Annotated in this window: 106 protein-coding genes and 4 tRNA genes (2 of these 110 cut by a window edge); 26 read left to right on the top strand and 84 right to left on the bottom strand. The window is 68.2% G+C overall.

Translation table 11 applies throughout. From position 1 onward, the window contains the following. The 3 genes from OG595_RS26400 to OG595_RS26390 form a co-directional block, all read right to left on the bottom strand. Positions 1–1,572: the 5' portion of a polysaccharide deacetylase family protein gene (locus OG595_RS26400; protein WP_329276179.1), read on the bottom strand. The gene continues 630 nt to the left of window position 1, outside the view; 1,572 of the gene's 2,202 nt are visible here — the first part of the coding sequence; it begins with the start codon at positions 1,570–1,572; its stop codon lies beyond the left edge, outside the window. Positions 1,573–1,849: 277 nt separating this feature from the next. Further along, on the bottom strand, positions 1,850–2,662 hold the full coding sequence (locus OG595_RS26395) for a hypothetical protein (protein ID WP_329276177.1): 813 nt from the start codon (positions 2,660–2,662) through the stop codon (positions 1,850–1,852). A 378-nt stretch (positions 2,663–3,040) separates the two neighbouring features. Beyond that, the gene (locus tag OG595_RS26390) at positions 3,041–4,015 is read right to left on the bottom strand and encodes a LysR family transcriptional regulator (protein WP_329276175.1); all 975 of its coding nucleotides are present in this window, start codon (positions 4,013–4,015) and stop codon (positions 3,041–3,043) included. Between the two features lie 83 nt (positions 4,016–4,098). Between OG595_RS26390 and OG595_RS26385 the strand changes: the two genes are divergently transcribed. The 6 genes from OG595_RS26385 to OG595_RS26360 all read left to right on the top strand — a co-directional run bounded on the left by OG595_RS26385 (position 4,099) and on the right by OG595_RS26360 (position 12,032). Beyond that, positions 4,099–5,475, top strand: a complete 1,377-nt coding sequence (locus OG595_RS26385) for an MFS transporter (protein ID WP_329276173.1) — start codon at positions 4,099–4,101, stop codon at positions 5,473–5,475. A gap of 152 nt (positions 5,476–5,627) precedes the next feature. Further along, on the top strand, positions 5,628–6,929 hold the full coding sequence (locus OG595_RS26380; protein WP_329276171.1) for an extracellular solute-binding protein: 1,302 nt from the start codon (positions 5,628–5,630) through the stop codon (positions 6,927–6,929). Continuing rightward, positions 6,926–7,915 carry a carbohydrate ABC transporter permease gene (locus OG595_RS26375; RefSeq protein ID WP_329276169.1) on the top strand — a complete coding sequence of 330 codons (990 nt, stop codon included), beginning with the start codon at positions 6,926–6,928 and terminating at the stop codon, positions 7,913–7,915. Before OG595_RS26380 ends, OG595_RS26375 begins: the two co-directional genes overlap by 4 nt. Next, positions 7,912–8,736, top strand: coding sequence for a carbohydrate ABC transporter permease (locus OG595_RS26370; protein WP_329276166.1), 825 nt, complete (start codon positions 7,912–7,914; stop codon positions 8,734–8,736). The genes OG595_RS26375 and OG595_RS26370 overlap by 4 nt, the downstream gene beginning before the upstream one ends. Before the next feature lie 24 nt (positions 8,737–8,760). After that, positions 8,761–11,019: an alpha-xylosidase gene (yicI, locus tag OG595_RS26365; protein WP_329276164.1), complete on the top strand. Its 2,259-nt coding sequence runs from the start codon at positions 8,761–8,763 to the stop codon at positions 11,017–11,019. Next, the gene (locus OG595_RS26360; protein ID WP_329276162.1) at positions 11,019–12,032 is read left to right on the top strand and encodes a LacI family DNA-binding transcriptional regulator; all 1,014 of its coding nucleotides are present in this window, start codon (positions 11,019–11,021) and stop codon (positions 12,030–12,032) included. The genes yicI and OG595_RS26360 overlap by 1 nt, the downstream gene beginning before the upstream one ends. Positions 12,033–12,100: 68 nt before the next feature. On the opposite strand, the gene glmS is transcribed toward OG595_RS26360, so the two are convergent. The 5 genes from glmS to OG595_RS26335 form a co-directional block, all read right to left on the bottom strand. After that, complete coding sequence (gene glmS / locus OG595_RS26355; RefSeq protein WP_329276161.1) at positions 12,101–13,948, bottom strand: glutamine--fructose-6-phosphate transaminase (isomerizing); 1,848 nt, start codon at positions 13,946–13,948, stop codon at positions 12,101–12,103. A gap of 100 nt (positions 13,949–14,048) precedes the next feature. Beyond that, entirely contained in the window at positions 14,049–14,837 is a 789-nt protein-coding gene (locus OG595_RS26350; RefSeq protein WP_329276158.1) for a hypothetical protein, read from the bottom strand. Positions 14,838–15,117: 280 nt separating this feature from the next. Beyond that, a complete protein-coding gene (locus tag OG595_RS26345; protein WP_329276157.1) occupies positions 15,118–15,675 on the bottom strand; it encodes a hypothetical protein in 558 nt (185 codons plus the stop codon). A gap of 262 nt (positions 15,676–15,937) precedes the next feature. After that, positions 15,938–16,513: a hypothetical protein gene (locus OG595_RS26340; protein WP_329276155.1), complete on the bottom strand. Its 576-nt coding sequence runs from the start codon at positions 16,511–16,513 to the stop codon at positions 15,938–15,940. Between the two features lie 97 nt (positions 16,514–16,610). After that, positions 16,611–24,242, bottom strand: coding sequence for a ricin-type beta-trefoil lectin domain protein (locus OG595_RS26335; protein ID WP_329276153.1), 7,632 nt, complete (start codon positions 24,240–24,242; stop codon positions 16,611–16,613). Between the two features lie 473 nt (positions 24,243–24,715). On the opposite strand from OG595_RS26335, the gene OG595_RS26330 reads away from it, so the two are divergent. From OG595_RS26330 to OG595_RS26320, 3 genes are all read left to right on the top strand, one after another. Continuing rightward, a complete protein-coding gene (locus tag OG595_RS26330) occupies positions 24,716–28,129 on the top strand; it encodes a VCBS repeat-containing protein (protein WP_329276151.1) in 3,414 nt (1,137 codons plus the stop codon). A gap of 100 nt (positions 28,130–28,229) precedes the next feature. Beyond that, entirely contained in the window at positions 28,230–29,198 is a 969-nt protein-coding gene (coaA, locus tag OG595_RS26325) for a type I pantothenate kinase (protein ID WP_203689167.1), read from the top strand. Positions 29,199–29,248: 50 nt separating this feature from the next. After that, entirely contained in the window at positions 29,249–30,169 is a 921-nt protein-coding gene (locus OG595_RS26320) for a DUF389 domain-containing protein (RefSeq protein WP_329276148.1), read from the top strand. A gap of 85 nt (positions 30,170–30,254) precedes the next feature. Here the strand turns inward: OG595_RS26320 and glmM are convergent, their stop codons facing one another. The 3 genes from glmM to rplM form a co-directional block, all read right to left on the bottom strand. Next, positions 30,255–31,613 (bottom strand): phosphoglucosamine mutase, encoded by a 1,359-nt coding sequence (gene glmM, locus OG595_RS26315; protein WP_329276146.1) that lies wholly within the window; start codon positions 31,611–31,613, stop codon positions 30,255–30,257. A gap of 311 nt (positions 31,614–31,924) precedes the next feature. Then, on the bottom strand, positions 31,925–32,461 hold the full coding sequence (gene rpsI / locus OG595_RS26310) for a 30S ribosomal protein S9 (RefSeq protein ID WP_329276144.1): 537 nt from the start codon (positions 32,459–32,461) through the stop codon (positions 31,925–31,927). Between the two features lie 42 nt (positions 32,462–32,503). Further along, positions 32,504–32,947: a 50S ribosomal protein L13 gene (gene rplM, locus OG595_RS26305; protein WP_006376008.1), complete on the bottom strand. Its 444-nt coding sequence runs from the start codon at positions 32,945–32,947 to the stop codon at positions 32,504–32,506. 439 nt (positions 32,948–33,386) lie between these two features. Between rplM and OG595_RS26300 the strand changes: the two genes are divergently transcribed. Further along, complete coding sequence (locus OG595_RS26300) at positions 33,387–34,340, top strand: hypothetical protein (protein ID WP_329276141.1); 954 nt, start codon at positions 33,387–33,389, stop codon at positions 34,338–34,340. A 112-nt stretch (positions 34,341–34,452) separates the two neighbouring features. On the opposite strand, the gene truA is transcribed toward OG595_RS26300, so the two are convergent. From truA to rpsJ, 31 genes are all read right to left on the bottom strand, one after another. Further along, positions 34,453–35,298, bottom strand: a complete 846-nt coding sequence (gene truA / locus OG595_RS26295) for a tRNA pseudouridine(38-40) synthase TruA (RefSeq protein WP_329276139.1) — start codon at positions 35,296–35,298, stop codon at positions 34,453–34,455. 134 nt (positions 35,299–35,432) lie between these two features. Next, the gene (gene rplQ, locus OG595_RS26290; protein ID WP_329276137.1) at positions 35,433–35,954 is read right to left on the bottom strand and encodes a 50S ribosomal protein L17; all 522 of its coding nucleotides are present in this window, start codon (positions 35,952–35,954) and stop codon (positions 35,433–35,435) included. Between the two features lie 208 nt (positions 35,955–36,162). Beyond that, on the bottom strand, positions 36,163–37,185 hold the full coding sequence (locus tag OG595_RS26285; RefSeq protein ID WP_329276135.1) for a DNA-directed RNA polymerase subunit alpha: 1,023 nt from the start codon (positions 37,183–37,185) through the stop codon (positions 36,163–36,165). A 218-nt stretch (positions 37,186–37,403) separates the two neighbouring features. Next, positions 37,404–37,808, bottom strand: coding sequence for a 30S ribosomal protein S11 (gene rpsK / locus OG595_RS26280; protein WP_006376016.1), 405 nt, complete (start codon positions 37,806–37,808; stop codon positions 37,404–37,406). Between the two features lie 69 nt (positions 37,809–37,877). Further along, entirely contained in the window at positions 37,878–38,258 is a 381-nt protein-coding gene (gene rpsM, locus OG595_RS26275; protein WP_006376031.1) for a 30S ribosomal protein S13, read from the bottom strand. 233 nt (positions 38,259–38,491) lie between these two features. Further along, positions 38,492–38,605: a 50S ribosomal protein L36 gene (gene rpmJ / locus OG595_RS26270; RefSeq protein WP_003998809.1), complete on the bottom strand. Its 114-nt coding sequence runs from the start codon at positions 38,603–38,605 to the stop codon at positions 38,492–38,494. A 182-nt stretch (positions 38,606–38,787) separates the two neighbouring features. Then, the gene (gene infA, locus OG595_RS26265) at positions 38,788–39,009 is read right to left on the bottom strand and encodes a translation initiation factor IF-1 (protein ID WP_003948620.1); all 222 of its coding nucleotides are present in this window, start codon (positions 39,007–39,009) and stop codon (positions 38,788–38,790) included. A gap of 873 nt (positions 39,010–39,882) precedes the next feature. Beyond that, positions 39,883–40,719, bottom strand: coding sequence for a type I methionyl aminopeptidase (map, locus tag OG595_RS26260; protein WP_329276132.1), 837 nt, complete (start codon positions 40,717–40,719; stop codon positions 39,883–39,885). Between the two features lie 174 nt (positions 40,720–40,893). Then, on the bottom strand, positions 40,894–41,556 hold the full coding sequence (locus OG595_RS26255) for an adenylate kinase (RefSeq protein WP_329276130.1): 663 nt from the start codon (positions 41,554–41,556) through the stop codon (positions 40,894–40,896). Continuing rightward, on the bottom strand, positions 41,556–42,872 hold the full coding sequence (secY, locus tag OG595_RS26250; protein WP_329276128.1) for a preprotein translocase subunit SecY: 1,317 nt from the start codon (positions 42,870–42,872) through the stop codon (positions 41,556–41,558). Before secY ends, OG595_RS26255 begins: the two co-directional genes overlap by 1 nt. Positions 42,873–43,115: 243 nt before the next feature. Further along, a complete protein-coding gene (rplO, locus tag OG595_RS26245) occupies positions 43,116–43,571 on the bottom strand; it encodes a 50S ribosomal protein L15 (protein WP_329276126.1) in 456 nt (151 codons plus the stop codon). 2 nt (positions 43,572–43,573) lie between these two features. Continuing rightward, positions 43,574–43,756, bottom strand: a complete 183-nt coding sequence (rpmD, locus tag OG595_RS26240) for a 50S ribosomal protein L30 (protein ID WP_006376032.1) — start codon at positions 43,754–43,756, stop codon at positions 43,574–43,576. Then, entirely contained in the window at positions 43,756–44,361 is a 606-nt protein-coding gene (rpsE, locus tag OG595_RS26235; protein ID WP_006376045.1) for a 30S ribosomal protein S5, read from the bottom strand. The genes rpmD and rpsE overlap by 1 nt, the downstream gene beginning before the upstream one ends. A gap of 71 nt (positions 44,362–44,432) precedes the next feature. Beyond that, on the bottom strand, positions 44,433–44,819 hold the full coding sequence (gene rplR / locus OG595_RS26230; protein WP_318322838.1) for a 50S ribosomal protein L18: 387 nt from the start codon (positions 44,817–44,819) through the stop codon (positions 44,433–44,435). Positions 44,820–44,822: 3 nt separating this feature from the next. Continuing rightward, positions 44,823–45,362 (bottom strand): 50S ribosomal protein L6, encoded by a 540-nt coding sequence (gene rplF / locus OG595_RS26225; protein WP_055524708.1) that lies wholly within the window; start codon positions 45,360–45,362, stop codon positions 44,823–44,825. Positions 45,363–45,383: 21 nt separating this feature from the next. Next, positions 45,384–45,782 (bottom strand): 30S ribosomal protein S8, encoded by a 399-nt coding sequence (gene rpsH, locus OG595_RS26220; protein WP_055614920.1) that lies wholly within the window; start codon positions 45,780–45,782, stop codon positions 45,384–45,386. Between the two features lie 219 nt (positions 45,783–46,001). Then, positions 46,002–46,187 (bottom strand): type Z 30S ribosomal protein S14, encoded by a 186-nt coding sequence (locus OG595_RS26215; protein WP_003948630.1) that lies wholly within the window; start codon positions 46,185–46,187, stop codon positions 46,002–46,004. 5 nt (positions 46,188–46,192) lie between these two features. Further along, the gene (gene rplE / locus OG595_RS26210; protein WP_006376054.1) at positions 46,193–46,750 is read right to left on the bottom strand and encodes a 50S ribosomal protein L5; all 558 of its coding nucleotides are present in this window, start codon (positions 46,748–46,750) and stop codon (positions 46,193–46,195) included. Further along, complete coding sequence (gene rplX, locus OG595_RS26205; RefSeq protein ID WP_006376030.1) at positions 46,750–47,073, bottom strand: 50S ribosomal protein L24; 324 nt, start codon at positions 47,071–47,073, stop codon at positions 46,750–46,752. Before rplX ends, rplE begins: the two co-directional genes overlap by 1 nt. Before the next feature lie 2 nt (positions 47,074–47,075). Continuing rightward, positions 47,076–47,444: a 50S ribosomal protein L14 gene (gene rplN, locus OG595_RS26200; RefSeq protein WP_006376015.1), complete on the bottom strand. Its 369-nt coding sequence runs from the start codon at positions 47,442–47,444 to the stop codon at positions 47,076–47,078. A gap of 117 nt (positions 47,445–47,561) precedes the next feature. Beyond that, the gene (gene rpsQ, locus OG595_RS26195; RefSeq protein ID WP_327695273.1) at positions 47,562–47,852 is read right to left on the bottom strand and encodes a 30S ribosomal protein S17; all 291 of its coding nucleotides are present in this window, start codon (positions 47,850–47,852) and stop codon (positions 47,562–47,564) included. Further along, positions 47,852–48,076 carry a 50S ribosomal protein L29 gene (rpmC, locus tag OG595_RS26190; protein ID WP_005481220.1) on the bottom strand — a complete coding sequence of 75 codons (225 nt, stop codon included), beginning with the start codon at positions 48,074–48,076 and terminating at the stop codon, positions 47,852–47,854. The genes rpsQ and rpmC overlap by 1 nt, the downstream gene beginning before the upstream one ends. Further along, positions 48,076–48,495: a 50S ribosomal protein L16 gene (rplP, locus tag OG595_RS26185; protein WP_164318975.1), complete on the bottom strand. Its 420-nt coding sequence runs from the start codon at positions 48,493–48,495 to the stop codon at positions 48,076–48,078. The genes rpmC and rplP overlap by 1 nt, the downstream gene beginning before the upstream one ends. Positions 48,496–48,500: 5 nt before the next feature. Beyond that, positions 48,501–49,349 carry a 30S ribosomal protein S3 gene (rpsC, locus tag OG595_RS26180; protein ID WP_053746346.1) on the bottom strand — a complete coding sequence of 283 codons (849 nt, stop codon included), beginning with the start codon at positions 49,347–49,349 and terminating at the stop codon, positions 48,501–48,503. Further along, the gene (rplV, locus tag OG595_RS26175) at positions 49,349–49,696 is read right to left on the bottom strand and encodes a 50S ribosomal protein L22 (RefSeq protein ID WP_235475507.1); all 348 of its coding nucleotides are present in this window, start codon (positions 49,694–49,696) and stop codon (positions 49,349–49,351) included. The genes rpsC and rplV overlap by 1 nt, the downstream gene beginning before the upstream one ends. A gap of 42 nt (positions 49,697–49,738) precedes the next feature. Then, a complete protein-coding gene (gene rpsS, locus OG595_RS26170) occupies positions 49,739–50,020 on the bottom strand; it encodes a 30S ribosomal protein S19 (RefSeq protein WP_024755409.1) in 282 nt (93 codons plus the stop codon). 12 nt (positions 50,021–50,032) lie between these two features. Beyond that, entirely contained in the window at positions 50,033–50,869 is an 837-nt protein-coding gene (gene rplB / locus OG595_RS26165) for a 50S ribosomal protein L2 (protein WP_006376052.1), read from the bottom strand. Positions 50,870–50,907: 38 nt separating this feature from the next. Next, a complete protein-coding gene (gene rplW, locus OG595_RS26160; protein ID WP_164318987.1) occupies positions 50,908–51,327 on the bottom strand; it encodes a 50S ribosomal protein L23 in 420 nt (139 codons plus the stop codon). Next, positions 51,327–51,983 carry a 50S ribosomal protein L4 gene (gene rplD / locus OG595_RS26155; protein ID WP_329276116.1) on the bottom strand — a complete coding sequence of 219 codons (657 nt, stop codon included), beginning with the start codon at positions 51,981–51,983 and terminating at the stop codon, positions 51,327–51,329. The genes rplW and rplD overlap by 1 nt, the downstream gene beginning before the upstream one ends. 7 nt (positions 51,984–51,990) lie before the next feature. Continuing rightward, a complete protein-coding gene (gene rplC / locus OG595_RS26150) occupies positions 51,991–52,635 on the bottom strand; it encodes a 50S ribosomal protein L3 (RefSeq protein ID WP_053746348.1) in 645 nt (214 codons plus the stop codon). Positions 52,636–52,652: 17 nt separating this feature from the next. Then, positions 52,653–52,961, bottom strand: coding sequence for a 30S ribosomal protein S10 (gene rpsJ / locus OG595_RS26145; protein ID WP_003948644.1), 309 nt, complete (start codon positions 52,959–52,961; stop codon positions 52,653–52,655). Between the two features lie 493 nt (positions 52,962–53,454). Between rpsJ and OG595_RS26140 the strand changes: the two genes are divergently transcribed. Beyond that, complete coding sequence (locus OG595_RS26140) at positions 53,455–54,162, top strand: hypothetical protein (protein WP_329276113.1); 708 nt, start codon at positions 53,455–53,457, stop codon at positions 54,160–54,162. Positions 54,163–54,201: 39 nt separating this feature from the next. On the opposite strand, the gene OG595_RS26135 is transcribed toward OG595_RS26140, so the two are convergent. Continuing rightward, positions 54,202–55,035: a hypothetical protein gene (locus OG595_RS26135; protein WP_329276111.1), complete on the bottom strand. Its 834-nt coding sequence runs from the start codon at positions 55,033–55,035 to the stop codon at positions 54,202–54,204. A 425-nt stretch (positions 55,036–55,460) separates the two neighbouring features. On the opposite strand from OG595_RS26135, the gene OG595_RS26130 reads away from it, so the two are divergent. Together OG595_RS26130 and OG595_RS26125 are read left to right on the top strand one after the other, a co-directional pair. Continuing rightward, the gene (locus OG595_RS26130; RefSeq protein WP_329276109.1) at positions 55,461–56,480 is read left to right on the top strand and encodes a helix-turn-helix domain-containing protein; all 1,020 of its coding nucleotides are present in this window, start codon (positions 55,461–55,463) and stop codon (positions 56,478–56,480) included. Between the two features lie 134 nt (positions 56,481–56,614). Further along, a complete protein-coding gene (locus OG595_RS26125; RefSeq protein ID WP_329276107.1) occupies positions 56,615–57,499 on the top strand; it encodes a hypothetical protein in 885 nt (294 codons plus the stop codon). Between the two features lie 96 nt (positions 57,500–57,595). On the opposite strand, the gene OG595_RS26120 is transcribed toward OG595_RS26125, so the two are convergent. The 3 genes from OG595_RS26120 to OG595_RS26110 are packed head-to-tail and all read right to left on the bottom strand — an operon-like array spanning position 57,596 to position 59,493. Continuing rightward, a complete protein-coding gene (locus OG595_RS26120) occupies positions 57,596–58,417 on the bottom strand; it encodes a hypothetical protein (RefSeq protein WP_329276104.1) in 822 nt (273 codons plus the stop codon). Between the two features lie 27 nt (positions 58,418–58,444). Next, on the bottom strand, positions 58,445–58,633 hold the full coding sequence (locus OG595_RS26115) for a DUF397 domain-containing protein (protein WP_329276102.1): 189 nt from the start codon (positions 58,631–58,633) through the stop codon (positions 58,445–58,447). Beyond that, positions 58,630–59,493, bottom strand: coding sequence for a helix-turn-helix domain-containing protein (locus OG595_RS26110; protein WP_329276099.1), 864 nt, complete (start codon positions 59,491–59,493; stop codon positions 58,630–58,632). Before OG595_RS26110 ends, OG595_RS26115 begins: the two co-directional genes overlap by 4 nt. A 140-nt stretch (positions 59,494–59,633) precedes the next feature. Between OG595_RS26110 and OG595_RS26105 the strand changes: the two genes are divergently transcribed. After that, positions 59,634–60,059: an ATP-binding protein gene (locus OG595_RS26105; protein WP_329276097.1), complete on the top strand. Its 426-nt coding sequence runs from the start codon at positions 59,634–59,636 to the stop codon at positions 60,057–60,059. A 2-nt stretch (positions 60,060–60,061) separates the two neighbouring features. Here OG595_RS26105 and OG595_RS26100 read toward each other — a convergent pair whose 3' ends face one another. From OG595_RS26100 to rpsL, 10 genes are all read right to left on the bottom strand, one after another. Further along, complete coding sequence (locus tag OG595_RS26100; RefSeq protein ID WP_329276095.1) at positions 60,062–60,799, bottom strand: hypothetical protein; 738 nt, start codon at positions 60,797–60,799, stop codon at positions 60,062–60,064. A gap of 39 nt (positions 60,800–60,838) precedes the next feature. After that, positions 60,839–61,759 (bottom strand): hypothetical protein, encoded by a 921-nt coding sequence (locus OG595_RS26095; protein WP_329276093.1) that lies wholly within the window; start codon positions 61,757–61,759, stop codon positions 60,839–60,841. A 78-nt stretch (positions 61,760–61,837) separates the two neighbouring features. After that, positions 61,838–63,046, bottom strand: coding sequence for an enoyl-CoA hydratase/isomerase family protein (locus OG595_RS26090; RefSeq protein ID WP_329276091.1), 1,209 nt, complete (start codon positions 63,044–63,046; stop codon positions 61,838–61,840). 1 nt (position 63,047) lies between these two features. Next, positions 63,048–63,356, bottom strand: a complete 309-nt coding sequence (locus tag OG595_RS26085; RefSeq protein WP_329276089.1) for a hypothetical protein — start codon at positions 63,354–63,356, stop codon at positions 63,048–63,050. Between the two features lie 170 nt (positions 63,357–63,526). Further along, positions 63,527–64,651: an endo-1,4-beta-xylanase gene (locus OG595_RS26080; RefSeq protein WP_329276087.1), complete on the bottom strand. Its 1,125-nt coding sequence runs from the start codon at positions 64,649–64,651 to the stop codon at positions 63,527–63,529. Positions 64,652–64,692: 41 nt separating this feature from the next. Further along, complete coding sequence (locus tag OG595_RS26075) at positions 64,693–67,797, bottom strand: glycosyl hydrolase 115 family protein (RefSeq protein WP_329276085.1); 3,105 nt, start codon at positions 67,795–67,797, stop codon at positions 64,693–64,695. Positions 67,798–68,010: 213 nt separating this feature from the next. Further along, positions 68,011–69,204 (bottom strand): elongation factor Tu, encoded by a 1,194-nt coding sequence (gene tuf / locus OG595_RS26070; protein WP_329276083.1) that lies wholly within the window; start codon positions 69,202–69,204, stop codon positions 68,011–68,013. A 142-nt stretch (positions 69,205–69,346) separates the two neighbouring features. Beyond that, positions 69,347–71,473, bottom strand: coding sequence for an elongation factor G (gene fusA, locus OG595_RS26065; RefSeq protein WP_329276081.1), 2,127 nt, complete (start codon positions 71,471–71,473; stop codon positions 69,347–69,349). Between the two features lie 39 nt (positions 71,474–71,512). After that, positions 71,513–71,983 carry a 30S ribosomal protein S7 gene (gene rpsG / locus OG595_RS26060; protein ID WP_005481264.1) on the bottom strand — a complete coding sequence of 157 codons (471 nt, stop codon included), beginning with the start codon at positions 71,981–71,983 and terminating at the stop codon, positions 71,513–71,515. Between the two features lie 3 nt (positions 71,984–71,986). Then, positions 71,987–72,358 carry a 30S ribosomal protein S12 gene (gene rpsL, locus OG595_RS26055; protein ID WP_003948652.1) on the bottom strand — a complete coding sequence of 124 codons (372 nt, stop codon included), beginning with the start codon at positions 72,356–72,358 and terminating at the stop codon, positions 71,987–71,989. A gap of 412 nt (positions 72,359–72,770) precedes the next feature. Here rpsL and OG595_RS26050 point away from each other — a divergent pair, with 412 nt between their 5' ends. The 6 genes from OG595_RS26050 to OG595_RS26025 all read left to right on the top strand — a co-directional run bounded on the left by OG595_RS26050 (position 72,771) and on the right by OG595_RS26025 (position 81,214). After that, positions 72,771–73,484 (top strand): Crp/Fnr family transcriptional regulator, encoded by a 714-nt coding sequence (locus tag OG595_RS26050; RefSeq protein ID WP_329276079.1) that lies wholly within the window; start codon positions 72,771–72,773, stop codon positions 73,482–73,484. 274 nt (positions 73,485–73,758) lie between these two features. After that, positions 73,759–74,676, top strand: coding sequence for a hypothetical protein (locus tag OG595_RS26045; protein ID WP_329276077.1), 918 nt, complete (start codon positions 73,759–73,761; stop codon positions 74,674–74,676). Next, entirely contained in the window at positions 74,673–76,991 is a 2,319-nt protein-coding gene (locus OG595_RS26040; protein ID WP_329276075.1) for a hypothetical protein, read from the top strand. The genes OG595_RS26045 and OG595_RS26040 overlap by 4 nt, the downstream gene beginning before the upstream one ends. Before the next feature lie 131 nt (positions 76,992–77,122). Further along, positions 77,123–78,718, top strand: a complete 1,596-nt coding sequence (locus OG595_RS26035) for a hypothetical protein (protein ID WP_329276073.1) — start codon at positions 77,123–77,125, stop codon at positions 78,716–78,718. Further along, positions 78,715–79,269: a Pycsar system effector family protein gene (locus OG595_RS26030; protein ID WP_329276071.1), complete on the top strand. Its 555-nt coding sequence runs from the start codon at positions 78,715–78,717 to the stop codon at positions 79,267–79,269. Before OG595_RS26035 ends, OG595_RS26030 begins: the two co-directional genes overlap by 4 nt. Positions 79,270–80,335: 1,066 nt before the next feature. Beyond that, the gene (locus tag OG595_RS26025; protein ID WP_329276069.1) at positions 80,336–81,214 is read left to right on the top strand and encodes a M48 family metalloprotease; all 879 of its coding nucleotides are present in this window, start codon (positions 80,336–80,338) and stop codon (positions 81,212–81,214) included. A 99-nt stretch (positions 81,215–81,313) separates the two neighbouring features. On the opposite strand, the gene OG595_RS26020 is transcribed toward OG595_RS26025, so the two are convergent. The 11 genes from OG595_RS26020 to OG595_RS25970 form a co-directional block, all read right to left on the bottom strand. Then, positions 81,314–85,213, bottom strand: a complete 3,900-nt coding sequence (locus OG595_RS26020) for a DNA-directed RNA polymerase subunit beta' (RefSeq protein WP_329276067.1) — start codon at positions 85,211–85,213, stop codon at positions 81,314–81,316. Between the two features lie 97 nt (positions 85,214–85,310). Continuing rightward, positions 85,311–88,793, bottom strand: a complete 3,483-nt coding sequence (gene rpoB, locus OG595_RS26015) for a DNA-directed RNA polymerase subunit beta (RefSeq protein WP_329276065.1) — start codon at positions 88,791–88,793, stop codon at positions 85,311–85,313. A 616-nt stretch (positions 88,794–89,409) separates the two neighbouring features. Then, positions 89,410–89,796, bottom strand: coding sequence for a 50S ribosomal protein L7/L12 (gene rplL / locus OG595_RS26010; protein ID WP_329276063.1), 387 nt, complete (start codon positions 89,794–89,796; stop codon positions 89,410–89,412). Positions 89,797–89,906: 110 nt separating this feature from the next. After that, positions 89,907–90,437 (bottom strand): 50S ribosomal protein L10, encoded by a 531-nt coding sequence (gene rplJ, locus OG595_RS26005; RefSeq protein WP_164319068.1) that lies wholly within the window; start codon positions 90,435–90,437, stop codon positions 89,907–89,909. A 341-nt stretch (positions 90,438–90,778) separates the two neighbouring features. After that, positions 90,779–91,618 carry a DUF1396 domain-containing protein gene (locus OG595_RS26000; RefSeq protein WP_329276059.1) on the bottom strand — a complete coding sequence of 280 codons (840 nt, stop codon included), beginning with the start codon at positions 91,616–91,618 and terminating at the stop codon, positions 90,779–90,781. Between the two features lie 55 nt (positions 91,619–91,673). Continuing rightward, complete coding sequence (locus tag OG595_RS25995) at positions 91,674–92,582, bottom strand: hypothetical protein (protein ID WP_443073144.1); 909 nt, start codon at positions 92,580–92,582, stop codon at positions 91,674–91,676. A gap of 137 nt (positions 92,583–92,719) precedes the next feature. Further along, positions 92,720–93,445 (bottom strand): 50S ribosomal protein L1, encoded by a 726-nt coding sequence (gene rplA, locus OG595_RS25990; protein ID WP_329276053.1) that lies wholly within the window; start codon positions 93,443–93,445, stop codon positions 92,720–92,722. A gap of 85 nt (positions 93,446–93,530) precedes the next feature. Further along, positions 93,531–93,965: a 50S ribosomal protein L11 gene (gene rplK / locus OG595_RS25985; protein ID WP_006383482.1), complete on the bottom strand. Its 435-nt coding sequence runs from the start codon at positions 93,963–93,965 to the stop codon at positions 93,531–93,533. Positions 93,966–94,125: 160 nt separating this feature from the next. After that, the gene (gene nusG / locus OG595_RS25980) at positions 94,126–95,016 is read right to left on the bottom strand and encodes a transcription termination/antitermination protein NusG (RefSeq protein WP_329276050.1); all 891 of its coding nucleotides are present in this window, start codon (positions 95,014–95,016) and stop codon (positions 94,126–94,128) included. Between the two features lie 77 nt (positions 95,017–95,093). Further along, on the bottom strand, positions 95,094–95,381 hold the full coding sequence (secE, locus tag OG595_RS25975) for a preprotein translocase subunit SecE (protein WP_319090433.1): 288 nt from the start codon (positions 95,379–95,381) through the stop codon (positions 95,094–95,096). 115 nt (positions 95,382–95,496) lie between these two features. After that, positions 95,497–95,569 (bottom strand) — tRNA-Trp (locus OG595_RS25970). Positions 95,570–95,864: 295 nt separating this feature from the next. Here OG595_RS25970 and OG595_RS25965 point away from each other — a divergent pair. Both OG595_RS25965 and OG595_RS25960 read left to right on the top strand, forming a co-directional pair. Further along, on the top strand, positions 95,865–97,091 hold the full coding sequence (locus tag OG595_RS25965) for a pyridoxal phosphate-dependent aminotransferase (RefSeq protein WP_329276045.1): 1,227 nt from the start codon (positions 95,865–95,867) through the stop codon (positions 97,089–97,091). 124 nt (positions 97,092–97,215) lie between these two features. After that, the gene (locus tag OG595_RS25960) at positions 97,216–98,247 is read left to right on the top strand and encodes an adenosine deaminase (protein WP_329276043.1); all 1,032 of its coding nucleotides are present in this window, start codon (positions 97,216–97,218) and stop codon (positions 98,245–98,247) included. A 13-nt stretch (positions 98,248–98,260) separates the two neighbouring features. Here the strand turns inward: OG595_RS25960 and OG595_RS25955 are convergent, their stop codons facing one another. From OG595_RS25955 to OG595_RS25920, 8 genes are all read right to left on the bottom strand, one after another. Next, the gene (locus tag OG595_RS25955; protein ID WP_329276040.1) at positions 98,261–99,316 is read right to left on the bottom strand and encodes a UDP-N-acetylmuramate dehydrogenase; all 1,056 of its coding nucleotides are present in this window, start codon (positions 99,314–99,316) and stop codon (positions 98,261–98,263) included. Positions 99,317–99,452: 136 nt separating this feature from the next. Beyond that, entirely contained in the window at positions 99,453–100,931 is a 1,479-nt protein-coding gene (locus OG595_RS25950; protein ID WP_329276037.1) for a DHA2 family efflux MFS transporter permease subunit, read from the bottom strand. 87 nt (positions 100,932–101,018) lie between these two features. Beyond that, a complete protein-coding gene (locus OG595_RS25945) occupies positions 101,019–101,579 on the bottom strand; it encodes a TetR/AcrR family transcriptional regulator (protein ID WP_329276034.1) in 561 nt (186 codons plus the stop codon). A 200-nt stretch (positions 101,580–101,779) separates the two neighbouring features. Continuing rightward, a complete protein-coding gene (locus tag OG595_RS25940; RefSeq protein ID WP_329276032.1) occupies positions 101,780–102,229 on the bottom strand; it encodes a MaoC family dehydratase in 450 nt (149 codons plus the stop codon). A 4-nt stretch (positions 102,230–102,233) separates the two neighbouring features. Continuing rightward, positions 102,234–102,686: a MaoC family dehydratase N-terminal domain-containing protein gene (locus OG595_RS25935; protein WP_329276029.1), complete on the bottom strand. Its 453-nt coding sequence runs from the start codon at positions 102,684–102,686 to the stop codon at positions 102,234–102,236. A gap of 167 nt (positions 102,687–102,853) precedes the next feature. Further along, a complete protein-coding gene (gene rpmG / locus OG595_RS25930; RefSeq protein WP_018834916.1) occupies positions 102,854–103,018 on the bottom strand; it encodes a 50S ribosomal protein L33 in 165 nt (54 codons plus the stop codon). 88 nt (positions 103,019–103,106) lie between these two features. Further along, positions 103,107–103,179, bottom strand: a tRNA-Met gene (locus tag OG595_RS25925). Positions 103,180–103,225: 46 nt separating this feature from the next. Beyond that, positions 103,226–103,298 (bottom strand) — tRNA-Thr (locus OG595_RS25920). A gap of 345 nt (positions 103,299–103,643) precedes the next feature. Here OG595_RS25920 and OG595_RS25915 point away from each other — a divergent pair. Together OG595_RS25915 and OG595_RS25910 are read left to right on the top strand one after the other, a co-directional pair. Next, the gene (locus OG595_RS25915; protein ID WP_329276026.1) at positions 103,644–104,885 is read left to right on the top strand and encodes an amidohydrolase family protein; all 1,242 of its coding nucleotides are present in this window, start codon (positions 103,644–103,646) and stop codon (positions 104,883–104,885) included. Positions 104,886–104,974: 89 nt separating this feature from the next. Further along, entirely contained in the window at positions 104,975–105,631 is a 657-nt protein-coding gene (locus OG595_RS25910) for an SDR family oxidoreductase (protein WP_329276023.1), read from the top strand. 70 nt (positions 105,632–105,701) lie between these two features. Here the strand turns inward: OG595_RS25910 and OG595_RS25905 are convergent, their stop codons facing one another. Together OG595_RS25905 and OG595_RS25900 are read right to left on the bottom strand one after the other, a co-directional pair. Further along, the gene (locus tag OG595_RS25905; RefSeq protein WP_164407146.1) at positions 105,702–105,944 is read right to left on the bottom strand and encodes a hypothetical protein; all 243 of its coding nucleotides are present in this window, start codon (positions 105,942–105,944) and stop codon (positions 105,702–105,704) included. A gap of 96 nt (positions 105,945–106,040) precedes the next feature. Continuing rightward, positions 106,041–106,122 (bottom strand) — tRNA-Tyr (locus OG595_RS25900). A 236-nt stretch (positions 106,123–106,358) separates the two neighbouring features. Between OG595_RS25900 and OG595_RS25895 the strand changes: the two genes are divergently transcribed. Then, positions 106,359–106,847, top strand: coding sequence for a YajQ family cyclic di-GMP-binding protein (locus OG595_RS25895; RefSeq protein WP_329276016.1), 489 nt, complete (start codon positions 106,359–106,361; stop codon positions 106,845–106,847). 104 nt (positions 106,848–106,951) lie between these two features. Here the strand turns inward: OG595_RS25895 and OG595_RS25890 are convergent, their stop codons facing one another. Beyond that, complete coding sequence (locus OG595_RS25890; protein ID WP_329276013.1) at positions 106,952–107,218, bottom strand: GlsB/YeaQ/YmgE family stress response membrane protein; 267 nt, start codon at positions 107,216–107,218, stop codon at positions 106,952–106,954. 172 nt (positions 107,219–107,390) lie between these two features. Between OG595_RS25890 and OG595_RS25885 the strand changes: the two genes are divergently transcribed. Then, positions 107,391–108,671, top strand: a complete 1,281-nt coding sequence (locus tag OG595_RS25885) for an APC family permease (RefSeq protein ID WP_329276012.1) — start codon at positions 107,391–107,393, stop codon at positions 108,669–108,671. 15 nt (positions 108,672–108,686) lie between these two features. On the opposite strand, the gene OG595_RS25880 is transcribed toward OG595_RS25885, so the two are convergent. The 6 genes from OG595_RS25880 to OG595_RS25855 form a co-directional block, all read right to left on the bottom strand. Further along, positions 108,687–109,265, bottom strand: coding sequence for an SMI1/KNR4 family protein (locus OG595_RS25880; RefSeq protein WP_329276010.1), 579 nt, complete (start codon positions 109,263–109,265; stop codon positions 108,687–108,689). A 64-nt stretch (positions 109,266–109,329) separates the two neighbouring features. Beyond that, positions 109,330–109,725, bottom strand: a complete 396-nt coding sequence (locus OG595_RS25875; protein ID WP_329276007.1) for a YccF domain-containing protein — start codon at positions 109,723–109,725, stop codon at positions 109,330–109,332. Beyond that, on the bottom strand, positions 109,722–110,585 hold the full coding sequence (gene htpX / locus OG595_RS25870; RefSeq protein WP_329276005.1) for a zinc metalloprotease HtpX: 864 nt from the start codon (positions 110,583–110,585) through the stop codon (positions 109,722–109,724). Before htpX ends, OG595_RS25875 begins: the two co-directional genes overlap by 4 nt. 161 nt (positions 110,586–110,746) lie before the next feature. Continuing rightward, on the bottom strand, positions 110,747–112,270 hold the full coding sequence (locus OG595_RS25865; RefSeq protein WP_329276002.1) for an NADH-quinone oxidoreductase subunit N: 1,524 nt from the start codon (positions 112,268–112,270) through the stop codon (positions 110,747–110,749). Further along, positions 112,267–113,844 carry an NADH-quinone oxidoreductase subunit M gene (locus OG595_RS25860; protein ID WP_329276000.1) on the bottom strand — a complete coding sequence of 526 codons (1,578 nt, stop codon included), beginning with the start codon at positions 113,842–113,844 and terminating at the stop codon, positions 112,267–112,269. The genes OG595_RS25865 and OG595_RS25860 overlap by 4 nt, the downstream gene beginning before the upstream one ends. Positions 113,845–113,850: 6 nt before the next feature. Then, on the bottom strand, positions 113,851–115,343 hold the 3' portion of the coding sequence (locus OG595_RS25855; protein WP_329275998.1) for an NADH-quinone oxidoreductase subunit 5 family protein. It continues 502 nt past the right edge of the window; 1,493 of the gene's 1,995 nt are visible here — the last part of the coding sequence; its start codon lies beyond the right edge, outside the window; the stop codon is at positions 113,851–113,853.

Genomic DNA, 115,343 nt, shown 5'->3' with positions numbered 1-115,343 from the left:
CAGGGCCGACCGGCGGAACGCGCCCACCGCGCCGGGGATCGTCGGCATGCAGCCCAGGACGTCGTACATACGGCGGTCCAGGTTGAAGCCCATCACGTACTCGATGTGCTGCCAGGCGCCGATCAGGGAGTCCTTGTTGCCGACCTTGGCGTTGCCGGCGACGGCGCCCACGCGCGGGTCGCCGAAGGGCTGGACGAGTTCGCGGACGGTGCCGGGCTCGAACACCGTGTCGCCGTCCATCATCACGATCAGGTTGTAACGGGCGTTCGCCACACCCCTGTTGAGGGCGGCGGGCTTGCCCGCGTTGAGCTGGCGCACGACGCGTACGTTCGGCAGGCCCATGTCCTCGACGATGCGGGCGGTGCCGTCGCTCGACCCGTCGTCGATGACGATCACCTCGATGGGATGCTCGCTGCGCATCAGTGACCGCACGGTGGCCTCGATGCACTTGGCCTCGTTGTACGCCGGGACGAGCACCGACACCGGTTCGGTGACCGGCGGGCCCCAGCTGAAGTCGGGGCGCCGGGTGCGGCGGGCGTGGAGGACGGAGAGCAGCAGCATCAGGCCGAACCGGGCGAACACCAGGACGCCGATGACCGCGAGGCCGACGACCAGTGCGTCGGTGATGTTGTCGGAGGCCTGGACCAGGAACGTCCACGCCCTGCCCTTCGCCAGTTCGACGCCGGCGACCGGTGTGTGCGCGCTGGGCGCGTCCAGGGCCTCGGTGAGGTTCTGGAACCGGTACCCCTTCTTCTTCATGTCGGGCAGGAAGCGGTCGAGGGCCTCGACGGTCTGGTGGCGGTCGCCGCCGGAGTCGTGCATGAGGACGATCGCGCCCTTGCCGCCCTTGGGGGTGGCCTCGCGGATGATCGCGTCGACGCCCGGCTTGCGCCAGTCCTCGCTGTCCGTGTTGTTGACGACGGTGATGTAGCCGCGCTTGCCGATGTACTCCGTGACCGGCCACGACTTGTTGTCCATGGCGTCGGCGAAGGATGAGTACGGCGGCCGGAACAGCGAGGTGCGGATGCCCGCCGCACCGGCGAGCGCCAGCTGGTTCTGGGACAGCTCCCAGTCGATCCGGGCCTTCGACTGGAAGGAGAGGTCGGGGTGGTTGAAGGTGTGCAGCCCCACCTCGTGGCCCTCGGCCACCATGCGCCGTACGAGTTCCGGGTAGCGCGAGGCCATGGTGCCGGTGACGAAGAAGACCGCGTGCGCGTGGTGCTTCTTGAGGACGTCCAGGACCTTGGGGGTCCACTTGGGGTCCGGGCCGTCGTCGAACGTGAGGACGAGCCGGTGGTCGGGCATCCGCAGGCTGGTGGTCTGGCCGCTTCTGGTGTCGATGACCGGGCCGCCCTCCAGGATCTTCTCCGGCACCCGGTCGGCGGAGGCCTCGGTCTGGATGCGGTGGTCGGCGAGGATTTCGCTGTGCACGTACCCGCGCAGCATCAGCATCGCCATCAGGGCGACCAGGATGAGCGAGGGAAGCAGCAGGCGCATGGGCAGCCGTCGGCGCCGGGCGGCGGCGCCCCCGGCGCCGTTGCGGGCGCCGTGGCGGCGGGTGCGGGATGCCATCAGAAGTTGCTCTCCGGGGACGAGGAGATCAGAACAGGGGCGGCAGAGACAGCGGATGTCCTGCTGGGTGGAGTGAGCGGGGCAAGCGGCGTGAGCGGCGTGAACAGGGCACGCGGGGCACCGGTGGGGGCGGGGCCGTCCGTTCGGCCGGGCTCCCGGCGAGCGGGGTCGGGTCGCCCGGTCCGGCCGGACCGCCTGCGGCCGTGCCCGTGCCGCCGTCGGCGGCGGACGGGCGGGCCGACCGGATGCCGGCGCCGCGTGGTGCCATCACGAACTCCTACGCCGTCGCGCCGGCCGGTGCCGACGAGGTGCCCGGGTCGCCGGAGGCGGCGGGGCCACCCGGTTCGGCCGGGCTCTCGGCGATCGGGGTCGGGTCGCTCGGACCATTGGCGACCGTGCCGGTACCGCCGTCGGTGGCCGGGGAGGGCGACGGCGACGGGTCGGGCGAGGTGACGGCGCTCTCCGACGGGCTCGGCTCCGGCGCGCTGGACACCGACACGGACGGCTCGGGATCCGGACCGGGTGTGGTGGTTCCCGGGTCGGGCTTGCCGACGGTGGCGGAGGCCCTGGGCGCGACGGACGGACCCGGGTTCGTGGCACTGGGTGAGGCGCCCGGCGTGACGGCGGCGGTCCCCTTCGACGGAGTGGCCCCCGGGCTCACCGACGCGCCCGGGACCTGGGTGACCCCGGCCGGGTCCGACGGCTGCACCGACTCGGCGGGCAGCGGCGAGGTGTCGACCTTGCCCGCCGGCTGCTCGTCCTGCTGGCCCGGTACCGGCAGCCAGGGCGCGTCGGAGTTGCCGGAGAGGAGGGTGGCGACGATGACGACGGCGTACACCGCGCAGGAGATGCCGACGACGATTCCGATCCGGCGGTACCGGCGGCTGCGGCGGCCGGTCTCGTCGACGAAGACGGGACCGTCACCGGAACCGGCGTCCGAGCCCTCCTTGGCCTGCCGTACGAGGAGTTCCTCGACCTGCCGGCCCACTCCGTCGAGCTGGACCGTCACCTCGTGCGGATCGTGGGTGTGGCCGAACTCCGCCGCGTTCTCCCACGGGGTGTCGGGGAACGTTCCGGTTGTTCCGGTCACTCTGGTGGCTCCGTTTTCGCCCGAGCGCGGCTGGGCGTGCGCGCCTCTGACTCCGGATCGCCCGACGCGCACCGGTGCTCCGGCATCCCTCTGCCGGGGAACAGGACCGGTGCCGCCTGGGGTAACTCCGGGTAGCTGCTGGGTTCCGAGCACGGTGGCGCCTTCGGCGTCGGACCGTTCCGGTTGGGCGTCTTCACGCCACTTTTTCACACGCACGCACATCCCCCCACGGGAACCTTTCGGGCGCGTGTACGATTCCGGGATTCTCGTACTATCGATGTTCGAATCGGACCCCCATCCGATCCGAGCGCCCCCATTTATCACACTGCATCCGGGCCACGAATGTAGCGCACATGGAGGTCCTGTGTTTGCCATGTGCTACTTGTGAACCGAAATGAGGTCACTGTCACTGGCCGGAATCCAGCCGCCGACAGGTCTCCGCAACCACCCCTCCTCCCCGGCGAGCCCGACCGCGGCCCGTCGCAGAGCGTGAAATCCCGGGTGCGCCAGACCGCCCTTCCGCCACACCAACGACACGGGGGACAGCGGAACGGGGTCGACCAGCGGTCGCACCACCATCCGGGGCAGCGCCGGGAAATCCACCACGGCGAGGACCGGGGTCCGCAGCTTCGCCATGATCCGCTGGAACTCCTCGTCGCCCACGGCGAGCGGCGCTGGTGGCGCGATCTCGATGCCGCGCCCCTCGAACAGCTGACGCGCGAGGTCGGTCCACTCCGGGGTCCGGGGGTTCCCGGCACCGGCGTAGACGGTCTCCCCCGCCAGCGCCGCCAACGGCACCTCAGGCAGCGCGGCCAGCCGGTGGTCCTCGGGCAGGACGATCGCCATCGGCTCGTAGCGCACGATCTGCTGGTCCAACTGCGCCCGCAGCACCGGATCCAGGCCCGCGAACCGGCCGAACGACGCGTCGAGCCGGCCCGCGAGCAACTCGGCTGCCGCGAAGGTGAGCCCGCTCTCGAACCGGGCCATCAGCTCGTACTCCGGGGCGAGTTCACGCGCCCGGTGCAGCACCCGCCGCCCGGTCGTGAGCCCCGGCGAGTTCAGATCCACCAGCAGCGGCCGGGCCTCCCCGAACACGGCGAGCAGCTCGTCGTGGGCCGCCAACACCCGCCGGGCGTACGGCAGCAGCCGCTCACCGTCGGCCGACAGGGTCACCCGCCGGGTCGACCGTACGAAGAGATCGGCGCCCAACTCCCGTTCCAGACGCCGGATGTCACGGCTCAGCGCCTGCTGGGCCACATAGAGGCGGGCGGCGGCCCGGGTGAAGTGCAGTTCCTCGGCGACGGCGACGAAGGCGCGGAGGAGACGGGGATCGAGATGCTTCGGGGCGGACATCCGGCGAACTTACAACGAGAGTGCGTCAATCGCCGGGGACCAGGTGTTGGACCCCGTGATCGACTCCGGGCGACGGTGGGCGCATGCCGCAGCCACCACCACCCCGACCGCCCTCCCAGCCACTGTTCACCGTCACCCAGGACGCCCTGGTCATCGCCGACTTCGGCCACCGCACCCGGAAACGCACCACCGTCGACCGCCGCCCGCCCGGCCCGTACCGCCGCCTCTTCGCCGTCCCGGGCGCCCGCGCCTTCACCGCCGGGAACCTGATCGCCCGGCTCCCCATGGGGATGTTCAGCGTGAGCGCGGTCGTCATGATCGCCGGGTCGCGCGGCTCGTACGCCCTCGCCGGCGCCGTCACCGCGACCGGACTCGCCGCGACAGCGGTGGTCGCCCCCTGGACCGCACGGCTCGTCGACCGGCACGGCCAGGCCCGAATCGCCGTACCGGCCACGGCACTTGCCGCCCTCGGCTCGCTCACCCTGCTGCTCTGCGCGCACTACGGCGCCCCCGACTGGAGCCTCTTCGCCGCATACGCCGCCACCGCCACCACCCCGAACACGGGCGGTATGTCACGCGCTCGCTGGGCCCATCTCCTGAACGGCGACGAGAAGGCCCTGCACACCGCCAACTCCTTCGAACAGGCCGCCGACGAGCTCTGTTTCATGCTCGGCCCGGTCCTCGCGACCCTCCTCTGCGGGGCGCTGTTCCCGGAGGCGGGCACGCTGGTCGGGGCGGTCCTGATGATGACCGGCGTTCTCCTCTTCGCCGCCCAGCGCTCGACCGAACCGCCCGTCCGACCCCGCGCCGAAGGGCTTCACACGCGCGGTACGTCTCCGCTGCGCGCCGCCGGGATGCGCCCGCTGCTCGCCGTGTGCCTGGCCACGGGTGCCGTGTTCGGGTCGATGGAGGTCGTCACGATCGCCTTCGCCGACGAGCGGGGGCACCGGTCGGCTGCCGGTGCCGTCCTCGCCCTCCAGGCGGCCGGGTCGTTCGCGGCCGGTCTGTTGTACGGCGCGCTGCGGCCGGCCGGGCCCGCCGAGCGGCGCCACCCCTGGTGCCTGGCCGCGATGACGGCACTGATGACGCTGCCGCTGCTCGCCGCCGCCCTGACCGGCTCGCTCCTCGTCCTCGCGGGCGCGCTGCTCGTGGCGGGGACGGCCACCGCGCCCACCATGATCACGAACATGACCCTGGTGCAGGGCCGCGCCCCCGAGGGCCGCCTGAACGAGGGCATGACCCTCGCGGTGACCGGCCTCCTCGGCGGCATCGCCTGCGGCTCGGCGGCCGGCGGGTGGGTCGCGGAACACGTGTCGGCCACGGCGGGGTTCGGCGTCCCGGTCGCGGCTGCGGCGGGCGCGCTGCTGCTTTCGCTGCTCGCACCCGCACTCACGAACCGGGGCTTCGCCACCGGTACTTCACGGACCGAGGCACCGGCGCCGACCGCGCCGTCCGCATGACCCGCGGGCCAATTCGCGCGCACCCCATTGACTCGCCCTGACGCCACACATACCTTCGCCCGTCGAAGCGCTTCGACTACACGCGTCGAATCAGTTCGACGACCCTGCACGACAGGTGACCGAGATCCATCCGACTCCCCTGGAGGCACAGGATGTTGACGGCGACAAAGCACGGCAGGTTCATGATAGCGGCGGCCTCGTCCCTGGTCGGGGCCCTGTTGCTGGCCTCCTGCGGCGGCTCGGACAGCGGATCGTCCGACGGGAAGACCCTGCGTCTCTGGCACTACGAGGGCCCCGACAGCGCGATGGGCATTGCCTGGAAGGCGGCGATCGAGGAGTTCGAGGCAACGCATCCGGGGGTCGAAGTGGAGTTCGAGGAGAAGGGCTTCGAACAGATCCAGAAGACCGCCCCGATGGTCCTCAACTCCTCCGACGCGCCCGACCTGATGGAGTACAACAAGGGCAACGCGACGGCCGGACTGCTCTCCGCACAGGGCCTGCTCACCGACCTGACCAGCGAGGTGACGAAGCGCGGCTGGGACAGGAAGATCGGCGCGGGTGTCCGTACCACCAGCCAGTACGACACCAACGGCGTGATGGGCTCCGGCAGTTGGTACGGCGTGCCCAACTACGCCGAGTACACGATGGTGTTCTACAACAAGGACCTCTTCAAGGAGCACGGGATCGCCGTCCCGACCTCCCTCGGCGAACTCACCGCCGCCATGGACAGGTTCGTCGCCGAGGGCATCACCCCGCTGGCGAGCGCGGGCGCCGAGTACCCGGCCCAGCAGTACCTGTACCAGCTCGCCCTGTCGAAGGCGGACCGCGCCTGGGTCGACAGGTACGAGCTGTACAAGGGCAAGACGGACTTCCACGACGACGCCTGGACGTACGGCGCCGAGACCTTCGCCGACTGGGTGGAGAAGGGCTACTTCGGCAAGAACTCCAGCGGTCTGAAGGCGGAGGACGCCGGGGTCTCCTTCATCCAGGGCAAGAGCCCGATCCTGTTCTCCGGCAGCTGGTGGTACGGCCGCTTCAAGAGCGAGGCGAAGTTCGACTGGGGCACGTTCCTGTGGCCCGGCTCGGGTCTCTCCCTCGGCTCCGGCGGCAACCTGTGGGTCGTCCCCAAGGGCGCGAAGAACAAGGAACTCGCCTACGACTTCATCGACATCACCATGTCGGAGAAGATCCAGAACCTGCTCGGCAACAAGGGCGGGGTCCCGGTGGCCGCCGACCCGGCCGCCATCACCGACCCGCAGGCCAAGTCGCTCATCGCCGACTTCAACACCCTCTCGGGCAGAGACGGGCTCGCCTTCTACCCCGACTGGCCGGTGCCCGGCTTCTACGACGTCCTCGTCTCCGAGACCCAGAAGCTGATCACGGGCAGCGCGAAACCGGACGCGGTCCTCGACGCGTTGCAGGAGGCGTACGACAAGGGCGTACCGAAGACATGACGGTCACCGTCGAGCGGACCGGCGGCCGGGGCCGGGGCCGGGTCGTCAACAGCACCCGGCGGCAAGGAAGTTCGGGGCACCGCAGGGACTCGTACACCCTCTTCCTCCTCCCCGGAGCGGTCGCCTTCCTCGCCGTGATCGTCGTGCCGTTCCTGATGAACACCGGCGTGAGCTTCACCGACTGGCGGGGCGTGGGCTCCCCGGAATGGTCGGGGCTCGCCAACTACCGGGCGCTGCTGGACGATTCGGAGTTCTGGACGTCGTTCCGGCACAGCCTGTTCATGGTGGTGGCGATGGCGGCCGTACCCACCGCGGTCGGACTCGTCCTGGCCGCCGCCCTGTTCGACTACGTCGGCAAGCGCTTCGGGAGCCGGTGGGCGGCCGTGCTCCGCGCCTGCTTCTACCTCCCACAGGTGCTGCCGATCGCGGTCGCCGGCATCGTCTGGAGCTGGATCCTCGCGCCCGACAACGGCTCGCTGAACGAGGTGCTGAAGGCCGTCGGGCTGGGCTCCTGGCAGCAGGACTGGCTCGGCGACCCGGACATCGCGCTCTACAGCGTGATGGGCGTCATGGTCTGGGTCCAGCTCGGCTTCCCGCTGGTCGTCTTCATGGCGGGCCTGCAACGCGTCGACCCGCAGCTCTACGAGGCCGCCGAACTGGACGGCGCCGGCTGGTGGCGCCGCTTCCGGCACATCACGGTCCCGCAGATCCGCCCCGAGATCTACGTCGTCCTCACCTGGTGCACGATCGCCGCGCTGAAGGTGTTCGGCGCGGTGTACGTCCTGACGAAGGGCGGCCCGGGCGGCGCGACCAACGTCCCGTCCTACTTCTCCTTCACCACGTTCTTCGAGAAGACCCAGGTCGGCTACGGCGCCGCCGTCTCCACCGTCCTGACGGTGATCATCCTCGCCGTCTCGCTCATCGGCCTGAAGGTCCAGACCCGGGCCGAGGACGCCGAGGACGCTCCGACGGGGGTACGGACATGACGACCGCCCTGCGCCGCTACCCGGTGCTCATCGCCCTCGTCCTCGCCGCCCTGTTCATGGTCGTGCCGTTCCTGATCGTCGCCGTCAACGCCGTGAAGTCGCCCGCCGAGTACTCCGCGAACGGACCGCTGAGCCTCCCCGAGGGCCTCTACCTCGACGGAATCAAGGACTTCTGGGAGCGGGTCGACTTCGGGCAGAAGCTCGTCAACTCGGTACTGATCAGCGGGTCGGTGGCCGCCTTGGCGGTCGTCCTGTCGGTGCTGAACGCGTACGCGATCGGCATCGGCCGGATCAGGGGCCGCACCTGGGTGCTGGCCTTCTTCGTCCTCGCCAACATGCTGCCGCAGGAGGCGCTGGTCTACCCGGTGTACTACCTGAGCAAGGAAGCCGGCCTGTACGACACCCGGTTGAGCGTGATCATCGTCTTCACCGTGATCCAGGCGGCCTTCGGCACGTATCTCCTCTCCTCGGTGCTGGGGCAGTTCCCCCGGGAGATCATCGAGGCCGCGCGGATCGACGGCGCGAACAAGTGGCAGGTGCTGTGGCGGATCGTCGTCCCGGTCAGCCGCCCCACCCTCGGGGTGCTCCTCGTCTTCTTCTTCATCTGGACCTGGAACGAGTTCCTGCTCCCCCTGGTGATGCTGATCTCCAACGACAACCAGACGGTGTCGGTGGCCCTCGGCGTCCTCCAGGGCCAGCGCCTGATGGACGCCACGATGACCAACGCGGCTGCCCTGCTGGGTGTGCTGCCCGCCCTTGTCTTCTTTCTCGCCTTCCAGCGAACGCTCACGCGCGGCATCGCCGTGGGTGCCGTCAAGTAGTCCAGAAGCAAGGAGACCCCCCACGTGAAGTTCACCGACGGCTACTGGCTGCTGCGCGAGGGCGTCACCGCCGCCCACCCGGTCGAGGTCCTCGACGTCACGGACGCCGACGGCACGCTGGAGATCCACGCGCCGACCCAGCCCATCCGCCACCGCGGCGACCTGCTGAAGGGACCGGTCGTGACGATCAGCGCCCACGCCCCGATGCCCGACGTCATCGGCGTCACGTTCACGCACTTCGAGGGCGAGCAGCCGCAGAGCCCCCGCTTCGAGGTGCGGAAGCAGGACCTGACGACCCACACCGAGTACGACGAGGAGCACGCGACCCTGACCTCCGGCACCCTCTCCGTCCGGGTCAGCCGCACCAGCCCCTGGCACGTCGACTTCCTCGCCCACGGCCGCGTCCTCACCAGCAGCGGCCCCAAGGGCATGGGCATCATGCGGGACGCGACGACCGGCGCCCACTATCTGCGCGAGCAGCTGGGGCTGGGGGTCGGGACGAGCGTGTACGGCCTCGGCGAGCGCTTCGGCCCGCTGGTCAAGAACGGCCAGGTCGTCGACATGTGGAACGCCGACGGCGGCACGGCGACCGAACAGGCCTACAAGAACGTCCCGTTCTACCTCACGGACGCGGGCTACGGAGTCTTCGTCGACCACCCCGGCCGGGTCTCCTTCGAGGTCGGCTCGGAGGCGGTGTCACGGGTCCAGTTCAGCGCCGAGACACAGCAGTTGACGTACTACGTCATCCACGGCCCGACCCCCAAGGACATCCTCCGCAAGTACACGGCCCTGACCGGCCGCCCGGCGCTCCCGCCGCCGTGGTCGTTCGGCCTGTGGCTGTCCACGTCCTTCACCACCTCCTACGACGAGGAGACGGTGACGTCCTTCATCGAGGGCATGCGGGAGCGCGAACTCCCGCTGTCCGTCTTCCACTTCGACTGCTTCTGGATGCGCGAGTTCAACTGGTGCGACTTCCGCTGGGACCCGCGGGTGTTCCCCGACCCCGAGGGGATGCTCAAGCGGCTGAAGTCGAAGGGCCTGCACATCAGCGTCTGGATCAACCCGTACATAGCCCAGCGCTCGCCACTCTTCGCGGAGGGCAAGGCACTCGGCCATCTGCTCCGCCGCCCGGACGGCAGTGTGTGGCAGTGGGACCTGTGGCAACCCGGGATGGCCCTGGTCGACTTCACCAGCCCGGCCGCCCGTGACTGGTACGCGGCGAAGCTGGAGGCGCTGCTCGCGCAGGGCGTCGACTGCTTCAAGACCGACTTCGGTGAACGGGTGCCGCTGGACGTGGAGTTCGCCGACGGCTCGGACCCGGAGCGGATGCACAACTACTACACGTACCTCTACAACAGGACCGTCTTCGACGTGCTGCGCAAGCACCGCGGCGAGGGCGAGGCGGTCGTGTTCGCGCGGTCGGCGACGGCCGGGAGCCAGCAGTTCCCGGTGCACTGGGGCGGCGACTGCGAGGCGACCTACGAGTCGATGGCGGAGTCGCTGCGCGGCGGACTGTCCCTCGGGCTCTCCGGGTTCGGCTACTGGAGCCACGACATCGGCGGCTTCGAGGGCACCCCGAGCCCGGCGCTCTTCAAACGCTGGATCGCCTTCGGGCTCCTCTCCTCCCACAGCCGCCTGCACGGCAGTTCCACCTACCGCGTGCCATGGCTCTTCGACGAGGAGGCCGTGGACGTACTGCGGCTGTTCACCCGCCTGAAGCTCCGCCTCATGCCGTACCTGTACGAGGCCGCCCGCACCGCCCACACCGAGGGCGCGCCGATGATGCGGGCGATGGTCCTGGAGTTCCCGGACGACCCCGGATGCGCCCACCTGGAACGGCAGTTCATGCTCGGCCCCGACCTGCTGGTCGCGCCGGTGTTCAGCGACGAGGGCGAGGTCTCCTACTACGTCCCCGAGGGCGAGTGGACCCACTTCCTCACCGGCCGCACGGTCACCGGCCCCCGCTGGACACGGGAGCGCCACGGCTTCGACAGCGTGCCGCTGCTGGTCCGCCCCGGGTCGGTGATCCCGGTGGGCGCGGTGGACGACCGCCCCGACTACGCGTACGCCGACGGGGTCACGCTGCACGCGTACGGCCTGGAACGCGGCGCCCAAGTGACGCTCCCGATAGGCGACTTGACGTTCACGGTCGTCCGCGAGGGCGACACCCTGCGGGCGTCGTGCAGCGACCCCTCGGCCCCCTGGGGACTGGCGGCGGGCAGACGTGAGGTACGGGCGAAGGCGGGCACCGGGTTCCTGACCCTGGAACTGGGAGGCGAGTGATGGTGAAGATCACCGATGTGGCACGGCACGCCGGGGTCTCCCCGAGCACGGTGTCGTACGCGCTGAGCGGCAAACGCCCGATCTCCGAGGAGACCCGGCAGCGCATCGAACGCTCCATCCACGAACTCGGCTACCGCCCCCACGCGGGCGCGAGGGCACTGGCGAGCAGCAGATCCAACGTACTGGCGCTCGTGATTCCCCTGCGGACCGGCATCCACGTCCCGGTCGCGATGCAGTTCGCGGTGTCGGTGGTCACGGCAGCGCGCCGGCACGACCACGACGTCCTGCTCCTCACCCAGGAGGAGGGCGAGGCCGGTCTGCGCCGGGTGGCGGACACGGCACTGGTGGACGCGCTGATCGTGATGGACGTCCAACTCGACGATCCCCGGCTGCCGTTGCTGCGCGCGCTGGACCTGCCGTCGGTCCTGATCGGCTTCCCCTCCGACCCGGCCGGCCTGACCTGCATCGACCTGGACTTCAAGGCGGCGGGCGAGCTGTGCGTGGAGCGGCTCGCCGCCCTGGGGCACCGGGTGATCGCCCTGGTCGGCTCACCGCCCGAGGTGTACGTACGCCGGACCGCGTTCGCCCAGCGCGTGGTCCAGGGGTTCACGGCGGCGGCGGACCGGGGCGGGCTGTCGTCCTCGGTCCACCCCTGCGAGGCATCGCCGGCCGCGGCGAGGGTGGTCGCGGAGCAACTCCTGCGCGAGCACCCGGCGTTGACGGGGGTCGTCGTCCACAACGAAGCGATCCTCGAACCCCTGATCGACGCCTTCGAGCACCTGGGCCTACGGGTCCCCGGCGACCTCTCCGTCACCGCGATCTGCCCGGACGACGTGGCGGAGAACCTGCCCGTCCCGGTCACCTCGGTCGCCATTCCGTCGGCGGAGATCGGGAGGCGTGCCGTGGACCTCCTGATGAAGAAGCTCAACGGCACGGGCCACGCCCCGGAGGCGACACTCCTGCCACCCCGGCTGACGGAACGGGCGAGCACGACGGCGCGGACGACACCGTGAACCCGTAACCCAACAACGGCACAACGCCGTAACTCCGTCAGCCGAGTTGGCCGGTCCAGCCGTGGGAACTACTCCACCGTCACCGACTTGGCGAGGTTCCGGGGCTGGTCCACCTCGTTGCCCCGAGCCGTGGCCAGCTCACAGGCGAAGACCTGCAACGGCACCGTGGCGACGAGCGGCTGAAGCAGAGTCGGTGTGGCCGGGATGCGGATCAGGTGATCGGCGTACGGCACCACCGTCTCGTCCCCCTCCTCCGCGATGACGATGGTCCGCGCACCCCGGGCCCTGATCTCCTGGATGTTGGACACGATCTTGTCGTGGAGGACGGACCGCCCGCGCGGGGAGGGCACGACCACGACGACCGGCACATCCTTCTCGATCAGCGCGATGGGCCCGTGCTTCAGCTCACCGGCGGCGAAGCCCTCGGCGTGCATATAGGCCAGCTCCTTCAGCTTGAGCGCGCCCTCCAGTGCCACCGGATAGCCGACGTGCCGCCCGAGGAACAGCACCGTGTTCTTGTCAGCGAGCGAACGCGCCAGCTCACGTACGGGCTCCATGGTCTCCAGCACCCGCTCGACCTCACCGGAGATGTCCGCCAGGTCCCGCACGACGGCCCGGATCTCGTCGCCCCACTTGGTGCCGCGCACCTGCCCCAGATACAGGGCGACCAGATAACAGGCCACCAGTTGCGTGAGGAACGCCTTGGTCGAGGCGACCGCGACCTCGGGCCCCGCGTGCGTGTACAGCACCGCGTCCGACTCGCGCGGGATCGTCGAGCCGTTGGTGTTGCAGACGGCCAGCACCTTGGCGCCCTGCTCGCGGGCGTGCCGCAGCGCCATGAGGGTGTCCATGGTCTCGCCGGACTGGGAGATGGCGATGACCAGGGTCCGCGAGTCGAGGATGGGATCCCGGTACCTGAACTCGCTCGCCAGCTCGACCTCGCACGGGATGCGCGTCCAGTGCTCGATGGCGTACTTGGCGATGAGCCCGGCATGAAAGGCCGTACCGCACGCCACGACGACGACCTTCTCGACCTCCCGCAGCGCACTCGCGGGAATCCGCACCTCGTCGAGCGTCAGTGACCCGGCCGCGTCGATACGGCCGAGCAGGGTGTCGGCGACGGCCTTGGGCTGCTCGGCGATCTCCTTGAGCATGAAGTAGTCGTAGCCGCCCTTCTCCGCGGCCGACACGTCCCAGTCGACGTGGTACGACCGCGCGTCCCCCGGACCGCCGTCGAAGCCGGTCACCGTGACCCCGTCCCGGCGCAGCTCCACCACCTGGTCCTGGCCCAGCTCGATGGCCGACCGCGTGTGGGCGATGAACGCGGCGACGTCCGAGGCGAGAAAGGCCTCGCCCTCCCCGACGCCCACGACGAGCGGCGAGTTCCGCCGCGCCCCGACGACGACCTCAGGCTCGTCGGCGTGCACGGCGACCAGTGTGAACGCACCCTCCAGCCGCCGGCAGACGAGCCGCATGGCCTCGGCCAGATCGGCACACGCGGAGAACTCCTCGGCGAGCAGATGGGCGACGACCTCGGTGTCGGTCTCGGAGGCGAGTACGTGCCCCCGCTCGGCCAGCTCCGCCCGCAGACAGGCGAAGTTCTCGATGATCCCGTTGTGGACGACGGCGACTCGCCCGGCGTTGTCGAGATGCGGGTGGGCGTTGGCGTCGGTCGGCCCACCGTGGGTGGCCCACCGGGTGTGCCCGATGCCCGTACCGCCGGCCGGCAGCGGCCGTTCGACGAGTTCCTTCTCCAGGTTGACGAGCTTCCCGGCCTTCTTGGCGCCGGCCAGCCCGCCATCGGCCAGCACAGCCACCCCGGCCGAGTCGTACCCCCGGTACTCCAGCCGCTTCAGCCCGGCCATCACGACATCGAGAGCCGACTGCGACCCCACGTAACCCACGATTCCGCACATGTTGCGCAGCCTACGATCGAACCCGCGCCGCGCCCGGGCACCGCGTGCCCGATATCGGAAATTCCCGCCGGGGGTACGTGGACCCCCAGCGGGAACCGGATCAGCTGAGCTTTGCCAGCTGCGCGTCGATGATCTCCGTGGGGTAGTCGAAGTCCTCGCCGGTGATGGCCGAGACGATGTTGATGACCGGAACGTAGGCGACGGTGGCGCCCTTACGGACGACCACGGCCTTCAACTGCGCCTTCGCGCCTTCCCCTGCGTCCACGCTCACCGTCAGGGCGATCGCCTCGTCCGCCCCACCGGGTGCCGTGGTCGTCGCCACTTCCAGGACATCGGTCTTCGAACCGTCCACGGTGTACGAGAACCCGGCGGCGCACTTATCGGCAGCCGTGTTCAGGTCCTTCATCACCTGCTCGGCGCCGCCGTCCTCGTAGGAGGCGAGCGTGATGTAGGCCTGCTCGAAGTCGGAGGCGGCTTTGGACTTCTCCTCGTCACTCGCCCCGTCGGCAGGCTTCTCGGCCTCGCCCTTCCACGCCCGCTTCACCGTGGCCGCCGGCTTACCGACGTAGGTACCGGACTGGAGGTACGCCAGCGGCGCACATCCCGCGCCGTCGAACGTCACCTTGTCCTGCGCGACGTCCTCCTCCGCCGGCACCTTCTCGGTGACGGTCCCGCTCTTGACGTCCGCCTGCACGAGGGCGGCCTTCGTCAGCTCGGCGGCGGTGAGCGCCTTCGCGGCGGTCTGTCCCTCGCCGGCCTTGTCGCCACCGCTACTGGCGGACGCGGCGGGCTCGGCCGGTTCGGGGGAGCTGCCACAGGCGGTGCCGAGAAGCGCGATCGCGGCGACGGAGGCGGCGAGGGCTGTACGGCGGACAGCGGTGGATCTCACGTAGGAAACTCTCTCTTCCAAGGAAACGCCGAAAGCACCACGCAGTCCCCCACGGGCTATTCAGCAAGTGCAATAATCTACGTGAACATTACACTCAGAGAATTACCGGAGCACGCAGAGATGCCAGCCGGTATTCGATCGTGACACCATCGCGACCACCTGGTTCGACGCGAGCCTCGATTGACCCGATTTCCGTAGCTTCCGGGGACATCGAGTCCACGTTCAAGTCAGGGCGATTCCGTACACCAGCCCCCAGAGCGGCTGAATGCCCTGGGGCGATTCACTCGATCCTTCCGGTCCAGCGCGGGTCCTTACCAAGCCATGCCGTGGGGTCGGCAAAGAATCCATCGTCAAAACGGTTCACACTAAATACGACCTCGCTGCCGTCACTCTTGGCGATGGCATACTCGTCGGTAAAGGTCTCGCTCTGTCCGGGGGCAAGTCGGCCGTAGATGCGCTTGGAATCGACCGAGACATAGAGCACCTCGGCCTTGCCGCCGGTCGCTGCACCCTGCACGTGACCACTCATCTTACTGAGGTCGTACGGCTCACTGGTGCCGTTGATGACAGTGAACGTGACACGGAAAGCGATCTTGTCGGCGCCGGGCCGCTCATCCAGCTTCCCGTACCTGGATATGAAACTGATTCCACCGACCTCAACCTTGATGCCGTCGAAAAAGGTGAACGTGTCTCCGACGGCCAGGTCGGTATCCGGCTTGTCGGCCACCGCCGTGCCGCTGTCGGGCGACTCCGAAACAGTACTTGCTGTAGCGCGTTCCGTAGTTCCCTGTTGATTACCACCACCGGCACAAGAGGTGAGCAGGGCCGCGATTATCACGACCGTGAGCGGTACGGTTCTGGCCTACATATGTCCTCTCAGACGCGAGCAATGATCGTGGTGCGCTTCGCCGACTCATGAGCCTTATGAAGCAGGAGAAAGCCGACGCTTCAGATCGGCCAAGTCAGGCAGGCCTTTCCAGGCGTGGTTCGTCAGCCGAGTTTCGCGTCCTGTGCCTCGATCAGGGCAGTCGGAAAGTCGAAGTCGTCGGTGGGTCCGGTGGCAGGGGCCCTGGTCCGACCCAGCAACCGAATACGCGCGGTCAACGATGACTGCCCAGCCAGCGCCTTATCTGAGCGCGGGTGAGTTCATCAACGCGTGGCGCCACGACCATCCATTCTCCATGCCGCAGAAGGGTTTGGGCGTGATGAGGTTCAAGCACGATGCTGAAATCGATAGATGCTTGCCCAACATCGCATCTCAAAATGATGCCGCCATCCAGAGACAGCATGACAAATGAGGGCCGACAGGGGCCGTTTCCCAGAATTCCAGAGGCCGCACCCGCGCCGACAATGTCCCACTCATCCAGCAACTCGACTCGCACCCACCACCACTGATGCGGTCCACTATCGGCAAAATTGACTGCCACCAGAAAACGGCGGTCAACCCCACTGAATAGTCCGGCACGCAGCGCTAGTCGATACCATTCAGAGTTGGCCTCTTCCCGCACCCTTGGATCATCCAAGTCGACCGCTTCCCCGAACGCGCCATCCTCGGTGGTACAACTACTGGCGAACGTTGCCAGAGTCGGCGGAATAAGCGGTTCAGTCGCGTCAACTGTTCCCAGCAGGCGCAATCCAGTCTTGGCAAGCGAAGTCGAGAGAGCAATATCATCCATGATCAAGAATCCTCAACTGCATCACGTAGGGGCCGGCGAAGGTGGTTTTTCTTGCCTTCACCAGTCCCTATTAGCTGCCACTAACTGTCACGAACGACTATGGTCGGGTAGCCCAAGGGTAAGGGATGATCTGATTGTAGTTATGTGACCCATCCCTAGCTCTCCCAACGTAGGCGATGTCCCCATTGCCATTGACAAGAATACGGGCTTGACTGAGCGGGTCGCCATTATCGTAAATGGTTGAGCCTCTCCATCTTTGGGCCGCTCGAGGAGCCCCGTGAGCCCCATACACGTCTGGGCGCCTGTTTCCAGCGGGACCCGTCATTCGCTGCGGGTAGTTCGAGTTCGAGACAACGTCACTCACGAGATCGTGAATATCCTGCGGGGTCTCGTAGTAAGCCTTATTCGCCGCGCTCCTGGCGGCAACAGCCTCCGGCGAGTAGTTCTCGTCAGGAGTCCATTCGCTTCCGCCACAGTTGTGAACGAGGACCGGCTTAGCCCCCGCCAGCACATAGTACGTGTGCAGGTCACTAACGGTGAGATTATGGACAGTGGCCTGCTGAACCGTCCAGCGTTCGATCGCCGCGACTTGAACATAAGCGCCGACGTCGGTCCGCAGCCACTCGCCCGACTTCAAGTCCGTGGCCTTGACCCACTCCCCCAACGCCGGAACCCAAATCGGATGCCCGTCGGTAGCAGTCACCGAGGCAACAGCGTCGCCCTCGTCACCATCAACGTCGATGGTGACCTTGACGAGGTGCTTGACGCCCTCGCCCTCGATCTCGGCCGTGACCGTCTCCACCGCCGTCTCGCCGGTCTCCGGGTCGGTGGCCAGCACCTTGTCGCCGTTGGTGACGTCCTCGATGGGCTTGGTCGTGCCGTCGGCCATCAGTACGAGCGTGCCGGGGACAAAGCTGTTGCTCGTCTTGCAGCCGCCGCCCAGCTTGGCCCTGGCCTTCTGGTAGCCGGTCCTGACCGTCTCGCCGGCCTTGGCGACCGCCTTCTTCGCCTTCTGGACCGCGTTGCCGGTCTTCTTCGCCGCGGCCTTCGCCGCTCTGGTCTTGGCCTGTTGGGCCGCCTTCTTGATCTGCGCGGCGCGTGCGGCGGCCTTCCGCTTGGCCTCCTTGGCCTTACGGGCCAGTTCGCGCGCCTTCTCCGCCGCCGCGAGCAGCTTGCGGGCCCGTTCCTTGGCCTTCTGCCACGTCTGGTACGCGCCGATGACCCTGTTGATGGTTTTGGCCAGCGACTTCATCTTGCTGAACGCGCCCCCGAGGAGACTCAGAGCGGCCCAGGCACACGCCCCCGCATCGCCACGGGTCACACACGCCACCGCGTCGTCCAGCCCCAGCAGCGAGATCACCCAGGCACCCGCATTGGCCCGGACGAAGTCCGCGATGGACATGCCCAGTTGACCACTGGCCCACGCCAGGTCTGACGCCGACGGCCCCCCGTACCCGGTCAGGTCCTCGCTCCCGCCGCCGCCCCCTCCCCCGTCCGCCTTCGACATCAGGCCGGACGGATCCGAGTACGTGACCGGATTGTTCTCGCAGTACACGTACCCGTTCAACTGCACCGGATCGGCCAGGTCCAACACCGGGTCCGCGGAAATGAACCGTCCGGTCGACGGGTCGTACTCCCGCGCCCCCAGATGCACCAGCCCACTCGCCGCATCGTCATCGCCGCCGATGTAACCCTGGTGCGAACGCCACTGGTTGGACTCCGTACCGCGCCGCACACCGAACGGATCCGCTCGCGAGAAGGCCACCTCGTTGCCCTCCGCCAGTGACACATCCGCGTACGCCGTGCCGTTCTGGTCGGTTATCTGAGCGTGCAGCGTCGACGTGGAGCCGATGCCCTGCGCATGTCGCATCACTGTCGGGGCGCCCGGCTGGGCGTAGTAGCGCTCCGTGTACGCGGCGCCCCCGCTCGCCGTCCTCGCCACCGTCGTGTCGCCCAGGTAGAGGACGTTCTCCGCCGCACTCAACGCCAGCAACCGCTCGCCGCCGGGGCCGTAGACGTACGTCGTCTCGTTCGCCGGTGCCCAGGTCTGGGCCTGGCCGTCCGTGTCGCAGGTGTACAGCTGGAGGTCCGTGCCCGACGCCGAGTTGGAGGACGGGACGTCCAGGCACTTGCCGGACGAGGCGTGCTTGAGCTTGTGGCCCGCCGAGATCGTCGTCCACTGCTGGCCGGCGCTGCCGTCGCAGGTCGCGAGCACCGCCGCCGTGCCGTTCGCCGCAGCACCCCCGGACGGCACCACGCACTTGCCCAGCACCTTCAACGCGCCCGTCGACGAATCCGAGGAGCCCGCGTCCGCGTCGATACGGAACTTCTGCGCCTTCGTGCCGTTGCAGTCGTACAACTGGACCGGCGTGCCCGCCGCCGTCGCACCGGACTGCACGTCCAGGCACTTGCCCGCCAGGCCCACCCACGCCCCGGACCCGTTCTCGCCGAAGCCGGTGACCTTCTCGACCTGGCCGTCCCACGTCCAGGACAGCGCCTGCTCGTCGCCCCCGTACGTGCGGGTCTCCGTGTTGCCCGTCTCGTCGTAAGTCAGCGTCGCCGCCTCGGTGATCTCCGGACTCGAGCCCACCGTGTGCGACATGCCGGTCAGCGTGTGCGGCTGGGAGCCGTCCGCCTTGCCGTACGCGTACGTCGTCGTCGCGGTCTTGGTCGCGTCACCGGCAGGGTCGTACTCCACCAGTTTCTCGCGGTTGCCGGCCGCGTCGTACTCGTACTTCTTGTGGTAGCCGTCGGCCCGTGCGCCCGCCGTCACCGCGGTCGGGGTACCGTCCGTCGCCGTGGCGCAGGCCGCGTCACTCGCCGTCCACGCCCGCGTTAGCTGGCCGATCACGTCGTACGAGTAGCACTGCCGGTCCGTCACCGCGTCGACGGTGTCCTCGATCCTCGTGACGTTGCCCGCGTTGTCATACGCGTACGTACGGTTGTTGACGCGGTGGTCCAACACGCCCGTCGTGTCGGTGATCGATTCCCGGTCCACGATCGAACGGGTCAGTTCCCCCGTGCTCTCGTCGAACAGGTTCGTCGTCCACACCCGGTTCGGCATCTCGCCGGTGACCGAGCGCAGGACCTCGCCGTACGGGCTGTAGTCGGTCTCCGCCGTGTACCAGTCCAGGCCGGACGTGGAGACCGGCAGGCCGTCCGCGTTGTAGCGGGTGACGACCTTCTCCTCCTCCAGCGTGCCCGCCTTCGGCAGGGTCACCGAGGTGAGCTGGCCCATGCGCGAGTACTCGTACGTGTACGCGTACACACCGAGCAGACCGGCCCGCTCCGCCACCAGCGGCGGCAACGTGAGCCGCGTGCCCTTGGGCTGGTAGTCATCGGTGTAACCCAACACCTCTGTGGTGTACAGCAGGTTGTCGGTGTAGCGGGTGGACTTCGAGGGCAGTCCGGCGGCCCCGACGATCCCGTCGTAGACGGTCTCGGCCAGCTTCGTTCCGGTGGCGGAGGTCAAGCGCTGCTCGGTCGGGCGCGACAACTCGTCGTAGCCCGTCCACACCTTCACGCCACGGGCGTCGGTCGTCGTCACCGGGCGGTCCAGGACGTCGTACGTGGTCGAGGTCGTGCCGGTGTCCGGGTCCGTCGCCGTGAGCTGGCGGCCCCGGGCGTCGTACGTCCACGACCAGGTGTTGCCCTGGCTGTCGGTCGCGCCGATCTGGTCGCCGCGTGCGTCAAACTCGTACTCCGTGGCGCGGTAGGCCGAGCGCAGGGCGTCGGTGAAGGTGTCGACACGGACCGTGCGGCCGAGTGCGTCGCTGTAACTGCGCTGCGCTGCGGCGCCGGTCGGCTCGATGACCGTGGAGTAGTCGTAGCCGTACTCGTAGCGTGTGGACTTCGCGGGCTTGGTGCTGCCCGCCTCGTACGGGGTCTCCGACAGGGTCCGGCCCAAGCCGTCGTACGCGTACAGCGTGGAGTTGGGGACGCGGAAGTCCGATTCGACCTCGAACATCACCGTCTTCGGGTCGTCCGGCGCGTAGTAGGCGTTGTCCGTGCGCTCGATCGTGCCGTTCGCGCTGTAGTGGGTGTCGGTGATGAGGCGGCCCTTGCCGACCGCCGGCTCCTGCCGCTGTCGCTCGCGTCCCAGGCCGTCGTAGAAGACCACCGAATCGTCGTACGTGCCACGGTCGTTGAGCGCGGAGGTGACCACGGATACCGGCTCCCCGGCCGTGGTGTTGTACGCGAACCTCACCAACGGGTTGGCGGAGGTCGTCTGCGTCGCGTCGCTCCAGCCGGCCGTCGTGCGGCCCAGCGCGTCGTAGGCGAACGCGCTGTAGTGGCCGTTGGTGTCGGTCTCCTTCAGGGAGGTGCCACGGGCCGGGTCGACGGCCGTCGTCTCCTCATGGCCGAGTTCGTTGGTCATCGTGACCGCGTACACCTGGCCCGTCTCGGGCGTGTAGGTGGTCGTGTCGGTGTTGCCCAAGGCGTCGGTGGTGGTCTCCACGCGGCCGAAACCGTCGTAGGTGAGCGTGCCGCGTCGGCTCCAGGCGCCGCTCCCGCCGATGTCCCAGGTGGTGGTCGCGAGACCCTCGGTCGGGGTGTCGGCGTACTCGCCGTCGTCGTAGGCGACACGTGAGCCGGCGATCAGGTCGGCGTCGGTCACCGTGGCCGCGGCGGCGCAGAAGCCCGGGGTGGTCCGCGACTGCTGGGGCAGGCCGATCAGCCAGTCGGTGGTGTTGTGGACGTACGACGACACCGTGCACGACTCGTCGCCCGACCGGCCTGTGTCGCCTTCGGACTCCACCTGCACAGGCAGGCCGTAGCCGTCGTACGTGGTCGTCGACCTGACGGTCCGCCACTCACGCTTGTCGTCGCCGGTCTTGGACGACCGGGTCACCGTATCGTCCCGGTCGTCCAGGACCCGGTAGGCCCTGAGCGGCGGGATACCGCCGTCGCGGGTACGGGTGGCGAGCACCGTGTGCTTGGGGCGGTCGACGGAGCGCGTCACCAGGTCGCCGCCGTACTTCGTGTACGTCATCGTCTCCGCGACACGGCCGGCGTACGGCAGCCTGTCGGCGGCGATCAGCTCGTCGGCGTAGTCCTTCACGTCGACCGAGCGGGTCGTACCGTCCGGCAGCGGGTCGCCGTCCATTCCACGGAAGTAGCGGGTCTCGGTCATCGACCGCTGGGTGCCGAGGTACTGCTCGGAGTTGTCCGCGCCGCCGATCGTGCGGACGACGGAGAAACCGCGCCACTGGTCGTAGGTGCGGGTCTTCTTCTTGGAGAACTCCGCCTGGTTCAGGGCCCAGGCGCCACCGCCCTCGTACTTGTAGCTGGTCGTCATCGTCGGGACGCCCGTCATGGCGGGCAGTTCCTGGACGTTGTCGACGACGTACTTGTTGAACCAGTCGATGTTCTCGTCGGCCTTGTCCGGGTCAGGATGCCAGTACGCCGGGAAGCACAGCCCGGTGTTCTCCTCGGGCTTGGGGAAGCCGCTGCCGGAGGCGCACTCGTCGACGGGTTCGGAGTAGTCGACGAGGGTCTCGCCGCCGTACTCGCTCACGATCCGTTCGATGCGCAGCCGGTCGAAAGTGGGGGCGGGGTCGTTCGCACCCTCCTTGACCCGGTTGGGCATGGCCTCCGTGTTGGCGACGAACGTCACCGGGCGCAGCGGGAGGGACTTGCCGTCGGCACCGAAGCCCGTGCGGGTGATGGACTCCAGCCACAGAGCGGTGCCCTCGTCGGTGCGCTCGGCGGGCAGCGACTGCTGGAGAGTCCAGGAGTCGACCTTGGACAGCCCGGTCGAGCCCTGGGTGCGCTGGGCGGAGGTGGTGACCTGTGCCAGGCGCTGCCGCGACCAGAACGTGGGCACCGGTACGAAGCACTCCTTGCCGGTGTCGCCGGAGCAGTACAGGTCGGCCGGGGTGTCGTACCAGATGTGGGTCTTGTCCCAGTCGCCGGAGGTGAAGTTGTCCTCGGTGCAGGCGATGCCGTCCTCGGTGAAGCAGCGCTCGTCGAGCGTGAAGGCGACGCGGGCGATCGGGTCTGCGGAGAACAGGGTGTCCTCGCGCTGGCCGTAGTCGATGCGAAGGAGCTGACCGTCGCGGTCGTACTCGACCGGCTCCTTGAACTTCAGGTTCTTCGCGTAGTGGTTGCTGTACTTCTTCCACCACAGGGTCATGGCGTTGCCATGGGGGTCCACGACGTAGTCGAGGTTCCAGCGCCAGGCCTGGTCGCAGAAGGAGTCGGCGAACTTCGTGGCGTGGCAGGGCTCGCCGGGCTGGTTGCCGGCCACCGGCACGGTCAGTACGGAGTTGGTGACCTCGGTGGCACTGGACGTCAGCTTGTGCTTGCCGAAGTAGTACTGGGTGCCGTCTCGGGTGGTGACCTTCCAGTACTCGCCGTCCTCGTCGCCGTTGCCTAGCGCGGTGTTCGTGAGCAGCTCGACGCGCGAGCCGTCACCGTTGGCGGTGACCCACTGGTCGGTGGTGTTCTCGTCGAGGTCGGCGTCGGGGGTGTTGTCCTTGACCAGCTCGGTGGTGGTGCCGCCGAGGGTGAGGGTGGCGTTGTCGGAGCCCCAGCACAGGTCACTGGTCTTGCGGTTGGCGTTGTTGGCGTCGTCGTCGAGGTCGTCGCGGCACGTCCGGTAGGTGCGGGTGACCGAGCCCGGGTTGTACTCCCAGCCGTCGCCGATCCAGGAGGCCTGGTTGTTCGTGGCGGACGTACGGCCGTCGACGACCTGCGAGTTGTAGCCGAAGACGATGCTGGGCGAAGGTCCGTTGGGGACGGTCGGAGCCTGGAGGCCGTACGTGTAACTGAAGGAGCCCGAGCTGTTGCCGGCCGCCCAGGAACCCGCGCTGACCAGCGGGGTCGCGGAGAAGTCACCCTTGGCGCCGCTGCCGGAGGAGGTGGCGGCGAAAACGGAGGCGTCGGACTCCTCGGCGACGGTACGCACTCCCGCGCCGGTCCCGGTCTTCCGGTACACGCCGTCGGTGATCACGCCCTCGTCGTCCGTGGCGGCGGCCGTGCTCGCGCCCGTCGAAGTGGCGGTCGTGTCGGTGAGTTCGGCGACGTCGATGACGGCCTCGACGCGCCGGACGCCGTCCAGGACACCGTCACCGGTGACGTCGGTGGTCGCGGGTTCGATGACGTTCCGGGTGTCGACCTCGGTCGGCTCGGAGCAGCCCTCGGTGTCCGGGGTGGTCAGGAAGCACGCGGGGAACCTGACGAACTGCAGCCGGTCCGCCCAGTCGGCGCCGTACAGCTCGGCGAACTGGGTGTAGTCCAGGGCGACGACCGCGTCGCCGGTGGCGGTGTCGGGCGGGTCCACCCGGAAGACGAGGCCGCTGATGTCACGGTCGCCCAGGGTGGTGTCGTCGAGGAGAGTGGCCTGCCAGGCACCCTCCAGTGCCTGTGCCTGGGTGGGGGTGGCGTCGTCGGGGGCGCCGACCTCGATGGGGAGAGTGCCTACGGGGACGGTCTCGCCGGCGGTCAGGCCGGACACGGTCTCGGTTTCGGTGTCGGCGGCCGGCTCGGCGACCTTGGTCGGCTCGTAGTCCGGCTCGGCCTGGACAGCGCCGGTGGTCAGGTCGGCGAGGGCACCGCCGTCCTCACCCTTCGTCTCCTCGGCGACGGGCAGGTCGACCAGCTCGACGCCGTTGCGGTCGTCGTCGGGCGGCGGTACGGCGGAGGCGCTTCCGGTCAGCGTGCCGACCGTCAGGGCCACGAGCAGCGCGAGGATCACGCCGATCCGCATTCTCAGACGTCTGCGCAAAAGCGATCCCCACACGACGCCGCAGCCCCCCAGCTCGATCCGGTCCAGAGGCCGGATCTTCTGCCACTCATTCACATTCCGTCAATCGCCTCAAGGAAGAGGTGATTTACCTCACTCATACCACCCCTTTAACTTCACTAAATCCACCAACAAGCCATAAAAGGAGCGATCCACAGGAAAATGTACCGATCGTTCTGGTAAATTAATCTGATTCATGACGATTCGTCACACCCGTGTCATCAGGGCCTTCTCCGACGCCGCCCCGCTCCACCCACCCCGCCCCTCATCGCGGGACGAAAACACCTATGGATGACGGGGCCCTCTTCCGGCATGCTGCTCGCACACTCCGATCCGCAGCACCGAATTCATTGGCAATTCACAGATTCATACTCGCTCGTATTGGATACGGCTGCGCGGAACGGAGGATTCAACAGCGCTGCGCGCTGTCGTTACGGGGAGGGGAATTCAGCACCGTGGACCGTCGTCGTCTCGCAGGGGTGGCAGCCCTGGTGGCCGCAGCCCTGGGCGTCACCCTCCTCACCGTCCCGGAATGGGGTGAACCGGACAGCGCCGCAGGCCGGGACCGTCCGAAAGCGGCCACCGCCCTCCTGACCGAGAGCGCCGCCCAGACACAGGCCCGTAACACCCGGAAGCGCGTCGAGGTAACCGCCCTGCGCGACGCCACCTCGACCACCTACGCCCTGCCCGACGGCAGCTTCGAACTCACCGCGTACGGCGCCCCCGTACGGGCCATGGTCGACGGTGCCTGGCAGCCCATCGACACCGCGCTCTCCCGCACAGAGGAGGGCTGGGCGCCCAGGGCCACGACCTCGCCGGTGGTCTTCTCGGCGGGCAGCGAGCGTTCGAGCGCCGCCCGCCCGGCCGCGTACGCCGTCTCCCGCGCCTCGCGCACGAACCGCACGGCCGTCACCCCGGTGGCCGATGACACCACCACCTACACCGACCTGGTCACCTTCACCAGCGACGGCCACGAGATCACCATGGGCTGGCCCGGCACCCTGCCCGCCCCCGTCATCGACGGTTCGAGCGCCCTCTACCAGGGCGTGTTCGACGGTGTCGACCTGATGCTCACCGCCCGCGACAACGGCTTCAGTCACGTCCTGGTCGTGCACAGCGCCGAGGCTGCCGCCGATCCCGCGCTCGCCTCGCTCCCCTACCGTCTGACCTCGCCGGATCTCACCTTCCACCTCGATCCGGTGACCGACGTCGTGACCGCCCGGGACAGCGAGGGCCAGGAGATCGCCGTGTCCCCGACCCCGTACATGTGGGACTCGGCAGGCACTCCGGCCGTCACCGAGGGAGCCGACCCCGAACCCGCGGAACCCACCGCCGATCCCTCCCCCACGTACTCCGAGGAGCCGGGAGAGGCCCCGTCCGACAACCCGACGGGCGCCGACACCGAGGACACCGCCGCACCTGACCCGGAGGACGACCCCACCACCCCGTCGCCGTCACCGTCGGAGTCGCCGGCAGCAGACCCCACCCCGAGCGAGAGCGACGCCGACAGCTCCGGAACCGCCCAGCAGTCGACGTACCGCACGGGCACCGGCGCCGGCACCACCACCGTGGCCGATCCCACCCCCGCCGAGGTGTTCGCCCTCCCCGGCCTCACCGGCCCCCACCCCGGAACCCACCGGACCGTCGGCACCTCCGCCCTCGACACCCCCGGAACCACGTCGGCCACGCTGACCGTCACCCCCGACCTCTCCCTCCTGACCGCACCGAACACGGTCTACCCCGTCTTCATCGACCCGCCCCTCAGCGGCAAGACCACCAACTGGACCACCGTCTACAAGAAGCATCCCGACGCCAACTTCTACGACGGCGCCAACTACAACACCGGCACCACCGAGGCCCGCGTCGGCTACGAGTCCACCACCGGTGGCCTGTCCCGCTCCTTCTTCCGCCTCGGCTGGAAGACCAGCATCAAGGGCGCCACCATGAAGAGCGCCTACATCCGGCTACAGGAGACCTACGCCTGGTCCTGCACGGCCCGCTCGATGGAACTGTGGCGCACCGGCCCCATCTCCTCCGCCACCACCTGGAACAACCAGCCGAGCTGGGTGAGCCAGATCGGGGTGAAGTCCTTCGCCCACGGCTGGAACTCCTCCTGCCCGGACGACTACGTCAGATACGACGCCATGTCCGTCGCCCAGGACGCCGCCGACGCGGGCTGGGTCAGCCTCTTCATCGGGCTCCAGGCCACCGACGAGAGCTCCTCGTACTCCTGGAAGAAGTTCAAGGCCGAGAGCGAAGCCGCTCCCAAGCTCGTCATGGAATACACCCGCAAGCCGGCCGAGCCCACCAAGCTCCACATGACCCCGGGCCCCGACTGCGACACGACCTCCCCGTACGCCTCCGTCGGCGGCGCCGACCTGACCTTCGACGCCACCGGCACCGACCCGGACGGCGACCTGAAGTACCTGGACTTCGAGGTCTGGCAGAACGGCAGCAGCACGAAGCTCTACGACACCCCCGTGAGCGTGGACTCCGCCGGCAAGGCGAGCGTGACCCTCGACGGCCTCGACGGTTCCAGCAGCAAGTTCGCCAACGGCAAGACGTACCACTGGCGCGTACGCGGCCTCGACGCCACGGGATCGGGCTCCACGTACGCCCCCAAGGGCGACGGCAACTGCGGCTTCGTCTACGACGCGACCCGGCCGAACTCCCCCAACGTGACCTCGACCGCCTTCCCCGAGGACGACGGCACGGGCGCCGTCTGGAGCAGCGTCTCCTTCGGCACCGGCGGCGCGGCGACCTTCGACGCCCAGGGCAGCAAGGACACCGTGAAATACGAGTTCTCGTACAACAACAGCACCTTCAACCACAGCGCGACCCCGGCCACGGCAGGCGGCACCGCCACGGCCACGCTCACCCCGCCCTCCGCAGGGCCCAACGTGCTGTACGTCCGTGCCGTGGACGCCGCCTCCAACGTGTCCGAGGCGTTCAAATACATCTTCTACGTGAAGCCGCGTGACACCGCCGACGCGCCCGGCGACGTCACGGGTGACGCCAAGCCCGACCTGTTCGTCATCGACCAGTTCGACGACCTGCGCCTCTACCCGGCCCCCAGCAACGGCGACATCCACGCCTCCCTGCCCGCCGCCCACGACGAGGGCGCGGTCCTCGCGGAGGACGACGCGTACGACTCGTACTGGACCGGCGCGCTCATCACCCACAACGGCGACTTCCTGCCCGGCGACGGCATCCAGGACCTCGTCGCCCGGATGCCCGACGGCAGGCTCTACGTCTACCCGGGCGACGGATACGGCAGCGTCGACATCACCAGGCAGACGGAGATCGTCCTCCCCTCCGGCGCACCCGACCCGGCCGACCTCGACCAGATCCTCGCCGTCGGCGACATCGACAACGACGACAGGCCCGACCTGTTCGCCATCGCGGGCACCCAGTACTGGGCCTTCCTCGGCTACACCGGCGGTACGTTCTCCAGTGCCGTCCTCCAGAACGACGGCACCGCCTGGGCCGACCGCGACCTGGTCTCCGTCGGCGACCACAACGCGGACGGCGAAGTCGACCTCGTCTACCGCATCCTTTCCTCCGGCCGGCTGTGGCTCCGCTTCGGCAAGTCCGACGGTAACGGCGGCACGACCCTCGCCTCGCTCTCCACCTCCGGCAACTCGCTGAACGGCACGGACACCGCGTACGCGTCCTCGGGCTGGACCACCTCGACCGTCCGCCTGCTCATGGGCGGTCCGGACGTCAACCTGGACGGCATCCCGGACATGTGGGCGGTCATGAACGACGACCTGGGCACGGTCCGCTTCTACCGCGGTGGCGCGAGCACGGTGGGCGCGTACACCACGGTGGTGAGCAGCGGCTGGACGGAGAAGGGTGCGGTCGGCTGACCGTCCATGGACGGGGTGGGGGGCAGGGGCGTGACGCACTCCACCCCCCACCCCGTCCACACTCCCGTAACAATGGACTGTGATCTCCCCGGTCTCCTCGATGCCCCGGAGCGCCCACCGGCAGCGGCCGGAGGCGACTCCCTACGTCGACCTCACCCGCGCCGAGTGGAGTGCGCTGCGCGACAAGACGCCTCTCCCCCTCACCGCCGAGGAGGTCGAGAAGCTGCGCGGTCTGGGCGATGTCATCGACCTCGACGAGGTGCGCGACATCTACCTCCCGCTCTCCCGCCTCCTCAACCTGTACATCGGCGCCACGGACGGCCTCAGAGGTGCCCTGAACACCTTCCTGGGCGAACAGGGCGCCCAGACCGGCACCCCGTTCGTCATAGGAGTCGCCGGCTCGGTGGCGGTGGGCAAGTCGACCGTCGCCCGGCTCCTCCAGGCGCTGCTCTCCCGCTGGCCCGAACACCCGCGCGTCGAACTGGTGACCACGGACGGCTTCCTGCTCCCCACCGAGGAGCTGACGTCCCGTGGCCTGATGTCCCGGAAGGGTTTCCCCGAGTCGTACGACCGCCGGGCCCTCACCCGCTTCGTCGCGGACATCAAGGCCGGGAAGGACGAGGTCACGGCCCCCGTCTACTCCCACCTCATCTACGACATCGTCCCCGACAAGAAACTCACGGTCCGCCGCCCCGACATCCTGATCGTCGAGGGCCTGAACGTCCTCCAGCCCGCCCTCCCCGGCAGCGACGGCCGCACCCGCGTCGGCCTCGCCGACTACTTCGACTTCAGCGTGTACGTCGACGCCCGCCCCGAGGACATCGAGCGCTGGTACCTCAACCGCTTCCGACGGCTGCGCGAGACGGCGTTCCAGAACCCGTCCTCGTACTTCCGCAAGTACACGCAGGTGTCGGAGGAGGAGGCCCTGGACTACGCCCGCACCACCTGGCGCACCATCAACAAGGTGAACCTCCTGGAGAACGTGGCCCCCACCCGGGGCCGCGCCACCCTCATCATCCGCAAGGGCCCGGACCACAAGGTGCAGCGGCTCAGCCTGCGGAAGCTGTAACCGGGCCCCGCCACAACCCGCGCCGCACACGGCCCGGTTACCCTGCCCCCATGCTCCACCTACGCCTCATCACCCCGGCCGACAGAACGGACGACGTGGTCCAGCTGATCGGGAAGACGGTCGGCACCACCCACCTCGTCGTCCTCCCCGGCGCCGCCCGCAACCCCGCCGGGGACGTCGTGATGTGCGACGTGGCCCGGGAGGCGGGCGACGAACTCATCGCCGGGCTGCGGGAGTTGGACCTGGACGTGACCGGTTCGATCGCCGTGGAGAACATCGACCTGTCGCTCTCGGAGCGCGCCGACAAGGCGGAGAAGGACGCACCCGGCGAGGGCGCGGACGCCGTCCTGTGGGAGCACCTCACGGACGCGACGCACGAGGAGTCGACGCTGTCGATCACGTACGTCGCCTTCATCACGCTCGCCACGATGATCGCGGCCTGCGGTGTGGTCCTCGACAACGCGATCCTGATCGTCGGCGCGATGGCGGTGGGCCCGGAGTTCGGTCCCCTCGCCGGTCTGAGCACCGCCCTCGTCCAACGCCACCCGAGACTGGCAGCCCGCTCCCTGATCGCCCTGCTGGTGGGCTTCGCGGCGGCGATGGCGGTGACGGTCGGTTTCAGCGTCTTCATGGACGCCGTAGGCCTGTTCACCGAGACCAAACTGGAGGCGGACCGCCCGAACACGGGCTTCGTCTACGCCTACGACTGGTTCTCCTTCGTCGTGGCGGTCCTGGCCGGCATCGCCGGCACCCTCTCCCTGACGTCGGCGAAGTCCGGCGCCCTGGTAGGCGTCGCCATCTCCGTGACGACGATCCCGGCCGCCGCGAACGCGGCAGTGGCCCTGAGCTACGGCGACACCAACCAGACCACGGGCTCCACCATCCAGCTCCTGCTGAACCTCCTGGGCATCGTCCTGGCCGCCACCCTCACCCTGCTGGCCCAGAAATGGCTGTGGAGAAGCGCCCGTTAGGGGCGCGGGGAACTGCGCGACAAGCCACAACGAACCCGCAGCCCGCAACGAAACAGATCCCCCGCCCCGAACCCGGCCCCGCCGACTACCCAAGCGCCGACTTCACCACATCCGCCAACCGCCCAGCCACGGACCGAGCCTGATCGATATCCGCCGCCTCGACCATCACCCGAACCAACGGCTCGGTCCCGGAAGGCCGCAACAACACCCGCCCCGTAGCCCCGAGTTCCCGCTCGGCCTCGGCAACCGCAGCCGCCAGCTCCGCCGAAGAACCCACCCGGGTCCGGTCGACATCAGGCACATTCACCAGCACCTGCGGCAACCGCACCATCACCCCCGCGAGATCCCGCAGCGTACGACCGGTCTGCGCGACCCGAGCCGCCAGCAGCAGCCCCGTCAGCGTCCCGTCGCCGGTGGTCGCGTGATCCGAGATGATCACGTGCCCGGACTGCTCACCGCCCAGCGCGTACCCGTGCTCCTTCATCTCCTCCAGCACATAGCGGTCCCCGACCGCCGTCTGGACCAGAGACAGCCCCTCCCGCTCCATCGCCAGCTTGAAGCCCAGGTTGGACATCACCGTGGCGACAACGGTGTCGGCCCGCAGCACCCCACGCTCCCGCATCGCCAGCGCGAGTACGGCCATGATCTGGTCGCCGTCCACCTCCTCGCCGGTGTGGTCGACAGCGAGGCAGCGGTCGGCGTCACCGTCGTGGGCGATGCCGAGGTCGGCGCCGTGTTCGAGGACGGCGGCCTGGAGCTTGCCGAGGTGGGTGGAGCCGCAGCCGTCGTTGATGTTGAGGCCGTCCGGCTCCGCGCCGATGGTGACGATCTCGGCGCCGGCCCGGGTGAACGCCTCGGGCGAGACCAGGCTGGCGGCGCCGTGCGCCTCGTCCAGCACGACCTTCAGACCGTCCAGCCGGTTGGGAAGCACCCCGACGAGATGGGTGACGTACTGCTCGAAGCCCTCGTCGTACGACCGCACCCGGCCCACGCCGCCGCCCGTCGGACGGTCCCAGGGAGCGCCGGTGCGGTGCTCCTCGTAGACGGCCTCGATCCGCTCCTCCAGTTCGTCGTCGAGTTTGTGGCCGCCGCGGGCCAGGAACTTGACGCCGTTGTCCGGCATGGCGTTGTGGCTGGCCGAGAGCATCACGCCGAGGTCGGCTCCCAGCTCGGCGGTGAGGAACGCCACCGCCGGGGTCGGCAGCACACCGACGAGCAGGACGTCGACGCCCGCGCTGGCGAGGCCCGCGACCACGGCGGCCTCCAGGAACTCCCCTGACGCACGTGGGTCCCGTCCGACCACGGCGACCGGCCGGTGGCCCTCGAACGAACCCGCCTCGGCGAGTACGTGGGCCGCCGCTACCGACAGACCGAGAGCCAGCTCGGCCGTCAGGTCCACGTTGGCGACACCGCGCACGCCGTCCGTGCCGAAGAGTCGTCCCACTGGTGTCCTCCGAAAATGCTGGCGAAGATGCTGGAAAGGTGCGCACTGTACATACGGCTCATGCGCTGAGGTGCCTGTGTGCCGTGCGGCTCATGCCGAGTGTCCATGCCGGACCTGACTACGTATATCCCCTGTGCCTGTTTCCAGGCTGTCGGGAGCGTTCCCCGGCCCTGAGCCGGAGGCCTGTGACAGGTAGCCCCATGAGCCTCTGACAATTGACGCCCCCTGTAAACGAACCGCCCCGACGGCACGGAAAGTGCCGCCGGGGCGATGCGTACGAGACGTGCGAAACGTCCGAGAACAGCGGGCGATTAACGCTTGCTGTACTGCGGGGCCTTGCGGGCCTTCTTGAGACCGGCCTTCTTGCGCTCGACCGCACGGTCGTCACGACGGAGGAAGCCGGCCTTCTTGAGGGCGCCGCGGTTGTTGTCCACGTCGGCCTCGTTCAGCGCGCGGGCCACACCGAGGCGCAGGGCGCCGGCCTGGCCGGAGACACCGCCACCCGAGATGCGGGCGACAACGTCGTAGCGGCCTTCGAGTTCGAGCACCTTGAAGGGCTCGTTGACTTCCTGCTGGTGCACCTTGTTGGGGAAGTAGTCCTCAAGGGTGCGACCGTTGATCTTCCACTTGCCGGTGCCCGGGACGATCCGGACGCGGGCGATGGCGTTCTTGCGACGGCCCAGGCCGGCGGCCGGCTGCGGGTCACCGAAGCGACCGTCGAGGGCCTCCGCGTACTCGCCCTCGACGACGGGCGCCTCGGACTCGGTGGTGTAGCTCTCGATGTCGGCGTTCTCGAACTCGACATCGGCGGTGTCGTCGAGCGGCTGCTCGACAGTGGTCTCGGCCACGATTCTCCTCAGAATTTTCTACGTCTTAGGGGGTGGCCGGAACTACTGCGCGACCTGGGTGATCTCGAACGGCACCGGCTGCTGGGCAGCGTGGGGGTGCTGGTCGCCCGAGTAGACCTTCAGCTTCGAAAGGCACTGACGACCCAGGGTGTTCTTGGGGATCATGCCCTTGATGGCCTTCTCGACGGCCTTCTCGGGGTTCTTCGCCAGAAGCTCGTCGTAACGGACGGAGCGCAGACCACCCGGGTAACCGGAGTGGCGGTAGGCCATCTTCTGGGTCTTCTTGTTGCCGGAGAGGTGCACCTTGTCGGCGTTGATGATGATGACGAAGTCACCGGCGTCGACGTGGGGCGCGTAAATCGGCTTGTGCTTGCCGCGCAGAATGTTCGCGGCAGTGGTGGCCAGACGGCCCAGGACGACATCCTGGGCGTCGATGACGTACCACTGGCGAGTGATGTCGCCGGGCTTAGGGCTGAACGTACGCACTTCGTAGCCTTCGCTTCTTCAGTGGATGGGTCCTGACACATGGCATCACTGAAGCGATCGTGCAGCTGGGGACGACAGTGCCGGGACCGATGCCCGTATGCCGCCCACTGGAAACTGCTCCAGGGAACCTACGTAAGGGCCTCTCGCGTGAAAGCGACCAAGCCGATACGCATAACAATCGCCCAGGCTACCCGTGCTGCCCCGGACGGGTCAAAACGAGGTCGGCGGGCACGGGGCGAACACGGGCGGACGGCCACGGGTGGACCCGTCCGACGGCCGCCGCAACGGACAGTACGGGCCGGTGCGTGAGAAACCCGCCTGAACCCTGACCGAACCCTGGCCGATCCCTGTCCCGGCCCCGACCGCGTTACCCCTGTGGCCCATGAGAAGGCCCTGAGACGCATCGGCACAGGGGTTGCACGGCGTCTAAGATGCGCCCATGAGCTTTGGGCAGGGGGGACCTCAGTGGGATCCCTGGAAACCGAGTACCCCGCAACAACCGTGGGACGACCAGAGCGGCCGGACCTCACAGCCGTCGTGGGACGACCAGAACAGCCGGGCCCCGCAGCAGCAGCCGTGGGGCGGCCAGTTCGGCAGCCAGGCCCCCGACTGGGCGGCGCTCGCCGACGCGTCCGAGACCCGTAACAGACGCCGCAGACTCCTGCTGATCGTCGGGGCCGCCGTGGCCACCGTCGGCGTGGGCGCGGCCGTGGCGATGGCCGTGGTCAACGCGGACGGCGACAGCCAGGCCTCCAACAAACCGACCTCCGGTCTGCCCGCCACCGCGGACATCCCCAGCGACACCGCGTCGACGGTGCCGTCGTTCGCGCCGACCAGCGCGCCGCCGCCGCTGGACCCGAAGGACTTCATATCCAATGTGAAGAAGGACACTGCCGAGCTGAGCCCGGACACCCTCTTCCCCGGTACGCAGCTGACGATGGGCGAGCGCCTCTACAAGAAGGGCCCGACCGCCGACACGACGAACTGCGCGTCGGCCGTGAAGGCCACCCTTCCGAAGATCCTGACGGACAACAGGTGCACGCGCTTCCTGCGCGTCACGTACAGCAAGGACGGCATCGCGGTGACGGTCGGCGTGGCCGTCTTCGACACCGAGGCGCAGGCCACGAAGGTCAAGACCACGGCGGACAGGAAGAGCATCGTCGAGTCCCTGTCCGGCGGCGGCGTCCCGACCTTCTGCCGCGCGGCGATCTGCCGCTCGACGACCAACTCCTACGGCCGCTACGCCTACTTCACGATCTCCGGTTTCACCAACGGCAAGGACGTGACGACGAAGAGCACGGCCGTCTTCACCACCGGCGACGACCTGGCCGAGTTCGCCTTCCGCCAGATCAGACGCCGCGGCGAGGCCCAGGCCTCGGCGGCCAGCCAGTAACGAACCCCCTCCCAGCCCCTCTGCCTCTCCCGCTCGCGATGGCCGACGATCAGTGATCGTCGGCCATTGAGCGTGCGGGCCGTACACCCCTCAGGCAACCTGTCGGCACCCGTCAGTGGACCTCGCCCCGCACCCGCCGAGCCTGAAGCTGCCGCCCGGCGAGCTGGTCGTCCGCCGGATAGGCGACCTCCTCCAGCGTCAGCCCGTACGGCCGTACGACGTGCACGGCACTGTCCCGCACCCGCGCGTCCAGTACCCGCCTCGGCCACTCCACCCCCCGGTGCCCGTCGCCCACGAACAGCAGCGCGCCGACCATGGACCGCACCTGGTTGTGGCAGAAGGCGTCGGCGCGGACCTCGATCTCGACGATGCCGTCGAGCCGCCGGCGCACCCCGAAGTCGAGGACCTCGCGGACCGTCGACGCCCCCTCGCGCTTCTTCGCGTACGCGGCGAAGTCATGCTCTCCGACGAGGGACTTGGCGGCGGCGTCCATCGCGACGACGTCCAGCTCCCAGTCGTGCCAGAGCACATGGTTGCGCAGCAACGGGTCCACACCGCCGGTCCGGTCACCGACCCGGTACACGTAACGGCGCCACAGGGCGGCGAACCGCGCGTTGAACCCGGCCGGCGCCTCCACCGCACTCCACACCCGCACGTCCTTGCCGAGCCGCCCGGCAAGCCGCTTGAGCAGCTTCTCCTGGTGCTCCTCCCACACGCCGACCGGCAGATCGACATGGGCGACCTGCCCCCGGGCATGCACTCCGGCATCGGTACGTCCGGCCACGGTCAGCTCGTAGAGGGCCTCCCCGGACCGGGTCACCGTGCGCAGGGCGTCCTCGATCTCCCCCTGGACGGTCCTGCGGCCACCGGCCTGTTTGGCCCACCCGGAGAACCCGCTGCCGTCGTAGGAAAGGTCCAGCCGCACCCGTACGAACCCGGGCTGTACGTCATCGCTCACACGCAGATCCTCTCAGCAACACAAAAGCGGGCCCGCCCCTCGAAAGGAGCGGACCCGCCTTTAGGGGCGCGGGGAACTGCGCGAACAACCACGACGAAGCCGCAGCCGCCGACCGAGCAGAACCCCGCAGACGCTTACGCGTCCTTGGACTCCTCGGCGGCCTCATCACCCTTGGTCACATCGACCTTGGCGTCCTCGACCTGGGTCTCCTCGGCCTTGGCCTCAACAACGGCCTCGGCGTCCTTCGCGGAGCGCTTCGTCGCCGCCTCGGCCTCACCGGTGGCCTGCTGGGCCACGGTCAGGGCCTCCACCAGCTCGATGACAGCCATGGGCGCGTTGTCGCCACGACGGTTACCGATCTTGGTGATACGGGTGTAACCACCCGGGCGGTTCTCGTAGCGCGGGCCGATCTCGGTGAAGAGCGTGTGGACGATGCTCTTGTCCGTGATGACCTGGAGCACCTGACGGCGGTTGTGAAGGTCGCCCTTCTTCGCCTTGGTGACCAGACGCTCGGCGTACGGACGGAGCCGGCGCGCCTTCGCCTCGGTGGTCGTGATCTTGCCGTGCTCGAAGAGCGACTTCGCGAGGTTCGCAAGAAGCAGCTTCTCGTGCGCGGCACTGCCGCCCAGACGGGCACCCTTGGCGGGCTTCGGCATGATCTTTCTCCTTGTTGTCTGCCCCGGCCGTATCAGGTACCGAAGTCAGTATCCGAGCGGGCGGATGCCCGTCGAAGATCCGAGCAAAGCCCCGGAGGGGCGAGGCTCGGAAGGGGCGCGGGGCGTTGTCGATATGCGACTCCGCCGCGTGGGCGCGACCAAGCACAGCGCACCCGCACCCAAAACCAAAACGGTGAGTCCCGAGCTCTCAGTACTGCTCGGTCTCCACGAAGCCCGCGTCCACGTCGTCGTCGGCGCCAAAGGCGTCAGCGGCGGCGGTCGGGTCGAACCCGGGAGGCGAGTCCTTGAGCGCGAGACCCATCCCGGCGAGCTTAGCCTTGACTTCGTCGATCGACTTCGCACCGAAGTTGCGGATGTCGAGCAGGTCCGCCTCGGAACGAGCCACGAGCTCACCCACGGAGTGGATGCCCTCGCGCTTGAGGCAGTTGTACGACCGAACGGTGAGCTCCAGCTCCTCGATCGGCAGCGCAAGATCGGCGGCCAGCGCGGCATCGGTCGGGGACGGGCCCATGTCGATGCCCTCGGCGTCGACGTTGAGCTCACGGGCGAGCCCGAACAGCTCGACGAGCGTCTTACCGGCCGACGCCATGGCGTCACGGGGACGCATGGCCTGCTTGGTCTCGACGTCGACGATCAGCTTGTCGAAGTCGGTGCGCTGCTCGACACGCGTGGCCTCGACCTTGTACGTGACCTTCAGCACCGGCGAGTAGATCGAGTCGACCGGGATACGCCCGATCTCCTGACCCACCTGCTTGTTCTGCACGGCGGAGACGTAGCCGCGACCGCGCTCGACGGTCAGCTCCATCTCCAGCTTGCCCTTGCCGTTGAGCGTGGCGAGGACGAGGTCGGGGTTGTGCACCTCGACGCCGGCCGGCGGCGCGATGTCGGCGGCGGTGACAAGACCGGGACCCTGCTTGCGCAGGTACATCACGACCGGCTCGTCGTGCTCGCTGCTGACGACGAGCTGCTTGATGTTGAGGATGAGGTCCGTGACGTCTTCCTTGACACCCGGCACGGTGGTGAACTCGTGCAGAACGCCGTCGACACGGATGCTGGTGACAGCCGCACCCGGAATCGAGGACAGAAGAGTCCGGCGGAGGGAGTTACCGAGGGTGTAGCCGAAGCCCGGCTCCAGCGGCTCGATGACGAACCGGGAGCGGAACTCGTCGACGACCTCTTCGGTCAACGAGGGACGCTGAGCGATCAGCATGTGGAGATCCTTCAGTCATGGACACCCGCTATTTGATGTCCGACCAGTAATACAAGGGTACGGGCGGCACGCCTCCGAAGAGCCATACCGCCCGAAACCTAAGACAACCGCAACTCAGACGCGACGGCGCTCGGGCGGACGGCAGCCGTGCTGCGACATGTGGGGGCCAACCCCCACACCCCCAGCCGAAAGCAGCCGAGCCGCCCTGAACCGGTGCGTCAGACGCGCCGACGCTTCGGCGGACGGCAGCCGTTGTGCGGGGTGGGGGTGACGTCCTGGATGGAGCCGACCTCAAGACCGGTCGCCTGAAGCGAACGGATGGCCGTCTCGCGACCCGAACCCGGGCCCTTGACGAAGACGTCGACCTTGCGCATGCCGTGCTCCTGCGCGCGGCGGGCGGCCGACTCGGCGGCCATCTGCGCGGCGAAGGGGGTGGACTTGCGCGAGCCCTTGAAGCCGACGTGGCCGGCGGAGGCCCAGGAGATCACGTTGCCCGCGGGGTCGGTGATCGAGACGATCGTGTTGTTGAACGTGCTCTTGATGTGAGCGTGCCCGTGAGCGACGTTCTTCTTTTCCTTGCGGCGCACCTTCTTGGCAGCGCCCTGACGACCCTTGGGGGGCATCTACTACTCCTACGGGGAGGTGGTCGGTCCTACAGCGAAGACCGCTGATGAAGCGTTGTCCGCTGAGGACTACTTCTTGCCCGGCTTCTTCTTGCCGGCGATGGCGCGACGCGGGCCCTTGCGGGTACGAGCGTTCGTGCTGGTGCGCTGACCGTGGACGGGCAGGCCACGGCGGTGGCGAATACCCTGGTAGCAGCCGATCTCGATCTTCCGGCGAATGTCGCCCTGGATCTCGCGACGGAGGTCACCCTCGGTCTTGATGTTGGCGTCCACGTACTCGCGGATCGCGACGAGCTGCTCCTCGGAGAGGTCCCGAACACGGGTGTTCGGGTCGATGCCCGTCTCCGCCAGCGTCAGCTGGGAAAGGGTCCGGCCGATGCCGAACACGTAGGTGAGGGCGACCTCCACACGCTTTTCACGCGGGATGTCAACACCGGAAACGCGTGCCATTCAATGGCTCCAGTTGTCGTTCGGAGGTCTTCCACAAGGCCGTTTCCCAGCCGCCGTATGAGGTACGAACTGGGTCCCCGGCCTCCGACCGGGGGTGTCAGCTCCACTGAACGATGATCGACGACAGACAACGAACGACGAATCACCGAACTTCGGACCTGGGCCCTGCGTATGAACATGTACTGCTGCTCGCGTCGCGCGAATTTCTGCGGGTGCAGAAGGTGGGTCGTGCGTCAGCCCTGGCGCTGCTTGTGGCGCGGGTTCTCGCAGATGACCATGACCCGACCATGACGGCGGATCACCCTGCACTTGTCGCAGATCTTCTTGACGCTCGGCTTGACCTTCATGGGGTGAGGTTCTCCGGGTCAGTGCCCCACGCCAGGTGCAGACGGAGGGCGAGAATAAAGATCTACTTGTGTGAACTGGTCGGAGAGAATCCCCCCTGGATCGCTCCGGGGAGTTTGACAGGCAGGACCTGTCCGGCGACGACCCTCCCGGCCGCCGGGGCGAGTGCGGGACCCGCCCAAGCTCACTTGTACCGGTAGACGATCCGGCCACGAGTCAGGTCGTACGGAGACAGCTCCACCACGACCCGGTCGTCAGGGAGGATGCGGATGTAGTGCATACGCATCTTGCCGCTGATGTGTGCCAGGACCTGGTGGCCGTTCTGGAGCTCAACCTTGAACATTGCGTTCGGAAGAGACTCGACGACAGTGCCCTCGATCTCGATGGCACCTTGCTTCTTGGCCACGCTTCGCCCTTCGAATCGACTACCTTGATCGACTCCCTTGCGTTCCCCTAATGGGCGCATGCGGACATGCGGGTGCACGAGAGCCGACGAGTCAGTCTACGTCAGCGCACCCGGAAAGACGAATCGAGGAAGAATGCCCCGCAGCCGTGATCCTTAACCAGCAGAGGGCTTCCACAGAACCCGAAACGGGGCGAAGTGACCACATTCCCCCCACCCCAGCCCTCCCCGAAGAAGCCCCACCCAAGCCACAGAACATCCACTCGCCCCCACGCACCCAGAAGCCTGGCCCCAGAACGGCGCACTCCAGGGAACCCAGTCCCCGCCAGTGGCACAGGAGCCGGCCACGAACAGGGTTCCAGAGCCCCAGCCCCGGCCGAAGGGCCAGGCCCAACCAGGGCGACAGTCCTTGGACGCACCCTTGGCCGGGACGCAGGGGACGCAGCCCCGGCCCGTGGAGCAGGGCCCCCGAACACGGCCCCAGAGACACAGCCCCGAACGGGACGCAGTCCCGGCCAGGAGGCCAGAGGCCACCCCCGAACACGGGCCCAGGGACACAGCCCCGGACGGGTAATAGGGAGCCCCCCGAACACGGGCCCAGGGACGCACCCCCGGAGCGGGGCGCAGGGGACGCAGTCCCCGCCGGGGGAACAGGGCCCCGAACCCGGGTCCAGGGGCACAGCCCCGGGCGGGACGCAGTCCCCGCCAGGAGGCCAGGGAGCCCCCCGAACGGGGGCCCAGAGGGGCACCCCCGGAGCGGGGCGCAGGGGACGCAGTCCCCGCCGGGGGGTCAGGGGGCCGTGCCCCCTGGTGGGGTCGAAGGGGCGGAGCCCCTGGGGATGGGACGGGTAGGGGCGGCGGGGGCGAGGAAGAGCCCTACGCCAGCGGATCCGGCGCCGCGGTAACCCCGTGCTCCGCCAACTTCGCCGCACCCCCGTCGGGAGACGTAAGCACCAACGGCCCCGCCTCGGTCAACGCCACCGAATGCTCCCAGTGCGACGACCAGGTCCCGTCCGTCGTGATGACCGTCCAGTCGTCCGCGAGGACCTGCGTCCTCGGCGTACCCAGCGACACCATCGGCTCGATCGCGAGACAGAACCCGGGAACCAGCTTCGGCCCCTTCCCCCGCTTGCGCTCGACGTAGTTCAGCAGATGCGGGTCCATGTGCATCTCGGTCCCGATGCCGTGCCCGCCGTAGTCCTCGATGATCCCGTAACGCCCGCCCCCGGCCCTGGGCTGGCGCCGGATGTACGTCTCGATCGCACGCGAGATGTCGACCAGCCGGTTCCCCAGCTTCATCGCCGCGATCCCCGCCCACATCGACTCCTCGGTCACCCGCGACAGCTCGATCAGCTCCGGAGCGTGCCCCGACCCCACGAACGCCGTGTACGCCGCGTCCCCGTGCCAGCCGTCGATGATCGCGCCGCAGTCGATGGAGATGATGTCCCCGTCCTTCAGCACGACCTCGTCGGACGGGATGCCGTGGACGACGACCTCGTTGACTGAGGTGCAGATCGTGGCCGGGAACCCGCCGTACCCAAGGAAGTTCGGCTTCGCGTTGTGCTCGGCGAGCACCTTCCGCGCCACCTCGTCCAGATCCTTCGTACTGGCGCCCGGCACGGCCGCCTCACGAGTGGCCGCATGGATGGCGGCGACGACAAGCCCCGCCTCGCGCATCTTGGCGATCTGCTCGGGGGTCTTGATCTGCACCATGGGAACTACGGCCTTTCCTGAACCGATCAGGCGGGGAAGCGAACGAACACACAACGAGTCGACGAACCAACGATACGGCGCCCCGCCTCCACGCAGCAGCCGCGGTCCCCTGACAGGAAACCGCGGCTGACCGACGTGAAAACCGAAACGCGAAAACCGGAAGGACTACCAGGACTACTCGCCCTCGCCGTCACCCTTCAGCGCGGCCATCGCCTTGCCGGTGACGTCCTCCACCTTGCCCAGCGCCGAGATCGTCACCACGAGGCCCTGAGCCTTGTAGTAGTCGATGATCGGCTCGGTCTGGGTGTGGTAGACCTCCAGGCGCTTGCGGACCGTCTCCTCGGAGTCGTCGTCCCGCTGGTACAGCTCGCCGCCGCAGACGTCACAGACGCCCTCGGCCTTCGGCGCCTGGTACGTGACGTGGAAGACGTGCGCCGAGTCGTTACGGCAGATGCGGCGGCCGGCGATGCGCTTGACCACCTCGTCCTCGGGGACCTCCAGGTCGAGGACCGCGTCCAGTTTCATGGACTCGGCCTTCAGCATCTCGTCCAGCGCCTCGGCCTGCGAGACGTTCCTCGGGAAGCCGTCCAGCAGAAAGCCGTTCACCGCGTCGGGCTGCTCCATGCGGTCCTTGGCCATGGCGATCGTGACCTCGTCCGGCACCAGGTTGCCCGCGTCCATGTAGGACTTCGCGAGTTTCCCGAGATCCGTCTGCTTGCTGATGTTTGCCCGGAAGAGGTCGCCCGTGGAGATGTGCGGGATCAACAGGTTCTTGGCGAGGAACGCGGCCTGCGTTCCCTTCCCGGCACCAGGCGGCCCGACGAGGACGATTCGCATCAGCGGAGGAACCCTTCGTAATTGCGCTGCTGGAGCTGGCTCTCAATCTGCTTCACGGTCTCAAGACCGACACCCACGATGATGAGGATGCTGGTCCCGCCGAACGGGAAGTTCTGGTTCGCTTGGAACCCGACCAACGCCATTGTCGGTACGAGAGCGATCAGACCCAGGTACAGCGAACCCGGCCAGGTGATCCGGTTGAGTACGTAACTCAGGTACTCAGCAGTCGGCCGACCAGCCCGGATGCCCGGGATGAAGCCACCATACTTCTTCATGTTGTCGGCTACTTCTTCGGGGTTGAAGGAGATTGCGACGTAGAAGAACGCGAAGAAAACGATCAGCGTGAAGTACGTGGCGATGTAAATCGGGTGGTCACCCTTGGTCAGGTTCGCCTCGATCCACGTCTTCCAGCCCGAGGTTCCGCCGGAGAACTGCGCGACCAGCGCGGGGATGTAGAGCAGCGACGAGGCAAAGATCACAGGGATGATGCCGGCCTGGTTGACCTTGAGCGGGATGTACGTCGACGTGCCGCCGTAGGACCGGCGGCCGATCATGCGCTTCGCGTACTGGACCGGGATCCGGCGCTGCGCCTGCTCGACGAAGACCACCAGCGCGACCATGACGAGGCCGACGGCGATGACCGTGCCGAACTCGATCCAGCCGTCCGCCAGGTCGCCCTGGGTCTTGATGGCCCACAGCGCCGACGGGAAGGTGGCGGCGATCGAGATGAACATCAGGATGGACATGCCGTTGCCGATACCGCGGTCGGTGATGAGCTCACCGAGCCACATGACGACGGCCGTACCGGCGGTCATGGTGACGACCATGGTGATGGTCACGAAGATCGACTGGTCCGGGACGATCTCGCTGGCGACCTGGCAGCCGCTGAAGAGCGCACCGCTGCGCGCGGTGGCGACCAGACCGGTGCCCTGGAGGATGGCGAGAGCCACTGTCAGGTAACGGGTGTACTGCGTGATCTTCGCTGTGCCCGCCTGGCCCTCCTTCTTGAGGGCTTCCAGACGCGGGATCACCACCGTCAGCAGCTGCAGGATGATGCTCGCCGTGATGTACGGCATGATGCCCAGCGCGAAGATCGTGATCTGCAGCAGCGCCCCGCCGCTGAACATGTTCACCAGACCGAACAGGCCCTGGCTTCCGCCCTTCGCGACGTCGATGCACGTCTGGACGTTCTGATAGTCGACACCAGGGATCGGGATGTGCGTACCCACCCGATAGACCACGATGATGCCGAGCGTGAAGAGCAGCTTCTTGCGCAGGTCGGGCGTCTTGAACGCCCGGGCGAACGCGGTGAGCACGGTGCCTCCTGCGACCCCCGCGCTACTGCGTAGAGGTGACGGTTTTGAGGTTCGACGAATACGTTGACAGATAACTAACAGCCGAGAAGGGTCCGGAGTTCCTCATGAACAGAACGGACTCAACTTGACAGTGCTGGCCACCTTACCGGCGACCATGCTTCCTAGGAACGACCAACCGGGGATACCCCATTTGTGGGGTATCCCCGGTAGGGATCGCTCAAGTCATCGAGACGCCTGTGGTGTTCAGAGCAGCTCGGTGACGGTACCGCCGGCGGCGGTGATCTTCTCCTTGGCGGAGCCGGAGACGGCGTCGACCGTCACCTGCAGCGCCACGGAGATCTCGCCCTGGCCGAGGACCTTGACGAGGCTGTTCTTGCGAACCGCACCGTTGGCGACGAGCCCCTCGACGGTGACCTCGCCACCCTCCGGGTACAGCGCCGCCAGCTTGTCGAGGTTCACGACCTGGTACTCGGTCTTGAACGGGTTCTTGAAGCCCTTGAGCTTCGGGAGACGCATGTGGAGGGGCATCTGGCCACCCTCGAAGCGCTCCGGAACCTGGTAACGAGCCTTCGTGCCCTTGGTACCACGTCCAGCCGTCTTACCCTTCGACGCCTCACCACGACCCACACGGGTCTTGGCGGTCTTGGCGCCCGGGGCAGGACGGAGGTTGTGGATCTTGAGCGGGTTGTTCTCCGCCATGATCAGTCGACCTCCTCAACCGTCACGAGGTGGCGGACGGTGTGAACCATTCCGCGGAACTCGGGGCGGTCCTCCTTGACGACCACGGTGTTGATCCCCTTGAGACCGAGGGACCGCAGGGTGTCACGGTGGTTCTGCTTGCTGCCGATGTACGACTTCGTCTGCGTGACCTTGAGGCGAGCCATTACGCACCCGCTCCCGCACGCGCACGGAGCAGAGCCGCGGGGGCGACGTCCTCAAGGGGCAGACCACGGCGAGCCGCGATCTCCTCGGGACGCTGCAGGCCCTTGAGGGCCGCCACGGTCGCGTGCACGATGTTGATCGCGTTGGACGAGCCGAGCGACTTCGACAGGATGTCGTGAACGCCGGCGCACTCGAGGACAGCACGCACCGGGCCACCGGCGATAACGCCGGTACCGGGGGAAGCAGGCTTGAGCAGGACGACGCCCGCGGCCTTCTCGCCCGTGATCGGGTGCGGGATGGTGCCCTGGATACGGGGGACCTTGAAGAAGTGCTTCTTGGCCTCTTCAACACCCTTGGCGATCGCGGCCGGCACCTCCTTGGCCTTGCCGTAACCGACACCGACGGTGCCATCGCCATCGCCCACTACGACGAGCGCAGTGAAGCTGAAGCGACGACCACCCTTCACAACCTTGGCGACGCGGTTGATCGCGACAACGCGCTCAACGTACGCGGTCTTCTCGGCGGCAGCAGCGCCGCCGTCACGGCCCTTCCGGTCCCGCCGCTCGCCGCCACCGGCACCGCTTCCGCGGCGCTGGGGTCCAGCCATTGGATTACCTCTCTCTTTTTCCGCTAGCTACGCTGCGCTGCGACGGTTAAGTCGCGAGCGCGACGGGCGGCTCAGAACTTGAGCCCGGCTTCGCGGGCGGCGTCGGCCAGGGCGGCGATACGCCCGGCGTACCGGCTGCCACCACGGTCGAACACGACGGTCTCGACACCGGCGGCCTTGGCGCGCTCGGCGACGAGTGCGCCGACCTTGCCGGCCTGCGCCGACTTGTCTTCGCCCTCGTTACCGCGGATCGAAGCGTCCAGGGTCGACGCCGACGCCAGGGTGTGACCCTTGATGTCGTCGATGACCTGAGCCACGATGTGGCGGTTCGAGCGGGTTACCACCAGGCGGGGACGCTCACCGGTTCCGTTGACCTTCTTACGGATCCGGATGTGACGCCGCTTGATGGCAGCACGCTTGTAAGCGTCGCCCTTAGCGATCTTCGTACCGTATGCCATGGCTTACTTACCCGCCTTTCCGACCTTGCGGCGGATGACTTCGCCCTCGTACTTGACACCCTTGGCCTTGTACGGGTCGGGCTTGCGCAGCTTGCGGATGTTGGCCGCAACCTCGCCGACCTTCTGCTTGTCGATGCCCTCGACCGAGAACCGCGTGGGGTTCTCGACCTTGAAGCTGATGCCCTCGGGGGCGTCGACGGTGATCGGGTGGCTGTAGCCGAGCGCGAACTCGAGGCTCGTGCCCTTCGCCGCCACGCGGTAACCGACACCGCTGATCTCGAGCTTCTTCACGTAACCCGCGGTCACGCCGGTGATCATGTTCGCCACCAGCGTGCGGGACAGGCCGTGCAGGGCCTTGTTCTGACGCTCGTCGTTGGGGCGGGTGACGTTGAGAACGCCGTCCTCACCCTTGGCGATGTCGATCGGCGCAGCGACGGTGTGGGAGAGGGTGCCCTTGGGGCCCTTCACCTGGACCGTACGGCCGTCGATGGTGACGTCCACGCCGGCGGGAACCGTGATGGGGAGCTTGCCAATACGCGACATAGCTGTTTCCTCCGTTCCCTTCTACCAGACGTAGGCGAGGACTTCTCCGCCTACGCCCTTCTTGCCGGCCTGCTTGTCGGTGAGGAGACCGTGCGACGTGGAGATGATCGCCACGCCGAGGCCACCGAGCACCTTGGGCAGGGAGGTGGACTTCGCGTACACACGCAGACCCGGCTTCGAGATCCGCTTGATGCCCGCGATGGAGCGCTCACGGTTCGGGCCGAACTTCAGCTCGAGGACGAGCTTCTTGCCGACTTCGGCGTCCTCGACCTTCCAGCCGGTGATGAAGCCCTCCTGCTGGAGGATCTCCGCGATGTGCGACTTGATCTTGCTGTGCGGCATCGCGACATCGTCGTGGTACGCCGAGTTCGCGTTACGCAGACGAGTCAGCATGTCCGCGATCGGATCAGTCATGGTCATGAATTGGCCTTCGGCCTCTCTCGCCGGGGTTTCCTGGATGCGCCATCCCTCTCCCCACTCACTCAGTGGCGGGACGGGTGCGGTGCGGGGGACCTACGGCGTAGTAAGTCGTACGGGCGGCAATCAGGCGCCCAACCCTCCCAGCCTAAGCCATGGAGGGGTGGGCACCTGACCAACCCATTTGCTTACCGAGAGCTTCCGGAATCCCGAATTAGGGGATTACCAGGAGCTCTTGGTCACGCCCGGCAGCTCGCCACGGTGAGCCATCTCACGAAGGCACACGCGGCAGAGGCCGAACTTGCGGTACACGGAGTGCGGACGGCCGCAGCGCTGGCAGCGCGTGTAGCCACGTACACCGAACTTGGGCTTACGAGCAGCCTTGGCAATCAGAGCCTTCTTCGCCATCTCGCTTACGCCTCCTTGAAGGGGAAGCCGAGGTGACGGAGGAGCGCGCGGCCCTCAGCGTCGTTGGTCGCCGTGGTCACCACGGTGATGTCCATACCCCGGGTGCGGTCGATCTTGTCCTGGTCGATCTCGTGGAACATGACCTGCTCGGTGAGACCGAAGGTGTAGTTGCCACGGCCGTCGAACTGCTTGGGAGACAGACCACGGAAGTCGCGGATGCGCGGCAGCGCGAGCGACAGGGTGCGGTCCAGGAACTCCCACATGCGGTCGCCACGAAGCGTGACGTGGGCACCGATCGGCTGACCCTCACGCAGCTTGAACTGCGCGATGGACTTACGGGCCTTGGTGACGGCCGGCTTCTGACCGGTGATCGTGGTGAGGTCGCGGATGGCGCCCTCGATCAGCTTGGAGTCGCGGGCGGCGTCGCCCACACCCATGTTGACCACGATCTTGACGAGGCCGGGGATCTGCATGACGTTCTCGTAGGAGAACTCCTCACGCAGCTTGCCCGCGATGTCCTCGCGGTACTTCGTCTTGAGACGCGGAGTCGTGGTGGTAGTCATCAGATGTCCTCACCCGTCCGCTTGGCAACGCGGATCTTGTTGCCCTCGTCGTCGAAGCGGTAACCGACACGCGTGACAACCTTGTTGCCGTCCTTCTCAACGACCAGCTGGACGTTGGAGACGTGGACGGGCGCCTCGGTGGTGACGATGCCGCCGGCCTGCGAACCCTTTGCGGTCGGGCCGGCCTTGGTGTGCTTCTTGACCCGGTTGACACCCTCGACCAGGACGCGGTCCTCGCGGGGGAAGGCCGCGATGACCTTGCCCTGCTTGCCCTTGTCCTTACCGGTGATGACCTGAACCAGGTCGCCCTTCTTGATCTTCATGCTTACAGCACCTCCGGCGCGAGCGAGATGATCTTCATGAACTTCTTCTCGCGCAGCTCCCGGCCGACCGGGCCGAAGATACGGGTGCCACGAGGGTCGCCGTCGTTCTTCAGAACAACAGCGGCGTTCTCGTCGAAACGAATGTACGAGCCGTCCGGACGGCGGCGCTCCTTGACGGTGCGAACGATGACGGCCTTGATGACGTCACCCTTCTTCACGTTGCCACCGGGGATCGCGTCCTTGACGGTGGCGACGATGACGTCACCGATGCCCGCGTAGCGGCGACCGGAGCCACCGAGGACACGGATGCAAAGGATTTCCTTCGCACCAGTGTTGTCGGCGACACGCAGTCGCGACTCCTGCTGGATCACGTCTATCTCCTGATTGTCTGCCGGTTCCCGGTGAGCTCCGTGAGTGACTCACGGAGCTCACCGAGCCTGGCGGAACTGACCTGCGGGGCCCCTATTTTCGTAGGGCCGCAGGAGGACTTACTTGGCCTTCTCGAGGATCTCGACGATGCGCCAGCGCTTCGAGGCGGACAGCGGCCGGGTCTCCATGATGAGGACACGGTCGCCGACGCCGGCAGCGTTCTGCTCGTCGTGGGCCTTGAGCTTGTTGGTACGGCGGATGACCTTGCCGTACAGCGCGTGCTTCACGCGGTCCTCGACAGCGACGACGACGGTCTTGTCCATCTTGTCGCTGACGACGAGACCCTCACGGGTCTTGCGGAAGCCACGGGCTTCGGTGGTGCTCTGCTCAGTCACGTTGCTCTCGCTCATCAGGCGCTCTCCACCGTTTCGATGCCCAGCTCGCGCTCACGCATCAGGGTGTAGATCCGCGCGATGTCCTTGCGGACGGCCTTGAGCCGCCCGTGGTTCTCGAGCTGACCGGTCGCCGCCTGGAAGCGGAGGTTGAACAGCTCTTCCTTGGCTTCGCGGAGCTTGTTGAGAAGCTCCTCGTCACCCAGTTCGCGCAGCTCGGACGCCTTGGTACCGGCCGACATCACGCTTCACCTGCCTCGCGCTTGACGATCCGGCACTTCATCGGCAGCTTGTGGGCTGCGCGAGTGAGGGCCTCACGGGCGATCTTCTCGTTGGGGTAGGACAGTTCGAACATGACCCGACCCGGGTGCACGTTCGCGATCCACCACTCGGGGGAACCCTTACCGGAACCCATGCGGGTCTCGGCAGGCTTCTTGGTGAGCGGGCGGTCCGGATAGATGTTGATCCAGACCTTGCCGCCACGCTTGATGTGGCGGGTCATCGCGATACGGGCCGCCTCGATCTGGCGGTTGGTCACGTATGCCGGCGTGACGGCCTGAATGCCGTACTCGCCGAACGAGACCGCCGTACCGCCCTTGGCCATGCCACGGCGCTTCGGGTGGTGCTGCTTGCGGTGCTTGACCCTACGGGGGATCAGCATTTCGGTCAGGCCTCCGTTCCGGTGCTTTCAGCAGCCGGAGCGGCAGCCGCCGGAGCCTCGGCCTTGGGGGCCTCGGCAGCGGGAGCCTGCTGCGGCTTGCGGCCGCGGCCGCCACGCTCGCCACCACGGCCACCACCACGGGCCGGACGGTCGCTGCCGCCACCGGCACCGCCGCGGGCCGGGCGGTTACCCGCACGGGCAGCAGCGTTCTCGGCGCGGACCTCGGCGATGTTCTTGACGTCGCCCTTGTAGATCCAGACCTTCACACCGATACGGCCGAAGGTCGTCTTGGCCTCGAAGAAGCCGTAGTCGACGTTCGCGCGGAGCGTGTGCAGGGGCACACGGCCCTCGCGGTAGAACTCCGAGCGGGACATCTCGGCGCCGCCGAGACGGCCACCGCACTGGATCTTGATGCCCTTGGCGCCGGCCTTCATCGTCGACTGCATGCTCTTGCGCATGGCCCGACGGAAGGAGACGCGGGAGGACAGCTGCTCGGCGACTGCCTGAGCGACCAGCTGGGCGTCGAGCTCGGGGTTCTTGACCTCGAGGATGTTGAGCTGGACCTGCTTCTTGGTCAGCTTCTCCAGGTCGCCGCGGATACGGTCGGCCTCGGCGCCGCGGCGGCCGATGACGATGCCCGGACGCGCGGTGTGGATGTCGACGCGGACGCGGTCACGGGTGCGCTCGATCTCGACCTTCGAGATGCCGGCGCGCTCCATGCCGGACGTCATCATCCGACGGATGGCGACGTCTTCACCGACGTAGTCCTTGTACAGCTTGTCGGCGTACCAACGCGACTTGAAGTCGGTGGTGATGCCGAGTCGGAACCCGTGCGGGTTTACCTTCTGGCCCATTACCGGGAACCTTCCTTGCTGCTGACGACCACGGTGATGTGGCTGGTCCGCTTGCGGATCCGGTAGGCGCGGCCCTGGGCACGCGGACGGAACCGCTTCAGGGTCGGACCCTCGTCGACGTACGCCTCGGTGATGACGAGGCTGCCGGCGTCGGTGTGGTCGTAGTTGTGTGCGGCGTTGGCGATGGCGCTGTCAAGCACCTTGCCGACCGGCACGCTCGCGGCCTGCGGGGCGAAACGCAGGACCGCCTGAGCCTCCGTGGCATCCATGCCACGGATAAGGTCCACCACGCGGCGGGCCTTCATGGGCGTAACGCGGATGTACCGCGCCTGGGCCCTGGCTTCCATGGTTGTCCTTCCAGTGTCTGTCATGGTCGATTCCACCCCGCGTTAGCGGCGCTTCGACTTCCGGTCGTCCTTGACGTGACCCCGGAAGGTGCGCGTCGGCGAGAACTCGCCGAGCTTGTGGCCGACCATCGACTCGGTGACAAACACCGGAATGTGGGTCTTGCCGTTGTGCACCGCGATCGTGTGGCCGAGCATGGCCGGGATGATCATCGAGCGACGGGACCAGGTCTTGATGACGTTCTTGGTACCGGCTTCGTTCTGTACGTCCACCTTCTTTACGAGGTGTCCGTCGACGAAGGGTCCCTTCTTGAGACTGCGCGGCATCTAAACCCGCTCCTAGCGCTTCTTGTTCGTCTTGCGGCGGCGGACGATGTACTTGTTCGAAGCCTTCTTCGGCGAACGAGTACGACCCTCCTTCTGACCCCACGGCGAGACCGGGTGACGACCACCGGAGGTCTTGCCTTCACCACCACCGTGCGGGTGGTCAACCGGGTTCATCGCCACACCGCGGACGGTCGGGCGGACGCCCAGCCAGCGCTTGCGGCCGGCCTTGCCCCAGTTGATGTTGCTCTGCTCGGCGTTGCCGACCTCGCCGACCGTGGCGCGGCAGCGCTGGTCGACCAGGCGGATCTCACCGGAGGGCATACGAAGGTGGGCCATCGTGCCCTCCTTCGCCAGCAGCTGCACCGAGGCACCGGCGGAGCGGGCGAACTTGGCGCCGCCACCGGGACGGATCTCGATCGCGTGGATCGTGGTACCGACCGGGATGTTGCGGAGCGCCAGGTTGTTGCCCGGCTTGATGTCGGCCCCAGGACCGTTCTCGACGCGGTCGCCCTGCGACAGGTTGCGGGGGGCGAGGATGTAGCGCTTCTCGCCGTCCGCGTAGTGCAGCAGCGCGATGCGCGCGGTGCGGTTGGGGTCGTACTCGATGTGCGCGACCTTCGCCGGCACGCCGTCCTTGTCATGGCGACGGAAGTCGATGACGCGGTAGGCGCGCTTGTGTCCGCCACCCTGGTGGCGAACGGTCACACGACCGGAATTGTTACGGCCGCCCTTGCTGTGCAGGGGGCGAACCAGCGACTTCTCCGGCGTGGACCGCGTGACCTCGACGAAGTCGGCGACGCTGGAGCCACGGCGGCCCGGCGTAGTCGGCTTGTACTTGCGGATTCCCATTTCTCAGTCCTCGTCCGATATCGGACGATCCGACCCGCTTACGCGGCCGGACCGCCGAAGATGTCGATACGGTCGCCCTCGGCGAGGGTCACGATCGCGCGCTTGGTGTCAGCGCGCTTACCGAAACCGCTCTTGGTGCGCTTGCGCTTGCCGATGCGGTTGATCGTGTTGACCCCGGTGACCTTGACCGAGAAGACCGCCTGGACGGCCTGCTTGATCTGGGTCTTGTTGGTGCCGGGAGCGACGATGAACGTGTACTTGTTCTCGTCGATGAGCGCGTAGCTCTTCTCGGACACGACCGGCTTCAGCAGGACGTCACGGGGGTCCGTGTACGACTTGCTGACCGGCGTGACGACGGTGTTCTTGCCCTCGGCCTCGTGGCGCTTCGCCTTGGCGACGCGCGCGGCCTTGGCGGCCTTGGCCGCCTTGGAGGCAATGGCGGGGTGACGGATCGCCATCAGACCTCGCTCCCTTCGGTGTCAGTGGCCTTGGGGCCGGACACGAAGGACTCGAAAGCGGCCTGGGTGAAGACCACGTCGTCCGAGACGAGAACGTCGTACGTGTTCAGCTGGCCCGGGTCCAGGATGTGCACCTGGGGCAGGTTGCGGGCGGAAAGCAGCCCGGCCTCGTCGGAGCGCTCGATGACCAGGAGCACGTTCTTGCGCTCGCTGACCTTGCCGAGGAAGCTCTTCGCGGCCTTGGTGGAGGGGGTGTCGCCCTCGATGACGCTCGTGATCACGTGGATACGAGCGTTGCGGGCCCGGTCGGTGAGGGCGTGGCGCAGGGCCGCGGCCTTCATCTTCTTCGGGGTCCGCTGCGAGTAGTCACGCGGGGTGGGGCCGTGAACGACGCCACCGCCGGCGAACTGCGGCGCACGGGTCGAACCCTGACGGGCGCGGCCGGTGCCCTTCTGACGGTAGGGCTTCCTACCGCCACCACGGACCTCGGCGCGGGTCTTGGTCTTGTGCGTGCCCTGACGGGCAGCGGCCAGCTGTGCGACGACGACCTGGTGAAGCAGCGGGATGCTGATCTTCTCTACGTCGAAGATCTCCGCGGGGAGCTCGACGCTTCCGGCCTTGTCGCCAGCGGGCGAAAGGATGTCAACAGTGCTCATCGGTACCTCAGGCCCCCTTGGCCGCGGTGCGGACCAGGACGAGGCCGCCGTTCGGACCAGGAATCGCGCCCTTGATGAGCAGCAGACCCTTCTCCGCGTCAACGGCGTGGACGGTCAGGTTCTGGGTGGTGACCCGCTCGTTGCCCATGCGGCCCGCCATGCGGACGCCCTTGAACACACGGCCGGGGGTGGCACAGCCACCGATCGAGCCGGGAGAGCGGTGCTTGCGCTGGACACCGTGGCCGGCGCCGAGGCCCTTGAAGTTGTGACGCTTCATGACACCGGCGAAGCCCTTGCCCTTGCTGTTGCCGGTCACGTCCACCTTGACGCCGGCCTCGAAGGTCTCGGCGGTGATCTCCTGGCCGAGGGTGTACTCGCTGGCGTCAGCGGTACGGATCTCGACGAGGTGGCGGCGGGGGGTGACGTCAGCCTTGGCGAAGTGACCCTTGAGGGGCTTGTTCACCTTGCGAGGGTCGATCTCGCCGAAGGCGATCTGGACCGACTCGTAGCCGTCGGAGTCATTCGTACGGACCTGGGTCACGACGTTCGGACCGGCCTTGACGACGGTGACGGGAACAACACGGTTGTTCTCGTCCCACACCTGCGTCATGCCGAGCTTCTCGCCCAGGATGCCCTTGATCTGCTTAGCCATTCTCAGATCACCGTCCCCTAGAGCTTGATCTCGATGTCGACACCGGCCGGGAGGTCGAGTCGCATCAGAGAGTCAACGGTCTTGGGCGTCGGGTCGAGAATGTCGATCAGGCGCTTGTGGGTGCGCATCTCGAAGTGCTCGCGAGAGTCCTTGTACTTGTGCGGCGACTTGATGACGCAGTACACGTTCTTCTCAGTGGGCAGCGGCACCGGGCCCGCGACCGACGCACCAGTTCGCGTCACCGTCTCGACGATCTTCTTCGCCGAGGAATCGATGACCTCGTGGTCGTAGGCCTTGAGCCGGATGCGGATCTTCTGTCCCGCCATGGCTACTCAGTAGTCCTGTCTCTTCGTACGCTCTGGAACCCGGTGTTCCGTACTCACTTCATCGCCCTGCTTGTCCGACCCACGCGGTCGGGTGTGTCGCGCTCTCACCGACATGGATGTCCCATATGAGACGTCCCTGCACGGGAAGCACGGCCCTTCCGGAACCGCGGGCCGGGGGCGACTGCGTCGGATCTCTCCGACGCGAACCCACCGGGTGCCTGGCCGGTGCCGCACTGACGCTTCCCGAAAGATTCCCGTACGTCCGCTCCAGCGCTGCCTTACGACAGATAGGGCGACGAGTACTGTGGGACTCGCTTTCGGTCCTCCCGGCGGGAGGCGCGCAGCATCGACAACTCGACCGAGCAACTAGAGCAGTCTGCCATACGGGGCAGTGCCTCCGCCAATCGAGCCGGAGAGAATACCCCCAGGGTGACGAAGGTCAAACGCGGACGGCGCGTGTCCCCCGGTCGGCGGCATCGGCCATGATCCCGGTGTGACGCATGACATGGACCTGAACGAGGCGACGACCCGCCTGGAGTCGTACATACGGGGCTGGCGGGCGGAGGGCCTGGAAGTCTCGGACGTCCTGTGGTCACGGGATGCACGCGCCCTGGCCGTAACGATCCAGTCCCCGTCCTGGCAGGTCCGGCTCACCGTGGAACTTCACGGAGCCGGCCGGGCGCGAGTCTTCTTCCTCTCGGCGGCAGAGCCTGCCGGAGAACGTCATCGGGTCCCGTCCCTCGACGCGTGGAGCACCCTGCTGACGGAATCGGTGGCCCGCGCCTCCCGCGTACGCCTGTTGCGGGCCCGCCTGCTGACCCGTACCTGTACGACCGGCTGGCTGGACTGGATCCACGGCGAGCTGTGGCTGCTCCCCGAGGGCCTGCTGCGCATCCGCAGCGGCTTCATGACGACGGTGGCGAACTCCTACGGTTCCGGCTCCGGCCTGACGCCACGGGACCCGTACCGGCTCATCGCCCACGACCCGGCGAAGGTCCTGGCCGGCCACCCCACGAACAAGCTGATCCCGTTCGCGGAAATCGCCACGGCACGTCTGCACGGCGGGGTGACCACCTCCGGCCTGGAGGTGGTCATGACGGACGGCACCCGCCACAAGCTCCTTTGGGCATCCTGGGACCCGGCCCGGCGACTGTTGCGGGAGCGGTTGCTGCCACTGCTGGGGGCACGGCTCACGCACTGACCGGAGGGTTCCGAACGACCTGGAGACGTCGCACGACGATCAGCGCACGTCGATGTAGTCCTGGCCGCTGGTCGCGGTGCCGGTGGTCGTGTTGCCGTAGTACACCCACCGGAAGAACCCGTCGGTGGAGGCAGTGACCGTGGTCCGGAGGGCACCCGCGCTGTTGGTGGTGACCTTCTTCAGCGTCTTGAAGGTGGTCGCACCCTTGGCCCGGAACTGGAGACTCACGCTGCTGCCGGCGTAGGGGCCGTTCTTCTTGGTGGTCCAGTTCGCCCGGGTCAGCCTGCTCGTGAGGGTGATCTTCTTGCCCTTGGCGACCGGCTCCGGGGTGGCGTCGGCGACAGTGAGTTTCGCGGCACGCCGGAGGGAGACGGTTCCGGATCTTGACTCATTCTCCTCCGCCTGGAGGTTGCCATTGGCCTTGAACAGCATGAGGTGCAAGCCGATCTTCCACTTGGTGGCGTCGCTGTTGGAGTCGACGTCGTAGCCCATCGGATCGGGATCGATACGGAGGTAGCCCTCGCAACGGGCCCTCTGGGAGCTGAGCTCATAGCAGGTGAGACTGCTCAGCCCCACGTAGTTGTGCCCAAAGTTGGCCAGGCTTCCCCGGTAGAGGAAGGGGGACACGTCCCAGCGGGACGGATTGGCCGTGCTGTACCCGGGAGGCAGGGTCAGGTAGAGGCTGACGGGCGGTTCCACCACCCTCGACGTGCCGACAACGATCGGCTTGTAGTCGTTGATGACGAGGTCCGTCACGACGATGCCCGTGTCCTTCGCCTGCGCGGCCGGGGCGTTGAGCACCGAGAGCGCGAGGGCTCCGGCGGTCGCGATCACGGCGGCGGTACGTCTTCGGCCCCGTACACCTGCGTTCATGCACACCTTCTTCTGGCAGTTACTCGATCAACTGCCGGAAGCGTACGAGATGAACTCGACCTGCGGATCCGCCTGTTGAACGCGCAGGTCACACCGGAACCCGGGAACGTGCGTCCCGGTGGCGTGTGCGCAGGCGGGCCCGGCGCTCTTTTCAAAGAAACACGGGAGACAAAGAAGGAACCCACCAAACCTCACCCTCCCTCCCGTTCGCCGGAAAGGGAGCGGCCAAGGCCGCTTCTGCGTGAACTCACTCCCCCGAGTGAACATCAGCAACTTCGCTGGATTTGTGCCCGGTTGCCTGCCTTACGCTCAGCCCAGCGCAGCACCACCAGAGACTTCCCAGACAACTCCAGACATGCGACGGCCCTCGCCGGGACTGCAATCCCAATGCGAGGGCCTGACCACCGAGGAAGTAAGGCTTCCCGATGGATACGCAGAACCCTAGTGCGCCCCCGTGCGCCCAGTCCCGCCCGGCGGGCAAAAATCACCCTCACCGGCGCCCCAAATCCGGCGTCTCCGGCGTCTCCGGAGTGATCCACGACAACACTCGCCACACCACCCGCTTCACGGTGATCGGCAACCACCTCGCCCAGCACCCCGAGCTGTCACTGCTCGCGATCGGCCTGAGCACCCACATCCAGTCGCTGCCCCCGGGCTCCCCAGTCGACATCAGGAGTCTCGCGAAGCGGTTTCCCGAGGGCCCCGACCGCATCGCCGCCGCCCTGCGCGAGCTGGAAACCCACGGCTACCTGAGCCGAACCCGCGAGCGCACGCCCACCGGCAACATCGTCACCCGCACGGTCTCCCGCAACCAGCCCGGACGTCACGCCGAGAGCCACGCTGATCACCGCGCCAGGCCGAAGCCGCAGTCGGCGTCGCAGGCCGAGCCGGGGTCGCATCAGGGGCCTGTTGCCCATCACGCGCCCGCCCCCGAGCAAAGAGCCCCCGAGCCCATCTGGCCCGCGCACCCCACCACCCCCGGCCCGGCCAAGAAGCGCACCCCGCGCAAGCCCCTCCCCGCCGTACCGCAGCCCGCGTACAAGGGACCAGGTCTCCTCCAGGCAGCCACCGACCTCCTCGCCGGCCTCCGCCGCCACGACCCCGACCTGCTCCTGTCCGCCTGCGACACCGCCCACCTCGCACCCGGCGTCGCCGCCTGGCTGGAACGCGACACCAGCCCCACCGCCGTACGACACGCCCTGACCAGCGACCTCCCACCAGAAGGCATGCGCCGCCCGGCCGCCTTCCTCGCCCACCGCCTCACCGCGAAGCTGCCACCCCCGGCGCCGTACCGAGCGCCAGCCGAGTCATCACCCGTCCGGCACCCACTCCAGAACTGCGACGGCTGCGAGCGCGCATTCCGGGGTCCGGAACCCGGCAGGTGCGGCGAATGCCGTCGACTCCACAGCGGATCAGCTCTCGGAGTCCTTCACCCCCCGGGGTGAACATCACCAACTCGACTGCTGCCGGGCCGTGTTGAACTCCTACGATCACAGCGAGATTCGCCCTGACACATGCCAAAGGCAATTTCTTTCCGCACGACTCGTACCAGCTCACAAGCTCGAACTCCAGGACCCCTATGGTCAGCGCGCCCCACGAAGCGATGCACCGCATCTTCCAGCACGACCCACGCCTCTTCAGCCGCCTCTCCGACGTGCTCGGCTTCGCCCTCCCCACCCCGGTGGAGGTCACCGTCATGCCCACCGACCTCACCGAGACCGAGCCCGTCGAACGCCGCGTGGACACCCTCCTACGGCTGCGGAGCGCCGAGCACGGCTCCTACCTCCTAGCCATCGAGTCCCAGCGGACGAAGAACGCGGCCAAGCCCGCGAGCTGGGCGTACTACACGTCGTACTTGTGGACCACGTACAAGCTGCCCACCGCGCTCATGGTCGTGTGCCAGGACCGCGCCGTAGCCAGATGGGCCCAGCAACCGGTGAGCAGCGGCCCGCCCGGACTGCCCACGCTCACCCTCACGCCCCTCGTGGTGGGACCGCACAACACCCCGGTCATCACCGACCCGGCCGAGGCCCGCGCTGACCTGGCACTGGCCACCCTGTCCGCCATCACGCACGCGACCGATCCGGACATCTTTGGCATACTGAAAGCCCTGTCCACCGCCCTGCAGGGTGAGCCCGAGGACATCGCCGACCCGATCATCGAATTCACCGCACAAGGCCTGGGCGACCGCCCGGCCAGGCAGTACTGGAGGAAACTGGTGGCCGTGGACCTCTCCTTCTACAAGTCCTACATCGCGGAAGAGATCCGCGACGAAGGCCGAGCACAAGGCATCGCCCAAGGCCAGGCCGCCGCCATACTGCTCGTCCTGGAGCAGCGCGGCCTCGACGTGACCGACGAGATCCGGGACCGGATCACCGGCTGCGACGACACCGAGACCCTGCGCACCTGGCTCACCCGCGCCCTCACCGCCACCTCCGCTGCGGAGATCTTCGCGGACCGGTGACCGAAGTCCGGCCGACCCCAGCGCGCCGTCTGCAGGAGCCGCACACACATGGCGCGGTTTCGGCAGACGGTTCGCTCCGGCAGGCGGGCTGTCAGGTCAGCGCACGTCGATGTAGTCCTGGCCGCTGGTCGCGGTGCCGGTGGTCGTGTTGCCGTAGTACACCCACCGGAAGAACCCGTCGGTGGAGGCAGTGACCGTGGTCCGGAGGGCACCCGCGCTGTTGGTGGTGACCTTCTTCAGCGTCTTGAAGGTGGTCGCACCCTTGGCCCGGAACTGGAGACTCACCGTGCTGCCGGCGTAGGGGCCGTTCCTGTGGGTGGTCCAGTTCGCCCGGGTCAGCCTGCTCGTGAGGGCGATCTTCTTGCCCTTGGCGACCGGCTCCGGGGTGGCGTCGGCGACAGTGAGCCTCGCGGCACGCCGGAGGGAGACACCTCCGGGCCTTGTCTCGAACTCCTGGACCACTTCGCCGTTGGCCTTGAACAGCGCGAGGGCCACGCCGATCTTCCACTTGGTGGCATCACGGTTGGAGACGATCTGCCCCTGCGACGGATCGGGGTCGACGGAGAGCGTGCCCTCGCAATGGGCCTTCTTGAGGCTGACCTCGTAGCAGGTCCTGAGGCTCAGCTGTATCTCGGGATACATAACGCTTCGCTGGTACAGGAAGGGTTGCGCGTCATAGCGGAGCGGGTGGTTCGTGTCGTACCCCGGAGGCAGGGTCATATCGAAGGTGAAGGACGGTTCCACCACCCGCGACGTGCCGACCACCACCGGCTTGCCCTTGTTGATGACAAGGTCCGTCACGACGATGCCCGTGTCCTGCGCTTGCGCGGCCGGCGCGTTGAGCACCGAGAGCGCGAGGGCTCCTGCTGTCGCGATCACAGCGGCGGTACGTCTTCGGCCCCGTATACCTGCGTTCATTCACACCTTCTTCTGGCAGTTACTCGATCAACTGCCGGAAGCGTACGAGATGAACTCGGCCCAGGTGGTGGGGGCGAGGGTGAGACGTGGGCCCTGGGCGGCTTTGGAGTCGCGGACGTGGATGCCATCGGGGGCGGTGGCTATCTCGACGCAGTCGCCGGACTCACCGCTGCTGCTGTAGCTGCTCTTGAACCAGTGGAGTTCCGTGGCGCTCATAGTGCTCCCAGCGCTTGCTCGATGAAGGCCAGCGACTCTCTCGGCGGGAGAGCCTGTGCCCGGATCATCCCATAGCGCAGTTCGAGGATTCCAAGATCCCGGAGGTTCGAGACCGGGCGGCCGTTGAACGCGCCTTCGGAACGCCCAACAGCCGTGCCGTCAGCGAACTTCAGCACTTCGATCAGCCCCTGCGTCCCAGCGTGCTCCTCGCGATCAGTCGGCATGACCTGAAGCGTGACGTTCCTCAACTGCGCCACCTCCAGGAGGTGTTCGAGTTGTCGGCGCAACACCATTTTCCCACCGTAGGGGCGTTCCAGCGTCACCTGTTCCTGGACGAAACTGAGCGTCGGGGCGGGCTCCCGCTCGAAGATCGACTTGCGGGCCATCCGCGCGGCGGTGTCCCGCTCGACCACTGCCGACGTATATGCGGGCTGCGTCATCTCGAACAGCACTTTCGCGTACTCCGGCGTCTGCAACAGACCGTGGATGTTGTGGTTGCTGTACAGCAGCACCTCTACGGCCCGATCCTCCAGCTTCTTCAGCTCGCGCACCTTCTTCGGATACTGAGCCTTCTCCACGTCCTCCATGAACGCCCTCAGATGCCCACCCGCGTTCAGGACGTCATCGGCCCGATCCAGGAACTCCACCCTCGGGATCCGCGCCCCGCGCTCGATCTTGCGGATCATGTCCTCGCCGTACCCCATGACTTGGGCGAAGTCGGCGACCCTCATCCCGGCCTGCTCGCGGCAGAACCTGACGAGTCGCCCGACCGCCTCGATCAACGGCGCACTCTCGTCGCCGGGTTCGAGGTCCCAGCCGGACTCGTCCACACCTTCGTTACCTTCGTTTTCGTTGCTCATGCCCACCCACCTCCAACGCGCACCCGTACCCGTACGTCATCCGAGACAGCCGAGACAGAGCGAGACAAGAACGGGACAGCGCGGATACGCACCGGCGTCACCGCACGTCAAGGCAAGCATGTTCAGCCACGCTGAGTGACATGAATCAGGAAACCGCCGATCACCGGACCCAACACACGGGCCACATCCGCAACTTCAGCGTCCTGCTGCCGCCCACGCCCCGGGGAGCCCGGCAGGCCCGTCAGCTCGCGGTACGGCAACTACGCGACTGGGGGCTCCCGTTGGACCCCGCGGAGCATCTCGTCGCGGAACTCGCGGCGAACGTGGTGACGCACGGCCGCGTACCGGGGCGCGATTTCCGGCTCATGCTGTACGTCATCGGCGCCACCCTCCGCATCGAGGTGACGGACACCCGGGACGACCTGCTCCCTGGGGTGCGGGAGGCGGCGCCGGACAGCGAGTCGGGGCGGGGGCTGGTGATCGTCGAGGCGTTGGCGGACCGGTGGGGGGTGGGGCTGGGGCCGCGTCCTCGGAAGACGGTCTGGGCGGAGTGCGGGGTGGGGTGAGGTCACCCCTCTACCAGGTCCTCCGTCGATTCCTCGACCGGGTCGACGAACGAGAGGGTCTGAAGGATGGCCGTCATCAGGCCGTAGATCTGGGCCCAGTGGTCCATCGAGGCCGTATAGAGGGTGAAGATCGCGGTGAACGGGCCCGTGGGGAAGGGGACATGGACCTGTATCTGCCCGGTGAGGAGCTTGGCCTCCTCAGCGTCGGCCGTCATCTCGGGGTTGAGGTCGTACTCGCGCACCGTGATGCAGGAGACCGCCGGCCCACAGGGCAGGTCGAGCCAGATGGCGTCGTTGTACGGGTCGCCGGAGAGCGTCGCGAGGATGCCCTGGGCGACGACGTCGGTGTCGCCGGGTTTCTGGTCTGTGGGGGCGATGGCCACGGTGAGAGCGCATTGGGCGATGCCGTCGGAGGGTTCGTACCTGGTTGGCTCCTCGGCGGCGGAGTCGTCGTCCTCCTCCACCGTGGAGAACAGGCCCATCGCGGCGTACGAGACTCCGGTGTTCCCCATCATCTCGGCTATCGCCTCGTAGTACGGGGCTGCGGGCTCCCAGATGTTCTCGTCACCCCGGGAGTACAGCTCTCGTACGAAGGAGTGGGCTCGGGCGGCCCGTTCCTCGGGGGTCGCGGCGACCGGCAGGGCGAAGAAGCCCTCCGGGGCCAGGAACCAGAGGGGCGGGAGGTCGCCGGTGGCTGCACTGACGTGCTGGGCGTTTGCGGAGTCGGCGGCGGGGAGCATCGGGTGGTGTGAGCCGTTCTGATGGAGTGCGGCGGGGTGTCAGGTCAGTACGTCTTCTTTGTGGAGTTCCATGGGTTTGACCTCGGTGCCGCTCTCATCCATGACGGTATCGATACCGGAGTGGCCAAAGAACGCATGAACCGTGCTCAGTGCCACCACCTCGATCCGGAAACAGCCGCATGGATTCCGCTTCACCAGCGGCAGTTCGGCATCCGGTGCTTGGGCCGCCGCGAAGGCTTCGGCCGTGTGCCGCTGTGCCGGTGTGAGGGAGTCCAGGGGAATGAAGTCGAGAGGCTCGATCAGATACCGAGTGAGCCGTTCTCGTTTGATGCTTTTCAGCCTGCACCATGAGCCGTCCACGAAGAAAATCTTCGTATCACGCCCATGCTTGAAATCTCGCAGCTCAACTCTCTCGATGCTCGACCGAGGCGTGTCCCAGAGCAGTTCGTCGTCAATGAGGCTGTCGTTGCCCTTGACGTAAGGGAAACCGACGATCGCGAGTCGACGGTCGGTGATGACCGCGTGTGTCCGGTAGCGCTTCTCGGAGGAGCGGGCGGGGTCCAACTGCCAGGGCAGGGTGCGGGCGATCGTGCCTGGCGCAGCCCACATGACGGGGAAGTCGTTGATTTCATCCGCGTGGTCGTGCGAGATGTTCGTACCGTTGCCCTCAAGGCCGGGGGTGCCGCCGATACCGCCTCCGTGGGAAGAGAGAAAGCCCCTGATGGCGATGCCTGCGACTGCCAGGACACCCTTGGCGGTGTTCCGGGCAGCTGTGTCACCTGCCGAACGAGCCGTGTACGTAGGTCCCGTGGGCCAGCCCACGAGTTCATTCTGAATGTCATTGCGGTGGGTGTCGCGAAACCAGCGCATACCGCTGACAGGCGTGGCCTCGCCGGTGGCGAAGGCGACCGGCGCGCGAGCGATCAGCGTCTCGTCCGCCTCTGGTTGCCAGATGCTCATATCCGTACGAGTCCTCCCTCGGTGGGACCACGGGGACAGCGCTTCCGCACATCACCCTGCCACACGGCGTCCAACGAACTAATCACCGGTCACGTGCGCGTAGATCTTGGGCGCGATCTTGAGACCCGCGTCCAGGGCAATGCCTCCGGCTCCGAACGGATTGATGTTCGCGCCGAGAATTCCGGCCCCCTTCGTACCGATCAACTGGCCTTGGTGATAGCCGGCGACAGCTACGCCTCCCATACGGGACATCAAACCGCTGCCTGCGTGCGCGACCTCGTAGGCCTCGTCGGAGAAACCCCCGATCCTCACCAGGCTGCCCAACCCGCGCCCTCCAGTGAGCCCTTCGGTGGCTCCGCTTCCGAAAGCCATCAGGACCCGCGAGTTACCGGCGATCTTGGTGTACTCAAAGCCCTTTCCGAGCTTGGCCGCGGTGGCAATGGCCTTGGCCTTGCCGACCACCTTGACCCCCTTCCCGAACATCCCGATCCCCGGCAGCAACCCCACCGCGTCGAGCCCCATCTGCATCCAGCTCACATCCGCGCCGGCCGCCTTGGCGATGCCGTGAGCCGCCAGGGTGAGTCCCGCGCCGATGAGCGCCGCCGTGCCGAAGATGGCCGCGAGGGGTGGGAAGGGAAGCGTGACGATGGCCAGCATGCCCAGGACCGCGGTGATGTCGCTCAGCACGTCACCGATCGCCTTGATCAAGTCGGCGTGGTCCTTGAGCCAGTCGCCCGTGGCGCCCCAAGCGTCAGCGATCCCCGTGCCGAGCTTGTCCCAGAAGCCGGGCTCGTCGGGGGCGATGTCGGCGGCCTTGTCCAGCTCTCTGCTGATGTGACCGGCGGCCCGCCGGTAGCGTTCTTCGAGTTGGTGGACCTGCTGGATGACCCCGTTCACGTCACCGGAGGCCTTGCCGTACTCGTCAGTGCCTTCCTTGGCCTGCGTCTGGGCGTCCAGCTTCTCCTTGGCCGACTTGTCCAGCCGGTCGGCCTCGTCCTGGAAGTCCTGGAGTTCGCCCGCCCATTTGTGCAGCGCACGCGACGCCTTGTCGAAGGACTCGTGGCTCTTGCGGATGAGCGGGGTGACGTCCTCGCCTATGTACTCCGTGAACGCGATCGCGGTCTTGCCCTTCCAGGCGCCGCACTCGATCCGCTCCAACTCCCCCAGCGCCGTGCCCAGTTCGCTCGCCAGCTTGCCGAGCCGTCTGGCGAGTTCCCGGGTGTCCTCGACATCCCCCGGGGTGGGATCCCAACCTATGCTCGGCGGGACGATCCGCTGGCCGGCCACGTCACTTGCCCTTCTTCGAGGCCTTGGCGGCCTTGAGGGACTCGGCCAGTTCCAGGTCGAGTCCGTCGAAGGTCTCGGCGATCTTGTTGATCATCTTCACGGCACCCTGGGTGTGCTTGCCGAGCTGTTTGATGCCGTAGCCCCAGTCGTCGGCGAAGTCCTGTACGTCCTCGATCAGCCCGCTCTCCCCGACGCACGAGGCGTCCGCGCTGCGCAGACTGCGCCGGGTCGTCTCCATTCGGTCGCTTATGGACGAAAAGGTCTTCTTCAGGTCCGCGAATATCGTGTCGTCGAGGCGCAGGTCACTCATGGTGGATCCCCCGTGAAACAACAGTGCGATCAAAGAACCGAATTTATCGGGGAGATCGACGCCTTCGCCACACAGAACCGGGTCCGCAGGGAGGGGGATTGTGAATCATTGCCGTGAGTTTGGTGACACGTCGCATCCCGATCATGCCGGCCGATCGTCACCGCGAACCGTCAGGACCCCTGCCTCAGCCCCTCACTCAACCCCTCACTCAGCCCTTCACCCAGCCCCGCCCTCAGCCCTTCCCCCACCGCCGCGAACGCCGGCTTGCGCCCGTACTCCTCGTCCATCAGCGTCGCCGCCCCCTGCCCGCCGAAGACCCCGGGGACCCACGAGTACTTGTCGCTGAAGCCCCACACCGTGAACGAGGTGCAGCGACGCGCCTGGACGCAGGCGTCCAGCAGACCCCGGAAGTACGTCGCCTGCGTCGCCAGCTTCCCTTCGTCCACCGGCAGGATCATGCGTACGTCGACCTCGGTGAACGCCGTCTGCATGCCCAGCTCCTCGAAGCGGGCGAGGTTCTCGGCGACCTGGCCCGGGAAGCCGTACTGGATGGCCAGGTGCCCCTGGATGCCGAAGCCCTGGACCGGGACCTTTTGCGCGCGCAGCCGTTTCGCCAGGTCGTAGTAGGCCGTCGACTTGGCGTTGATCCCCTCGACGTTGTAGTCGTTCAGGAACAGCTTGGCCTTCGGGTCGGCCGCGTGGGCCCAGCGGAAGGCGTCCTCGATGTACGAGGGCCCCAGCTGCTGCAACCAGATCGAGTTCCGCAGCGAGCCGTCCTCCTCGAAGACCTCGTTCACCACGTCCCACTGGTAGATCCGGCCCTTGTACCGCTTCACCTCGGCGGTGATGTGGTCCCGGAGTACGGCCCGCAGCTCGGTCGCCCCGATCGAGCCGTCCGCCACCCCCGCCGTCAGCCATCCCGGCAGCTGGTTGTGCCACACCAGCGTGTGTCCCCGTACCGCCTGCCCGTGGGCCCGCGCGAAGCGGACCAGGTCGTCCGCCGGCCCCCAGTCGTACGTCCCCCGGCTCGGCTCCACGGACTCCCACTTCATGACGTTCTCGGCGGTCACCGAGTTGAACTCCCGTGCCGTGGTTCCGCGGTACGTCGTGTCGTCGGCCAGCGCCGCCATGTCCACGGCGGTGCCGACGCGGACGCCGGTACCGGCCGCCAGCGCCCGCAGCGGGACGGGCCCGGGCTCCGGGTGCGCCGACGCCGGCCGGGCAGCCGCCCCGGTGATCAGGAGCGCCACCCCTGCCAGCGCAACGGCGGAAACGGGCATGCGGAAGACGTTCATGTACGGTCCCCTCACTCGGTGTATCGCTTGTCTGCTCGTGCTCAGCGGATGCGACGGCTCTCCAGCGGCCCCAGATACGTCGGTGTCAGCCCGCCCGTGTCGATCACCAGCCGCTGCACCACCACCGTCGGGTCGACCACCCAGAACTTCAGCCGGTGGACGCCTGCCGCGGTCACCGTGTGCCTGGTCGCCGTCGCGTTCACGTTGTCGGACGTGTGGCGGGCCCACTGCTTGTTCATGAGGCCGTCGTCCGCGCCCGTGACCGCGTGGATGTCGACCTGCTGCGGTTCGGCCTCGTCGAACGAGACCGCGTAGCGCAGCCCGCCCGTCGGGAGCGTCGGGTTGCGTGGCGACAGATACGCCCACACCGTCACCTCACCCGCCGACAGCAGGCTGACCTCGTATTCCAGGCGTGCGGACGAAGCCCCGCCCGGAGTCCGGCGCGGAGCCGTCACCGGCCACGGCGTCAGCCCCGCACCCGTACGGCCGATGCGCTCCAGCCGCCGCCAACTGCCCACTCTTGTCGTGTAGTTGGCGGCGTCGATCGCCACGTATCCCCCCGCCTCCACGAACCCCCGCAGCCCTCGCCGCTCCCTCCGCGACGGCTTCCGCGCGACACACGCCACGGTCACCGACGCCCCCGCTCCGGACACCGTCAACGAGGCTTCCGTACGGCCGCCGTCCGGCACCCGGGCCCAGTCCACCGAAACCGCCAAGCGCACCTGCTGCTCGACCCGCCCCCTCGGCCGGTCCACCACCAGCCACGGCACCGACGACTCCACCCGGTACTCGAACGGCGTACGCCCCCGGTTGAACACCTCGACGTACTGGCCGGGCCGCGTCTGGTAGGGGCTGAACGCCGGCAGTGCGGCCGAACCGGAGGATCCCCCCGGCCACCACTCCCCCGAGTCCTCGGCCCCGTCGACCGACACCCCCAACTCCCCGTCCACAGGCAGCTCCACGCGCCGCACCGCCGGGAACAGCACATCCGGCAACGCCACGTTGTTCCTCTCGGGCTGCTGCCAGGGCGCGTTGGGCCCGTACCGTGCCACGTCCCCGTAGTCGATGTGCGGCTGGGTCTGGAAGCCCTCCCACTTGCCGCCCGCCACCTGGTGGTTGAAGCGGTCGGCCAGCGCGAAGTCCCGTTCCAGGCCGGCTTCCGCCTCCGCCGCTCGGTCGTCGGTCGCCGCGCGCCCCTGGGCCGCGTACAGGAGGTTCTTGAACTCGGCCTCGCGCAGGGCGTACAGGTTGGCGGTCGCCTCCACCGCGTAGCCGACGAGCTCGTACCACGCGTCCTGCGACCGGGCCGGCAGGCGTCTGCCCACCCGCTCCGCCTCCCGTCCCAGCTTGCGCCAGTCCTCCGTCACCCGCTCCAACTCCCGGTGGCCGAAGGAGAATGGCGTCTCCTGGTCGTCGTACACGACCGCCGACTCGTCCTTCGTCGGGTCCTTCGCGGGGTTGAGCGTGATGCGGCGGTTGAGCAACTCGGGCTTACGGCGGGCCTGCAACTGCCCGTACTCGGCGAGCACCGACGCGATGGCCGTCGCGTGCTCGGCGCCGAAGTTCTGGCGGGCGTACCGGCGTTCCCACTCCTCCAGGTTTTCCGCATCCCAACGGGCCGGATTCCAGGCATAGTTCAGGAAGAACTCCGTCGGGAGCTCGTTTCCCTTCAGGTCCCCGACGTTCGCCACCCACAGGCCGTGGTTGCCGTACGCGTGCGCCTGGTGGAGCTGGTCCCAGAGGTTGGGCAGCGAAGTCGTGTCCACCCACTTGTAGTTGCGGCCGACGCCGACGTAGTCGAAGTGGTAGTACAGGCCGTATCCGCCGCTCCTCGCCGGCTCCGCCGGGTCCGGGTGCTTGCGGATGTTGCCCCAGTTGTCGTCGGTCAGGACGACGGTGACGTCGCCGGGGACCCGTAGACCCCGGTCCCAGTAGCGCTGGACCTCCTTGTACAGGGTCCACACCTGCGGGGTTTCCTGCACCGGCCTGCCGGTCACCTCCGCGATGATCCCGCGCTGCGTCTCGATGATCTCCCGCATCAGCTCGATGCCGTCGCCGTCCGGGAGGCTCGTGTCGCCGTTGCCGCGCATGCCGAGGGTGACGACGCCCTCGAAGTCCTCGTCGACCATCCGCCGGATGCCGTCCCGCCAGTAGGCCCGGACGGCCGCCGCGTTCCGACGGTACGACCACTCGCCCGTGCCCCCGTAGGGGTCGCGGCCCGGCGTCACGATGTTCCCCGCGCTGTCGCGTACGGCAGGTACCGCGTGCCGGTTCCACTCCTCGATGCCCCGCATCATCGGCGCCTCGTGGGACGTGCCCATGACGATGCCGTACGCCTTCGCCCTCGCGTGGTTCTCCGGGTCGTCCTCGGCGAACGCCCTGCCCCACACGGCCGGCCAGAGATAGTTCGCCTTCAGGCGCAGCAGCACCTCGAAGACCCGCTCGAAGAAGGCGGCGTTGAAGCCTCCGGGGTGGCCCGGCGCCTTTCCGGGGCCGAAGAAACGAGGGGCCCAGGTGCCGAGTGCCGGGTTCTCGTCGTTGATGAAGACGCCCCGGTACTTCACGGCCGGGGTGCCCTGTGTGTGCCTCCCCGGCAGCACGTACACCGCGTCCCGGTGGACCGGCGGCACGTCGTCCCACCAGTACCAGGGTGAGACGCCGATGCCGTACGAGACGTCGTACGCCCCGAAGATCGTGCCGCGCGGGTCGCTGCCCGCGATGACGAACGCCCGGTCGACGCCCGGCATCGGACGCTCCACGACCGTCTGGAGCGAGGTCTCCCAGCGGCCGGCGACGCCCGTGACGTCCAGCCTGCCGGCGCGGACCAGACCGTCGATCAGCGGACTGCGGCCGATCGTGCCGACGAGGATCACCTCGCGGGCGACGGTGGCGGCCGGACGTACGCCCGTGACGCGTTCGATGTCGTCGCGCAGGTCACCGGCGACCCGTACGACTCCGGGGTGATCCTCGGCGCTGACGACGACCGGCGCCCCGACCACCGCGAACGCGCCGCCGGTGAACGAGATGTACGCCCCGGGGTCCGTGCGGCGCACCGCGCCCTCTCCCGCCCACGCGACCCCCGACAGCACCGGCACCGCGGAAAGACCGGCCCCAAGGACAGCCCTACGGCTGACGGACCCAGACATGACGACCCACCCCTCCACCCGAATTTGGTCAGTGGCATGACAAATGGTGGGGTGAGTGCACGGAGTGAACAACGGGTCGTACGCGCCGAATAGTTTCGTAACAGCAACCAGGCAAACCCGGGCACAGCGAAGAGGCCCGTACGACCGAAGTCGTACGGGCCTCCTCAGGAAGCTCGTGAGAGCTACCGGGTCAGGCTGTCAAGCCAACAAGAACTACTTGTTGATCTTGATGACCTGGCCGGCGCCCACGGTCCGGCCACCCTCACGGATGGCGAACTTCAGGCCCTCTTCCATGGCGATGGGCTGGATGAGCTCGACGCTCATCTCGGTGTTGTCGCCCGGCATGACCATCTCGGTGCCCTCGGGGAGGGTCACGACGCCGGTCACGTCCGTGGTGCGGAAGTAGAACTGGGGGCGGTAGTTGTTGAAGAACGGCGTGTGACGGCCGCCCTCGTCCTTGGACAGGATGTAGGCCTGCGCCTCGAACGAGGTGTGCGGGGTGACCGAGCCCGGCTTGATGATGACCTGGCCGCGCTCGACATCCTCGCGCTTGATGCCACGGAGGAGCAGACCGACGTTCTCGCCCGCCTGGCCCTCGTCGAGCAGCTTGCGGAACATCTCGATGCCGGTGACCGTGGTGGTGGTCTTCTCCTGCTTGATGCCGATGATGTCAACGGTCTCGTTGACCTTCAGGACACCACGCTCGATACGGCCGGTGACGACCGTACCGCGACCGGTGATCGTGAAGACGTCCTCGACGGGCATGAGGAACGGCTTGTCGACGTCACGCTCGGGGGTCGGGATCGCCTCGTCGACGGCGGCCATGAGGTCGAGAACCGACTGACCCCACTCGGCGTCGCCCTCAAGCGCCTTGAGCGCCGAGACCTTGACGACCGGCAGGTCGTCGCCCGGGAACTCGTACTCGGAGAGGAGCTCACGAACCTCGAGCTCGACGAGCTCCAGGATCTCCTCGTCGTCCACCATGTCGGCCTTGTTCAGGGCGACGACGATGTACGGCACGCCGACCTGGCGGGCCAGGAGCACGTGCTCCTTGGTCTGCGGCATCGGGCCGTCGGTGGCGGCCACGACCAGGATCGCGCCGTCCATCTGCGCGGCACCGGTGATCATGTTCTTGATGTAGTCCGCGTGACCCGGGCAGTCGACGTGGGCGTAGTGACGACCCTCCGTCTGGTACTCGACGTGCGCGATCGAGATCGTGATACCGCGCTGACGCTCCTCGGGAGCCTTGTCGATCTGGTCGAAGGCCGAGGCCTCGTTCAGCGTGGGGTACTTGTCGTGCAGCACCTTGGTAATGGCGGCCGTGAGGGTCGTCTTACCGTGGTCGATGTGACCGATGGTGCCGATGTTGACGTGCGGCTTAGTCCGCTCGAACTTTGCCTTCGCCACTGGGGTCCTCCTGCGGAGTGGTTCTGGTACGCCTTACTCATCGGCGCCAGGTGATCTTTGCTGGGATGCCGCCCGCCGGGGTTTTCCCTCCCGGGTCTCCCCCGGCGGTCGGGTCAAGCCTAAAGCGTGTAAACGGGGTGTGTTACTCGCCCTTGGCCTTCGCGATGATCTCCTCGGCGACGTTCCTGGGAACCTCGGCGTAGGAGTCGAACTGCATCGAGTAGCTTGCGCGACCCGAGGTCTTGCTGCGGAGGTCACCGACGTAGCCGAACATCTCCGAGAGGGGCACGAGGCCCTTCACGACGCGGGCACCGGCACGCTCCTCCATGGCCTGGATCTGGCCACGGCGGGAGTTGATGTCGCCGATGACGTCACCCATGTAGTCCTCGGGCGTGGTGACCTCGACGGCCATCATCGGCTCCAGGAGCACAGGGCTCGCCTTGCGCGCGGCCTCCTTGAAGGCCTGCGAGCCAGCGATCTTGAACGCCAGTTCGGAGGAGTCGACCTCGTGGTAGGCACCGTCGAGAAGCGTGACGCGGACGCCCGTCATCTCGTAGCCGGCCAGGATGCCGAACTGCATGGCCTCCTGCGCACCGGCGTCCACCGACGGGATGTACTCCCGCGGGATACGGCCACCGGTGACCTTGTTCACGAACTCGTACGACGCGTCGCCGTCCGTGATGGGCTCGATCGCGATCTGCACCTTCGCGAACTGACCGGTACCACCGGTCTGCTTCTTGTGGGTGTAGTCCACGCGCTCGACGGCCTTGCGGATCGTCTCACGGTACGCGACCTGCGGCTTACCGACGTTGGCCTCGACCCTGAACTCGCGCTTCATACGGTCGACCAGCACCTCAAGGTGCAGCTCGCCCATACCGCCGAGAATGGTCTGGCCGGTCTCCTCGTCCGAGTGAACGTGGAAGGAGGGGTCCTCCTCCGCGAGACGCTGGATGGCGACACCCAGCTTCTCCTGGTCACCCTTGGACTTGGGCTCGATGGCGACCTGGATGACCGGCGCCGGGAAGTCCATGGACTCCAGGATCACCGGGTTCTTGTCGTCACAGAGCGTCTCACCGGTCGTGGTCTGCTTCAGACCCATCACGGCGACGATGTCACCGGCGCCCACCGCCTCGATCTCCTCACGCTTGTTCGCGTGCATGCGGTAGATCTTGCCGATGCGCTCCTTCTTGCCCTTGACGGAGTTCAGCACCGCGGTGCCGGTCTCCAGGCGTCCGGAGTAGATGCGCACGAACGTGAGCTTGCCCAGGTGCGGGTCGCTCATGATCTTGAACGCCAGAGCCGACAGGGGCTCGTCCACGGACGGCTTGCGCTTGACGACCAGCTCGGGGTCCTTCACGTCGTGGCCTTCGATGGCCTCGACGTCGAGCGGGGTCGGCAGGTAGCGCACGACCGCGTCGAGCAGGGGCTGGACGCCCTTGTTCTTGAACGCGGTGCCACAGAACACCGGGGTGACCGTGACGCCGTTGGACTTGCCGGACGCGATGGTGACGCGACGGATCGCGGCGTACAGCTGCTCCTCGGTGGGCTCCTGGCCCTCCAGGAACAGCTCCATGATCTCGTCGTCGTTCTCCGCGACGGCCTCGACGAGCTTGCCGCGGTACTCCTCTGCAGCCTCGACGTGCGTGGCCGGGATGTCGACGACGTCGTACATCTCGCCCTTCGCCGCCTCGGCGGACCACACGAGCGCCTTCATGCGGACCAGGTCCACAACGCCCTTGAAGTCCATCTCGGCACCGATCGGAAGCTGCATGATCAGCGGAACCGCACCGAGGCGGTCCTTGATCATGTCGACGCAGCGGTGGAACTCCGCGCCGGTCCGGTCGAGCTTGTTGACGAAGCAGATGCGCGGCACGCCGTAACGGTCGGCCTGACGCCACACCGTCTCGGACTGCGGCTCGACACCGGCGACGCCGTCGAACACGGTGACGGCGCCGTCGAGGACGCGCAGCGAGCGCTCTACCTCAACGGTGAAGTCGACGTGCCCGGGGGTGTCGATGATGTTGATCGTGTAGTCGTCGTCCTCGAGCGGCCAGTGACAGGTGGTGGCAGCAGAGGTGATCGTGATGCCACGCTCCTGCTCCTGCTCCATCCAGTCCATGGTGGCAGCGCCGTCGTGGACTTCACCGATCTTGTAGCTGACGCCGGTGTAGAAGAGGATCCGCTCAGTGGTGGTCGTCTTACCCGCGTCGATGTGAGCCATGATCCCGATGTTGCGGACCCTGGCCAGGTCAAGTGAAGTGGTAGCCATAAGGCTTCGGTCTTCTCTCGGTCTCGATGTGGGCTGCGACTACCAGCGGTAGTGCGCGAAGGCCTTGTTGGACTCGGCCATCTTGTGGGTGTCCTCGCGCTTCTTGACGGCCGCACCGAGGCCGTTCGAAGCGTCGAGAAGCTCGTTGAGCAGACGCTCGGTCATGGTCTTCTCGCGACGGGCGCGGGAGTAACCGACCAGCCAGCGCAGCGCGAGCGTGTTGGCGCGACCGGGCTTGACCTCGATCGGAACCTGGTACGTCGCACCACCGACACGGCGGGACTTGACCTCAAGGGTCGGCTTGATGTTCTCCAGCGCGCGCTTCAGCGTGATGACCGGGTCGTTGCTGGTCTTCTCGCGCAGGCCCTCCATGGCGCCGTACACGATGCGCTCGGCGGTGGAGCGCTTGCCGTTCAGCAGCACCTTGTTGATCAGCGACGTGACAAGAGGAGAACCGTAGACCGGGTCGATGATGACCGGGCGCTTCGGGGCGGGGCCCTTACGAGGCATTTTCTACTTCTCCTTCTTGGCGCCGTAGCGACTGCGGGCCTGCTTGCGGTTCTTGACACCCTGGGTGTCGAGCGAACCGCGGATGATCTTGTAGCGAACACCGGGCAGGTCCTTCACACGGCCACCACGCACGAGCACGATGGAGTGCTCCTGCAGGTTGTGTCCCTCACCCGGAATGTAAGCGGTGACCTCGATCCCGCTGGTCAAACGCACACGCGCGACCTTACGCAGGGCCGAGTTCGGCTTCTTCGGGGTGGTCGTGAACACACGCGTGCAGACACCACGGCGCTGGGGCGAACCCTCGAGCGCGGGCGTCTTGTTCTTCTCGACCTTGTCTTGCCGGCCCTTCCGGACCAGCTGCTGGATCGTAGGCACTACTTCTCCGGTTTCTGTGTGCCGATGGTGAAGCTAACCTGGAACATCGCCGACCCACGCGGTCGGGTGTGTCGAATACTGCAGACTCCCACCGCGAGGCGGGAAGGGCGCAGATTGCGGTGGTCGCTTACGGCTCCCCGTGCGGTTCGAAGGCACGCACGAGGGCCAGGGCACACCCCAGGCACAAGGTCTGAGCGTACCTACCTCAACGACTTCGGTCAAAACAAATGGAGGCGGGCACGACACGCCGGGCTTCGGACGGCCCGCGATCTCTCATTTGAGCGTCTGTGACAGCTTGCGTCAACGTTTGGGCACTTGCGAGCCAAGGTGGCTGAATCGCGCCCTTTACAGCCCTGCGGCATCGCCCGTTCAGTACCTTGATCCGTCCGCTGCGACAATTCGGGGGCTGAGCGTGATCAGGACGGCCGGGCATGCACTGGACGACGGGGGCCTGGACGACCGGGTGCCCTTCCTCGCGCGCCTCGAACAGGAAGACCGCACCGCTCTCCTGGCCCTCGGCCGCGAGCTGAACTTCGCCACCCGGGTGACCCTGATCCACCAGAGCGAGCCCTCCTCCCACGTCCTCTTCCTGGTCCAGGGCTGGACGAAGGTCACCGCGTCGGCCGCCAACGGCTACGAGGCGCTGCTCTCGCTGCGCGGCCCCGGAGACATCGTCGGCGAGTCGGCGGCACTCACCGGGCGCCCCCGGTCGGCCACGGTGACCGCGCTGGAGGCGGTGCGGGCAGTGGTCGTCGAACACGAGCGCTTCAGGGACTTCCTGAGCCGTTCACCAGCTGTTTCGTTCGCGCTGCTGGGCCTCACGGCCGACCGTACCCGGGCCGCGGACCGCCGCCGCCTGGAGTTCGCGTCCCTGAACGTACGGGAACGCTTCGCGATCCTTCTCCTGGACCTCGCCCGCACCCACGGCCGCCGCACCCCCGAGGGCATCGAACTCTCCGTCCCCCTGAGCAAACAGGAACTGGCCGGCTCGGTGGGCGCCTCCAGGGAGATGGTCCAGCGCCTCCTGCGCGAACTGCGCGAGAAGGAGGCGGTGGAGACGGGGAGGCGAGCGCTGCTGATACGCCGGCCGGACATCCTCCGCAGGATCGCGACAGCCGAGGGGTGACGGCGGCCTCCCGGCCGGCACGAGCCTCGGCGTCTCAAGCCCTGGCCTTGGCATCTCATATGCCGGCCCGTGTTTCCAGCCCGTCCGGCGGTTGAGGACAAGGCCCGTTCAGGGCCGGAGCGGGGGTCCGGGGGCGCAGCCCCCAGGGACGACGCCCACCTCACCACCCCCCTTCTGTGTATCCCGTCACACTCCGACTGCGTCATCCGCCCTCACTCCCCAACCCGCACCACCGCCACGCTTGCCGCACGCAACCCCGTGTCGAAGGGCGACCATGACCGACCCCGTGAGCCGCACGATCCTGCTGCTGGACATAGAGAGGTTCAGCGACCGGGACGACGTGGAGCAGGCGTACCTGCGGCGCATGCTCTACGCCATCACCGACCGCGCCCTGGAGAGCGCCGGCATCGACGAGACCCGTCGCCTGCGCGCCGACCGCGGGGACTCCGTGATGGAGCTCATCGACGCGAACGCCCCGGTCACCGCCCTGCTGCGCGCACTCCTCGTGGAGGTGCCGGCGCAGCTGCGGGACGTCAACCGGATGGCGTCCAGCTCGGCCCAGATCCGGCTGCGCGGGGTCGTGGCCACCGGCTACGTGGCCGTGGACGAGCACGACGGCTGGGTCGGCACCGACCTGAACAACGCCTGCCGCCTGCTGGACGCCCAGTTGCTGCGGGCGGCCCTGCGCGAACGCCCCCACGACTTCGCGCTGATCGTCTCGGACGCCCTGTACGGCGGCGTCGTACGGCACGACCATCGCGGCATCCCGGCCGACGAGTTCCACCCGGTCGGGGTGGACACCAAGAACGGCCCGATGAGGGCCTGGCTGCACGGCCCGCTGCCCAGCGGCCACAGGGCAGCCCCGGCCGACCAGGACCACCGTGGCACGGGGGCGGGGGAGGCGCCGGGCGGTCTGGGGGACCGCCCGGCGCCACAGACCCCGGCGCCACAGACCCCGGCGGCACCCGCGGCGTCAACGGCACCGGCGGCGACGGAGACGACGGACGCACCGCGAGTCCCCGCGCAGGGCACCTCCCCCGAGGTCCGTCCCGCGCCGGGCCCCGTCCTCAACTTCAACGGTGCCGTGAACATCGGCGGCAGCGTGGTGACCGGCGACCAGCACGGCGTCAGCGGCGGCCAGGTCACCGGTGACGTCAACCTGGGCGGCCGCAACGGGGGTGACGGCTCGTGAGCACCCCGGACGCGGCGGAGGCCCCGCGCACCGGGCCCGAGGACTCGGCCGCCTCCGCCGACGGCAAGGACGGCAGAGGCGGCGCCGCGAAGGACTCGAAGGACTCGAAGGAGCCCAGGGAAGCCGAGGGTTCCGAGGGATCGGAGGAGCGTGAGCAGCCCCAGACCGCGTGGTCGGCCCGGCGCGACCTGATCGACCACAGCCCCCGGACCATGAACGTCGGCGACCGTTCCCGCTTCGGCGGCAGCATGGTCGGCGGCAGCCAGCACGGCGTCAGCGGCGGCCAGGTCACCGGTGACGTGATCATGGGCAGCAAGACGGAGATCCACCAGTGGTCGATACCCGGGCTGTCCGCCCCGTCCTCCGCCGCGTCCGCCTCCGGTGAGGTCCCGCAGACCACGCTCGACCGGCTCGCCGCCTCGTTCGTCGCCGCCGACGCGACCGTCGAGGCCCTGCTCGCCCGGCTGCGCGTCGAGCGTGTCCTGGTCCTGTCGGGCGCCCGCTTCACCGGCAGACACACGGCCGCCCTGATGCTCCTGCACCGGCTCGGGGCGGCCCCCGTACACACGCTCGACCGCGATACGAACCCGAGCACCCTCGCGGACAGGTCCACCGCACCGGACGCGACCGCCGACGGACCGGCCGCCGGAGGAGCCACGGCCCACCCCCGCGGCTACGTCCTCGCCGACCTCCTCACCCGCCGCGACCGCCCCCTCCGCGAGCAGCACCTCCTCGCCGCCCGCGACCGCCTGGCCGCGCAGGACGCGTATCTCGTCGTCACCGTCGGCCCCACGGCCGTCCTGGAGGACGTACCGGTCGTCGACTGGCAGCCGCCGCGGGCGACCGACGTGCTGGCCGCCCACCTCCGCACGCACGTAGCCGCCGACGACGAGGGGACGGCGGCGAAGCTGCTCGAACTCCCGGACGTCGTCGAGTTCCTGGGCCGCAGACACCAACTGCGCGAGGTCGCCGCGTTCGCCCGGTTGCTCGGGCGGTACGCGGCCGGCGAGGTCGGCGAGAACGCCGTCGCCCAGTTCTCCCTGGTCTCCCTGGAGAACCAGGTCCAGGAGTGGTTCGAGGAGGACGAGGCGTCGATCCACCTGCGCGACAAGGCGTTCCTGGTCGCGCTGGCCGCGTTCGACGACGCCCCGTACGCCCTCACCGCCGAGCTCAGCGATCTGCTCTACCGCTTCCTCCAGCAGATCCAGAACCCGGCGGGCGTCCCCGAGGTCCCCGTCTTCGGCACCCACATCGGCAAACGCCTCCAACTCGCCCGCGCCGAGCGGTACGAGGACGACGAGCACACCGAGTGGGGTCCGGTGACCCAGCAGAAGGCCCGGTTCACCGACGACCGCGCCTCCCTCGTACTCCTGCGCGAGGTCTGGACGGGCCACCCCTCCGCGCGGCCCGCGCTGATCGACTGGCTGCGCCGGCTGGCCGACGACGGCCGCCCCCTCGTCCGTACCCGGGCCGCGTCCACGGTGGCCGTCCTGGCCCGTACGGACCTGCCCTCGGCCATGGCGCTGGTCATCGAGCCCTGGGCGACCTCCAACCGCTTCCGGCACCGCCTGGTGGCCGTCAGCGCGCTCACCCTCGCCCATCTCATCGACACGCCGAACATCCCGCGCATCCTCGACGAGTGGTCCAAGGGCGAGGACCGGCGGCTGCGCTGGGTGGCCGTCCGGGCGTACGCGCTGATCGGCGCCGAACGCCCCGAACAGGCCCTGGCCGCCCTGCGCACCGCGGCCCGCGGCCTGTACGGGAGCCACGGGAACCACGGGACCTACGGGAACGCAGCCGCCCAGGACGCCTTCGACCGCGAGATGGCCGGCGAACTGCGCGAGGCCGTCGCCCTGTTGCTCCTCTCCGAGGCCGGCGACCGCGTGCTCGCCGAACTGCGCCTGCACCTCCCCGACGACCGCGCGGTGCACGACCTGACCGTCGGCGGCTTCGTCAGCGCCTGCCGCCACACCCAGGACGACGAGCGGTACGGCCATCCGCTGGTCCTCGCCTGGTACGCGCAGTCGGCCACCGAGGGCTCGGCCGCCGCCCAGGGCATCCCGTTCCTGTGGCGGGCGGCGCTGGGCGACCCGAACGCGACCAGGCAGGCCCTGGACGTCCTGCGCGAGTGGGTCCTCATCGCCGACCGCTCGACGGCCACGGAGTGGGCCCTGGCGGCCCTGCTCCCGACCCTGGTCACCACCCCGGCGGAGTACCAGCGCCTGGACCACCTCCTGCGGACGATGCCGGGCGAGGACGGCGCGCAACCGCCCGCGGTGGCGGCCCGCCTCGTCACCACGCTCCCCCGCCGCTGACCGACCGGACACATCCCTGCTCACCGCTCACCGCTCACTGCTCACCGCTCACCGCTCACCGCTCACCGCTCACCGCTCACCGCTCACCGCTCACCGCTCACCGCTCACCGCTCACCGAGGAGCAACGCACGATGCCCGCCTTCCACCGCCCGCCCGAGTGGCAGCAAACCGCGGACCGGCACACCCAGTTGATCGACCCGGTGCTCACCGTGCGCCAGCTGTCGCGCTTCGAGCTCTCCCTGAAGTCGACGGTCCGCATCGACCACGCCCTCGTCTTCGCGACCGCCAAGGGCGCCTACGAGGCCTACCTCCCGCCCCGCCGCCCGACGCGCAGCGAGATCGCGGCCCGGCACTACACGGCGGTGTACGAGGTCGACATGGGCGTGCACCCGTTCTCCGGCACGCTCACGCTCCCCAGTGACAACGACGCGTTCGAGTTCTCGGCCGAGGTCGACATGTCCTGGCAGGTCGTCGACCCGGCCCGGTTCGTGGACAGCGGCCACCGGGACGTGCCGGGCCTGCTCATCGGCGAACTCCAGCGCGCGGCACGCCCGGTGAGCCGGCGCTTCCCGATCGCGGACAGCGCGGCGGCCGAAGGGGAACTCCTCCGGGCGATCGACGTCCTGGGCCCGCTGGGCGCCCCGGCCGGCCTCCAGACGACCTGGACCCTGCGCCTGCGCCGCGACCAGGAGAACATCGACCACCAGCGCCGCCTGCAGGCCATCGACCACTCGGCGACCGAGCAGGTCCGGGCGGCCCGGCGCGGCTCCGAGATCGATGTGGAGGTGGACCGCCGCAACCGCGGACAGGACGCCCTCCAGATCGAACGCGCGATGGCGTACGGCGCCCAGCAACAGCACCTGGCCCTCCAGCAGCAGCACTGGGACTACGAGCAGGCGGCCCTGCAGAGCAGCCGACAGCACCAGCTCTCCGTCCAACAGGGCCACCAGGAACTGGAGATGCAGAAGATCGAGGCGGAGAAGATCGCCTTCTACCAGTGGCACCTGTCCCAGGGCGGCGTCCAGGCCTGGGCCCTCCACCTCGCCCAGCACCCCGAGGACTCCCGCCTGGTCATGACGAGCATGCGGGACGACCAACTCCGCATGATCCAGGCCCAGATGGACCTGGTGAAGGACCTGCTGCACGGCGACAACGCGGAGAAGTTCGAGCTGGAGGGCCCCAAACAACTGGCCCTGCGCACAGTCAGCGACATCCTCACCCAACGCCTCCCGGGCGTCCCCCAGACACCTCCCCCGCTTCCGGGCGGCGACCCGGCCCCGGGCGACCCGTACGCGGGGTACGGCCAGGGGGCGCCCGCGACACCTACGCAGCCCGGGTTCGTCCCCGGCCGACCCGACCCCGCGTACGCGCGACCCGGCGGTCACCCCGAACCCGCCGACCGGCCCCCGGCCGCCTCGCCCGCCTGGCCGACGGCCGCCCCGGCCACCCCGGGGACACCGCCCCCGGCCCAGCCCCCGATGCCGGGCACGGCCACGCCCTACGGAGCCATCCCCCCGTACGGCGGCCCGGGCCCTCACCAGCAGCCGTACACCGCCCCTCCCCAGGCGCCCGGCGCCCACGGCGCTCCCGGGGTCCCCGCCTGGCAGCCGCCCCCGGGCTACGGCAGCACCCCGACCCTCCCCGACCAGCGGAACGCGGCACCGGACGAGCCGGCCGAAGCCCCCGGTGCCGGAACCCCGGAGGACAAGGCAGGCGGCGCCACATGACGACGCTCGACCCCAGCCCCACCCCGGCAGCGCCCCCACCAGGAACCCCCGCAGCCCCCGCCGACCACACCCAGCTCTGCGAACGCCTCCTCGCGGACCTCCGTACGGAGATCGCCCGTGCCGACAGCAAGGCATCCGTACTGGTCGCCGCGCTGGGCATGACCGCCGGTGTGTTCAGCGGACTGCTCGCCGGGCGGGACTGGAACCCGGCAGCGCTCACCACTCCCGGGACCGTCGTCTGGGCCCTCGGGGCCGCGGCCCTGGTGCTGTCCCTGTTCTCGCTGCTCCTCGCCGTCCTGCCCCGCCACCGCACCGAACCGTGGGTTCCGGGCCAGCCGCTCTCCTACTTCGGCGACATCCAACAAGCCGTACGGCTCGGCCGGTTGACGGCAGCGCTCGCCGACACCGAGCGCGACCCCACGGCCGCGCTCACCTCGGCGCTCACCGACACCAGCCGTATCGCCACACGCAAGCACCAGTGGATCCGTACCGGCCTGATCTCCTTCTGCACCGGCACGCTCCTGCTCCCCGTGTCACTGCTCATCGGCTGAACCCACCGGCCCGCTCAGTCACCGTCCCCGCACGTGAAGGAAGACCATGCCCCAGCCACCCTCGTCATCGCCGGAACACCCGGAGCCGACCGAGCAGCCCCTGTTCCGCCCGACATCCCCCGACCGGACAGCAGACCAGCACTCGGCCCCGCCGCCATATCCCCACCAGGCAACATCCCGACAACCGTCAGCCCCACCGCCGTATCCCGACCAGCCGGCGTCCCGACAACAGTCGGCCCCGCCGCTCTACCCAGACCAGCCCGCTCCCCCGTACCCGCAGGCCGCACAACGACCGCCCCGATACCCGGGCACTCCCCAGCCCCCGACGTACCCGGACTCGCCCCAGCCCTCCGCACACCCGAGCCTCACCGAGCCCCCGGCCTCCTCGGGTACGGCCGAGGAACCCCGCTACCCGGGCGCTCCCCAGACCTCCGCCTCCGCACACGCGACCCAGCCACCCCCGTACCCGGGCACCACCCAGACCTCCGCCTCGCCACGAGCGCCCCAGGAGCCCCAGTACCCGAGCACGGCCCAGACCCGGACCCACCCAGGCACGGTCCAGGAACCCCAGTACCCGGCAACGGCCCAGACCCCGGCCTACCCGGACTCCGCCGCACCACCCCAATACCCAGGCGCCGCGCAACCCCCGGCCTACCCGGACCCGACCCCACCACCCCAATACCCAGGCGCCGCGCAGCCCCCGGCCTACCCGGGCGCGCCCCCGAACCAGTTCCAGCCGCCCACCCACCCCGACGCGACCCCGAACCAGCCCCAGCCTCACCCCCCGCACCAAACCCAACCGCCCGCCTACCCGGGCGCCGCCTCTCCCCAGCCCCCGCCCTACCCCCAGGCCGCCGCCCAATCCACGGCCCAGCCCATCCCCCCGCAGTACGCACCCCCGCAGCAACCCCCGGCCACACCCACCCCGCCGCCCTGCGCTCCACCCACAGCGAGCCCCGCCTCTGCCGCGCCCCCGGCGCCCGCCGCCGCGCACCCCCACCACATCTCGACCGACCGCGGGCGCGTCCACATCTCCGCCCACCAGCGCCGTACCGACGCCACCGCCGTGGGCAACCTCCTCCTCTACCTGCCGAACTTCCTCTGCAGCCTCCTTGTCGTCAGCATGTTCTCCCTCTTCTTCGGCGACCTCGCGTTCCTCGTGATCATCGCCTGGATACTGAGCGGCGCACTGGTCTTCCACCGGCCCACCGAAAGCGCCATCGCGCGCCGTTTGCTCCACCTGCGCCACCCCACTCCACAAGAACGAGCCAAACTCGAACCCGTCTGGCGTGAGGTCACCGCCCGCGCGGGCGTCGAGGGCCGCAACTACGAGCTCTGGGTCGAGGACAGCGACGGTCTGAACGCGGTCGCCGCCGCCGGCCACATCGTCGGCGTCACCCGCTTCGCCATGAACGAGCTGCCCAACGGCGAACTCGCCGCCGTCATGGCACACGAGCTGGGCCACCACGTGGGCGGCCACGCCTGGTCGGGGCTCCTCGGCTACTGGTACGCGCAGCCCGGACGCCTCGCCTGGCGGTTCCTGCGCGCCTTCTCCGTGATCGTCTTCAAGGTGTCCCGCGCCTTCTCCTGCTTCGGCGTCGGCCTCGTCGTACTCGTCCTCGGCGGCATCGCCATGGCCACCATCAGCACCCTGTACGGCCTGCCCCTGCTGATCCTCGGTGTGCCGTACGCGCTCGCCGCCGTCGGACGCCGTGCCGAACTCCGCGCCGACGAACACGCGGCGGCCCTCGGCTTCGCCCCGATGCTGGCCTCCGTACTCGACAAGCTGCACCAGGAGGAGCAGCGGCAGACGGCCGCGCTCGCCGCGCTCAACAACGGCGTGGCGCCCGAGGAGAGCCCGCTGAGCAAGCTGCTCTCCTCCCACCCGGACCACCACACCCGGCTGCACCACCTCCAGCCGTACCTTCAGCAGCAACAGCGCTGAGCCGGAGAGTCCCCGGACACGCCGAAGGGCGGCCACCCCGCAACCGGGGTGACCGCCCTTCGTACTACCAACTGCAAACTACCAACTACCCACTACCGCTTACTGGTTGTACGGACCGTAGTCGTAGTCCTCCAGCGGAACGGCCTGGCCGGAGCCCGTGCCGAACGGCGAGTAGTCGATGTCGTCGTAGCCGACGGCCGAGTACATCGCGGCCTTCGCTTCCTCGGTCGGCTCGACCCGGATGTTGCGGTAACGGGACAGACCCGTACCGGCCGGGATGAGCTTACCGATGATGACGTTCTCCTTGAGGCCGATGAGGCTGTCGGACTTGGCGTTGATCGCCGCGTCCGTCAGAACTCGGGTCGTCTCCTGGAAGGAGGCGGCCGACAGCCAGGACTCCGTCGCCAGCGAGGCCTTGGTGATACCCATCAGCTGCGGACGGCCGGAGGCCGGGTGGCCGCCTTCCTGGACCACACGACGGTTCTCGGTCTCGAACTTGCCACGCTCGACCAGCTCGCCGGGCAGCAGCTCGGCGTCGCCGGACTCGATGATCGTCACGCGGCGGAGCATCTGCCGGATGATGATCTCGATGTGCTTGTCGTGGATCGACACACCCTGCGAGTTGTAGACCTTCTGGACCTCGCCGACCAGGTGGACCTGGACCGCGCGCTGACCGAGGATCCGCAGCACGTCGTGCGGGTTGGTGGCACCGAAGGTGAGCTTCTGGCCCACCTCGACGTGGTCACCCTCACGCACCATGACCTTGGCGCGCTTCGAGATCGGGAACGCCGTCTCGTCGCTGCCGTCGTCCGGGGTGATGACGATCTTCTTGGTCTTCTCGGTCTCCTCGATACGGACGCGGCCGGCCGCCTCCGAGATCGGGGCGACACCCTTGGGCGTACGAGCCTCGAAGAGCTCGACGACACGGGGCAGACCCTGGGTGATGTCGTCACCGGCCACACCACCGGTGTGGAAGGTACGCATCGTCAGCTGGGTACCGGGCTCACCGATGGACTGGGCGGCGATGATGCCGACCGCCTCACCGATGTCGACCAGCTTGCCGGTGGCCAGCGAGCGGCCGTAGCACATGGCGCAGGTGCCGACGGCGGACTCGCAGGTCAGGACCGAGCGGGTCTTGACCTCCTCGACGCCGTGCCGGACCAGCTCGTCGATGAGGACGTCACCGAGGTCGGTGTTGGCCGGGGCCAGCACACGTCCGTCGATGGTGATGTCCTCGGCCAGCGCACGGGCGTACACCGACGTCTCGACGTTCTCGGTCTTGCGGAGCACACCGGCTTCGTCGCGCTCGGCGATGGCCAGCTTGAGGCCACGGTCGGTGCCGCAGTCCTCCTCGCGGATGATGACGTCCTGCGAGACGTCCACCAGACGACGGGTGAGGTAACCCGAGTCGGCGGTACGCAGGGCGGTGTCGGCGAGACCCTTACGGGCACCGTGGGTGGAGATGAAGTACTCCAGCACGGACAGGCCCTCGCGGAAGGACGCCTTGATGGGACGAGGAATCGTCTCGTTCTTGGCGTTCGACACCAGACCACGCATACCGGCGATCTGCCGCATCTGCATCATGTTTCCTCGGGCACCCGAGTCAACCATCATGAAGATGGGGTTCGTCTTGGGGAAGTTCGCGTTCATCGCCTCGGCAACCTCGTTGGTCGCCTTGGTCCAGATCGCGATGAGTTCCTGCGTGCGCTCGTCCTTGGTGATCAGACCGCGCTCGTACTGCTTCTGGACCTTCTCGTCCTGCGCCTCGTAGCCCGCGACGATGGCCTTCTTGGCCTCGGGGACGACGACGTCGGAGATGGCCACGGTGACACCGGAGCGCGTGCCCCAGTAGAAGCCCGCCGCCTTCAGGTTGTCGAGCGTCGCCGCCACGATGACCTTGGGGTAGCGCTCGGCGAGGTCGTTGACGATCTCACCGAGCTGCTTCTTGCCCACCGAGTAGTCGACGAACGGGTAGTCCTCGGGCAGCAGCTCGTTGAAGAGCGCGCGGCCCAGGGTGGTGCGCAGGCGGAAGGTGTCCCCCTGCTGCCACTCCGGGTCGCTCTCCTCGCGGGCCGGCGGGGTCCAGCCGCGCGGCGGGATGGTGCCCACCGGGAAGCGGATGTCGATCGCCGACTGCAGCGCCAGCTCACCGTTGTCGAACGCCATGGTCGCCTCGGCGGTGGAGCCGAACGCGCGGCCCTCGCCCTTGACGTCACGCAGTTCACCGTCGGTGGTGAGGAAGAACAGACCGAGGACCATGTCCTGGGTCGGCATCGTCACCGGACGGCCGTCGGCGGGCTTGAGGATGTTGTTCGAGGACAGCATCAGGATGCGGGCCTCGGCCTGCGCCTCCGCGGAGAGCGGCAGGTGGACGGCCATCTGGTCACCGTCGAAGTCCGCGTTGAACGCGGTGCAGACGAGCGGGTGGATCTGGATGGCCTTGCCCTCGACCAGCTGCGGCTCGAAGGCCTGGATGCCGAGGCGGTGCAGCGTGGGCGCACGGTTCAGCAGAACCGGGTGCTCCGCGATGACCTCTTCCAGCACGTCGTACACGACGGTCCGGCCGCGCTCGACCATGCGCTTGGCGCTCTTGATGTTCTGCGCGTGGTTGAGGTCCACGAGCCGCTTCATCACGAACGGCTTGAAGAGCTCCAGCGCCATCGCCTTCGGCAGACCGCACTGGTGCAGCTTCAGCTGCGGACCGACGACGATCACGGAACGCGCGGAGTAGTCCACACGCTTGCCGAGCAGGTTCTGACGGAATCGACCCTGCTTGCCCTTGAGCATGTCGCTCAGGGACTTCAGCGGGCGGTTACCCGGACCGGTGACCGGACGACCACGACGGCCGTTGTCGAACAGCGCGTCGACGGCCTCCTGGAGCATGCGCTTCTCGTTGTTCACGATGATCTCGGGAGCACCGAGGTCGAGAAGCCGCTTCAGACGGTTGTTCCGGTTGATCACACGGCGGTACAGGTCGTTCAGGTCGGAGGTCGCGAAGCGGCCACCGTCCAGCTGCACCATCGGGCGAAGGTCCGGCGGGATGACCGGAACGCAGTCGAGAACCATGCCCTTGGGGCTGTTGGAGGTCTGCAGGAACGCAGACACGACCTTCAGCCGCTTCAGCGCACGGGTCTTCTTCTGGCCCTTGCCGGTACGGATGATCTCGCGGAGGCGCTCGGCCTCCTCCTCCAGGTCGAAGGACTCCAGGCGCTTCTGCAGCGCCGCGGCACCCATCGAACCGTCGAAGTAGGTCCCGAAGCGGTCGCGCAGCTCGCGGTAGAGCAGCTCGTCGCCCTCCAGGTCCTGGACCTTGAGGTTCTTGAACCGGGTCCAGACCTCGTCGAGACGGTCGATCTCGCGCTGCGAACGGTCCCGCAGCTGCTTCATCTCGCGCTCGGCGCCTTCGCGCACCTTGCGGCGCACGTCGGCCTTGGCGCCCTCGGCCTCCAGCTCGCCCAGGTCGCTCTCCAGCTTCTTGGCGCGGGCTTCGAGGTCCGAGTCACGACGGTTCTCGATCTGCTGCCGCTCGACCGAGACGTGCGCCTCCAGCGAGGGCAGGTCACGGGTACGACGCTCGTCGTCGACGTACGTGATCATGTACGCCGCGAAGTAGATGACCTTTTCCAGGTCCTTCGGGGCGAGGTCGAGCAGGTAGCCAAGACGCGACGGAACGCCCTTGAAGTACCAGATGTGAGTGACGGGAGCGGCGAGCTCGATGTGGCCCATCCGCTCACGGCGCACCTTGGCGCGAGTGACCTCGACGCCACAGCGCTCACAGATGATGCCCTTGAAGCGGACGCGCTTGTACTTGCCGCAGTAGCACTCCCAGTCCCGGGTCGGACCGAAGATCTTCTCGCAGAAGAGTCCGTCCTTTTCGGGCTTGAGCGTGCGGTAGTTGATCGTCTCGGGCTTCTTGACCTCGCCGTGGCTCCACTGACGGATGTCGTCCGCCGTAGCCAGGCCGATCCGGAGCTCGTCGAAGAAGTTGACGTCGAGCACTATGCGTCAATCCCTCTCAGGGTTGTAAGTCATGGGGTCTGATACGGGGGTCCTGGGGCCGGCGGGCCTTGATCGCTCAAGGCCCGCCGAACTCCCGTCAGACCTCTTCGACGCTGCTCGGCTCACGCCGGGACAGGTCGATGCCGAGCTCCTCCGCCGCGCGGAAGACGTCCTCGTCGGTGTCACGCATTTCGATGGACATACCGTCACTGGACAGCACCTCCACGTTGAGGCAGAGAGACTGCATCTCCTTGATGAGCACCTTGAAGGACTCGGGGATGCCGGGCTCGGGGATGTTCTCGCCCTTGACGATGGCCTCGTAGACCTTCACGCGGCCGGTCACGTCGTCGGACTTGATGGTCAGCAGCTCCTGGAGGGCGTATGCGGCGCCGTATGCCTCCAGCGCCCACACCTCCATCTCGCCGAATCGCTGGCCACCGAACTGGGCCTTACCACCCAGCGGCTGCTGGGTGATCATCGAGTACGGACCGGTCGAACGGGCGTGGAGCTTGTCGTCGACCAGGTGGTGGAGCTTGAGGATGTACATGTAACCGACGGAGACGGGCTCCGGGAACGGCTCGCCGGAGCGGCCGTCGAACAGGGGCGCCTTGCCGGTCGGGAGCACCATGCGCGAACCGTCGCGGTTCGGGAAGGTGTGGTTGAGCAGACCGGCCAGCTCGTCCTCACGCGCACCGTCGAAGACGGGGGTGGCGACGTTCGTACCGGGGGCGACCACGTCGGCGTCGATCGCCTGGAGGCGCTGCGCCCAGTCGTCCGCCAGCCCGGAGACGTCCCAGCCGCGACTGGCGAGCCAGCCGAGGTGGATCTCCAGGACCTGTCCCGGGTTCATTCGGGACGGGACACCCAGCGGGTTGAGGATGATGTCGACCGGGGTGCCGTCCTCCAGGAACGGCATGTCCTCGATCGGCAGGATCTTCGAGATGACGCCCTTGTTGCCGTGGCGTCCGGCGAGCTTGTCACCGTCCGTGATCTTGCGCTTCTGCGCCACGTAGACCCGAACCAGCTGGTTCACGCCCGGCGGCAGCTCGTCGCCCTCCTCACGGTCGAAGACGCGGACGCCGATGACCTTGCCGATCTCGCCGTGCGGCACCTTCAGCGAGGTGTCGCGCACCTCGCGCGCCTTCTCACCGAAGATCGCGCGGAGCAGGCGCTCCTCGGGGGTCAGCTCGGTCTCACCCTTGGGCGTGACCTTGCCGACGAGGATGTCACCGGCGACGACCTCGGCACCGATACGGATGATGCCGCGCTCGTCGAGGTCGGCGAGGACCTCCTCGGAGACGTTCGGGATGTCCCGGGTGATCTCCTCGGGGCCGAGCTTGGTGTCACGGGCGTCGACCTCGTGCTCCTCGATGTGGATCGAGGAGAGGACGTCGTCCTGGACGAGGCGCTGCGACAGGATGATCGCGTCCTCGTAGTTGTGACCCTCCCACGGCATGAAGGCGACGAGCAGGTTCTTGCCCAGCGCCATCTCGCCTTCCTGGGTGGCCGGACCGTCGGCGAGCACCTGGTGCTCGACGACCCGGTCGCCCTCGTCCACGACAACCTTCTGGTTGACCGAGGTGCCCTGGTTGGAGCGCGAGAACTTCGCGACGCGGTACGTGGTGTACGTGCCGTCGTCGTTGGCGACGGTGACGTAGTCCGCGGAGACCTCCTGGACCACACCCGCCTTCTCGGCCTTGATGACGTCGCCGGCGTCGACGGCGCAGCGGTACTCCATGCCCGTACCGACGAGGGGAGCCTCGGCGGTGATCAGCGGCACGGCCTGGCGCATCATGTTCGCGCCCATGAGGGCACGGTTGGCGTCGTCGTGCTCCAGGAAGGGGATCATCGCGGTCGCGACGGACACCATCTGGCGCGGGGAGACGTCCATGTAGTCGACGTCGTCGCCGGGGATGTAGTCGATCTCGCCGCCACGGCGGCGGACGAGAACGCGGGACTCCTCGAAGCGCATGTCGTCGGAGAGGATCGCGTTCGCCTGGGCGATGACGAAGCGGTCCTCCTCGTCGGCGGTCAGGTAGTCGACGTCGTCGGTGACGACACCCTCGACGACCTTGCGGTACGGGGTCTCGACGAACCCGAACGCGTTGACCCGGCCGTAGGAGGCGAGCGAGCCGATCAGGCCGATGTTCGGGCCTTCGGGGGTCTCGATCGGACACATGCGGCCGTAGTGCGAGGGGTGCACGTCACGGACCTCGAAGCCGGCCCGCTCACGGGAGAGACCACCCGGGCCAAGAGCCGACAGGCGGCGCTTGTGGGTGAGACCCGACAGCGGGTTGTTCTGGTCCATGAACTGCGACAGCTGGCTGGTGCCGAAGAACTCCTTGATGGAGGCGACGACGGGCCGGATGTTGATCAGGGTCTGCGGCGTGATCGCCTCGACGTCCTGGGTCGTCATGCGCTCGCGGACGACACGCTCCATACGCGCCAGACCCGTACGGACCTGGTTCTGGATGAGCTCGCCGACGTTGCGCAGACGACGGTTGCCGAAGTGGTCGATGTCGTCGGTCTCGACGACCATCGACACGCCGTTGTTGCCGACGGTCTCGGTCTCACCGGCGTGCAGCTTCACCAGGTACTTGATCGTCGAGATGATGTCCTCGACGGTCAGCACACCGGCGTCCAGCGGGGCCTCGCCGCCCAGCTTCTTGTTGACCTTGTAACGGCCGACCTTGGCGAGGTCGTAACGCTTCGGGTTGAAGTAGAGGTTCTCCAGAAGCGTCTGCGCGGCCTCACGGGTCGGCGGCTCGCCCGGACGGAGCTTGCGGTAGATGTCGAGCAGCGCGTCGTCCTGGCCCTGGGTGTGGTCCTTCTCCAGGGTGGCGCGCATCGACTCGTACTCGCCGAACTCCTCGAGGATCTGCTCGGTCGTCCAGCCGAGAGCCTTGAGGAGGACGGTGACGGACTGCTTGCGCTTGCGGTCGATGCGGACACCGACCATGTCGCGCTTGTCGATCTCCATCTCCAGCCAGGCACCCCGGGAGGGGATCACCTTGGACGCGAAGATGTCCTTGTCGGACGTCTTGTCGATGGAGGAGTCGAAGTAGACACCCGGCGAACGGACCAGCTGCGACACGACGACACGCTCGGTGCCGTTGATGACGAAGGTGCCCTTGTTGGTCATGAGCGGGAAGTCGCCCATGAAGACCGTCTGGGACTTGATCTCGCCGGTCTCGTTGTTGGTGAACTCGGCCGTGACGAAGAGGGGCGCGGAGTACGTGAAGTCACGGTCCTTGCACTCGTCGATCGAGTTCTTCGGAGGCTCGAAGCGGTGGTCGCGGAACGTCAGGGACATCGACCCGGAGAAGTCCTCGATCGGGGAGATCTCCTCGAAGATCTCCTCCAGACCGGACTTGGTGGGGACGTCCTGTCCGCTGTCCAGAGCAGCCTCGACACGAGCCTTCCACGCGGCGTTACCGAGCAGCCAGTCGAAGCTCTCGGTTTGCAGCGCAAGGAGGTTCGGAACCTCGAGGGGCTCCTTGATCTTTGCAAAAGAGATGCGCAGCGGGGCAGTGCTGGCGCCGTGGTTCGTATTCGCGGAGGCAGTGCGCGAGGCGGCCAAGAGGGGGTCCTTCCGAGGGCTCGGACTCACTACGCGCGTACCGGCCCCTCACCGGGGCACAGAGACAGGCTCTCCACGACCAGCCGGAAAAGGCCAGGTCGGAGAAGGTCCGATCGTCGGTGCTCAAGCGAGGGCATGCCCCTGGTGACGGGCAGGAGGCAGCTAACAGGCAGCGCAAAGGGTCAGTGTAGCCACTAGGCCCACTGATGTCCAGTGCGGGTTTTTGAAGACCCTCGTTGTTCTCAACCCCTGCTGCAAGCCACGCCTCGATGCCACATCGATACTGCCCTCTTCGCCACCGATCCAACCTCGGATTCGGATCCTTGTGACGACGCGTCCTGAGAATTGCGCGCTCCGTGCGGTTCGTCAAGGCCTCCATGCCCAAACCCGATGCCGCCATCGTCACGTGCGGCACAGCATCAGGGGCGTTCAGAGGCACGACGAAGATCACCTTACTCGCCGTCACCGAGCGTGCAAGGCAGCCACGACCCGACCCCTCGAACGCCGAAGAGCGACCACCCAGATGGATGATCGCTCTTCACTGCGTCAGCGTTACAGGGCTTTCCGCAGCCCCTGCTCAGCTGCCACGAGAGTCCTCAGCGGACCCTCGATGGGGTCACTTGACCTCGACGGAGGCGCCGGCGGCCTTGAGGGACTCGGCAGCCTTCTCGGCGGCCTCCTTGGCGACCTTCTCGAGAACGGGCTTCGGGGCGCCGTCCACGAGGTCCTTGGCCTCCTTGAGGCCCAGGGAGGTCAGCTCACGCACGACCTTGATGACCTGGATCTTCTTCTCGCCGGCGCCGGTGAGGACGACGTCGAACTCGTCCTGCTCCTCGACGGCGTCGGCAACGGCGGCCGGGCCGGCCGGACCGGCAACGGCGACGGCCGCGGCGGCGGTGACGTCGAACTTCTCCTCGAACGCCTTCACGAACTCGGAGAGCTCGATGAGGGTGAGGGACTCGAACTGCTCGAGCAGCTCTTCCTGGGACAGCTTCGTCGCCATGTTGGGCGATCCTTCCAGTCAATTCGGCAGGTGCCGATGTAAGTGTCGGCGGGCGTACGTTCGGCCCGCGTCGACCACCGCGTCAGGCGGCGGTCAGAGTGCGAGCCGAGTTACTCGGCACCGCCCTGCTCGGCGAGCTTGACGCGAAGCGCTTCCGCGGTGCGGACGAACTTCGACGGCAGCGCCTGGAAGAGCGAGGCAGCCTGAGACTGCTTGCCCTTGAAAGCACCGGCCAGCTTGCTGAGCAGAACCTCGCGGGACTCGAGGTCCGCAAGCTTCTTGATCTCGTCGGCGGACAGCGCCTTACCGTCAAGGACACCGCCCTTGATGACGAGGTTCGGGTTGTCCTTGGCGAAGTCACGAAGACCCTTCGCCGACGTCACCGGGTCACCGGTGATGAAGGCAACCGCCGTCGGACCGTTGAACAGGTCGTCGAGCGTCGAGATCCCGGCCTCGTTGGCCGCGATCTTGGTCAGCGTGTTCTTCACCACGGCGTACTGGGCGTCTTCACCGAGCGAACGACGCAGCGTCTTGAGCTGCGCCACGGTGAGACCCCGGTACTCGGTCAGCACAGCGGCGTTCGAGCTACGGAACTGGTCCGCGAGCTCGGCTACCGCGGCAGCCTTGTCGGGCCTTGCCATAAGCGTGGCCTCCTTCCGGGTGATGAGGACCGCTCAGAAGGAGACTGGGAAAACGAAACGCCCCGGCGCAGGCGCACGGGGCGTGAGCTCGACCAACCGAATTCCGTAAACGGATTCCGTCCGGGAGCACATCCACAGTCACACCTGCGCGGGTCGTCCGCAGTTCAGCGGATCCTTCGGCCACCGAGTCCTCTTACGAGCACAAGGCAACGACCAGCGGTCTTTGGCTTCTGGACGAGACTACGTGAGGGCGTCCCCGTCAAGCAAATCCGCGCCCCTGCCAGGGTCGCGCCCAACGGGCGCACCCAAGGGGCGCGGGGAACGCGCGACCGGCGGAGCTCCTAGCCGGCCTGCGCGCCCTTCATCATCCCCGCCAGGTCCGCGACGTCCTTCGCAGCCGGCGCGGCGATGTTCACCGGCTTGTTGAAGTCGTCGAAGGTGATCGTCATGTCGAGCGGACCCTTGTCCGCCGCGCCGCGCATCCGGAACTGCTTGGTGAACTGGTTCTCACCGATCCACATGTCCATGGTGAACCTGTCGATGCCCAGCTTCTCGTACTGCTCAAGGCTCTTCTCGCGCTGTTCGCGGGTCAGCTTGCTCTGGGACTTGAGGGAGTCGCGGAACTGGTCGAGCGTGACCGTGCCCTTGTAGTGGGTGGTCTTCACCCCGTCCACGGTCTCCGTGCCGACCTCCTTCACGTCCTTGGAGCCGGTGAGGAAGGTGGACTCCTGGGCGGGGTTCTTGTCGGCCTGCCCGGCGGCGCCGAGGGACTCACCGGCGGCGCCCAGCGCGGACATGTCGAACTTGATCCAGCTCTTGCCGTCCATCTCCTTGGCGGCTGCCGCGCCCCCGCCTATGAACATCGCCTTGTCGACGAGGCGGATCTCGGCGGTGCCGTCCGCGCCCTGGTCGAGGGCGGTGATCTTCATGCTCATCGCCAGGTCGGGCTTGAGGCGCATCTTGGCCTCGGCCTTGACGCGGCCCTCCTCGGGCGTCCTGCCGGTCATCCGGTAGCTGAGGGAGGTGATGTCCTCCACGTTCTTCGCCGCCTTGGCGACGGCCGCCGCCGGCGTCATCTTCGGAGACTCCTCCGAAGCCCCCTTGGAACAGGCGACGGCGCCGGTGCCGAGAAGCAGCACAGCGAGGCCTACACGTCCTGCACGAACAGAAGAAGTACCCATGATCCCCCCAGGAACATTGTGAACACACGGTCGATTCACAGAAACGACCGCGAGCCTAACCCGGTGGGGCGGACGAGGCCTCCGAATTCCCCAACAGCTCCTTGAAGTCCGCGGTGTCCCCGCCCGAGGGCGCCGCCACCACCGCCTTCACTCCGTACGCGCTGTAGTACGCGGTCGAGGACATCCGCCCGCTCGACAGTTCACCCCGCTCGACCTTCTTGACCAGCAGGTTCCGGTCGTTGACCCAGATGTCGACCGTCTCGGTGGTGACGCCGGCCTGGACGAGCTGCTCCTTGAGGGCGGAGTCGGCGAGGGCCGCCACCTCCACCGCGCCCGAGTAGTGCGTCGTACGCTCCCCGCGCACCGTCTCCGTCCCGGCCCTGCGGACGTCACCGGAGGCCAGCAGGAGCTTGACCGGCTGGATCGGGGCGGTGTTGCGCAGTTGGTCCTTCAGATACGTCCCCGAGCCGCCGGGCAGGTCCGCCAGGTCGTCGTAGTCGTACCTGATCCAGTGCTTGCCGTGCATCTGGGCGGCGAACTTGTCGCCGACCTTGGCGTAGTAGGCGTCGGGCAGCAGCCGGGCCTCCATGGAGGAGCTGTTGAGCGCCCGCATGGATTCGGCCAGTTCTCCGCCGGTGTAGGTGATGCTGAGCCTGCCGACCGGCTCACCGGCCCAGCCGAGGACTCCGGACGTCCGCATGGAGAGCAGGTCGCCCATGACGGAGGAGGAGCTGACCCGGGCGGAGCCTGCCAGGTCGGTGGCCTTCTCGACGGCGTGCAGCGCGGCGGCCGTACGCGCGTCGAGGCCGGCCGCGCCGGTCGGCTCGGCGCCTTCGTCGTCGGATCCCCCGGAGAAACTGCAAGCCGACATCGCCACGCCCATCGCGACCAGCGCCGCGGTCGCCACGACCGGCCGGACTCCCCGCCGCAGGCCCCGTGCATCCCGTACGCCGCTGTCCCTCATCCGGTCCCCAGCCCCCCTCGTACACCCCGTGATCTTCACGCTAACCCCTCGGTACGACAACGGGCCCCGCACCTCGAAAGGTTGCGGGGCCCGTCGTACGAAACGCGTACGCGCGGCTACCGGGGTGAGCGAGAGGCTCAGACGGCGGCCGGGTCCTCCTCGACGAGGAGGTTGCGGGTGCGGTTGGGGTCGACCGGAACGCCGGGGCCGATCGTGGTGCTGAGGGCGGCCTTCTTGATGTAGCGGCCCTTCGCGGCGGACGGCTTCAGACGGAGGATCTCCTCCAGCGCGGCGCCGTAGTTCTCGACCAGCTTGGTGTCGTCGAACGACGTCTTGCCGATGATGAAGTGCAGGTTCGAGTGCTTGTCGACGCGGAACTCGATCTTGCCGCCCTTGATCTCGGTCACGGCCTTGACCACGTCCGGGGTCACCGTGCCCGTCTTCGGGTTCGGCATCAGACCACGCGGGCCGAGGACGCGGCCGAGGCGGCCGACCTTGCCCATGAGGTCCGGGGTGGCGACGACGGCGTCGAAGTCCAGACGGCCCTTCGCCACCTCGTCGATCAGTTCGTCGGAGCCGACGATGTCGGCGCCCGCGGCGGTCGCGGCCTCGGCACGGTCACCGGTCGCGAAGACCAGGACCCGGGCGGTCTTACCGGTGCCGTGCGGGAGGTTCACGGTGCCACGGACCATCTGGTCGGCCTTGCGCGGGTCGACACCCAGGCGGAAGGCGACCTCGACGGTGCCGTCGAACTTGCTCGTGGAGGTCTCCTTGGCGAGACGGACGGCTTCGAGCGGGGCGTAGAGCTTGTCCCGGTCGATCTTGGCGTCCGCAGCGCGGAGAGACTTGCTGCGCTTGCTCACTACTGCTCCTGATGTTGTTCCGAGGAGTCGTGGTACGGACCGAGCAGGTCCTGCCACGTACTGCTGAGGCTTACGAGGTGAGGGCTCAGCCCTCGACCGTGATGCCCATCGAACGGGCGGTGCCGGCGATGATCTTCGACGCGGCGTCCAGGTCGTTGGCGTTCAGGTCGGGAAGCTTGGTCGTGGCGATCTCACGGACCTGCGCCTGGGTGATCTTGGCGACCTTGGTCTTGTGCGGCTCGCCGGAGCCCTTCTCGACACCCGCGGCCTTGAGGATCATCTTCGCGGCCGGCGGCGTCTTGGTGATGAAGGTGAAGGAGCGGTCTTCGTAGACCGTGATCTCCACCGGGATCACCCAGCCACGCTGCGACTCGGTCGCGGCGTTGTAGGCCTTGCAGAACTCCATGATGTTGACGCCGTGCTGACCGAGCGCGGGGCCGACCGGCGGGGCGGGGTTCGCCGCACCGGCGTTGATCTGGAGCTTGATGAGCCCCGTGACCTTCTTCTTCTTGGGAGGCATTCCGGGTCCTCTATCTTCGTTTTTCTTCGGTCTTCGCTGTGCCTGACGTCAGCCAGGCAACCGCACCACGATAAGGGACAGCATGGCGAGGCGTGAAACCGAGCAGGTCAGGCCAGCTCCAAGAGCCGACCTGACCTGGACGGAAGCTGAGTGGTGAGCGCTAGTTCTTCTGGATCTGGTCGAACGACAGCTCGACCGGAGTCTCGCGGCCGAAGATCTCGACGAGACCCTTGACCTTCTTCGAGTCGGCGTTGATCTCGTTGATCGTCGCCTGGAGCGTCGCGAACGGGCCGTCGGTGACGGTGACCGAGTCGCCGACCTCGAAGTCCAGCACCTGCACCTCGAGCTTGCGGGCCGGAGCCGGCCTGCCCTCGGCCTCGGCGGCCTCGCGAGCGGCCTTCTCCTCGGCCTCCGGGGCGAGCATCTTGACGATCTCGTCCAGGGTCAGCGGGTACGGGTCGTACGCGTTGCCCACGAAGCCGGTGACACCGGGGGTGTTGCGGACGACGCCCCAGGACTCGTTCGTCAGGTCCATGCGGACGAGAACGTATCCGGGAAGCTTGTTCTGACGGACCGTCTTGCGCTCGCCGTTCTTGATCTGGGCGACTTCTTCCTGCGGCACCTCGGCCTGGAAGATGAAGTCCTCGACGTTGAGGGAGACGGCACGCTGTTCGAGGTTGGTCTTCACACGGTTCTCGTAACCGGCGTACGTGTGGATGACGTACCACTCGCCGGGCAGCGTGCGCAGTTCCTCACGGAGGGCCTCGACAGGGTCGACGGGCTCGACCTCTTCCTCGGCTTCCTCAGCCTCGGCCTCTGCCTCGTCGTCCTCGTCGGCGTCGACCTCGACGACATCCGCGTCGTCCTCATCCTCATCGGCCTCGTCGGCCTCGATGTGGATGGCGTCTTCCTCGGCGGGCTCCCCCACGGCGGCGTCCGCAGCGTCGACCTCGTCCTCGACCTCGTCAACGCCCTCGATGATGTCGAGCTCGTCATCCACGGACTCGTCCGGCACGATGGCGTCGTTCAGGTTCGGGTCAGTGTCAGACACGGTGGCTGCTTCTTCCTGGATACATGTGGGTGGAACATGCGAAAGGGGCGCCGCACCCGGCGCCCTTCGCTCTTGGCTCAGCCGAAGACGTACTTGGCGGCTTTGTTGAGGCCAAAGTCAATCACAGTCACCAGGCCGATCATGACGATCACGAAGACAATCACCACGGTCGTGTACGTCGTCAGCTGGTTGCGCGTAGGCCAGACGACCTTGCGGAGCTCCGCGATGATCTGGCGGTAGAAGACCGCGAGACGCTTCAGCGGGCCCTTCTTGGCGCGCTTACCGCCCTTGCGAGTCTTCTTGTCCGACTCGGGGGCCTCATCCTGGGCGTCAGGCATATCGATGGAGCCCACGGCGTCCGCCATTCGTCCTCACCTGTTCCCGGGTCGTGGCCGTGCCGCGCCCGGTCTGAGCCGCACGGCGATGCAAAAGCAATGCAGATGGTGCATGCGCACACCGCCTGGTGAAAGGCGTGTGTAGCAGGGCCGGAGGGACTTGAACCCCCAACCGCTGGTTTTGGAGACCAGTGCTCTACCAATTGAGCTACGACCCTTTGTGGTTACTCCAACGTACCGTACTCGTCCGGATGCTCGGTGTGCACCGGATAAGCGCGGGCCGGTGAAGGCCAACGAGGTGAGAGTGTACGTGCTTCGGAGCCGGTCGTCGAACAGAAAGCGCCCCCAGAGCCGTGGTGGGCGGAAGATCGCCCAGCCCAGGCGCCGGATCCGGACGCTTGTCCAGCCGTCCACCCGGCCCGGCGACCTTCCGCCGTCCCGTGGGCGGTCCGGTCTGACCAATAGGTGAAACCCGTGTGCCGGGGAGGTTTCCGGTCTGAAACGATGGGCACCATGAGCGCTGCAACCCCTTCCACCGCGCGCCGGGTCTCCGCCCGAGTCGGCGCGATCTCCGAGTCCGCCACCCTCGCCGTGGACGCCAAGGCCAAGGCCCTGAAGGCCGCCGGGCGCCCGGTGATCGGCTTCGGCGCCGGTGAGCCGGACTTCCCGACCCCGGACTACATCGTCCAGGCCGCCGTCGAGGCCTGCTCGAACCCGAAGTACCACCGCTACACGCCGGCCGGCGGTCTGCCCGAGCTGAAGGCCGCGATCGTCGCCAAGACGCTCCGCGACTCGAACTACGAGGTGGACGCCTCCCAGGTCCTGGTGACCAACGGCGGCAAGCAGGCCATCTACGAGGCGTTCGCCGCGATCCTCGACCCGGGCGACGAGGTCATCGTCCCGGCCCCGTACTGGACGACGTACCCCGAGTCGATCCGTCTCGCCGGCGGTGTCCCGGTCGAGGTCGTCGCGGACGAGACCACCGGCTACCGGGTCAGCGTGGAGCAGCTGGAGGCGGCCCGCACCGAGCGGACGAAGGTCGTCCTGTTCGTCTCCCCCTCCAACCCGACCGGCGCGGTCTACAGCGCCGAGGACACCGAGGCGATCGGCCGCTGGGCCGTGGAGCACGGCCTGTGGGTGCTGACCGACGAGATCTACGAGCACCTCGTCTACGGCGACGCCAAGTTCACCTCGCTGCCCGCGATCCTTCCCGAGCTGCGCGACAAGTGCATCGTCGTCAACGGTGTCGCCAAGACGTACGCCATGACGGGCTGGCGGGTCGGCTGGATCATCGGACCGAAGGACGTCGTCAAGGCCGCGACGAACCTCCAGTCGCACGCCACGTCCAACGTGTCGAACGTGGCGCAGGTCGCCGCCCTCGCCGCCGTCTCCGGGAACCTGGACGCCGTCGCGGAGATGCGCGTGGCCTTCGACCGCCGCCGCCACACCATCGTGCGCATGCTCAACGAGATCGACGGCGTGGTCTGCCCGGAGCCCGAGGGCGCCTTCTACGTCTACCCGTCGGTGAAGGCCCTGCTGGGCAAGGAGATCCGCGGCAAGCGCCCGCAGGACTCGGTCGAGCTGGCCGCGCTGATCCTGGACGAGGTCGAGGTGGCCGTCGTACCCGGTGAGGCGTTCGGCACACCGGGCTACCTGCGCCTGTCGTACGCCCTGGGCGACGAGGACCTCGTCGAGGGCATCAGCCGCGTGCAGAAGCTGCTGGCCGAGGCGACGGGCTGAACCCTGTGATGCGAGAAGGCCGCTTCCCTTCGGGGAGCGGCCTTCTTTCGTCTCTCAGTGCGAGCAAGACCACGTTCAGGGAAAGCGCTACCGATACGAGCCGGACGTACGGCAGGATCCGAGAATGGAGCACGTACGTGATGTCTCTGAACTGCCGAAAGCCCATCTGCACCTGCACTTCACCGGGTCGATGCGGTCCGCGACCCTGCTGGAACTGGCCGACAAGTACGGTGTGCGGCTGCCCGAGGCGCTGACCGACGCCCTCACCAGTGGCGAGCCGCCGAAACTCCGGGCGACCGACGAACGGGGCTGGTTCCGTTTCCAGCGGCTGTACGACGCGGCCCGGTCCTGTCTGCGGGAGCCCGAGGACATCCAGCGGCTGGTCCGTGAAGCCGCCGAGGAGGACGCGAAGGACGGCTCGGGCTGGCTGGAGATCCAGGTCGACCCGACGTCGTACGCCCCTCGCCTGGGCGGTCTCATCCCGGCGCTGGAGATCATCCTGGACGCGGTGGAGACCGCGGGCCGGGAGACGGGGATCGGGATGCGGGTCCTGGTCGCCGCGAACCGGATGAAGCACCCCTTGGACGCGCGCACACTGGCCCGCCTGGCCGTGCGGTACGCGGACCGGGGTGTCGTGGGCTTCGGGCTCTCGAACGACGAGCGGCGGGGCATGGCCCGGGACTTCGACCGGGCCTTCGCCATCGCGCGCGACGGGGGCCTGCTGTCGGCCCCGCACGGCGGTGAGCTGACGGGCCCCTCGTCGGTCCGCGACTGCCTGGACGACCTGCACGCGACCCGGATCGGCCACGGCGTGCGCGCGGCGGAGGACCCACGCCTGCTGAAGCGCCTCGCGGACCGCCAGATCACCTGCGAGGTGTGCCCGGCGTCGAACGTCGCCCTGGGGGTGTACGAGAAGCCCGAGGACGTGCCGTTGCGCAAGCTGTTCGAGGCCGGTGTGCCGCTGGCGCTGGGCGCCGACGACCCGCTGCTGTTCGGCTCGCGGCTGGCCGCCCAGTACGAGATCGCCCGCCGGTACCACGCCTTCACGGACGCGGAACTGGCCGAACTGGCCCGGCAGTCGGTACGCGGTTCGGCGGCGCCGGAGGGCGTACGGGCCAAGCTGCTGGCGGGGATCGACGACTGGCTGACCTCATAGCCCCGGAGGGTCCCTAGAGGCTGACGCCGACCGTCACCGGTTCGTTGACGAGGGTGACCCCGAAGGCGTCCCGGACGCCGGCGACGACCTCGCGGGCGAGGGCGAGCAGGTCCTCGGTGGTGGCCCGGCCGCGGTTGGTGAGGGCCAGGGTGTGCTTGGTGGAGATGCGGGCGGGCCCGGTGCCGTACCCCTTGGTGAAGCCTGCCCTGTCGATCAGCCAGGCCGCCGAGGTCTTGGTGCGGCCCTCCCCGGCCGGGTAGGCGGGCGGTACGGCGTCGGCGCCGAGCCGCTCCGCCACGCGCGCGTGGAACGCGGCGAACTCGGCGTCCGTGAGGATCGGGTTGGTGAAGAAGGACCCGGCGGACCAGGTGTCGTGGTCCTCGGGGTCCAGGACCATGCCCTTCCCGGCGCGCAGCTTCAGCACGGTCTCCCGGGCCGCCTCCAGCGGCACCCGCTCACCGGGCCCGACGCCGAGGGCGCGCGCCGTCTCGGCGTACTTCAGGGGCGCCGACAGCCCGTCCGCGTCCTCCAGGGCGAAGCGGACGCGCAGGACGACATGGCGCTCGGGTTCGGCCTTGAAGCGGCTGTGGCGGTACGAGAAGTCGCACTCGGCGCCCGTGAGGGTGACCGTCTCGCGGGTGACCCGGTCGTAGGCGACGACCTCGGTGATCGTCGAGGACACCTCCTGGCCGTACGCCCCCACGTTCTGGATGGGCGTCGCGCCCGCGGAACCGGGGATCCCGGCGAGGCACTCGATCCCGGCGAGCCCGGCCTCGACCGTGCGCGCGACGGCGTCCGTCCACACCTCGCCGGCGGCCAGTTCCAGCCCTGTGCCGTCGAGGTAGACACCGGTCGTGGCGATCCGCAGAGCCGTCCCCGCGAACCCCTTGTCGCCGATGACCAGGTTCGAGCCGCCGCCGATGACCAGCAGCGGGGTTCCGGAGTCGTCGGCCTCGCGGACGGCGGCGATGACCTCGGCGTCGGTCGTCGCCGTGATCAGCCGGTCCGCGGGACCGCCGAGCCGGAAGGTGGTCAGCGGGGCGAGGGGCGCGTCGTGGATTTCCTGCACCCGCCAAGACTACGAGACCCCACTGACAGCCCCGGACGACAACGGGGCGGCAACAGGACGACGAGCCGCACGCGCGTGTACGGCCCCGCCGGTGAGGATCGGGGCCGTACACGCGCGTGCAGCGGTCCTACGGGGTTCAGCGGGCGGCCGTCTCCAGCACCGGCGTCGGCTCGGCGGGCTCCGTCACCGGCGCGGGGCGGCGGGCGGCCGGGATCAGGAGGGCCGCGACGCCCGCGAGGGCGACCACCACGGAGCCGACCACGAGGGCGGGGCGGAGGCCGTCGACGAAGGTCTGGCCGGTCTCGTAACCGCCCTGGGCCGCGAAGATCGATCCCATGACGGCGATGCCGAGCGCGCCGCCGACCTCGCGCAGGGCGTTGTTGGCGCCGGAGGCGATGCCCTGCTCGCTCGGGCGGACGCTGGACATCACCAGGTTGGCGGCCGGGGCGAAGAACAGGGCCATGCCGATGCCGCTGGTGATCAGGCCGGGCAGCTGGACGGCGTAGGAGGCGTCCGCGGTGACGACGAGGGCCATGTAGCCGAGACCGGCGGCCTGGAGGAAGAGGCCGGTGGCGACGACGGGCCGGCCGCCGATCCGGTCGGAGAGGATGCCTGCCATCGGGGCGACGAGCATCGGCATGCCGGTCCAGGGCAGCATCCGCAGGCCCGCCTCGGTGGGCGAGTAGCCGAGTACGCCCTGCATGTACTGGCTGAGCAGGAAGATCGACCCGAACATCCCGAGGAACATCAGCAGGGAGGCCGCGTTGATCCCGGCGAAGGCGCGGGAGCGGAAGAGCCGCATCGGCAGCATCGGGTTCTTCGCCCGGGTGCCGTGGACGACGAAGGCGACGAGGAGGGCACCGCCCGCGACCAGCCCGGTCAGGACGTAGGAGCTGGTCCAGCCGTCGGCCGGGCCGCGCACGAGCCCGTAGACGATGCCGAACAGACCGCCGCTGGCCAGCACGGTGCCGACGAAGTCGAGCGGGGCGCCGGTGCCGTACGACTCGGCGAGGCGCAGCCGGGCGAGCGGCAGCAGGGCGAGACCCAGCGGAACGTTCAGCCAGAAGATCCAGTGCCAGGAGATGTGCTCGGTGAGGCTGCCGCCGATGAGGGGCCCGGAGGCCACGGCGAGCCCGTTGACGGCACCCCAGATGCCGAACGCCATTCCGCGCCTGGCGGCCGGTACGGCGGCTGTGAGCAGGGTCAGCGTCAACGGCATCATGATCGCCGCGCCGACGCCCTGGACCGCGCGGGCCGCGATCAGCGAGTCGATGCCGGGGGCCATGGCAGCGGCGGCGGAGGCGCCGGTGAAGACGGCGAGCCCGGCGAGGAAGAGCCGGCGGCGGCCGAAGCGGTCACCGAGGGCCGCGCCGAACATCAGCAGCACGGCGAAGGTGAGCGTGTAGGCGCTCACGGTCCATTCCAGGTCGCCCAGCCCGCCCCCGAGATCCTTGCGGATGGAGGGCAGTGCGGTGGTGACGACGAGGTTGTCGAGGGCCGCCATGAACCCGGCGACGCTGGTGATGACGAGCGCCCAGACGACTCCGCCGCGCGGTGCGCCGGTTCCGCTCTGCTCTCGTTGCTTGCCCTGCTGCTTGCCCTGCCGCTGTGACATCGCTCCCCCTCGGGTTTAGTTATTGATCACTAACTTTCGCGGGCAAAAAGACACAAGAAAAGACACATGAGCCCGGGCCCGTGCCCCTCAGGCTTCGGCCCGTCCCCCGACCTGCGCCGAGGGCCACATCCCCTGCCAGACCCGGTGCCCTGGCGGAAACCCCATGGCGGCAAGGGTGTTGATGAGCATCCCGTACGCCAGGAAGGTCGTCGTCTCCTCCCCCACCGGCACCTCCACGGTGTCCCAGAGCTTGATCCAGCCGGCCCGTACGGCCTCGCCGAACTCACGGTCACCCTCAGCCTCGGCGGCGGCGACGGTCACGTAGATCTGCATCTGCATCTGGAGCAGCTCGGGGTGCTCGCCGATCAACTGCACGTACGCGTTCGCCATGGAGTGCAGGGCCTCCTCGCCCTCCAGCCCCTCGGCCGCCACCCCCAGGACTCGGCGCACATCACCCATGCACCGCTCGGAGGCCGCTCCGAACATCGCCTTCTTGCCCGGGAAGAGCCGGAAGAGGTACGGCTGCGAGACACCCACCCGCTTGGCGATCGCCTCGGTGGAGGTGCCGTAGTAGCCCCTCTGCGCGAACTCGGCGATCGCGGCGCGAATCACGCTCTCGCGTCGATCCTCTGCGCTCATCCTGACCATGCGAGAAAGTTAGTGCTCAATCACTAACCATGTCAAGAGATGCACGAGGAGGAGGTCGGGCGGGAGCCGGGCGGCCGGTCGGGCGGGCGGCGAGTTGCGGTGGGACGAGTTCGCGTAAGGGGCGCCCGCCAATGGCGAACGCCCCTTACGCGACCCGGAAACCGGGATCCTCCGAACTGCCGGACTCAGCCCGGTCGGACTCAGCTCAGCCGGACAACAGCCCGGGACATGCCCAGGACCTTCTGCCCCGCACACTTCGCGAGGAGGTCGACGCGGACCGTGTTGTCGTCGAGCTTGGCCCCGACCTTGCCGCTGACCTCGATGGTGGCGCCCTGGCCGTCGTTGGGGACGACGACCGGCTTGGTGAAGCGGACTCCGTACTCGACGACCGCTCCCGGGTCGCCGACCCAGTCGGTGACGACGCGGATCGCCTCGGCCATCGTGAACATGCCGTGCGCGATGACGTCGGGCAGACCGACCTCGACCGCGAACTTCTCGTTCCAGTGGATGGGGTTGAAGTCCCCGGAGGCACCCGCGTACTGGACGAGGGTGGCGCGGGTCACGGGAAACGTCTGGGCGGGCAGCTCGGTGCCGACCTCCACGTCGGCATAGGTGATCCTCGCGGAGTCGTTCGCGGAATTGGCCGTCATGGGGTCAGCCCTCCTCGGCCGCGCGGGCGACGAGCTTGGTCCAGGCGGTCACGACGTGCTCGCCCGACTCGTCGTGGACCTCGCCACGGATGTCGATGATCTCGTTGCCCGCCATGGACTTGATGGCCTCGATGGTCGAGGTGACGGTGAGCCGGTCGCCCGCGCGGACGGGGCGGGCATAGGTGAACTTCTGGTCGCCGTGCACCACGCGGCTGTAGTCCAGGCCGAGCCGCGGATCCGCCACGACGTCCCCTGCCGCCTTGAAGGTGAGCGCGAACACAAAGGTGGGCGGGGCGATCACATCGGCGTGACCGAGGGCCTTGGCGGCCTCGGGGTCCGTGTACGCAGGGTTACGGTCTCCCACCGCCTCCGCGAACTCACGGATCTTCTCCCGGCCGACCTCATAGGGCTCGGTGGGCGGATAGGACCGCCCCACGAAGGACTGGTCGAGCGCCATGGGCTCGGAACCTCCTGAATCGCATCCTGAATCGCACTGGTTCGCGTACCCGCGCACCCGCGTCGTCGTGTACTCGCATCGTCGCGCGCTCGCGTGGTCCGCGACTGGTGTAACGACTCGAGGCCGCCCCCCAACCAACAGGGGACGGCCTCGAGTACGAGCCTGATTTATCGCGTTTCGCGGTGCGCGGTGTGCGCATTGCAACGCGGGCAGTGCTTCTTCATCTCCATTCGATCCGGGTTGTTACGCCGGTTCTTCTTGGTGATGTAGTTCCGCTCCTTGCACTCCACGCAGGCCAGCGTGATCTTCGGGCGGACGTCGGTGGCAGCCACAGGAGCGCTCCTTGACGAACGGATGGGACGTTGAACGCATACGAGAGTAGCCGATCGAAGGACCGACCCCGCAATCGGCTACTGTCAGTAGCGGTGACCGGACTTGAACCGGTGACACAGCGATTATGAGCCGCTTGCTCTACCGACTGAGCTACACCGCTGTGATGCGATCGGACCCCGCCTTGCGACGGGGACCTCTCACACCAGAGCCCCAATACGGAATCGAACCGTAGACCTTCTCCTTACCATGGAGACGCTCTACCGACTGAGCTATTGGGGCGAGCGATGAAGACATTACACGCTCGCCACCGTTCACCCAAATCCGTTTCGCGGCACCCGCCCCGGCCTGTTCCGGCCCCCGTTCCGCACTCCGTCCACGTCCCGTCCGGGCTCCCAAAACCCCTTCCCCAGCAGCCTCGAAGCCCCCTTCCGCAACCGCTCCCGCAACCACTCCGGCAACCGCTCCCACACCCCCTCGCCAGCGACCTTTCCCGTCCGGCGGACCACACCGGTACGACTATTGCGCTCCTCCGCAACAGGGGCGGATGCCCGCCCTAGGCTCGACTCACTCTGCGTGATCTTGTCTCCCCGCCTGCGCGCAGCCGCCCCCGAGCACAGGAGCGCGATGCCCGACAGCCAGCCGCAGCCGCCCCGCTCCTCGTCACCCGCTTCTTCGGGGGACCCGGCAGCGCTCCTCCTCTGTGGGGCACGTCTCACCGACGGCCGGACCGTGGACGTACGGCTGGGCGGCGGTCGTATCGAGGCGGTCGGCACGGTCGGCAGCCTCAGCTCGTACGCCACCCGCGTGGACCTCAGCGGCTACCTCCTCCTGCCGGCCCCCGCCGAACCGCACGCGCACGGCGACACGGCCCTGTCCGCCGACGCCGACGGCCCGGTCTCGTACGACCCTCAGGACGTCCAGCGCCGGGCCACCGAGGCCGCCCTGCTCCAACTCGGCCACGGGGCCACCGCGTTGCGCTCGCACGTCCGCATCGGCGACGTACCGGGGCTGGGTGCCCTGTCCGCCGTGTTGCAGGCGCGGCGGGCTCTGCGCGGGCTCGCCGAGCTGACGGCGGTGGCGATGCCCCGCGTGCTGACCGGCGCCGCCGGGGCGGACGGCCTGGCGATGCTGCGGGACGCGGTGAAGATGGGCGCGTCGGTGGTGGGCGGCTGCCCGGACCGCGACCCCGATCCGACCGGCTACGTGGAGGCGGTCCTGGAGGTCGCCTCGGAGCACGGCTGCCCGGTCGACCTGCACACGGACGGTGACGACCCGGCCCGCCTGGCCCGTCTCGCGGCGATGGCGGGCGGTCTGCGCCCCGGCGTGACCATCGGCCCCTGCGGCGGCCTCGGCCGGCTGCCCGCCGAGGTGGCCTCGCGGGCCGCGGACCAGCTCGCCGCGGCGGGCGTGACGGTGACGTGCCTCCCGCAGGGCGGCTGCGGAGCCGCGGAACGCCGCGCCACGGCTCCGGTACGACTGCTGCGGGCGGCCGGTGTGCGGGTGGCGGCGGGCAGTGGCGCGCTGCGGGACGTGTCGAACCCGGTGGGCCGCGGGGACCCCCTGGAGGCGGCGTACCTGCTCGCGTCCCGCCACGGCCTGCGCCCGGAGGAGGCGTACGACGCCGTGAGCGCGTCGGCGCGGGCGGTGCTCGGCCTGCCGGAGGTGCGGGTGGAGGCGGGCTTCCCGGCGGAGCTGCTGGCGGTCAGGGGCGACCGTCTGGCCGGCGCGCTGTCCCTCGCCTACAGCCGGATCGTGGTGCACAGGGGGCGCGTTGTGGCACGGACGAGCGCGGTACGGGAGTACTGCAACACACCGGCGGTAGCAGCGCTGGACCTGCCACGGCAGGGGCGTACGGGGCAGTCGTGAGGTGAGGGAAGGGTGAGGCTCCGGCAAAGCGGACGGGGGGCGTACGGGCTGTGCGGCGAACGGGTTCGGCGGGGCGTACGGTCGAAGGCATGCGCATTGTCATCGCTGGAGGTCATGGTCAGATCGCGCTGCGGCTGGAGCGTCTGCTCGCCGCGCGCGGTGACGAGGTCGCGGGGATCATCCGCCGCCCCGAACAGAGCGACGATCTGCGGGCGGCCGGCGCGGAACCGGTCGTGTGCGACCTGGAGTCGGCGTCGGTGGAGGAGGTCGCGGAGTTGCTGCGGGGCGCTGACGCGGCGGTCTTCGCGGCGGGCGCGGGCCCGGGCAGCGGGACGGCCCGCAAGGACACGGTGGACCGGGGAGCCGCGGTGCTGTTCGCGGACGCGGCGGTCCGGGCGGGAGTACGCAGGCATCTGGTCGTGTCGTCGATGGGCGCGGATCCGGCCCACCGGGGCGACGACGTCTTCGACGTCTACCAGCGGGCGAAGGGCGAGGCGGACGCGTACGTCAGCGGCCTGGACGCGCTCGACTGGACGATCCTGCGCCCCGGCGCCCTGACGGACGACGCGGGCACGGGCCGAGTACGCCTGGAGGCCGAGACGGGGCGCGGCGCCGTCCCCCGCGACGACGTGGCCGCAGTCCTGGTGGAACTCCTGGACACTCCGGCGACGGCGGGCCTGACACTGGAGCTGATCGGCGGCTCGACACCGGTTTCAGTGGCGGTGAAGTCGGTGGCGGGGAACTGAGGGCGACCGGTCGGGAGTCCCGGGGCTCCCGGGGCCGGAAATTCGGCAGGGACCGGCAGGGCTGCCAGGGCTAGAAGAGGGGCAGCTGGCCGGGGAATTCGGGTTGGACGTACCCGTCCAACGACGGCTGGACCGCCCCGAGTTCCGCCTGCCGCCGCGACCCCGGACACGAGACGAGCTCACCACTCCCCCGGGCGCCCTGCGGATCGTGCCGCGCGAACCTCCCGGCGACGACAGCGATCTCCCGCCGGCACTCGGGACAGCTCCGGCGACGGGACGACGACACGAACGACGGCCGTGACAGCGATGACATGGGGTCACTCTCCCTCATGGCCTGACTGTGCGACCGCAACGAAAAGACCCTCTTTCCTCTGCGTAATAGCAGAGGAAAGAGGGCCTCTCTCACCTGTGGCGGCGCCAGGGTTCGAACCTGGGTAGGCTGAGCCGGCAGATTTACAGTCTGCTCCCTTTGGCCGCTCGGGCACACCGCCAGGGTTTGCTGCCCTTTCGAACCGCTTTTCGGCGGTGCTCTTTGGCAACGACGTAAACGATACCTGATGGACCGGGGTGCTTCGCCACCCGATTGAGCGGCACCCGGAGGGGAGGGGGTGGCTACCCTTATGCGGATGCGGCCCGGGACGTACGCCGGGCTCGGCTGCTGCCCCCACGCATGCCGATACGCACCCCACAGATTCCGACAAGCACCCCATACAAGGAGCCACAGGACATGGCCGACTCCAGTTTCGACATCGTCTCGAAGGTCGAGCGGCAGGAGGTCGACAACGCCCTCAACCAGACCGCCAAGGAGATCTCCCAGCGCTACGACTTCAAGGGCGTGGGTGCCTCGATCGCGTGGTCCGGCGAGAAGATCCTCATGGAGGCGAACTCCGAGGAGCGGGTCAAGGCGGTCCTCGATGTGTTCGAGACCAAGTTGATCAAGCGCGGCATCTCGCTGAAGTGCCTGGACGCGGGTGAGCCCCAGCTCTCCGGCAAGGAGTACAAGCTCTTCGCCTCGATCGAGGAGGGCATCTCCCAGGAGAACGCCAAGAAGGTCGCGAAGATCATCCGCGACGAGGGCCCGAAGGGCGTGAAGGCCCAGGTCCAGGGCGAGGAGCTGCGCGTCAGCTCGAAGAACCGCGACGACCTTCAGGCCGTCATCGCCCTCCTCAAGGGCAAGGACTTCGACTTCGCGCTGCAGTTCGTGAACTACCGGTAGTCCACGAGGGGTTGAAGAGGGGAAAGAGGGGCGGGTGCCCTGTGGCGCCCACCCCTCCCTCCTGCCGGGCCGCGGACCCGGGCGGCTGCGGACCAGGCGTGCGCTCAGTCGCGCGAGTTGCCGAACAGGAGGCGGTACGCGATCAGCAGCACCAGCGAGCCGCCGATCGCCGCCGCCCACGTGGTGCCGTCGTAGAACTGTTTGCTGATGGGGTGGTCGAGGAAGCGCGCCGAGATCCAGCCGCCGAGGAAGGCGCCCGCGACACCGATGATCGTCGTGCCGATGAAACCGCCCGGGTCGCGCCCCGGCAGCAGGAACTTGGCAATGGCCCCGGCCAACAGCCCCAGGATGATCCACCCGATGATGCTCATGTCCTGAACCTGCCCCTCTGTGCTGTGCTCGAACTGTCCCGGCGCTGTGACTTGCGACGTTGTCGATCCCGTCGGGTCTGTGCGCTCGGGTTGATCTGTTGTTCGTGTCGTGTTGCTGTACACGACGTCAACGCGATGCCTGGCGGTTGCACCGGTCAGTAGGGTGCGGCCCATGACACAGTCCGGTTCCCAATCGCCCCCTGAACTGCGCCGCACCCTTGGTGTCGGGGACGCGGTGGTCATCGGGCTCGGGTCGATGGTCGGGGCCGGTGTCTTCGCGGCCCTGGGACCCGCGGCACGCGCGGCGGGGTCCGGGCTGCTGCTCGGGCTGGGCACGGCGGCCGTGGTCGCCTACTGCAACGCCATGTCGTCCGCCCGGCTGGCCGCCCTGTATCCCGCCTCCGGCGGCACCTACGTGTACGGGCGGGAGCGGCTCGGTGTCTTCTGGGGCTATCTCGCGGGCTGGTCGTTCGTCGTCGGGAAAACGGCCTCCTGTGCGGCGATGGCGCTCACCGTGGGCATGTACGCCTGGCCGGGGCAGGCGCACGCGGTGGCGGTCGCGGCCGTGGTGGCGCTCACCGCGGTGAACTACGGCGGTGTCCAGAAGTCCGCCTGGCTGACGCGCGCGATCGTGGCAGTGGTCCTCGCTGTCCTCGCTTCCGTGGTGGTGGTGAGCCTGACGTCCGATGCCGCCGATGCCGGCCGGCTGGAGGTCGGGGCCTCCGGGGGTAGAGGCGGAGTCCTTCAGGCCGCCGGGCTGCTGTTCTTCGCGTTCGCCGGGTACGCCCGGATCGCGACCCTCGGCGAAGAGGTGCGGGATCCCGCACGCACCATCCCGCGCGCGATCCCGACGGCCCTGGGCATCGCACTGGTGGTGTACGCGGCGGTGTCGGTGGCTGTCCTTTCCGTACTGGGGTCGGGCGGGCTCGGGCACGCGACCGCCCCGCTGGCCGACGCGGTACGGGCGGCGGGCGTGCCGGGGCTGGTGCCGGTCGTCCGGGCCGGTGCCGCCGTGGCCGCGCTCGGCTCGCTGCTCGCCCTGATCCTGGGCGTCTCACGGACGACGCTGGCCATGGCCCGTGACCGTCATCTGCCCGGTGCCCTGGCCGCCGTGCATCCGCGCTTCCAGGTACCGCACCGGGCCGAGCTGGCCGTGGGTGCGGTGGTCGCGGTGCTGGCCGCGACGGTGGACGTACGGGGCGCTATCGGGTTCTCCTCCTTCGGGGTTCTGGCCTACTACGCGGTGGCCAACGCCGCCGCGTGGACACTGAGTTCGGCTCCCGCGTCACGGGTGGTGCCGGCGGTGGGGTTCCTCGGCTGTGTGACGCTGGCGTTCGCGCTTCCGGGGGTGTCGGTGGTCGTGGGCGCGAGCGTGTTGGGCCTGGGGGCGGGCGCATACGGCGTACGGCGGTGGTGGTCGGCTTCGCGGGCGTCGGCCGGAACTCCCCGCTGACGGAACTCGCGCTGGTCAGGAGGCCTGGAGCGGAGGCGTCGCCGACGCCGTACGTATGCGGAACTCGGGCCAGGGCTCCAGGTCCGTACCGTCGCTGGACTCCTCGTACCAGCCCGAGCCGTCGAGCCAGGTGCTCAGCCACTGCGCGAGGCCCGGGGCGTCGGTGTACCACGCGTGGTCGGCGTCGTCGGAGTTCGGCTCGAAGAGCAGGACGGTGCCCTCCGGTGAGCGGCAGTCCACGCACGCGTACATCCCGCAGCCCCAGTGGGATATCGGCAGGATGCCCTCGGGCCAGGGCCAGTCCGGGTCCTTGCGGGCCTCCTCGCGGTTGGCGAGGTACTGGGCGACGACGGGCGGCTCACCGGCGGGCGAGCTGTCGAGCAGGGGCAACAGGCCGTAGGACGGCCCGAATCCGCCGTCTCCTATCCGGAGGTAGAGCTCGGCGAGAAGCGGCGGCAGAGGGAAGCCGAGGGCGGTCTCGGCACGGTCGAGCGTGGCCGCGTCCACGGGGGCGGGGAGTGAAGGCCAGCCCCACGGCCGGGTGTTGCGTGCCTCAGCGGCCACCCGTGTCAGCAACTGCTCGATCTCGGTCATGGATTCATGATGCAGGCCGCCACTGACAATCGCGGCGGCCTGTGGACAACCTGCGGGCGGCGCACTACCAGCGCGAGCTGAACGGCTGGTCCGTCGGCACGATTTCGCGGCCCAGCGGCAGCAGCGAGACCGGGATGAGCTTGAAGTTGGCGATGCCGAAGGGGATGCCGATGATCGTGACGCAGAGCGCGATGCCGGTGACGACGTGGGCCAGGGCGAGCCACCAGCCCGCGAGGACCAGCCACAGGACGTTGCCGACACAGGAGGGTGCGCCCGCGTCGCGCCGCTCGACCGTCGTACGGCCGAAGGGCCACAGGGCGTATGCGCCGATACGGAAAGCCGCGACGCCGAACGGAATTCCGATGATCGTGATGCAGAGCAGCGCGCCGGCCGCCAGATAGGCGAGGAACAGCCAGAAGCCGCTCAGGACGAGCCAAATGACGTTGAGGATTGTCTTCACTGGTGGCGACCTGCCATCTTTTCGAGCCGGGCGATGCGCTCCGCCATCGGCGGGTGCGTAGAGAACATCTTGGAGAGTCCCTGGCCCGGGCGGAAGGGGTTCGCGATCATCATGTGGCTCGCGGTCTCGATGCGCGGCTCGGGAGGCAGCGGGAGCTGTTTCGTGCCCGCTTCCAGTTTGCGCAGGGCGCTGGCGAGGGCCAGTGGGTCGCCGGTGAGCTGGGCGCCCGACGCGTCGGCCTCGTACTCCCTGGAGCGGCTGATGGCGAGCTGGATGACAGTGGCGGCGAGCGGGCCCAGGATCATGATCATCAGCATGCCGAGGATGCCGGGGCCGTCGTCGTCGTTCGAGCGGCCGATCGGGATCAGCCAGGCGAAGTTGACCAGGAACATGATCACGGAGGCCAGGGCGCCGGCGACCGACGAGATGAGGATGTCCCGGTTGTAGACATGGCTCAGCTCATGGCCGATGACGCCGCGCAGTTCGCGCTCGTCCAGGATGTGCAGGATGCCTTCGGTGCAGCACACCGCCGCGTTGCGCGGGTTGCGGCCCGTCGCGAACGCGTTCGGCGCTTCGGTGGGCGAGATGTACAGGCGGGGCATGGGCTGGCGGGCCTGGGTGGAGAGGTCTCGGACCATCCGGTACAGGGCCGGGGCCTCGAATTCGCTCACCGGGCGGGCACGCATCGCGCGTAGAGCCAGCTTGTCGCTGTTCCAGTACGCGTACGCGTTGGTGCCGATCGCGACGAAGAGTGCGATCACGAGGCCCGTACGGCCGAAGAAGCTGCCGATGACGATGATGAGTGCGGACAGTCCCCCGAGGAGAAGGGCTGTCCTGAGCCCGTTGTGCCGGCGGTGCACGGTACGCCCTCCTAGTGGTGCGGCAGGGGAACCCTGGTGTCAGGTCCAGTGGACCCTTCTGTTCTGGTCAACGCCAGGCGGGGATTCGCAGTTCCCTTGCGTGCGCGGAGGCACGCGTGAGCCGTCCGGGTGAGGTCCACGCGCGCGTGCCGTCGTCGGGGTCAGAAGAGTCCGGTGTCGGCGAAGCGCAGTACCAGCTGGGGTGCGCCGGACAGGGCGATGCCGAGGACCGCGGTCAGGGCGATGGCGGCCGTGAGGGGGGCCGGAGCGCGGTGGCGTTCGTCCGCGCCCTCGGGAGTGCGGAAGAGCAGGGCCGTCCACTGGAGGTAGTAGAAGAGGGCGATCACCACGTTGACGGCCATGATCACGGCCAGCCAGCCGAGTCCGGCGTCGACGGCCGCGGAGAAGACGGTGACCTTCGCGAAGAGGCCGATGATGCCCGGCGGCAGTCCGGCGAGGCACAGCAGGAAGAAGCCCAGGACGAGCGCTGCCAGCGGGCGGGTGGCGTAGAGGCCCCGGTAGTCGCTGACGCGGTTCAGGGGCTTCGTACGGGCCACCAGGGCCCCCACCGCGAAGGCGCCGAGGTTCACGGCGGCGTACATGAGGGCGTACGCGACGGTGGAGCCGATCGCCTTCTGGGCGTCGTCGGAGTACGCGGCGGCGGCGATCGGTACGAGGAGGTAGCCGGCCTGGCCGACGGAGGACCAGGCGAGCAGGCGTACCGCGCTGTACGCGCGCGTGGCCTGCTGGCGCAGGGCGCCCACGTTGCCGACGGTCATGGTGAGCGCGGCCAGGGCTGCCAGCGCCGGGCCCCAGACGTCGGCGTACGACGGGAAGGCGACGACGGTGACGAGGATCAGGCCGGAGAAGCCGACCGCCTTGCCGACGACCGACAGATAGGCGGCGATCGGCAGGGGCGCGCCCACGTAGGTGTCGGGTACCCAGAAGTGGAAGGGCACGGCGGCCGTCTTGAAGGCGAAGCCGATGAGGGTGAGGACGACGCCTGCCTGGGCGAGGGTGTGGAGCTGGGGGTCGACGTGCTGGATCCGGTCGGCGATCTCGGTGAGGTACAGGGTGCCCGTGGACGCGTACACGAAGCTGATGCCCATGAGGCTGACCGCGGTCGCCGTCACGGAGGACAGGAAGAACTTCAGGGCCGCTTCGGAGGACTTCCGGTCGCCGTGCCGGATGCCGACGAGGGCGAAGGCGGGCAGGGAGGCGACCTCCAGGGCGACGATCAGGGTCGCGAGGTCGCGGGAGGCGGGCAGCAGGGCCGCGCCGGCCGCGGAGGACAGCAGCAGGAACCAGTACTCCCCTTCGGGGAGTCCCCGGTCGGCGTCCTTGAGGGCGGTGACCGAGAGGAGTGCGGCGAGCAGCGCGCCGCCGAGCACCAGGAACTGGATGACGAGGGTGAAGCGGTCGGCCGTGTAGCTGCAGACGTCCGTGCTGCCGGTGAGGCAGAAGGTGGAGCGGTCGCCGTCCAGGAGGGGCAGCAGGAGGAGCGCGGACGCGGCGAGGCCGGCGACCGAGATCCAGCCGAGGAGCGACTTCCTGCTGTCGCCGATGAACAGGTCGGCGACCAGCACGGCGAGCCCCACGACGGCCGCGAGGGTGGGCGGCGCGATGGCGAGCCAGTCGACGGACTGGACGACGGACTGAGCCGCGGTCTGGGCCGGGGAGCTCATCGGGGACCTCCTGAGAGGAGCTGCTGCACGGCCGGGTCGGTCAGGCCCAGGAGGGCCTTCGGCCAGAGTCCGGCGACGACGGTGAGGGCGACGAGCGGAGTCCAGGCCGCGAATTCGTACGGCTGTACGTCGGCGAGCCGGGGGGCGTCGGGCTGCGGGGCGGCGCCCATGCAGACGCGGCGTACGACGATGAGCATGTACGCGGCGGCGAGCAGGGTGCCGAACGCGGCGATCGCCGTGTAGGTGAGGAAGGCGGGGCGGCTGAGGTCGTCGGCGGGGTCGAACGCGCCGAACAGGGCCAGCATCTCGCCCCAGAACCCGGCGAGGCCGGGCAGCCCGAGCGAGGCGACGGCGGCGAAGGCCACGAGGCCGCCGAGGCGCGGGGCCCGGCCGTAGAGGGCGGCGCCGGTGCGGTCGGCGAGGGTGTCGAGGTCGGTGGTGCCCGTGCGGTCCTTCAGCGCGCCGACCAGGAAGAAGAGGAGGCCGGTGATGAGGCCGTGGGCGATGTTGGCGAACAGCGCGCCGTTGACGCCGGTCGGGGTCATGGTCGAGATACCGAGCAGCACGAAGCCCATGTGGCCGACGGAGGAGTAGGCGATGAGCCGCTTGAGGTCGCCCTTCGCGCCCTGCCGGGCGAGGGCCAGGCAGGCCAGCGAACCGTAGATGATGCCGACGACGGCGAACGCGGCGAGGTAGGGCGCGAACGTGCGGAATCCGTCGGGCGTGACCGGCAGCAGGATGCGCACGAAACCGTACGTGCCCATCTTGAGCAGGACGCCCGCAAGGAGCACCGAACCGACGGTCGGGGCGGCGGTGTGAGCGTCCGGCAGCCAGCTGTGCAGCGGCCACATCGGCGTCTTGACCGCGAGCCCGATCCCGATCGCCAAAGCAGCCGTGACCTGCACTGATGTGCTCAATCCTGAGCCGTTGTCAGTGGTGAGTGCCATGATGTCGAACGTGCCCGCTTTGATCCCGATCTGGAGCAGGCCCAGCAGCATGACCACGGAACCGAGCAGGGTGAAGAGGATGAACTTCCAGGCGGCCCGGGTCCGTTGCTCACCGCCCCAGCGGGCGATGAGGAAGTACATCGGGATGAGCACCATCTCGAAGGCGAGGAAGAACAGCAGCAGGTCGAGGACGGCGAAGGTCGCGAGGGTGCCGGACTCCAGGACGAGGAGGAGTGCGACGAAGGCCTTCGGGGAGGGGCCGGCAGGCAGCTTGAAGGAGGAGTAGAGCGCGCAGAGGAAGGTCAGGAGCGCGCTCAGGACCAGAAGGGGGAGGGAAATGCCGTCGACGCCGAGGTGGATGCGCACGTCGAGTGCGGGGATCCAGCTGATGTCGGTCGTGGCCTGCATCTTCGACGGATGGTCGTGGTCGAAGCCGAGCGCCAGGACGATCGCGGCGATGAGCACCGCGCCGGTGACGGTCACGCCGTGCCGCAGCACGGCCTGCTCGGGCGACTTCCCCTTCAGCCCGGGCGGGGCCGGCAGGAGAGCGGCGACGGCCCCGATGAGCGGGCCCACGACGAGGAATGCCAGAAGGAACCGCATCACTGACTCGTTGATATCGATCACGCCTGCTCACGCTCCCGTGGCGACGAGGAGGACGGCGACCACCAGGACGACGGTGCCGGCGAGCAGCGCGCTCACATAGGTCTGGACGTTGCCGGTCTGGGCACGCCGTACGGCGGCGCCCAGCAGGCGGGGCACGGCGCTCGCACCGCGTACGTAAGTATCGACGACCTCGCGGTCGAGGAAGCGGACGAGGGTGGCGGCGGCCTGCACCGGGCGGACGAACAGCGCCGTGTACAGGCCGTCCAGGTGGAAGCCGACGGCCGCGTGGCGGTGCAGCGGGCCGAGGAGGACGCGTCCGGGGTCCGCCGGGTCGGGTGCGCCGGCCACATCTCCGTAGGCGGGGGCGTGGCTGGCGATGGCCTCGGCCTCGACGAGACCGCCGTCCGCCCTCGGGTGGGCCGCGACCGCGCCCAGGGGGACTCGGGCCGCCAGGGCGGTGATCTGGCGCCAGGCTCCATAGGTGACGAGGCCGCCGACCAGAGCCATTCCCGTGCCGAGGACGGAGGTGGTGAGGGTCGGGGTCAGGTCGTGGCCGTCGAACCAGTCGGGCAGCCTGCCGTAGGCGAGCCCGCCGAGGGCGAGGGAGGGGATCGCGAGCACCCAGAGCACCGCCGTCATCGCGACGGGCTGCCTGCCGTGGTCGGGGGCCTCGGTGCCCCGGCCCCGGAAGGCGAGCAGCCACAGGCGGGTCGCGTAGGCGGCGGTGAGCAGGGCCGAGACCAGGCCGGCGACGAGGACGATCCAGCCGGCGGTACCGGGGATGCCCTCGGTGTGGCCGGAGGTGACGTGTTCGGCGGCGCCGAGGACGGACTCCTTGGAGAAGAAGCCGCTGAAGGGCGGGATCGCGGCGAGCGCGAGGAGCGCCACGGTCATCGTCCAGTAGGCGTCGGGGATGCGGGCGCGCAGGTTGCCCATGCGGGACATGGCGGCCAGCGAGTTGGTGCCGGAGGCGTGGATGATCACGCCCGCCGCGAGGAAGAGCAGGGCCTTGAAGGCGCCGTGGGTGAGGAGGTGGAAGACGGCGGCTCCGCGGTCGCCGACGGCGAGGGCGCCGGTCATGTAGCCGAGCTGGCCGATCGTCGAGTAGGCGAGGACGCGCTTGATGTCGTCCTGGGCGAGCGCGGCGAGGGCGGAGCCGGTCATCGTGACGGCGGCCATGACGGCGAGGACGACCAGTGCGGCCGAGGAGGTCGCGAAGACCGGGAGGAGCCGGGCGATGAAGTAGACACCGGCGGCGACCATCGTCGCGGCGTGGATCAGCGCGGAGACGGGGGTGGGGCCCGCCATCGCGTCGGGGAGCCAGGTGTGCAGCGGGAACTGCGCCGACTTGCCCGCCACGCCGGCCAGGAGCAGCAGGGCGACCAGTGTCGGGTGGTCGAGTCCGCCGCTCGCGACGGTGCCGAGGATCTTCGTGATCCGGAAGGACCCGGCGTCGGTGGCGAGCGCGAACAGGCCGATCAGGAAGGGGACATCACCGAGTTTGGTGACGAGGAAGGCCT

Origin of the sequence: Streptomyces sp. NBC_01451 (assembly GCF_036227485.1) — a bacterium.
Taxonomy (GTDB): Bacteria; Actinomycetota; Actinomycetes; order Streptomycetales; family Streptomycetaceae; genus Streptomyces.
Note: the sequence above shows the minus strand (reverse complement) of the source record. Positions and strands in the feature narration are given on the sequence as shown.

Bases quoted from the DNA above. Each gene is read 5' to 3' on its own strand.
- OG595_RS26390 (WP_329276175.1), bottom strand. From the start codon at position 4,015: ATGTCCGCCCCGAAGCATCTCGATCCCCGTCTCCTCCGCGCCTTCGTC.
- OG595_RS26385 (WP_329276173.1), top strand. From the start codon at position 4,099: ATGCCGCAGCCACCACCACCCCGACCGCCCTCCCAGCCACTGTTCACC.
- OG595_RS26380 (WP_329276171.1), top strand. From the start codon at position 5,628: ATGTTGACGGCGACAAAGCACGGCAGGTTCATGATAGCGGCGGCCTCG.
- OG595_RS26375 (WP_329276169.1), top strand. From the start codon at position 6,926: ATGACGGTCACCGTCGAGCGGACCGGCGGCCGGGGCCGGGGCCGGGTC.
- OG595_RS26370 (WP_329276166.1), top strand. From the start codon at position 7,912: ATGACGACCGCCCTGCGCCGCTACCCGGTGCTCATCGCCCTCGTCCTC.
- OG595_RS26360 (WP_329276162.1), top strand. From the start codon at position 11,019: ATGGTGAAGATCACCGATGTGGCACGGCACGCCGGGGTCTCCCCGAGC.
- glmS (WP_329276161.1), bottom strand. From the start codon at position 13,948: ATGTGCGGAATCGTGGGTTACGTGGGGTCGCAGTCGGCTCTCGATGTC.
- OG595_RS26340 (WP_329276155.1), bottom strand. From the start codon at position 16,513: ATGGATGATATTGCTCTCTCGACTTCGCTTGCCAAGACTGGATTGCGC.
- coaA (WP_203689167.1), top strand. From the start codon at position 28,230: ATGCCCCGGAGCGCCCACCGGCAGCGGCCGGAGGCGACTCCCTACGTC.
- OG595_RS26320 (WP_329276148.1), top strand. From the start codon at position 29,249: ATGCTCCACCTACGCCTCATCACCCCGGCCGACAGAACGGACGACGTG.
- OG595_RS26300 (WP_329276141.1), top strand. From the start codon at position 33,387: ATGAGCTTTGGGCAGGGGGGACCTCAGTGGGATCCCTGGAAACCGAGT.
- rplQ (WP_329276137.1), bottom strand. From the start codon at position 35,954: ATGCCGAAGCCCGCCAAGGGTGCCCGTCTGGGCGGCAGTGCCGCGCAC.
- OG595_RS26285 (WP_329276135.1), bottom strand. From the start codon at position 37,185: ATGCTGATCGCTCAGCGTCCCTCGTTGACCGAAGAGGTCGTCGACGAG.
- rpsK (WP_006376016.1), bottom strand. From the start codon at position 37,808: ATGCCCCCCAAGGGTCGTCAGGGCGCTGCCAAGAAGGTGCGCCGCAAG.
- rpsM (WP_006376031.1), bottom strand. From the start codon at position 38,258: ATGGCACGCGTTTCCGGTGTTGACATCCCGCGTGAAAAGCGTGTGGAG.
- rpmJ (WP_003998809.1), bottom strand. From the start codon at position 38,605: ATGAAGGTCAAGCCGAGCGTCAAGAAGATCTGCGACAAGTGCAGGGTG.
- map (WP_329276132.1), bottom strand. From the start codon at position 40,719: ATGGTGCAGATCAAGACCCCCGAGCAGATCGCCAAGATGCGCGAGGCG.
- OG595_RS26255 (WP_329276130.1), bottom strand. From the start codon at position 41,556: ATGCGAATCGTCCTCGTCGGGCCGCCTGGTGCCGGGAAGGGAACGCAG.
- rplO (WP_329276126.1), bottom strand. From the start codon at position 43,571: ATGGCGGAGAACAACCCGCTCAAGATCCACAACCTCCGTCCTGCCCCG.
- rpmD (WP_006376032.1), bottom strand. From the start codon at position 43,756: ATGGCTCGCCTCAAGGTCACGCAGACGAAGTCGTACATCGGCAGCAAG.
- rpsE (WP_006376045.1), bottom strand. From the start codon at position 44,361: ATGGCTGGACCCCAGCGCCGCGGAAGCGGTGCCGGTGGCGGCGAGCGG.
- rplR (WP_318322838.1), bottom strand. From the start codon at position 44,819: ATGGCATACGGTACGAAGATCGCTAAGGGCGACGCTTACAAGCGTGCT.
- rplF (WP_055524708.1), bottom strand. From the start codon at position 45,362: ATGTCGCGTATTGGCAAGCTCCCCATCACGGTTCCCGCCGGCGTGGAC.
- rpsH (WP_055614920.1), bottom strand. From the start codon at position 45,782: ATGACCATGACTGATCCGATCGCGGACATGCTGACTCGTCTGCGTAAC.
- OG595_RS26215 (WP_003948630.1), bottom strand. From the start codon at position 46,187: ATGGCGAAGAAGGCTCTGATTGCCAAGGCTGCTCGTAAGCCCAAGTTC.
- rplE (WP_006376054.1), bottom strand. From the start codon at position 46,750: ATGACTACCACCACGACTCCGCGTCTCAAGACGAAGTACCGCGAGGAC.
- rplX (WP_006376030.1), bottom strand. From the start codon at position 47,073: ATGAAGATCAAGAAGGGCGACCTGGTTCAGGTCATCACCGGTAAGGAC.
- rpsQ (WP_327695273.1), bottom strand. From the start codon at position 47,852: ATGAGCGAGAGCAACGTGACTGAGCAGAGCACCACCGAAGCCCGTGGC.
- rpmC (WP_005481220.1), bottom strand. From the start codon at position 48,076: ATGTCGGCCGGTACCAAGGCGTCCGAGCTGCGCGAACTGGGTGACGAG.
- rplP (WP_164318975.1), bottom strand. From the start codon at position 48,495: ATGCTGATCCCCCGTAGGGTCAAGCACCGCAAGCAGCACCACCCGAAG.
- rpsC (WP_053746346.1), bottom strand. From the start codon at position 49,349: ATGGGCCAGAAGGTAAACCCGCACGGGTTCCGACTCGGCATCACCACC.
- rplV (WP_235475507.1), bottom strand. From the start codon at position 49,696: ATGGAAGCCAGGGCCCAGGCGCGGTACATCCGCGTTACGCCCATGAAG.
- rpsS (WP_024755409.1), bottom strand. From the start codon at position 50,020: ATGCCGCGCAGTCTCAAGAAGGGACCCTTCGTCGACGGACACCTCGTA.
- rplB (WP_006376052.1), bottom strand. From the start codon at position 50,869: ATGGGAATCCGCAAGTACAAGCCGACTACGCCGGGCCGCCGTGGCTCC.
- rplW (WP_164318987.1), bottom strand. From the start codon at position 51,327: ATGGCGATCCGTCACCCCGCCATTGCCTCCAAGGCGGCCAAGGCCGCC.
- rplD (WP_329276116.1), bottom strand. From the start codon at position 51,983: ATGAGCACTGTTGACATCCTTTCGCCCGCTGGCGACAAGGCCGGAAGC.
- rplC (WP_053746348.1), bottom strand. From the start codon at position 52,635: ATGGCTAAGCAGATCAAGGGCATCCTGGGCGAGAAGCTCGGCATGACG.
- rpsJ (WP_003948644.1), bottom strand. From the start codon at position 52,961: ATGGCGGGACAGAAGATCCGCATCCGGCTCAAGGCCTACGACCACGAG.
- OG595_RS26135 (WP_329276111.1), bottom strand. From the start codon at position 55,035: ATGAACGCAGGTGTACGGGGCCGAAGACGTACCGCCGCCGTGATCGCG.
- OG595_RS26130 (WP_329276109.1), top strand. From the start codon at position 55,461: ATGGATACGCAGAACCCTAGTGCGCCCCCGTGCGCCCAGTCCCGCCCG.
- OG595_RS26125 (WP_329276107.1), top strand. From the start codon at position 56,615: ATGGTCAGCGCGCCCCACGAAGCGATGCACCGCATCTTCCAGCACGAC.
- OG595_RS26120 (WP_329276104.1), bottom strand. From the start codon at position 58,417: ATGAACGCAGGTATACGGGGCCGAAGACGTACCGCCGCTGTGATCGCG.
- OG595_RS26115 (WP_329276102.1), bottom strand. From the start codon at position 58,633: ATGAGCGCCACGGAACTCCACTGGTTCAAGAGCAGCTACAGCAGCAGC.
- OG595_RS26110 (WP_329276099.1), bottom strand. From the start codon at position 59,493: ATGAGCAACGAAAACGAAGGTAACGAAGGTGTGGACGAGTCCGGCTGG.
- OG595_RS26105 (WP_329276097.1), top strand. From the start codon at position 59,634: ATGAATCAGGAAACCGCCGATCACCGGACCCAACACACGGGCCACATC.
- OG595_RS26100 (WP_329276095.1), bottom strand. From the start codon at position 60,799: ATGCTCCCCGCCGCCGACTCCGCAAACGCCCAGCACGTCAGTGCAGCC.
- OG595_RS26095 (WP_329276093.1), bottom strand. From the start codon at position 61,759: ATGAGCATCTGGCAACCAGAGGCGGACGAGACGCTGATCGCTCGCGCG.
- OG595_RS26085 (WP_329276089.1), bottom strand. From the start codon at position 63,356: ATGAGTGACCTGCGCCTCGACGACACGATATTCGCGGACCTGAAGAAG.
- OG595_RS26080 (WP_329276087.1), bottom strand. From the start codon at position 64,651: ATGAACGTCTTCCGCATGCCCGTTTCCGCCGTTGCGCTGGCAGGGGTG.
- OG595_RS26075 (WP_329276085.1), bottom strand. From the start codon at position 67,797: ATGTCTGGGTCCGTCAGCCGTAGGGCTGTCCTTGGGGCCGGTCTTTCC.
- fusA (WP_329276081.1), bottom strand. From the start codon at position 71,473: ATGGCTACCACTTCACTTGACCTGGCCAGGGTCCGCAACATCGGGATC.
- rpsG (WP_005481264.1), bottom strand. From the start codon at position 71,983: ATGCCTCGTAAGGGCCCCGCCCCGAAGCGCCCGGTCATCATCGACCCG.
- OG595_RS26045 (WP_329276077.1), top strand. From the start codon at position 73,759: ATGACCGACCCCGTGAGCCGCACGATCCTGCTGCTGGACATAGAGAGG.
- OG595_RS26035 (WP_329276073.1), top strand. From the start codon at position 77,123: ATGCCCGCCTTCCACCGCCCGCCCGAGTGGCAGCAAACCGCGGACCGG.
- OG595_RS26030 (WP_329276071.1), top strand. From the start codon at position 78,715: ATGACGACGCTCGACCCCAGCCCCACCCCGGCAGCGCCCCCACCAGGA.
- rplL (WP_329276063.1), bottom strand. From the start codon at position 89,796: ATGGCGACGAAGCTGTCCCAGGAAGAGCTGCTCGAGCAGTTCGAGTCC.
- rplJ (WP_164319068.1), bottom strand. From the start codon at position 90,437: ATGGCAAGGCCCGACAAGGCTGCCGCGGTAGCCGAGCTCGCGGACCAG.
- OG595_RS26000 (WP_329276059.1), bottom strand. From the start codon at position 91,618: ATGGGTACTTCTTCTGTTCGTGCAGGACGTGTAGGCCTCGCTGTGCTG.
- OG595_RS25995 (WP_443073144.1), bottom strand. From the start codon at position 92,582: ATGAGGGACAGCGGCGTACGGGATGCACGGGGCCTGCGGCGGGGAGTC.
- rplK (WP_006383482.1), bottom strand. From the start codon at position 93,965: ATGCCTCCCAAGAAGAAGAAGGTCACGGGGCTCATCAAGCTCCAGATC.
- secE (WP_319090433.1), bottom strand. From the start codon at position 95,381: ATGGCGGACGCCGTGGGCTCCATCGATATGCCTGACGCCCAGGATGAG.
- OG595_RS25965 (WP_329276045.1), top strand. From the start codon at position 95,865: ATGAGCGCTGCAACCCCTTCCACCGCGCGCCGGGTCTCCGCCCGAGTC.
- OG595_RS25960 (WP_329276043.1), top strand. From the start codon at position 97,216: ATGGAGCACGTACGTGATGTCTCTGAACTGCCGAAAGCCCATCTGCAC.
- OG595_RS25950 (WP_329276037.1), bottom strand. From the start codon at position 100,931: ATGTCACAGCGGCAGGGCAAGCAGCAGGGCAAGCAACGAGAGCAGAGC.
- OG595_RS25945 (WP_329276034.1), bottom strand. From the start codon at position 101,579: ATGGTCAGGATGAGCGCAGAGGATCGACGCGAGAGCGTGATTCGCGCC.
- OG595_RS25940 (WP_329276032.1), bottom strand. From the start codon at position 102,229: ATGACGGCCAATTCCGCGAACGACTCCGCGAGGATCACCTATGCCGAC.
- OG595_RS25935 (WP_329276029.1), bottom strand. From the start codon at position 102,686: ATGGCGCTCGACCAGTCCTTCGTGGGGCGGTCCTATCCGCCCACCGAG.
- OG595_RS25915 (WP_329276026.1), top strand. From the start codon at position 103,644: ATGCCCGACAGCCAGCCGCAGCCGCCCCGCTCCTCGTCACCCGCTTCT.
- OG595_RS25910 (WP_329276023.1), top strand. From the start codon at position 104,975: ATGCGCATTGTCATCGCTGGAGGTCATGGTCAGATCGCGCTGCGGCTG.
- OG595_RS25905 (WP_164407146.1), bottom strand. From the start codon at position 105,944: ATGTCATCGCTGTCACGGCCGTCGTTCGTGTCGTCGTCCCGTCGCCGG.
- OG595_RS25895 (WP_329276016.1), top strand. From the start codon at position 106,359: ATGGCCGACTCCAGTTTCGACATCGTCTCGAAGGTCGAGCGGCAGGAG.
- OG595_RS25890 (WP_329276013.1), bottom strand. From the start codon at position 107,218: ATGAGCATCATCGGGTGGATCATCCTGGGGCTGTTGGCCGGGGCCATT.
- OG595_RS25885 (WP_329276012.1), top strand. From the start codon at position 107,391: ATGACACAGTCCGGTTCCCAATCGCCCCCTGAACTGCGCCGCACCCTT.
- OG595_RS25880 (WP_329276010.1), bottom strand. From the start codon at position 109,265: ATGACCGAGATCGAGCAGTTGCTGACACGGGTGGCCGCTGAGGCACGC.
- OG595_RS25865 (WP_329276002.1), bottom strand. From the start codon at position 112,270: ATGAGCTCCCCGGCCCAGACCGCGGCTCAGTCCGTCGTCCAGTCCGTC.